The organism is Bradyrhizobium nanningense (genome assembly GCF_004114535.1).
GTDB classification, from domain to species: Bacteria; Pseudomonadota; Alphaproteobacteria; order Rhizobiales; family Xanthobacteraceae; genus Bradyrhizobium; species Bradyrhizobium nanningense.
In genome coordinates this window covers 441,711-557,053 of record NZ_LBJC01000033.1, presented here as the reverse complement: position 1 = coordinate 557,053, position 115,343 = coordinate 441,711, and the positions used below count along the sequence as shown (strand labels likewise).

Below are 115,343 nucleotides of genomic sequence, written 5' to 3'. Positions count from 1 at the left end.
TCCAAAATTTTGAGAAGCCGGTAAAGGAATTCGTCGTGGCAACGCGAGCTAAGAAAACCGCTAAAGGCAAGGGCCGCAAGAAGGCTGCGAAGAAGGCCGCAAAGACGGCTGTGAAGGCGCGTGCGCGCAAAGCTGCCAAGAACGTCAAGAAGGCCGCGAAGTCGAAGAAGACTGCCGCCAAGAAGGGCGTGAAGAAGAGCGCCGCGAAGACGACAAAGAAGGTCGGCAAGAAGGCCGCGAAGAAGCAGGTCGTCGCCAAGAAGGCGGTGAAGAAAGCGACCAAGAAGCCAGCCAAAAAACCAACCAAGAAGCCAACCACGATTCCGGCGAAGAAGGTGGCCGAGAAGGTCAGGGTAACACCGCCAGCTGTGATCGCGGCGCCGGCTCCCGTCGTTGCGCCGCCGAAAGCTGCGAAGCCGAAGGCACCGCGCGCGCCGAAGGCCCCCGCAGCTCCGCAAGCTCCGGCGCCCGTAGCTGCACCAAAGGCTGCAGCGCCCGTTGCCGCCCCCGCGCGCGACAACGTCTTCTACATCACGACCGCGATCGCCTATCCCAACGGCAGCCCGCATATCGGCCACGCCTATGAGGCGATTGCGACCGACGTGCTGGCGCGCTTTGCGCGGCTCGACGGCAAGGACGTGTTCTTCCTGACCGGGACCGACGAGCACGGCCAGAAAATGGTCCAGACCGCGGCCGGTGAGAACATGTCCGTCTCCGCGCTCGCCAGCCGCAATGCCGGCCGCTTCAAGGAGATGGACGAGCGTCTGAACGTGTCGTTCGACCGCTTCATCCGCACCACCGAGGAGCAGCATCATCGCTCCAGCCAGGAGATCTGGCGGCGCATGGAGGCGAACGGCGACATCTATGCCGACACCTATGCCGGCTGGTATTCGGTGCGCGACGAGGCCTATTACGCCGAGGACGAGACGCGCCTGAACGATGACGGCGTGCGGTTAGGACCGCAGGGCACGCCGGTCGAATGGGTCGAGGAGAAGAGCTACTTCTTCCGCCTGTCGGCCTATCAGGACAAGCTGCTCAAGCTGTACGCGGACCACCCCGATTTCATCGGCCCGGACTCGCGCCGCAACGAAGTAATGAGTTTCGTCAAGGGCGGTCTCCGCGATCTCTCGATCTCACGCACGACGTTCGACTGGGGGGTGAAGGTGCCCGGCGACGAAGAGCACGTAATGTATGTCTGGGTCGACGCGCTGACCAACTACATCACCGGCGTCGGCTTCCCCGATGAGAGCGACAAGAACTGGCGTTACTGGCCGGCCGACGTGCACATCATCGGCAAGGACATCATCCGTTTCCACGCGGTCTACTGGCCGGCGTTCCTGCTGTCGGCCGGAATCCCGCTGCCGAAGCGGGTCTATGCCCACGGCTTCCTGTTCAACAGGGGCGAGAAGATGTCGAAGTCGGTCGGCAACGTCGTCGATCCCTTCAACCTCGCCGACCAGTATGGCGTCGACCAGATGCGCTATTTCTTCCTGCGCGAGGTGCCGTTCGGACAGGACGGCAATTACAACCACGAAGCCATCGTCGCGCGCATCAACGCGGACCTCGCCAACGATCTCGGTAACCTGGCGCAACGCTCGCTGTCGATGATCGCCAAGCAGCTTGGCGGCGTGCTGCCCGAGCCCAGCGAGTTCAGCGACAACGACAAGGCGATCCTGTCGATGGCCGACGGCATGGTAGCCGCGTCACGCGAGGCCATGGCGACGCAGCAGATCCATCAATGGCTCAACGCCGTCTGGGCCGTGGTCGCGGAGGCCAACCGCTATTTCGCGGGCGAGGCGCCGTGGGCGCTCGCCAAGACCGATCCGGCCAGGCAGAAGACGGTGCTCTACGTCACCTCCGAGGTCGTGCGCCAGATCGCGATCCTGGCTCAGCCCGCGATGCCGGCGGCTTCTAGCAAGCTGCTCGACAGCCTCGGCATCCCCGAGGACGAGCGCAGCTTCGGCATGCTCGGCGGGGCTAAACGCATCGCGCCCGGCTCGACGCTGCCGGCTCCGACGCCGGCGTTCCCGCGCTACATTGAGCCGGCGGCTTAGAGGCATTCGCCGATGCTGGTCGACAGCCATTGCCATCTGGATTTTCCGGACTTTGCGGAAGATCTCGACGGGATCGTATCGCGGGCACGCGCGGCCGGGATCGGGCGCATGGTCACGATCTCGACTCGGGTTCGAAAGCTGAATCAGCTTCTCGCCATCGCCGAACGCTATGACGACGTCTACTGCTCGGTCGGCACCCATCCGCACCATGCGGATGAGGAGGACGGTATCGCATCGGGCGAACTGATTGCGTTGACGCAGCATCCCAAAGTCGTTGCGCTCGGCGAGGCCGGGCTCGACTATTTCTACGACAACGGCTCGCCAGAGGCGCAGGCGAGGGGCTTTCGCGCCCACATCGCCGCCGCTCGCGCCACCGGCCTGCCGCTCGTGATCCACACCCGCGAAGCCGACGAGGACTGCGCCCGCATCCTGGAAGACGAGGCGGCACGCGGATCGTTTCGCGCCGTGCTGCATTGCTATACAGGCGGGCGCGAACTGGCGCTGAAGGCGGTATCGCTCGGGCTCTATATTGGTTTCACGGGAATCCTGACCTTCAAGAAGTCGGAGACCTTGCGCGCGCTTGCCGCCGAACTGCCGTCGGACCGCATCCTGGTCGAAACCGACTCGCCCTATCTTGCGCCGGGCAAGTTCCGCGGCAAACGCAACGAGCCCGCTTATGTGGTCGAGGTCGCAAAGGTGCTGGCCGAGACGCGCGGTGTGTCGTTTGACGAGATCTCGCGTCAAACCAGCGAAAACTTCTTCCGCCTGTTCTCGAAAGTGAAAGCTTGAAATTGGGAGCCGCATGACGCTGACGATGACGATCCTGGGCTGCGGCTCCTCCGCCGGCGTGCCGCGCCCGGCGCTCGGCTGGGGCGCCTGCGATCCCAACAATCCCAAGAACCGCCGTCGCCGCTGCTCGCTGCTGGTCGAACGGACCTCCGAGCACGGCACCACGCGCATCGTGATCGACACCTCGCCGGACTTGCGCGAGCAATTGCTCTCGACCAATGTCGATCACATCGACGCGGTGTTCCTGACGCATGAGCACGCCGATCAGACCCACGGCATGGACGATTTGCGTCCGGTCGTGATGCACATGCGCCGCCGCATCCCGGCCTATTTCAACCAGTCGACCGCCAAGGACATCCTGTCGCGGTTCTCCTATTGCTTCATCTCGCCGGAGGGCAGCGACTATCCGCCGATCCTGACGCGGCATTCAATCGAGGCGGGCGAAAGCCAGACCATCCTGGGGAAGGGGGGCGCGGTGACGATGACGGCCTTTCTGGTGCAGCATGGCAACATTCCCGCACTCGGCTATCGCATCGGGGATGCAGCCTACACACCCGACCTAAACGACATCCCGCGCGAGAGCTGGGGCGCGCTGGAAAATCTGGACCTCTGGATCGTCGACGGCCTGCGCTACACCAGCCATGTCAGCCATTTCAGCATCAACGACGCGCTGTCCTGGATCGAACGGTTCAAGCCGAAGCGTGCGGTCATCACCAACATGACCGCCGACGTCGATTACGAGGTGATCCGGCAATCGCTGCCCGCGGGCGTCGTGCCCGCCTTTGACGGGCTGCGCCTGGAGACGCATTGAACCTGCGGTGGAAATTCCGCCGCGGGCAGGCATAGTCCTTGCTTGCATCGGCTGCATCATGTTGATCTAACGTCTGAAAGACAGGGCGTTGGCCAAGGGCGATGTTGAGCCAGGATCTGCGACGAGCGATTTGTGAACGTCGGAGTCGGCTGAATCGCCTCGTGCGATGATGGGGATGGTGTGACAGGGGACGACGTAACGGCTGGGGGATTGCTGCGCCGCGCGCTCGATCTCCTTTATCTCGGGGCAGGCTACGCCGCCGGCATCTTCCTGGTTGCGATCTTTGCAATCATGATGGTCATGTCGGTCGGGCGCCAATTTGCGATCAACATTCCCGCCGGCGATGATTTCGCGTCCTGGTGCATGGCCGCGATGGCTTTCCTAGGCCTTGCCCATACCTTCAAACGGGGAGAGATGATCCGCGTCGGCCTGCTGCTGGAACGGCTGCACGGGCGGACCAAGCAGATCGCTGAGATCGTGGCGCTGGGTATCGCCACCGCCTTCATCCTCTATTTTACCCGATATGCCGTGCAGATGACCTATGATTCCTGGCGCTTCAACGATGTGGCGCAGGGCGTGGTCGCGCTTCCGCTCTGGATTCCCCAGCTCGGTTTCGCCGGCGGTCTTGCGATCTTGTCGATCGCGCTCATCGACGAGATGGTCAACGTCGTCGTCGGCAACCGGCCGAGCTACGAGCTGGGCTCGCCGGACGAAACGCCGGACGAATTCATCGAGCGCATCTCGCAGGGCGGCGGAGGTTGACCATGGCCAATCTCGGCATGATCGAGCTCTCCTTCATCCTGCTCGGCGTCATGATCCTGCTGCTTGGCAGCGGGATCTGGATCGCGGTCTCGCTCGGTCTCGTCGGCTTCGTGGCGATGGCGCTGACGACCAGCCTGCCGCTCGGCGCAGTGCTTGCGACCACCACGTGGAGTGCAAGCGCGTCCTGGACGCTGGCCGCATTGCCGCTGTTCATCTGGATGGGCGAAATCCTCTTCCGCACCAAATTGTCGGAAGAAATGTTCCGGGGATTGTCGCCCTGGGTCCAGTGGCTTCCTGGGCGCCTGACCCATGTCAACGTGATCGGCTGCGGTATCTTCGCGGCGGTGTCGGGTTCTTCGGCAGCGACCTGCGCGACGATCGGCAAGATCGCGCTGCCCGAGCTCGACAAGCGTGGCTATGACAAAGGCTTGAGCCTGGGCTCGCTCGCAGGATCGGGCACCCTCGGCCTGCTGATCCCACCCTCGATCCCGATGGTGGTCTACGCGGTCACGGCAAATGTCTCCGTGCTGCAGGTGTTCCTTGGCGGATTCCTACCGGGCGTGCTCGTGATGGTGCTCTATTCCGGCTACATCATCATCTGGTCGCTGCTGAATCCCAGCAAGATTCCTCCGCGCGATCCGCCGATGCCGTTTCGCCAAAAGCTGCGGGAGTCCTCCAAGCTCGTGCCGTGCCTGCTGCTGATCTTCGCGGTCTTCCTCTCGCTCGTGCTCGGCTTTGCGACCGCAACCGAATGCGCGGCCTGGGGTGTCACCGGCGCATTGCTGCTGGCCTGGTGGAGCGGCACGCTCACGCGCAAGAATTTTCTCGAGAGCATCATGAGCGCGACGCGCCTGACCTGCATGATCATGCTGATCCTGGCAGGCGCGGCCTACACCACGGCCGCAATGGCCTATACGGGCATTCCGGCCGCACTCGCCACTTGGGTTCAGGGGCAACAGCTCACACCGGGGATGCTCGCGCTTTATCTCAGCGTCATGTACATCATCCTGGGATGCCTGATCGACGGCATCTCGATGATCGTCCTGACCGCCGTCATCGTGCTGCCGATGGTCAAGCAGGCCGGGCTCGATCTGGTCTGGTTCGGCGTTTATCTCATCATCCATGTCGAGATGGCGCAGATCACCCCGCCGGTCGGCTTCAATCTGTTTGTGCTCCAGAACATGAGCGGACGGGACACGTTCACCGTCGCGCGGGCGGCCTTCCCGTTCTTCGTTCTGCTGCTCGCCTCCGTGTTCATCATCACGGAATATCCTGAGATCGTGATGTTTCTGCCCAAGCTCGCTTTCCCAGACTGACAAGCCACGCTTTCAATTTGACCGGGAGGAGAAGTTAAATGAAGTCTCGTTGCATCGGTGCGGGCCTGATTGCCTGCGCAATTCTCGCGGCAACGCCCGCTTTGGCCCAGACCAAATGGAATCTGCCGGCGGCCTATCCCGCCGACAATCCGCACTCCGAAAACCTGATCGCTTTCGCCAAGGACGTCGAAGCCGCAACGTCGGGCAAGCTGCAGATCACGGTCCATCCCGGCGCTTCGCTGTTCAAGGCACCCGACATCAAGCGCGCGGTGGTGACCGGGCAGGCGCAGATGGGCGAAGTGCTGCTCTCGATCCACGAGAACGAGGATCCGCTGTTCGGCGTCGACGTCGTGCCGTTCCTGGCAACCAGCTTCCCCGACGCGATGAAGCTGTATCAGGCCTCCAAGCCCGCGATCGCCAAGAAGCTCGATGCGCAGGGTCTCAAGCTGCTGTTCGTCGTGCCGTGGGCGCCGCAAGGCGTCTACGTCAACAAGCCACTCGCCACGATCGAGGACATGAAGGGCCTGAAATGGCGCGCCTATAACGTCGGGACCGCGCGCATCGGCGAACTGGTCGGCGCGCAGTCGGTCACGATCCAGGCTGCTGAACTGCCGCAGGCGCTGGCGACCGGCGTCGTGAACTCCTTCATGTCGTCGGGCGGCACGGGCTACGACGCGAAGGCCTGGGAGTCGCTGAAGTATTTCTATGACGTGCAGGCCTGGATTCCCAAGGACTACACCTTCGTCAACAAGGCCGCGTTCGACGCACTCGACAAGCCGACCCAGGAGGCCATCCTCAAGGCGGCGGCAACGGCGGAAACCCGCGGCTGGAAGGCCTGGCAGGACAAGAGCACCTGGTACCTCGACCAGCTCAAGGCAAAAGGCATGAATGTCGAGCCGCCGAGCCCGGCGCTGAAGGCCGGATTCCAGAAGATCGGCGAACAGCTCACGGCCGACTGGCTCAAGAAGGCCGGCGCCGATGGTCAGGCGATCGTCGACGCCTACAAGAAGATGTGAGCACGGGCCGCCTTCCGTCCAGCGTCTTCCGGCGTTGGCGGAGGTCAGGCGCTCGATCGCGGGGCAGGGTCACCATGCATAGCGCAGCGTGGCCCTGCCGGTATAAGAACGTACGAGGTCCGACACTTCGCTGTCGAAGTTCGCTGTGGCGGACCAGCCGTTGAGGTCGCGAAGCTCGACTGCAACGCCCGCCAGCGCCGCGTTCGGCGCCAATGATACGCTGCCAGCGACAAATCCCCGGCCCGGCAAGGACTGGAACGCCGCTGGAATCGATTGTCCTGCGTTGAAATCATGGGCCCAGGCGAGCCGTCCGCGCAGGCTCATCACGCTGCCGAACAGCGTGGCGGACGTGCTCGCACGCAGCCCGAGCTCGGTGCGGCTGTCGGTGAAGCTGTTGCTACCGGCCGCCATCGGGAATCTGTCGGCCACGGAGGCCGGCTGCGGCGTATTGGAGGGTAGGCGGAAGTTGGTGATCTGCGCGGCAGCATAGGGTGTGATGCCAAGCCAGCGCGTGGCCAAACGATAACCGCCTTCGAGGCGGCCGGAATAGGCATTGGCATTGACCGCTGCGCTGAGCTGGTCCGTGCCGACCGGGGTGACCTGATAGTCGCCGGTGATGGCCTGCCAGCCGTAAGCGAGCGCGGTCGTGACATAGGCCGGCCCAGCCGCGTGCCTGAGAAAGCCGCCGGCCTGGAACAGGTCGGAGCGACCGCTCGAGAAGTTACTCGCAAAGCCGGTGCCGCCGCCGGCGAGGGCAAACCCCATGCGGGTCTGCGGCGAGAGAGAATAATCGGCCCCGGCCACCGTGCCAAAACTCCGGGTGGCCGATCCGTTGCCGCCGGTCGACACCTGCGAACCGCCAAAACCGGCAGCCCATGTGCGCCAGTGCGGGGCGGCGGGCGAAGGCTTGCCGTAGATCGCGCCATAGGCTTCGCGTCCGATACCGCCATGGGTCCGATCGTTGCCGATATCGGCGTAGGCCGTGAGCTCCGCGTCGACCTCGGCGGGCCCGACGCCGCGCCCATCAATGGCGGGATCGAGCAGGGTCTGTGTGAACTGCGTCATCGCCAGAAACGTGGCCTGTGCCGTCTCGGCCTGCGGCACGCGATCGGCGCTGCCGCCGAAGGCCTGCCGCATGCCGAAGCGTGCCGCGCCGGCAAGTCCGGGCGGTTCGGCATTCCAGCCATAGGCGGGCTGCACGCCGCCACCGCCGCCGTTGCCGAACGACGCCCCCGGCAAACCTGCCGGTTGCGGGCCGCCAAATCCTGTGCCGGAGACATTGTTGTACCCTGGAGCATTCGGACTGCCGGGCCCAAATCCTTGCGTGCCCGCAAATGCGCCGAACTCGCGCATGGCTTGCGCCGCGGCCGCGTTCGGCAGCAGCAGGCAGGCCGCCGCCGATAGCAGCAGCGCCAGACGCACACGCACGTCCGTGCTCACGACACCAACCGCATGAAGCGCCCCAACCGCGCCGGTCGCCAGCCGCGCAGCCCGCACGGCAAATCATCTGGAATCAGCGAATCCGGTGAAGTGGAATCGTAAATGCGTCTCTAACGCTTTCCAATCTTTTCCTGGCGTGTCTCGATGTCGCCGGATGCGCGCAAACGATGTCGGACGAGGCGCGCTTGCCGCGAAGACGCAGTCAATGTTTCCAAATGTGTCTGAGCCGGATCGCCTCAGGCCGAGATCGCCTTCGCCGATCCGACCTCGTTGCGCAGCAGGAATTTCTGGATCTTGCCGGTCGAGGTCTTCGGGATCGGTCCGAACACCACCGCCTTCGGCGTCTTGAAGCCCGACATGTGGCTGCGGCAGAACGCGATGATGTCGGCTTCGCTGGCGCTTGCGCCGTCCTTCAGCTCGACGAAGGCGCAAGGCACTTCGCCCCATTTCGGATCGGGCTTTGCGACCACGGCGGCGAACAGCACGGCCGGGTGCTTGTAGAGGATGTCCTCGACCTCGACGGAAGAGATGTTTTCGCCGCCGGAGATGATGATGTCCTTGGAACGATCCTTGATGATGACGTAGCCATGCTCGTCGAGCACGCCGAGATCGCCGGTGTGAAACCAGCCGCCTTCGAAGGCTTCCTTGGTCGCCTTCTCGTTCTTGAGATAGCCCTTCATCACGATGTTGCCGCGGAACATGACCTCGCCGATGGTCTCGCCGTCGCGCGGCACCTCCTGCATGGTCTGCGGATTGATGACGGTGACGTTTTCCTCGAGCGGGTAGGGCACGCCCTGCCGGCGCTTCATGCGCGCGCGTTCAGCAGGCGGCAGCTCGTCCCAGCCGGGCTGCTCGGCGCAGACCGAGGCGGGGCCGTAGACCTCGGTCAGGCCGTAGACATGCGTCAGCTTGATGCCGATGCTTTCGGCGCCTTCCAGCACCGCGACCGGCGGCGCAGCGCCGGCGATCAGGCCGACGACGCGGCGGGCGGCTTTGCCTTTGGGCGCATCGGGCGCGTTGATCAGCGTGTTGTAGACGATCGGCGCGCCGCACATGTGGGTGACGCCGTGGCTCTTGATCAGCTCGAAGATTTTGGTCGGCTCGACCTTGCGCAGGCACACATTGATGCCGGCGGCGGCCGCAATGGTCCACGGGAAGCACCAGCCGTTGCAGTGGAACATCGGCAGCGTCCAGAGATAGACCGGATGTTGGCCGAGATTGCCGGCGAGGATGTTGCTGACAGCGTTCAGATACGCGCCGCGATGATGGGTGACGACGCCCTTGGGATTGCCTGTCGTGCCCGAGGTGTAGCTTAGCGCGATCGCGTCCCATTCGTCGCTCGGCGTGATCGCCGCGAAGTTAGGATCGCCTTGCGCGACCGCCGCCTCATACTCGATCTCGCCGATGCGGCTGCCGCCCTTGAACGATGCGTCGTCGACGTCGACCACGAGCGGCCTGGGGCCCGTCATCTGCGCAAGCGCGTCGGTGATCACACCCGAGAACTCGGGATCGACCAGGATGATCTTCGCGCCGCCGTGGTCGAGCTGGAACGCGATCGATGGCGCATCGAGGCGGATGTTCAGCGCGTTGAGCACGGCGCCGGTCATGGGCACGGCGAAATGCGCATCGTTCATCGCCGGGATGTTCGGCAGCATCGCAGCGACGGTGTCGCCGACGCCGATCCCCTTGCGCGCGAGCCAGGACGCAAAACGCCTGCAACGCTCATAGGTCTCAGCCCAGGTGAAGCTGCGGCCCTCATAGACCATGCTGACGTGATCGGGATAGACCGCGGCGCTGCGCGCGAGGAAGCTCAAGGGGCTCAGCGGCACGTAGTTGGCGGGTGTCTTGTCGAGGCCGATATTGTACTGGTTCTGCCGCTCACTCATCGACACTCTCCTCAAAACGCCTCAAAGGAATCCGATCGAAATCCAGGGGAAGATCGCGACGACGATCAATCCCACCAGCAGCGCCAGCAGATAACCCCAGATCGGCCGGATGCCCTCGGCCGGATCGACGCGTCCGATGGCGCAGGCGGCATAATAGCCGACCCCGAACGGCGGTGCGAATAGTCCGATCCCCATGGCGAGGATGATCACCATGGCGTAGTGCACCTCGTGCACGCCGACGGCCCGGGCGATCGGAAACAGCAGCGGTCCGAACAGCACGATCGCCGGGATGCCTTCCAGCACGCTGCCGAGGATGGTGAAGGCCAGGATCGAGACGGCGATGAAGGTCGCAGCTCCCCCCGGCAATCCGGTCATGGCCGCCGCCAGCGAGCGCGAGAAGCCTGATTGGGTAAGGCCCCAGGCCATGCCGGTCGCCGTGCCGATGATCAGCAGGATGGCGCCCGACAGCGCCGCGGTCTCGACCAGCATCGGAAGCAGCCGTCGCCAGTCGAACCGGCGATAGACCAGGAGGCCGACCAGGGCGCCATAGACGATGCCGATGGTGGAGACCTCGGTTGCGGTCGCGATGCCCTCGACCACAGCGTAGCGGATCACGAACGGCAGCGCGAGCGCGGGCAGGGCGACGATGAACGTTTTGCCGATCTCGCTGCCGGTGGCGCGGCGGACATGGCTCATGTCCTCGTGGCGGTAGCGCCACCACACCAGCAAGCAGAGCGTGATCGCGAGCACGACGCCGGGCAAGAGTCCGCCGGTGAACAGCGCAGCGATCGACACGCCCGTCACCGAGCCGATCGTGATCAGCACGAGGCTCGGCGGAATGGTCTCGGTTTGGGCGCCGGTCGCCGCCAGAAGCGCGACGAGGTCGCCGGGCTTGGCGCCGCGCTGCTTCATCTCCGGAAACAGCACAGGGGCAACCGCCGCCATGTCGGCGGCCTTGGCGCCTGATATGCCGGAGACCAGATACATAGCGCCGACCAGAACGTAGTGCAGGCCGCCGCGGACATGGCCGAGCAGGCTGGCCAGGAACGCCACCATGGCCCGCGCCATGCCGGTCATCTCGATCAGCAGCCCCAGGAACACGAACAGCGGCACCGAGAGCAGGATGAGGTGGCTCATGCCCTCGTCCATCCGCCCGACCAGCACCATCACGGGCGTGCGCGTGGTCAGCGCGAGATAGCCGAAGATCGCAAGGCCAAAGCCGAACGCAATGGGAACGCCGGCGAAGACGCAGAAGCCAGCGACGCCGACGAAGAAGATCACCAGGTTGAGATTGCCGAGCGGCCGCAAGTAAGGCTCCGCCAGCCAGAACAGGCCGATTACAACGGCAACGGAGATGACGGCGGCAGCCACCATCCGCCAATCGGCCGCGCGCAGCAGCCGCAGCAAGGCAAACGCCGCCATCAGGCCGATGCCGGCCGGCAGCGCGGCGGCGCGCCACAAATTGGAGATCTGGAGCGCCGGCGTCGTGATGTAACTTTCCTCATAGGCGTAGTCGCAGGCGGGCCAGACGATCAGGACCAGAAAGGCCAGGGCCGCACAGGTCGCGACCAGATCGAGATAGGCCCGCATGGCCGGCCGCGCGCTGGCGACGATTGCGGTCATGCGCATGTGCTCGGAGCGGCGGAATGCGACCGCCGCGCCCAGCATGGCGAGCCACAGGAACAGGATCGAGGCGAGCTCGTCCGACCAGATCAGCGGCCGGTGCAAGCCGTAGCGCGCGACCACGCCGGCAAACAGGATCACGATCTCGGCGACGACCAGGATCGCCGCCGGGATTTCGACGACCAGACCGAGCACGCGCTCGAGCGAAGCCAGCAGCGAAGGTCGGCGAGGGGACTGCAACGCCGCCTCGCCCACCACTCCGGTCACCTCGACCTCGACATGAGCCATGATGGCCCCAACGCGTTACGACAGCTTGCCGACGGCCTTTTCCAGGAGGTCCCAGGCCTGATCGCCATACTTGCCCTTCCACTCGGCATAGAAGCCGGCGGTGCGCAGCTTGTCGCGAAACGGCGCCACGGCCGGCTGATTGAAGGTCAGACCCTTGCCTGCGAGCTCTTGCTGCAAATTGGCATTGAGCTTGGCGGTGTCCTCACGCTCCTTGACCGCAGCGGCGTTAATGTTCTTGGCGACGATTGTGCGCACATCCTGCGGCAGCTTTTCCCAGGCTCTGCGGTTGGCCAGGAACCAGAAGCCGTCCCACATGTGGTTGGTCAGCGAGCAGTATTTCTGCACCTCGTAGAGCTTGGCGGTCGAGATGATCGCCAGCGGATTCTCCTGGCCTTCGACGATCTTGGTTTGCAGCGCCGAATACACCTCGCTGAAATTGATCGAGGCGGGCGCCGCGTCGAACGCCTTGAACATCGAGGTCCATAGCGGCGACACCGGCACGCGGATCTTGAAACCCTTGAGGTCATCAGGGCCGGTGATCGGCTTGGTCGACGACGTGGTCTGGCGGAAGCCGTTATCCCAGATCTTGTCCATGACCTCGAGGCCGGCCTTCTTGATCTCGCCGCGGACGAAGCCGCCGAGGTCGCCATCCATGGCCTTCCAGACCGTGTCGTAGTCCGGGAATGCGAAGCCGATGCCGTTGATGGACGCGGCCGGCACCAGGGTCGACAGGATCAGGCCCGACAGCGTGAAGAACTCGACGCCGCCGGAGCGGATCTGGCTCAGCATGTCGGTGTCGGACCCGAGCTGGTTGTTCGGGAAGATCTGGAGGTCGAACTTGCCGTTGGTCTCGCTCTTGATCGCAGCTGCCATCTCCTTGGCGCGCACATTCAGCGGATGGGTGTCGGGCAGGTTATTGGCGTACTTGTAGATGAACTCGGCGCTCTCTGCGCGGGCCACATGGGGCGCACTGAGGCCGCCCAGGACCGCGGTCGCGGCGGAGGCCTTGAGAAGCGTGCGTCGGGAAAAGCTCATGGGTCTGCTTCCTCGGAAGGTTTGTTGTTGTTCTGAGACGCAAACCTATACGGACGGAAGGCCTGAAGGTCATCTGCGATCTCGCGAGGCCTCGCTTATTGCAGCCGGACAAGGTCCCGGCAATATCGGCTTTCGGAGACATCGAGCCGATTCAAAATCTGAAAAACAACCCCATGCGCAGTAGCCGTAAGGAGCCAGGCCGACGGTCGAGGCGCAAACCGACAACCGGGCCTAAGCGAAGGTGCTGTGACAGAAATTCTCCCTAAATAATTGATCTGATTGTAGATAAATATATTCCATAATATACCTTATGCGAATTACGGATTAGGCGTGAGGTGGATCGGCCGGCCGGCCGCTTGAGCCATTAGGAACCCTCCTTCCAGCCCACATCTGGAGCTAACCGACCATCCGGCGGTTAACTCGGAGTCGCGGACAGGAGTCCAGGTAAGATCAAATCAGCGGTGACCCGGAGGTCCGTCATGCAGGAAACTGTTGCTCGTGCCGCCTCGCGCGCCATTCCGTTCGATACCGCCAAGCTCGACCGTCTCATGGAGACGGCTGGCCTCGACGTCCTGATCGCGACTTCCAAGCACAACGTGCAATACTTGCTGGGGGCCGAACGGGCGATCTTCTTCGACTACATGGATGCCTTGGGTGTCAGCCGCTATCTGCCGGTGCTGGTCTATGCCAAGGGCGCTCCGGAGAAGTCGATCTATGTCGGGCACCGGCTGGAAACCCACCAGCGCACCGTCGCGCCGCCTTGGGTGCCGTTGGTCCGGACCGAATCGAATGGCTCGATGGACGCCGTCCAGCGCGCCGCAGAGCTGATCCGTCAGGCGGGCGTGCCCTCGAAGCGGGTCGGGGTCGAGATGCCGTTCATGCCGATGGATGCAGGAAAGGTGCTGGCCGACGCCCTGCCCGGCGCCGAGCTCAAGGACGCGGTGGTGGTGCTGGAGCGGCTGCGAGCAGTCAAATCGGCGGAGGAATTGGCGAAGTTGAAGACGGCGTCCGAGGTCGTCATTGCATCCATGTTGGCAGTGATCCGTGGTCACGGTCGGGGTACGACCAAACAGCAATTGTCGGATGCGTTGCGCCTTGCGGAAGCCAACCGCGGCCTGACCTTCGAGTATTGCCTGCTTGCCTGCGGCAGCAGCCATAATCGGGCGCCGTCATCGCAGCGCTGGGAGCAAGGTGAGGTGTTGTCGCTGGATTCCGGTGGCAATTATCGCGGCTATATCGGCGACGTCGCGCGCATGGCGGTCCTGGGCGAGCCGGATGCCGAGTTGAAGGACTATTTGGCCGAGATCGAGGCGGTCCAGCGAGCCGCCTTTGCTGCGGTCAGGCCGGGCGCGATGGGCGGCGACATCTATGTTGCGGCCGAGCGCCAGCTTGCGCAGATCACCCAACGCGACTGCACGGATTTCCTCGCCCACGGCATGGGCCTCGTCAGCCACGAGGCCCCTCGCCTGACCGCAACGGGTCCGGTTCCCTATGACGACGGCGACGCCCGCCGCCCTCTCGAAGCCGGCATGGTGATTTCAATCGAGACCACGATGAAGCATCCAAAGCGCGGCTTCATCAAGCTCGAGGATACGGTTGCCGTGACGGATAGCGGCTACCAGATCTTCGGCGAAGGTGGACGCGGGTGGAATTTGGGCCGGAACGCCGCCGCCTAAACGGCGCAGCTGAACCCGCTGTGAGCGGCGGGCTGCCTCTAATCCATCGCGAGTGATCGCAGCCAGGCCAGTCTTGAGATCGCCCGCTCGGCGAGCTGCTGCAGGCGTTCGAGATCGGCGGCGTCGCTCGACTGCTCGGCGACATCGAGGTAGCCGTCGACGAGCGCTTCGGCAATCTCGAGTGGGCCTTTGCGTTCCATGGACGCCGGAAAGCTCCCGACGCCAGCGGCAGCATCGGCTATCTCGATCGCCTGTTGGCGAATGTCCCGGATCCGGACCGCCGCCGGCCCGCTCAGGCGTTGTTCCATGTCACCGAGTTGCGCAATCAGGCGACGCTCCAGGCTCTGCGCATCGATTTGCGGCGGCCGCGGCGAAGTCGATGCCTCGGCGCGGCTCCGGTCGTGCTCATGATGATAAGCGCGCCGCCTCTCCTTCCGCAGCGTGGCGACGTGGCCGAGTTCCTCCTTGGCCATCGCCTCGGACGCCTTCTTGACCTCGGGATCATGCGAGTAGGCTGCCAGATAGGACCAGAAGGCGAAGGCGCGCTCCTCGTTGCGGACCGCCATCGCGAGCGCGCGGTACGGCGTCATCAATCGTGACGTCTTCACCTCGGCCGCAGCTTCCGGAGCGAGTGCTTCCGGCGCCTCCCAGCGCACCATGGCGGGATCCGGGGCCTTGCCGCGGCGCGATTGCGACCATTGCGTCACACTGTCCACGTGCTCGCGCTCGGCGGCGGCGAGCCGCGTGAACACCTCCGCCAGATCATCCTTGCCCTGCCCGCGCATCTCTTCAGCAAGAGAATCGTATTTTTTGGCCGCTTCCTGCTCCATTGCATGAGCTAGCGCAAAGAGCTCGTCGAGTGACTCCAGTACACCGGCGGGCTCAGCAATGAGCAATGAAGTGCGCAAGAGCGGCATGGCGAGGGTTCCCGGTGCAAACGTATGATCTGGTTCCGCGAGGGAACAAATATTTTGGTCCAGCTTGACAGATGTCGACGTGTGCGACGAGTGTGGCACGTCAGCGGCGACAAATCATCGAAGAAGAATCACAAGACACACGCGATCCGGTTGGATCGCGCAGATGGCATTTGAATCGACATGTCGAAGCGACCCGATAACGATATCGCCTTCGCGAGGCGTGCAACGTTAGCGCTCGCCGGCTTGCTGCTAATCTGTCTGACATATATTTCACCCGCGTGCGCCGCCGGTGACTTGCCGACATACCTGCCGAAGATCACCCCCGCGGACTTTTTCCCGGGAGCGGATCGCTTCGGCCCCCCGCAAGGCGATCCGCCGATCGCGCCAGTGTACCGCGGCGACCAGCTGCAGGGGTTCGTCTTCCTCAACTCCGATTTCGCGAATTCTGTCGGCTACTCGGGCAAACCGATCCACCTGTTGGCTGGGATCGACCCGAAGGGTGTCATCACCGGCATCAAGCTGGTCGATCACAAGGAGCCGATCGTGCTGGTCGGCATTCCGGAAGCCCGCATCGTGGCTGCCGTGAACTCGCTGATCGGCAAGGACATGAAGCCGGTCGCAAGCGGTGCCGAGCGGCCGCCGCAGGTCGACATCGTGAGCGGCGCAACCGTCACCGTGCTGGTGATGGGCGACAGTATCGTTCGCGCGGCGTCCAAGATCATCCGAGGCGGTCGCGTTGGTGGCGGCGACGGCGCGGCGGTTTCCGCAGCCCTGCCCCCCGTCATCAAGACGCTCGATCTCGAACACAGCGAAGTCCGAGACTGGGAGGGTCTCGTCGGCGACGGGTCGATACGCCGGCTTCATCTCAGCATCGGCGACATCAACGATGCCTTTGCGAAATCCGGGAGCGCGGCGGCGAGCCAGTATCCCGAGCCAGGTGAGGCCGGCGACACCTTCATCGACCTCTACGTCGCGCTCGTGAGCGCGCCCACGATCGGCCGCAGCCTGCTCGGCGAGGACGGCTATCGACGGCTGAAGGACGGTTTGAAGCCGGGGCAGCAGGCGATCGTCGTCGCCGGCAACGGAGCCTACTCCTTCAAGGGCTCGGCCTATGTCCGCGGCGGCATCTTCGATCGCGTCGAGATCCTGCAGGAAGGCAACAGCACTCGCTTCCGCGACCGCAACCACACTCGCCTTGGCGCACTGGACGCGGTCGGCGCGCCCGAGTTCAAAGAAATCGGCCTGTTCGTCACCCCTCCCGAGTTCACTCTCGATCCGACACAGCCGTGGCAGCTGCAGCTGCTGGTGCAGCGCAGCCTCGGCGGCCGCGACAAGGCATTCCTGACCTTCGACCTCGGCTACGCCCTACCCGACAGCTACATACGCCGCGAGCAGCGCACGGTGACAGTGCCGGAGAACGCGGCGCCACCGGCTTCGCAGGCAACGACTGCGGCCGCACCGCCCGCGGAGGCAGATGAGCCGCTTTGGATGCGGATCTGGCGGTCGAGCACTGTCTCGATCGGCATCACCGCATTCATGCTGGCCGCCCTCACCGGCATCTTCTTCTTCCAGAACCTGCTCGTGCGCCGCCCGGTATTGTACACTTGGGTGCGGCGGGGCTATCTCGTCCTCGTCCTGGTTTGGCTTGGCTGGTACGCCAACGCGCAGCTCTCCGTCGTCAACGTCGTCACCTTCACCAATGCGCTGGTGACGGGCTTCCGCTGGGAGTTCTTCCTCGCCGCACCGCTGATCTTCATTCTATGGGCCGCGACGGCCGGCGGGCTTCTGTTCTGGGGCCGCGGCCCGTTCTGCGGCTGGCTGTGTCCTTTTGGCGCGCTCCAGGAGCTGACCAACACGGCCGCCAAATGGCTGAAGGTCCCGCAGATAACCGTGCCGTGGGGATTGCACGAACGGCTATGGCCGATCAAGTACATCATCTTCCTCGGCCTGTTCGGCCTGTCGCTTTACTCCGTCGATATGGCCGAGCGATTTGCCGAGGTCGAACCGTTCAAGACGGCCATCATCCTGAAGTTTTCGCGGAGTTGGCCCTTCGTGGCCTACGCTGTCGCCCTGCTCGTCATCGGCCTGTTCATCGAACGGTTCTTCTGCCGCTACTTGTGCCCGCTCGGTGCCGCACTCGCGATCCCCGGCCGCATCCGCACCTTCGAATGGTTGCGGCGCTGGCAGGAATGCGGCTCGCCCTGTCAGCGATGCGCCAAGGAATGCCCGGTGCAGTCGATCCATCCCGAGGGGCACATCAACGTCAATGAGTGCATCTACTGCATGCACTGCCAGGAACTCTATTACGACGATCACCGCTGCCCGCACATGATCCAGGTGCGGCTCAAGCGCGAGAAGTTCGCGGCGATGTCCTCGCCCACGATGCGCTCAGGCAAGGGTCCCGCGACCGTCATCACCGCCGGCGGCAAACCTGTTGGCGCTTCACCCACCATCTCTCCACCCCCTAACTGAACCGAAGCCGAGGAGGCAATCATGAGCGAGAACGATAAGGCAAAGGGCGTCAGCCGACGAACGGTGCTGGGAACGACGGCGGCCGCGGCGGGCGTGGGCCTGGCCGGCGGCGCGGCGATGAAGGACGGCGGCTTCGTCTCGACGGCGGACGCGCAGACCAAGAATGCTGCACCGAAGGCGCCGGCCGCACGGCCGGCCGTGCAGAAGACCGAGGTCGCGCCCGGCGAGCTCGACGAATATTACGTGTTCTTCTCGAGCGGCCAGACTGGTGAGATGCGGATCGTCGGCCTGCCGTCAATGCGTGAATTGATGCGTGTTCCGGTATTCAACCGTTGCAGCGCAACCGGCTGGGGCCTGACCAACGAAAGCATCAAGGTCCTGACCGAGGGGCTGCAGCCTGCGACGCGCGAGTTCCTCAAGAACCGCGGCGGTACGTTCGTGAACGGCGATCTCCACCACCCGCATATCTCTTTTACCGATGGCACCTATGACGGGCGCTACGCCTTCATGAACGACAAGGCCAACACCCGCGTGGCGCGGGTGCGGCTCGACGTCATGAAGTGCGACAAGATCATCGAGCTGCCGAACCAGCATACCGTCCACGGTTTGCGGGTGCAGAAATATCCGCGCACCGGTTATGTGTTCGCCAACGGCGAGGATGGGGTTCCCCTGCCCAACGACGGCAAGGTCCTCGACGATCCCAAGCAATACCGTTCGATGCTCAGCGCGATCGACGGCGACACGATGAAGGTGGCCTGGCAGGTGATCGTCAGCGGCAATCTCGATAACGTCGACGCTGACTACCAGGGCAAATACGCTTTCTCGACCTGCTACAACGGTGAGGAAGGCGTCACTCTGGCGGAGATGACCGCCAGCGAACAGGACTGGGTCGTCATCTTCAACATCAAGCGGATCGAAGAGGCCGTGAAGAAGGGCGACTTCAAGGAAATGAACGGTGTGCCCGTGATCGACGGCCGCAAGGGATCGGCCTACACCCGCTACGTTCCGGTCTCGAACAACCCGCACGGCATGAACACGGCTCCCGACGGCATCCACATCGTGGCGGCCGGAAAGCTCTCGCCCACCGTGACCGTGATGGACGTCCGCAAATTCGACGATCTGTTCGACGACAAGATCAAGCCGCGCGACGTCGTCGTCGCGGAGCCCGAGCTCGGGCTTGGCCCGCTGCACACCGCCTATGACGGCAAGGGCAACGCCTACACGACCCTGTTCCTCGACAGCCAGATCTGCAAATGGAACATCGACCTCGCCAAGCGGGCCTTCAAGGGTGAGAAGGTCAACCCCATCATCCAAAAGCTCGACGTGCATTATCAGCCGGGTCACAACCATTCCTCGATGGGACAGACCAAGGAGGCGGATGGAAAATGGCTCATCTCGCTGAACAAGTTCTCGAAGGACCGCTTCCTGAACGTCGGGCCGCTCAAGCCCGAAAACGATCAGCTGATCGACATTTCGGGCGATCAGATGAAGCTGGTGCATGACGGCCCGAGCTTCGCCGAGCCGCATGACGCGACCATCGTCCACCGCTCCAAGATCAACCCGATCTCGATCTGGGACCGCGCGGATCCGATGTTCGCCGATGCGGTCAAGCAGGCCAAGGCCGACGGCATCAATCTGGAGGCGGATTCAAAGGTCATTCGCGACGGCAACAAGGTGCGCGTCTACATGACGTCGACCGCGCCGGCGTTCGGCCTCGAACAGTTCCAGGTCAAGCAAGGCGACGAGGTCACCGTCTTCATCACGAATATCGACGCCGTCGAGGATTTGACGCACGGCTTCTGTATCGTGAACTACGGCATCCAGATGGAAGTCGCGCCGATGGCCACCGCGTCCGTGACCTTCAAGGCCGACAAAGCGGGCGTCTACTGGTACTATTGTTCCTGGTTCTGCCACGCCATGCACATGGAAATGAAGGGCCGGATGTTCGTCGAGCCCAAATCGGTTTGAAGTCGGTTTGAAGTCGGTCTGATCGGAGCGACCTCGTGGGTCCATTGTTACGCATGTTTCCGGCGGCGCTGGTCGCCGCCGGGTTGCCCGGCTTCGCCAGTGCGGAGACGTTGACGGCTGCGCCTGGCCAGTCGCTGCAAGCAGTGCTGGATGGCGCGCGTGCCGGCGACGTTATCGAGCTCGCCCCCGGGGACTATCACGGTTCGATCCGGATCGACCGTCCCCTGCAGCTGGTCGGGAGTCGCGTCGCAGTGCTCGACGGCGACGACTCCGGCAACGTCATCACCGTCAGCGCGCCCGACGTCACCATCCGCGGTTTGACCATCCGGGCATCCGGCCACGATCTGCAGGCGATGAATTCCGGGATCTTCCTGCAGAAGACGGCCGAGCGCGCGACGATCGAGGACAACCGGCTGGTGGGAAACCTGTTCGGCGTCTATGTGCATGGCGCCAGGGGCTCACGGGTCGTCCGCAACGAGATCGAGGGACTGCGCGGGGGACGTCTCAGCGAAGCGGGCAACGGCGTTTCGCTGTGGAATGCGCCCGACGTCACCATCGCCAACAACATGTTCCGCTACGGCCGCGACGGCATCTTCTCGATCTCGAGCAGCAAGGACCGCTTCGTCGACAATCGCTTCGAGCAGGTTCGCTTCGCGGTCCACTACATGTACACCAACGACAGCGAAGTCAGCGGCAACGTCTCGATCGGCAACCATGTCGGTTACGCCATCATGTATTCAAACCGTCTCGTGATCCGCCACAACTCGTCCGATCACGATCGAGATTATGGCTTTCTCTTCAACTACGCGAACTATGCCCAGATCGAGGAAAACCGCGTTATGGGCGGCCCGCTGACCCCGGCGACACAGAACACTGAAGACAGCCCCGACGACGAGAAAGGCATGCTTCCGCAGCCGAAACGGGAGAGTGCTCTCAGGAGCGGCCCGGAGAAATGCGTGTTCATCTACAACACCAACCACAACAAATTCCGCAACAACTGGTTCGAACGCTGCGCCATCGGCGTGCACTTCACGGCCGGCTCCGAAGGCAATGAAATCACGGGCAATGCCTTCGTCAGCAATGCCAACCAGGTGAAATATGTCGGCACCCGGCACCTCGACTGGTCGATCGGCGGGCGCGGCAATTACTGGAGCGATAATCCGGCATTCGACCTGAACGGCGACGGAATTGCCGACACGGCGTACCGGCCGAACGACCTCATCGACCGCGTGCTGTGGACGGCGCCCGCCGCGAAGGTCCTGATCAACAGCCCTGCCGTCCAGGTGATCCGCTGGGCGCAGGCGCAGTTTCCGGCGCTGCTGCCGGGCGGCGTGGTCGACAGCCATCCCCTGGTGTCGCCGCCGCGGAGCCCTGCGCCGAAGGAGACGCGATGACCAGCACGGTATGCGTCAGTGATGTCACCAAGACCTATGGCCGCGTCGAGGCCGTGCGCGATGCCTCGTTCACGCTTGGCCAGGGCGAGCTCGTGGCCTTGATCGGCCACAACGGCGCCGGCAAGACCACGCTGATGAAGCTCATGCTGGGGCTGATCCGGCCCAGCAAGGGCGTCATCGAGGTTCTCGGCGACAATCCCGCCGCCGGCGAATTCGCGGGCCGACGCCAGCTCGGCTACCTGCCGGAAAACGTCTCCTTCGACCCTGCCCTCACCGGCCGCGAGACGCAGGCCTTCTACGCCAGGCTGAAGCGAGAGCCGGTTGCCAAGGCGCTGGAGCTGCTCGATGCCGTCGGGCTGGGCGCCGCGAGCCGCCGCCGGGTCAGCACCTATTCGAAGGGCATGCGTCAGCGGCTGGGGCTCGCGCAGGCGCTGCTTGGCCAGCCCCGCGTGCTGCTGCTGGACGAACCGACCACCGGCCTCGATCCGGAGCTCCGACAGACCTTCTACGACATCATCGCGCGGCTCGCCGCTGGCGGCGCGACCGTGCTGCTGTCGTCGCATGCGCTGACCGAACTCGAGGAGCGCGCCGGCCGGGTCATCATCATGAACCGCGGTATCAAGGTTGCGGACGGATCGATCGACGAGCTGCGTCGTCTCGCCCGGCTGCCCACCAGGATCCGTCTCAAGGTGGCTGGCCTTGCTCCGTGCGAGATGCCCGGCTGGGCTCCGCAAGACACCACCTGCCGCCGCTTGAACGGCCACATCGTCGAGATCGACGCCGCACCGGAGCGGAAGATCGAGCTGCTGCATCGCGCCACGGCCGCCGGCAATGCCGTCGAGGACGTCGACGTGGTTCCGCCGACCCTCGACGAGCTCTACGCTCACTTTCTTCGGCAATCGGAGCAGGCGCCATGAACGTCCTGATCATCGCTGCCAAGGAAATCCACCAGGCCATTCGCAATCGCTGGGTGCTTGCCGCAACGCTCCTGCTAGCCGGGCTCGCTTTGTCCCTGACCTTTCTCGGCAGCGCGCCGACCGGGAACGTGGGCGTTCGCACGCTGGACGTCGTTGTCGTCAGCCTGTCGAGCCTGACGATCTTTCTCGTTCCGCTCATCGCACTTCTGATCTCGCACGATGCCATCGTCGGCGAGATGGAACGGGGAACGATGGTGTTGCTGCTGAGCTATCCGGTCGCGCGATGGCAGGTGCTGCTCGGCAAGTTCCTCGGGCACCTCGCCGTCCTCGCCTTCGCGACCTGCCTCGGCTACGGCGCGGCGGTCGGCGCGCTCGCGGCGACGGGCAGCCAGATCGATAGCGATAGCCTGCTGGCGTTCGCGGCCATGGTGGGCTCCTCGGTGCTGCTCGGCGCCGCTTTCGTGGCGATTGGATATCTGGTCAGCGCGCTCGTGCGCGACCGCGGGACGGCAGCTGGCATTTGCATCGGATTGTGGCTGCTGCTGGTGCTGATCTACGACATGGCGCTGCTGGGCGTGCTCGCGCTCGATCAGGGCCGCAGCATCTCGGCCGCCGTGCTCAACGCCATGCTGCTGTCGAATCCGACCGACGCCTACCGGCTGATCAACCTGACCGGCTTTGCCAATGTCAGCACCTTCGCCGGTATGGCCGGCCTTGCCCAAACCACGTCCCTGACGATACCGGTCCTGCTGGCCGCCCTGCTCGGCTGGACGCTGCTGCCGCTGGGGCTGGCCGCGCTCGCCTTCTCGCGGAGGGAGCTATGAGGCGCCGAACGATCCTGCTCGCCTTGCTCGTGCCGCTGGCGCTAGCCGGCTGCAACGACAAGCAGGTCGCGAAGATCCCGCCGCCGCATCGGATGACCGCCGAAGACATCGGCCATTACTGCGGCATGAACGTGCTCGAGCATCCGGGACCGAAGGGCCACATCTTTGTCGCGAGCCTGATGGAGCCGGTGTGGTTCTCGTCGGTACGCGACACCATCGCCTTCACCATGCTGCCGGACGAACCCAAAGACATTTTGGCGATCTACGTGTCCGACATGGGCAAGGCGCCCGACTGGGACAAGCCCGGCGCCGACAATTGGATCGAGGCCCGCAAGGCGCTGTTCGTGATCGAGAGCCGGGTCAGGAGCGGCATGGGCGGAGACGAGGCCGTTCCGTTCTCGGACCGGGCGGCGGCGGAGAAGTTCGCCGGTGAGAACGGCGGCAGGATCGTCGGCTTCGACGAGGTGCCGCGGGACTATGTCCTGGCGTCGGCGAATGCCGGCGACGCTGTTGCGGCTGACGAGACGGCGGAAGGCCCGCCGGGCGAACGACCGAGGAGGACGCCATGACGCGAACCCTGACGCGCCGACGCTTCATCCGTATCAGCGCCGCGGCCGCTAGCCTCGGCGCGCTGTCCGCGGGACATCCCGTTCGTGCGGAGGTCGCGCCGGTGACCTGGCGTGGCACGATGCTGGGCGCGGTCGCGACGATGGAAATCCACGGCGAGGATCGCAGCCGGGCGGAACGGCTGATCGCGCTGGCCTGCGCCGAGGCGCGGCGGCTCGAGCGGCTGTTCAGTCTTTACCTCGACGAGTCCGCGCTGGTCGCGCTGAACCGGACGGGTGTCCTGATCGATCCCGCCGCCGAAATGGTCGATCTGCTCTCGACCTCGCAACACTATTCCACGCTGACGGGCGGCCTGTTCGACGTCACGGTGCAGCCGCTGTGGGAGCTCTATGCCAACCACTTCGCGCGCGATGACGCCGATCCGGCCGGTCCTGTGGCAACCGAGATCGGGGCTGCGGTTGCGCGCGTCGGCAGCCACCGGCTGTCGGTCAGCCGCGACCGCATCGTGATGCCCAAGGGCATGGCCATCACCCTGAACGGGATCGCGCAAGGCTACGTCACGGACAAGGTGGTCGACCTGCTGCGGGCGCACGGCATCTCTCACAGCCTGGTCGATATGGGCGAAGCCCGGGCGATCGGCGCGCGTCCGGACGGACGCCCCTGGGACGTCGGCATCGCCGATCCCGACATTGTGGGCCAGACGAAAACCGTGCTGCCGATCATCGACCGCGCCGTGTCCACCTCGGGCGGCTACGGCTGCCAGTTCGACGCCAAGGCCCGCTTCAACCACCTGTTCGATCCCAAATCGGGCGGCTGCGCGCTCCGCTATCGCAGCGTGACGACCGTGTCCCGCAGCGCGACCGCCGCGGACGCCTTGTCGACGGCGTTCAGCCTGATGCCGGAAGATGAGATTCGATCATTGTTGCCGCGTGTCGACGTCGATCGCGTGCACCTGATCGATGAGGCCGGCAAGCCGGTCGAATTGTCGGCGTAGTCGAGATAAGGGCGCTCGGGACGCACTATCGCGACAGCAGCAGCTCCAGCTGGCTCTGCGCCTTCTTCACGGCCGCTGCGTACCAGCTCTGGCTCGGCGCTTCCTTGGCGAAGCATTTCGTGTAGGCCTCCATCGCCTGGTCTTCCCTGGCCATGGCGTCCTGCGGCGTTTTCCGGACCATCATCTGCTTCCCGACTTTCTCGCAGGCCGGAATCTCTGCCGTCTTCACGGCGTCGGTGTCGGCGAGGAAGAAGACCTTGTCGCCCTTTATCGCGACGACGTCGATCTCATGCGGCGGCGCTTTCAGATCGCCGTTGCCGCGCACCCCCAGCACCGCGGCCGCGGCCCTCGCAGATGCCGGCTTGATGATCGGCAGCTCCGCATATTTGGCGAAGGGGGAGTCCTGGATCGCTTGATAGTAGAAGCGGTCGGACTTGAAGGCCGCGGCGATCTCTTGCGGCATGCCGTCCTCGCGGTGCTCGCCGAGCCAGTGCTTGAGCAGCCCCGTTGTGGTCACCACGGCCTGCCTCCTGTCGCCTTCGGAGGCGAACCCGAGACCGTCGAGATGGCCGAAGCCTGAATCACCCTTGAACAGCGTGTCGGCGTTCGACTTGCCGTCCACGGGAAGCCCCTTGATCGTGACCGGTCCGACCAGGCCGCTCAGCACGCCTGCCAGCTCGTTCAGTGCCGCGTCATGCTGCTTGTAGATCTCGTCGCTCTCCTTGGCCGTCGAGAATTTTGCGATGTAGCGATCGCGCAGGTCGAGATAGTGCTGCTCCGGCGTCGCCGCATGAATGGGCGTCGCCAGGACGAGCAGGCCGAGCAAGGCAAGCGATTTCATTCGATGTCCGGGGAATGGGGCGCGATCTCCCATCTTTGTGCCGCGGAGAGGCGGGAAGGTTCATCCGCGACGACCGCGTTCCAGCGCCCTACTCCGCCGGCGTGAGCTGCCGGCTCAGGCGCACGGCCGCGGTCTCGCGGACGCGGACCCGGGCACGGCGCTTGCTCCACCAGATCACGATGCCGGTGACCGAGAGCGCGGCGACCACGAGCCCCATGATCGAGATCAGGATGCGGCCGAACAGTCCGACGATGCGGCCCGAATGCAGCGGGAACTGTGCCTGGACGAAGATATCGGCGGCGGTGCCGACCCAGGGCAGCCGTTCGCCGATCGGGCGTCCGTCCTCGCTGTCGTAATAGAGCTGCGCCGGGCCGACGCCGCCGGCGCCGTGATCGTCGCCAGGGTGGAAAAAGGCGGCGGCATAGACGCCATGGGCCGGGCCGTAATTGATCGAGCCAACCGGGATCGTCCAGCCTCGCGCCTTGCCGTCGGCCGAAGCGCGCGCGGCGATCTCGGCGAAGCTGACCTTGGGCTCGATGGGATCGTCGAGATCGCGATACGGCCGCTGCTCATAGGGCGTCGGCGTATAATTCGACACCATCTTCATCAGCGGCGAGAACACCTCGAAATAGAGATTCAGCGAAAACGCCGTGAAGGCGATCACGAAGAGCACGCCCCAGGTCCACAGGCCGAAGGCGCGATGGATGTCGAAATTGATCCGGTAGGCGCTGCCCGAGGTCTTGATGGTCCAGGCTGGTGCCCAGCGCGCCCAGAAGCCGCGCGCGAGCTGGCGCGTGACTTCAGGTGCCCGCGCCGCCTTGGCGCGCCTGCGCGAGGGCAACGTCAGATAGAAGCCGACGAAGCAATCGATGGTCCAGATGATGGCGATCACGCCGAGCACGCGCATGCCCCAGCGGTCGCTGCCCCAGAACTCCGGGATGTGCATCGTGTAGTGCAGCTTGTAGAGAAAGGAGACGAAATTCTCCCGCGTCACCGGCCAGACCGCGCCCCAATAGCGCCGGCCAAGCTCCGCGCCGGTGTTCGGATCGAGAAAGACCTGATTAAAGTCGAGCGCGTAACGCTTGCCGGTCGACGGATCGATCCTCGGCATGACGAAGAACCACAGCGAATGGCCCTCCTCCGGCGTCATGAAGAGGTAGACCACACGCGCGCGGGGATCGCGCTGCTCGATCATCTTGGCGAGCTCGATCGAGGGAATCGCGGGGCCCTTGCTGGTGACGTCGAACAAATGGTTGTTCAGGACCTCGTCGATCTCGTGATCCCAGGAGATGATCGCGCCTGTGATGCCGGAGAAGAACAGGAATCCGGCCGTGAGCAATCCCGCCCACCGATGCAGCCTGCCGAATATCGCCCTCATCGTCTTCCACTCTCATCCAGGAGATCCGGCTCCCCATTGCCGAACCGTATTCGAATTCACCAGCGGTACGTCAGCTTGCCGATGGCTTTCCGTCCCTCGGCATACATGCAGCCCGACAGGCCGTAGCAGGCGGCGACATAGCGCGTGTCGGCGAGGTTGGTGACGTTCAGCGACAGACGCCAATTGTCCCTGGTGTAGGCAAGGAGCGCGTCGAGCACCGTGGCCGATCCCACCTTGAACGTGTTGGCATCATCGCCCCAGGTCGCGCCGACATAGCGAACGCCGCCGCCGAACTGCAAGCCTGCCATTGGCCCGGTCTGAAGCGTGTAGTCGCTCCACAGCGACGCGCGGTTGAGCGGCACGGTGACCGGCGCCTTGCCGACATTGACCGGATCCTGCGTGACCATGGCATCGACATAGGCATAGGCGGCCCGCAGGTTCCAGCCGTCGGCGAGCGACATCGAGCCTTCGAGCTCGATGCCACGCGACTTCACCTGCCCGGTCTGTTCGGAATAGGTCGTTGCGGGCACATAGACGACGACATTGTCGCGCGTGAGATCGAAGGCCGCGAAGGTGAACAGGGCGTTCCAGCCGAGCGGCTGGTACTTGACGCCCACCTCATATTGCACGCCGGTCTCAGGATTGAGCAACTGCCCGGACGGACCGGTCGCGAGCACCGGCAGGAACGACTCCGAATAGCTGAAATACGGGGCGATGCCGTTGTCGAAATTGTACATGACCGCGGCGCGGCCGGTGAAGGCCGAGGCATCCTTCGTGACCGACGTTGGGGTGACGACATCAGTATCGACCTGCGTCGTCACGAAGTCCTGGCGGCCGGCGAGCTGGAACGAGAGCCGGCCGAGCTTGATCTGATCCTGCGCGTAAAGGCCGAGCTGCGACTGCTTCACGCCCTTGTTGTCGTATATGTCACCCATAGTCCAGTCGTAGCTGTAGACCGGATTGAAGACGTTGATCTCCGGCGACGACGTCGTGACGGCAAAGGCGGTGTCGCGGAACGTGGTGTTGCGATAGTCGAGCCCGACCAGCGTGGTATGGCTGAGGATTCCGGTTACGAACTTGCCCTGGAGCTGGTTGTCCACCGCGAAGGAGTTGATGTAGGAGTTGCTGTAGCTGCCGAAACGACCCAGCTGCCCCGCCGCCTCGTCGGTGTATCCGGTGCCGTAGAAGGTCTTTTCCTCGTTGTGCTGATAGGCGTAGCGCAGGTTTTGCCGGAACGTGATGTTGTCGGTGAAAGTGTGCGACAACTGATAACCGGCGGTTGCGATCTCGGTGTTGAACGCATTGAAGCTCGGCACGCCCGCGAAGAACGAGACCGGGATGGTGCGGCCGTTGTTCGGCCACACCGTGCCCGAGGCCGGCAGGAATTGCAGGCCCCACCCTGCCCGATCGCGCTGGTAGTTGGCGAGCAGGGTGATGGTGGTGTCCTCGTTCGGCTTAAAGGTAACTGCAGGCGCAATGAAGACGCGGTTGTCCTTGGTGAAGTCGACCTGGGTTTCGCCGTCGCGCACGACGCCGGTGAGGCGCCACAGCACCGTGCCCTCCTTGTTGGCGGGGCCACCCATGTCGAACTGACCTTGGTAGCGGTTGAAGCTGCCGCCGGAGATCGAGACCTCGCCGAATTGCTGCGCGGTCGGCAGCTTGGTCACGTAGTTGAGGATGCCGCCGGTGCCGCTGCCGCCATACATCGCCGATGACGGTCCCTTGAGAATCTCGAGGCGCTCGGCGCCATAGGGATCGAGGCCGTTGAAATGCACGTAATTGCTCGAGGGGATCCGCAGGCCATCGATGTAGAGGCCCGACATGGTCGTGTCAAAGCCGCGGATCTGGAGCGCGCCGAAGCGGGTATCAGAACCGCCATTGACGTCACCGCTGACACCGGCGGTGTAGCGCAGTGCCTCGCCGATCGAGACCGCGCCCTGGTTCCTGACCTGGTCGGTGGTGACGACGGACACCGACTGCGGGGTTTCGATCAGCGGCGTATCCGTCTTGCTGGCGGTGCCGCTCCGTGTGGCCACGAAACCGCGCACAGCACCGTTGGCGCGTTCGGCCGTCGCGCCATTCGATGATGCCGATTGGGTTGGCGCGGCCTGCTGCGCCGGAGAGCGGCGATTGGCGCGCGAGGTGCGCGTCGCCGCACTTCGCGACGGAGCGGTCGCCGCAGGTCGGGCACGCTGGACTGGCGCATCGACGGTGACAGTGGGAATTTGCGTCTGGGCCTCCACGGGACCCAAGGGAACGAGGGAGACCGTGCCGACCGCCCCGAGGAAAAGCATCTGGATGTGTCGAGAACGCGTGTTGCCACGCAAACAAAGTTGGAAGTCGGTCACGTCTTTCGAAGCCCCACGCACTGCCGGCTTTGCCGGTATCGTTCTTGATGTCCCGCCGTAACTCAGGCGGTTTCGGAGTGCGATAGGAACGACGTTAGAATTTCTCCAGAGATGTGCGCAGCAGGTGCGACCAATGCGCTCATGTCGAATGAGCCCCTACGATGCCGCGCGGCACTTGCATGAGAGGCACCGGTCACGGCCATCTCGATGCTTCCGCATTTGGAATGTTTCCAGATAGAAACACTCCCTCACTCTTGGGCAATGCTCGGAAATAATCGGCTTGTTACCGCGAGGCCTTAAGTCTTCCCGGCGCGACAGCACGATTCGTTGCGAGCATTGCTCTCTCCCGCCAGCACGCTGCGACTGTTGCGATCCCGCGGAATGTCTCCGGCCGCATTGGCCGCAAAGAATCCGGTCGGCTTCAGCATGAAGCCGGCATATTCGACCGGCATAACCGGAAAGTCCTCGGGCTTGCAGACGTGGGTATGGCCGAACGAGTGCCACACCACGATGTCGGCATTCTCGATGTTCCGGTTCTGCGCGGCGTAGCGCGGCAGGCCATCACCGCCGGCATGGACATTGGGATAGTCACCGCTGGCGTATTTTTCGCTCGCGTCGAACGCGGTCACCCAGACATGCTTCGTGGCAAAGCCGCCGCGACTGCGTACGTAGCTGCCCTCCTGCGCCAGCATCAGCGGGCTCGGATTGACCACGAGCTTATAGGCGGGAGCATTGCCGACCGAGTTGGTCTCGTTGGGATTGCTGATCTTCCAGAACCGGCCGGTCTCCCCGTTGGCGATCGCTGCTGCGTCACGCTCGCGCGAGAGCACACGCGTGGTGACGTCGAAGACGTTGCCGTGTGGATTGTCGTGGCCCCAGGGCCGCGGCACGAAGTCGTGCTCCGTCACCGTGTTGCCGCCGCCGTCGAGGTCCATGTGCAGGCGCACGTTGAAGAAATGCTGATGCGTCGGGCCGCCCAGATTGTCCTCGACCATGCCGCCCCATTTGTAAGTCTCGCCCGGCTGCACGGCGGCGGTCTGGATGATGCCGGTGAGCTTGGTCTCCAACTGGATCGTGCCGTCCTGGTAGAGGTACCAGTAGAAGCCGTAGTCGTAGTTACCCACGGTCGCAAAGAACGAGATCACGAGCCGCCGCGACCTTCGGACCTCGAACAGGTCATTGCGGAACTCGTAGTGCTTCCAGGCAATTCCATAGTCTTCTTCATGCATGCAGATGGCGTTCTGCATGACGAAGGGCTCGCCCTTGCTGTCGGCGGCCGGGACGTCGAAATAATGGATGTTGCCGAGGCAGTCGCAGCCGAGCTTGAGCGCATTGGCGAGCATGCCAAGGCCGTATTCGCCGGCATCGAACGCCGACTTCCAGAAATGGTTCGCGTTCGGGTCGGCGTAAGGCACCACCATCTCGGTGACGCTGGCGCGATGGATCAGCGAGCGCTTGCGCACGCCATCCTGATAAGCAAGCTGATGCAGCACCAGCCCTTCGCGCGGGGTGAAGCCAACGCGAAAACTCCATTTCTGCCAGTCGACCTTCCAGCCATCGACCTTGAAGCTTGCCCCCTCCGGCTGCTCGATATGCAACGGCTTGATGTCGGTGCGCGGGTTTTCGACCTCATGCGCGCCGTAATTCCGCTTCTTGCGCGGGATCGGGACGATTGGGCTCTCGTCGGTGAGATCAATGACCTTGCCGCCGATCAGGTCGACCACGGCGACCACACCCTCGATCGGGTGCGCATAGCCGTTGTCTTGAAGATGCTCGCGAAAATAACTGACGGCCCGCACGATGCGGGCCCCGCGCTCGAACTCCTTGTCGAAGAAACCCGACGAGAACGGATCGACCTGGACCAGCGCGATGTCCTGGTCGGAGAGCCCGCGCCGGATCATCGCCGCACGCCAGCCGGGGTCGGCCTTCACCACGGCCTCGCATTTGAAGAACTCTTCCAGCATCACCGGCGGCTGCCCATAGGGCGCTTCGCGGTTCGGAATGATTTTGCGCGCGATGATCTCGTTGCGGCCGAGATCGACGATGTGCTCGATCGCCTCGCCGGTGGCCACATCGAGCGTCAGCACGAAGGCGCGGCGCCCTGCTCCGCCGGCCGCCAGCTCCTGCTTGGTCGGCTCCTCCAGGCGGACCGTCGGGAAGCGGCAGTTCTCCACCGAGCTTGCGGCGGCACGCACGAGTGTGCAGGCTGCGGCGATCTCTTCGGCTGTCAGCGGATCGAGCGGATGCGGCGCGGCAACTTGCGCTGACGATTCGGAGGTGACGATATCGAGCATGAGGCAGTCCAGAATTCAGCGCGGGGTGACATGCGCAGTGATGGCGTTGAAGGCGGCGAACCAGCGCTTGTCGATCGGCACGTCCATCGCCTTCGGCTGCGTGGCGAGCTTGACGATGACGGTGTCGGAGTCCCAATCGACATAAAGATGCTGGCCGTGGATGCCGATCGCGGTCATCGCGTTGCGCGACGGATCGATCGTGAACCATTTGCTGCGGTAGCGCGCGCCCGGGAAGAATTCGGCGAGGTCGCCGTCGGCCCAAGCCTGGGGATCGCCGTTCTCGCGGATGTCGTCGATCCACCAGCCCGGCACCACCTGTCGTCCCTGGACGACGCCGCGGCAACGGATCATCTCGCCGAAGCGGATGAGATCGCGCGCCGTGAAGGAAAGGCCGCCGGCGATGCGGCCCATGCCGTGGCTGTCGAGTGTCAGCGAGCCGTCCTCCTCCGCGCCCATCGGCTGCCAGAGATATTCGGAGAGGATGCGCTGGTAGGGCATGCCGCAGGCGCGCTCATAGACCCAGCCGAGCACTTCGGTATTGGGCGAGACGTAGTGGAACACCTTGCCGTGTGGCTTGCCGGTGCCGCGCAACGTGGTGAGATAGGCGCGCTGGTGGCCGGGGTCGACGCCTGGGGGCGGCACATCCCAGCCGGAGGAAAAGCGATAGCGCACGACGTCGCCGGCGGGGGCCTCGTAATCCTCCTCGAACTTGATGGCGACGGCCATGTCGAGGAGATTGCGGACGGTGCAGCCGCCGTAAGCGGAGTTCTCGAGCTCCGGCACGTAGCGCACCACCCTCGCCTCGGGATCGAGCAATCCGCGCGCGGTAAGCACGCCGCCGAGCGTGCCGGCGATCGCCTTGCTGATCGAGCAGATCAGATGCGGCGTTGTCCTGCTCATGCCGTCGCCGTACCATTCGTGGATCAGCGTGCCCCGATGCATGACCAGCAGTGCATCGCCAAAGGTCTCTCGCAGCGTGGCCTCGATCGTCGTCGACTTGCCGCCAGGCGCGGCAAAGTCGAGCTTCGACAGCTCGCGCGGTGCATTCAGTATGGGCGTCGGCTGTGACGAACGTCGGATCTCCGCGGTCGGCAGCACTTCGCGGGTATGGGTGAAGCCCCAGCGTATCGCGGGAAAGCTGCGCCAATTGGCGCGCGTCACCTGGGCCTCGGGCGCTGGCGGGCTGCCGCGCATCACATCGGTTGGTCGCATTCGGTCCTCCGCAAGCATTCCAACCGGAGGTCGGAACGGCTGGAGCGAAGCCTGCACCGCGGCGCCATCAGGCGTTATCGAGATCCGGCAATATTTTGCTGGACTCGGGCACGGGGCGTGCCAGTCTTGGCGCAATTCTTGCGGGTTTCGGCAGGTCAATTTCGACATATCGTCATGGTCTTAGGCGCAGATTCTCAGATTCAAGACTCGGCTGTCTGCCTGCTTTAGGCGAGCAGCACGGATGTCGATGAGCATTGCGCCGGTCTCGGCCGCTGGCGACTGAGCTATGACCAGATCAGCGCCGGCGCGTTTCGAGGCAGCTTTACGCAACTGTCCCTGCCCCACCTCGAGGTGTTCCGGGAAATCACCAGCCAGCAGGTCCGCCAATATGGGCAGCTGGGCGCTGACAGCTTTGGCATCGGCCTGCCTTGGCACGGCGACGGTGAGGTCAGCTGCAACGGGACCAGAGCCAGCGGCGCGCGAGTGCTCGCCAGCATCGACGCCGAGATCGACATGTGCACGCCGAGGGCGTTCGAGCTGCGTGGCATCGTTGCCAGCACGATGCTAATCGCGGAGCTTGCCGCCCGGCTCGATATCGAATTGCCGCGTGCAGTCTGGCACCAATTGCGGGTGATCGAGATGGCGGAAGCGCCGGTCGCGCGGCTGCGCGCGCATCTTGCCGCGATTCAAGAGATGATCGCGACCGCCCCCGAAGGGTTCAATGATCCGGTGGCCCGGCAGGCGCTGGAAGACGCCCTCCTCGTCGAGATCATGGACATGTTGCCGACCGCACGCCCCAGCGATCCCGGTCGCAGCGCAAGTGCGCGCAAACGCACCGTCGATCGCGCGCGCGAGCTGATGCACGGCAACGGCGATCGTTCGCTGTCGCTGCTGGAGGTCTGCAAGGCGGCGGGCGCGAGCCCGCGCAAGCTCGGCTATTGCTTCCAGGAGGTTCTGGGTACGAGCCCGATGCATTATTGGCGCGCGATGCGGCTGAATCGCGTGCGGCGTGACCTCAAGCGCGCCGGCGGCACGGATTCCTCCGTTTACGACATCGCCGTGCAGCACGGATTCTGGCACTTCAGCCAATTCTCGCTCGACTACAAGCGCCACTTCTCCGAAAAGCCCTCGGAGACGCTGCGGCGGGCAAGGCGTGCCGCGTGATCCGGCTCAGTGCTGCCGCAGCCGGCGGTTGACCCGCCGCGCCAGGTAGTCGCCCGCGCTCTGGACGAGTTGCACCAGCGCAATCAGCACGACGACAACCGCCAGCATCATCTCCGGCATGAAGCGCTGGTAGCCGTAGCGGATGCCGAGATCGCCGAGGCCGCCGCCGCCGACCGCGCCGACCATCGCGGAATAGCCGAGCAGGCTGACCACTGCGAGCGTCAGCGCCAGCAGAAGTCCCGGCAGCGCCTCGGGGATCAGCACCTTGAACACGATCTGAAGCGGCGAGGCCCCGAATGAAGACGCGGTCTCGATCAGGCCGCCATCGACCTCGCGGATCGCAGCTTCGACCAAGCGCGCGATGAACGGCGCGGACGCGATCGTCAGCGGTACGATCGCCGCGGTCGATCCGATCGAGGTGCCGGCAACGAGGCGCGTGAACGGGATGATGGCGACGACCAGGATGATGAAGGGGGTGGAGCGCGTCGCATTGACGATGATCCCGAGCACGCGGTTGACAAGCGGGGCCGCGAACAGCTCCCCCTTCCGGCTGGTGGCGAGGAAGACACCGAGCGGCAGGCCGAAGACGGTGCCGAGCAGCGCCGCGATGCCGACCATGTACAGGGTTTCGAAGGTGGCCTGGACGATCAGGTTGATGAGGTCAGGCGACATAGCCGAGATGCTCCGCCGGGAATTGATGTTGAGACAGAAAGGCCAGCGTCCGCGTCGCCGCGTCGTCGCGGCCAGAACTGCCGAGAGGAATGCCGAGAACGAGCGAGCCGACATGCTGGCCGCCGATCTCGTCGATGCGGGCCGACAGCAGCGACACGTCGAGGCCGAGCTCGCGGGCGAGCCGGACGACCAGCGTGTCGCCGGCCCCCGCTCCGCGCACCTGGAGGCGGATCACGGCCTGCCCGCCGGCAGACGGCTCCGCCACGATCCGGCTCGCCAGCGAGACCGGCAAGCTGTCGCCGATCACCTCGGCCAGGAAGGACTGCGTGATCGGATGCTTCGGGTGGGTGAAGATGTCGGCGACATGGCCGCTCTCGACGACGCGGCCGGCATCGAGCACGACGACTTCCTTGGCAAGCTGGCGCACCACGGACATTTCGTGGGTGATCAGCACGATGGTCACCCCGAGCTCGCGGTTGATGTTCGCGAGCAGATCGAGGATCGCGCGCGTGGTCTGCGGATCGAGCGCGGAGGTCGCCTCGTCCGACAAGAGCACGCTCGGCCGGGTCGCCAGCGCGCGGGCGATGCCGACGCGCTGCTTCTGACCTCCGGAGAGTTCCGACGGATAGCGGTCATGCTTGTCGGCAATGCCGACGAGCGCGAGCAGTTCGGCCACGCGCGTCTTGATGTCGGCCTTGGCCCAGCCGGCGATCTCCAGCGGCAGCGCAATGTTGTCGGCCGCGGTGCGCGAGGACAGCAGGTTGAAATGCTGGAAGATCATGCCGATCGAGCGTTGCGCCAGCCGCAACTCGCGGCCCGCCAGCGCCGAGATATCGCGGCCATCCACGATGACATGTCCGGTGGTCGGCTTCTCTAGCCCATTGATGAGCCGGACCAGACTCGACTTGCCGGCGCCGGAGCGGCCGATCACGCCAGTGATGGAACCGCGTGGTATCGCGAAATCGATATTCTCAAGCGCGTTGACCCCGGGCTTGCCGCGGTAAGCCGGATAGGTCTTCGAGATGCCGGCGAAACGGACCATCGCCTCCGACTCGACGGCAGCACGCGAAATCGCTTCGAACCTCTCGATCGGCTGTCCGATCGCGAGCGATTGGTGGGCATTCATGGAAACGGCCTTCATGCACAATAATTGGGTTGCCGCACGCCCCGGGCGTAAGGGAACCAGATCGCATCCAGCGACGGGGGTGGAACAGCGGTGAGGGCTCGGAATGGAACGCACTGCACCGCAGCACGCACCATCGCCCTTTCGGGCCTGTCTTGCAATGTCAGATATTTGCGAGGAGTTGGACGAAGTTTTCCCAATCCTTCCCCGGAGAAGAATATTCCTTCGCCAGGGCGTATCAGCCTCCCGCCCGGCTCATCCCATCTGCAGCCAGGGCAACACGATCAGCAGAAGCCCGGCGAAGTAGAGCAGCCCGAAGATCAGACCAAAGCCCCAGAACTGGCCCTTCCCGATATAGCCGCTGCCGAAATACATCGGCGCGGGTCCGGTCGCGTAAGGCGAGATCACGCCCATCAGGCCGAGCGAGTACATGCAGAGCATGGCGAGGGTCGTGACCGGCAGATCGGGGATGCCCGATCCGACCGCGAGCACGACGGGCAGCACCGCGGCGGCATGCGAGGTAATGCTCGAGAAGAAATAATGGATCCAGAAGAACAGCGCGACCAGGAGCAGCATCGCGGTCGACGGGGACAGCCCGGCGAGCGGCTTTGCGTATTCGGTCGCGAACCATTTGATGAAGCCGATCTCGTTGAGGCCAGAGGCCAGCGTCAGCAGCGAGGTGAAATAGAAGAACACCTCCCAGGCGCTCTTCTCGCTGACGATATCGGCAAACTCGATCACGCCGGTCACCAGCATCAAGGAGATCACGATGAACACAACGGTGGTCGCGTTGACGAAGTTCGAGCCGAGCACGGGCACATGAATGTCCGGGCTCGACCCCGCGATCCACAGGAACATCGCAAGCGCGATCAGGCCGAGCATGATCCACTCGTTGCGCGACATCGGGCCCATCGTCTGGAGTTCTTTCGCCGCCCAGTCGGAAATCTCCGGGCTGCGCTTCACCTCGGGCCGGCACACCAGATAGCTGAGCAGCGGCACGAGCACCATCAGCAGGATGCCGAGCGGCGCGAAGCCGAGAAACCACTGGCCCCAGCTGACCTCGACCCCGACCGTCTTCTTGGCGATCGCCAGCGCCGCCGCGTTGGGCGCGAGCGCCGTGAAGAACAGCGAGCTTGTGACGGCGGTCGCGGCAAAGGCCGTCCACATCACATAGGTGCCGATCCTGCCGGCGGTCGGTCCCGGCTCGGAGCCGTAGATGCGCGGGATGTTGCTGATGATGGGATAGACGATGCCGCCGCTGCGCGCGGTGTTCGACGGCGTTGCCGGCGCAAGCAGGAAGTCCGACATCGCCACCGCATAGCCGAGGCCGAGCGTGTTGCGGCCAAGGCGCTTCACCAGCACCAGCGCGATGCGCCGGCCGAGCTGGCTCTTGCGATAGCCGATCGAGAACACGAAGGCGCCAACGATCAACCAGACCGTGCTTTCGGCAAAGCCTGCCAGCATCCAGCGCAGCGACTTGGTCGGATTGGGATCGATATAGCCGCTGATACCGGCGACCGTCAGGCCGATGAAGCCGACCGCGCCGACCGGCATCGATTCCAGGATGAGTCCGGTGATGACGGCCGCGAACACCGCGAAATAGTGCCATTGATTGACGTTGAGCCCCGAGGGCGCCGGCCACAGATAGATCACCAGCCACACCGCCAGCGGTGCCACCAGTTTCCAGCGAAACCCTTTCGCCTCAGGCGCCTGCGAATTGGCGGTCATGGGCCCTCCTCTCGAATGTCGTCGCATGATGCGGCTCGTTGGCCGAGCCTGCTTTGTCCCAGTGCGGCGTATACGGACTGTCGGGGCTGCGATCAATGGCCTGGCATCAATCTACCGCCCCTTGAAGCGCGGCTTGCGGCGCCCCAGGAACGCTTCGACGCCCTCCTTGTGGTCTTCGCTGAAACTGGCGAGCGCGAACTGGTCGACGTCCATGTGGCTGGCGAGATCGTCCAGCGCATGCGCAAGCCGGTTGACGGTGAGCTTCGTCATCGCAACCGAGAGCGGCGGCTGCGCGGCGACCTTGCGGGCGAGCTCCATGGCGGCATCGAAGGCATGGCCGGGATCAGTCACCTGTTCCACCAGACCCCACTCATAGGCCTCATCCGCCGAGATGCGCTGATCGGCCAGGATCACCGCCTGCTTGGTGCGGGCTGGTCCGATCAGGTGCAACATGCGCGGAATGCTCTGCCAGCTCATGTTCATGCCGAGCCCGATCTCGGGCACGCGCAAGTGGGCATCGTGCCCCATCACGCGGAAGTCGAGTGCCACGGCGAGCGCGACACCGCCGCCGACGCAAAACCCCTCGATCGCCCCGATCGTGATCTGCTCCATCTCCTGCCAAGCGTGTGTGAGGCGCGGCCCGAGCTTGAGATGCCGGCGCAGCGTGCCGAGATCCATCTCCTTGCGCGAGCGGCCCTCGGCGTCTTTCAAGTCGAAGCCGGCGCTGAATGCGCTGGTGCTGCCGGTCAGAACCACGACGGAAGTCGCTGCATCGTCTTCGAAGCTCCGCGCGGCCGCGGTGAGCTGCCGCAGCGCCTCGGGCGACAGCGCGTTGATGCCATCGCCCCGGTCGAACCGCACGATCGCGATCCGCCCTTCCGGCCCATGACCTTTCTCGATCGCCACGTAATTGGCCAACGGAAGTCTCCCCTGTTCTTGTTGCTCTTGATCACAAATGCCCAGTGCGCCGGTGCTCCGGCTCGCCGCCGCGAACCGGAAACCGGATCGTCGTCCCGATCGTGATCCAGTTGGCGTTCTCGCCGCCGATGTTGCGGCCGTAGATCACGTCGACGGAAAATATCTCGTTCGGCCGGTAGCGTACACCGGTCTGCAAGCGCGGTTGCACAACGCTCGCGACCTCGGACGCGCCAGCCTGGCCATAGGCCTCGATGGTCCATTGCAGCGTGTCGGTGAACTTCCAGTCGAACCCGACGCCATAGGTCAGGTAATGGCGATCCACGGTGCGATCCCAGAGCCAGCCGCCGTTCACGTTGATGCGCAACGTCTCCGACAGGCGAAAGGTCGCGGGGATGACCGCAAAGGCGGACAGCGCCTCGCCGGTCGCCACGTCGAACGATCCCCCGCCATAAGCCGACAATCCCCATCGCCCCACCCCGGTCGGGATGAAGTTCGTTTTGGCTTTGGGAGCTATCGTCGTGGTCCAGTCGCCATCGCTGCGGGCGCGGATGGTCTGGAGGCTCAGCTCGATCGGCCGGAAGGGGTCGACCACGCAGGAGGGATTGGCGACCGCCAGGAAATCCGTATTGGAAGCAGTCGACATCCAGCTCTCGACCTTGCAGGAGCCGACCTCGGAGATGTCGGCGGCATCGACCGCATAGGCGCCATTCGCAGCGCGCGCATCACGCGCCGCGAATGTCACAAGAGCCGCAATTGCGACAATTATTCCGGTTCGTGCAGCCCAGCCCATGGCTGGATGTTAGCAGAGTCTTCCTCGACAAGGCCCGGATTCTGGGACTATCTTCGCGTCATGAGCGAGCATCATCACGACCACGATCACGACCATTCCGAGCTGTCGGAGACCGAGCTGCGCGTGCGCGCGCTCGAGACGATTTTGACGGAAAAGGGCTATGTCGAACCGGCCGCGCTCGACGCCATCATCCAGGCCTACGAGACCAAGATCGGACCGCACAACGGCGCGTGCGTCGTCGCCAAGGCCTGGAGCGATCCGGCCTTCAAGAAGGCACTGCTGGAGGATGGCAGCAAGGCGATCGGCACGCTCGGCCATGTCAGCCGCGTCGGCGACCATCTCGTCGTGGTCGAGAACACACCCGAGCGCCACAACATGGTCGTGTGCACGCTGTGCTCCTGCTACCCCTGGGAAATGCTGGGGCTGCCACCGGTCTGGTACAAGGCCGCACCCTACCGCTCGCGTGCGGTGAAAGATCCGCGCGGCGTGCTCGCAGATTTCGACGTCACCCTGCCCAAGGAGATGGAAATCCGGGTATGGGATTCCACCGCCGAAACGCGCTTCCTGGTGCTGCCAATGCGGCCTGCGGGTACCGAGGGATGGAGCGAGGAACAGCTCGCCGAGCTCGTCACGCGCGATTCCATGATCGGCACCGGCTTTCCCAAGACGCCGGGAGCACCGTCATGAACGGCGTGCACGACATGGGCGGCATGGACGGGTTCGGCAAGGTCGAGCCCGAGCCGAACGAGCCGATGTTCCACGAGGAATGGGAGTCGCGTGTGCTCGCGATGGTACGCGCGATGGGCGCGGCCGGCGCCTTCAATATCGACACCTCGCGCTACTATCGCGAGACGTTGCCGCCAGACGTGTATCTGTCGAGCTCCTATTACAAGAAATGGTTTCTCGGGCTCGAGGAGATGCTGATCGAGAAGGGCTACCTCACGCGAGAGGAGGTCGCCGCCGGCCATGCGATGCAGCCCGCAAAGGCGCTCAAGCACGGCAAGTTCGATCTCGCCAATGTCGAGCGCGTGATGGTGCGCGGCAAGTTCGCCCGCCCTGCCCCGGCGCCTGCCAGGTTCAAGATCGGCGACCGCGTGCGCGCCAAGAACATCCATCCGGCCACGCATACAAGGCTGCCGCGCTACGTGCGCGGCCATGTCGGTGTCGTCGAGCTCAACCATGGCTGCCACGTGTTTCCGGACACGGCGGCGATGGAGCGCGGCGAACATCCGCAGTGGCTTTACACCGTCGTGTTCGAAGGCCGCGACCTCTGGGGCGATGACGGCGATCCGACCCTGAAGGTCTCGATCGACGCCTTCGAGCCGTATCTGGATCCGGCGTGATGAGCAGCACGGCAGCGGCGGTCGCAACGGCGGCCATTCCGAGTATTCCACGCGATGACGACGGCCCGGTGTTCCGCGCGCCCTGGGAAGCGCATGCGTTCGCCATGGCGTTGACGCTGCACGAGCGCGGCGTGTTCACCTGGCCCGAATGGGCAGCAAGCCTGGCCTCCGAGATCAAGCGCGCGCAGGCCGCCGGCGATCCTGATACGGGCGAGACCTACTATCTGCACTGGCTCGCCACGCTGGAAGGCTTGGTCGCACGCAAAGGCGTCGCCTCGATGGACACGCTGCACCGCTATCGCGATGCCTGGGACCACGCGGCGGATCGCACCCCGCACGGCAAGCCGATTGAGCTTCGGCCGGAGGATTTTGGCTAGCTCGCGCTCCACCCGTCATTGCGAGCGCAGCGAAGCAATCCAGAATCTCTCTGCGGCGGCAGTCTGGATTGCTTCGTCGCAAGAGCTCCTCGCAACGACGCGTTGAGAGAGAACGAGCTCTATCCTCCGTCGTCGCCCGGCTTGACCGGGCGACCCAGTACGCCGCGGCTTCTCGGCTCAAGCATGGTCTCTGGGATACTGGATCACCCGCCTTCGCGGGTGATGACACCGAACGTATGGCCTCGCCCCGCCACGAACTCCCGCCATCCCTTCGCCCGCAGGCTGCACGCCGGGCACTCGCCGCAGCCGTAGCCCCAATCGTGCTGCGCGCCGCGTTCGCCGAGGTAGCAGGTGTGGGAGTGCTCACGGATGAGGTCGACCAGCCCCTCGCCGCCGAGATCCTGCGCGAGCTTCCATGTCGCGGCCTTGTCGATCCACATCAAGGGCGTATGGAGCTCAAACTTCCTCGCCATGCCGAGCGAGAGCGCCGTCTGCATGGCGCGGATGGTTTCGTCGCGGCAATCGGGATAGCCGGAGTAATCCGTCTCGCACATGCCGCCGACGATGTGGGTGATGCCGCGCCGATAGGCCAGCGCCGCCGCAAAGGTCAGGAACACGAGGTTGCGGCCGGGCACGAAGGTGTTCGGCAGGCCGTCGGCGCCCATCGCAATCTCGACGTCGCGGGTCAGCGCGGTCTCTGACACCGCCGCCAGCGTCGGGATCGACAGGGTATGGCTGTCGCCGAGCTTTGCGGCCCAATCCGCGCGCAGGCCCTTGACGCCGTCGAACAGCCGCTCGCGGCAGGCCAGCTCGATGGCGTGGCGCTGGCCGTAGTCGAACCCCAGCGTCTCCACGCGCGCAAAGCGGCTGAGCGCCCAGGCAAGGCAGGTGGTGGAATCCTGACCGCCGGAAAACAGCACCAGCGCAGTTTCCGATGAAAATGTATCGCTCATGGCCCGCGCTTTAGCATTGTGGAACGCATCAGCCAATCGGTGGAAATCGGCCCGTTCCGCACGCCCGCGCTGGGAACGGCCGCCCGGTTTTGGCATAACGCTGGCAGCTAGGAGAATGGCCCCGCAATGACCCCTTCCCGCGACATTTCCCGCCTGATCGAGATCATGGCGGCGCTGCGCACGCCGGTGACCGGCTGCCCCTGGGACCTCGAGCAGAATTTTGCGACGATCGCGCCCTACACGATCGAGGAGGCCTATGAGGTGGTGGAGGCCATCACCCGCGGCGATCTCGACGATTTGCGCGAGGAGCTCGGCGACCTGCTGCTCCAGGTCGTGTTCCACGCCCAGATGGCGTCCGAGCAGAACGCTTTCGCATTCGGCGACGTCGTCGAGGCCATCACGCGAAAGATGATCCGGCGTCATCCGCACGTCTTTGCCGACAAGGACGGCAATCTCGCCTCCTCTCACGTCAAGGAAGTGTGGGACCGCATCAAGGCCGAGGAGAAAGCCGAGCGCGCTGCGCGTCGGCCGCCGGAACAGGCGCCGACGCACAAATCGCTGCTGTCAGGCGTGAAGGCCGGCCAGCCCGCCCTGACGCGCGCGATGGAGCTGCAGCGCAAGGCCTCCACCGTCGGATTCGACTGGAACGACCCGCGCGCGGTGCTGGCAAAGATCCGCGAGGAAGCCGACGAGATCGAGGCGGCGCTCGATCGTGGCAACAAGCAGGAGCTGGCCGAGGAAACCGGCGACCTGATGTTCGCCCTCGTCAACCTCGCCCGCCACGTCGATGCCGATCCGGAAGCCGCCCTGCGTGCGACCAACGCAAAATTCGAGCGGCGTTTTGCCTATATCGAACGCGCGCTGGAAGCGCAGGGCCGGACGCTGGAGCAGGCCTCGCTGGCGGAGATGGACGCGCTGTGGAATGCAGCGAAGGGTGAGGAGACCGCGCCAGAGGAGCGCAATCAAGCCCGCCGCTAACTTCGCCGTCGTCCCGACAAGCGCGCCTCAAGCGCGCGCAGATCCAGGACCCATACTCCCAGGGAGCGGTCGTATCGGCAATCTGATAACCACGGGCCTTCCGTCAAACGACGTCCTGTGGCTATGGGTCCCGGATCAGCGTTTACGCTTGTCCGGGACGACAGCACCGTTGAGGCCGCAGTTGGCGCAACTCGCGCGGCGGGGGCCTATGTCGCATGATGTGGCACCGCGTCGAACCTCGACACCACGATATCCCGCTTGGTCTCGTCCACCCGCACCGTCATGTCGAAGCGACCGTCGTGCAGCTCCTTGGCCAGCACCTCGGAATTGCGGTGCAGCCAGCTGATGCCGGCGCCGTCTGCAGCATCGATCGAGAGATCGAGCGTGGTGCGCTTGGCCGCTAACCGCTCCTCGATCGCGGCGAGCAATGCGTCGACGCCCTCGCCTGACACGGCGGAGACCAGCATGGCTGGATGATCTTCGGGCCGGCGCGCTGCGATGTTCAGAAGCTCTTCGCGCTGTTCAGCGTCGTAGCGATCGATCTTGTTCCAGACCTCGATGATGCGGCCGCTATCGTCCGGGTTGATCCCGAGCTGGCGCAGCACGGCATCGACGTCGCTCTGCTGGGCCTCGGCGTCGTCGTGCGAGATGTCGCGCACATGGAGGATGACGTCGGCCTCGAGCACCTCCTCCAGCGTGGCACGGAAGGCGGCGACGAGCTGGGTCGGCAGGTTGGAGATGAAACCGACCGTATCCGACAGCATCGCCTTGCCGCCATGCGGCAGGCTGAGCGCGCGCAAGGTCGGATCGAGCGTCGCAAACAGCATGTCGGCGGCCTGCACGTCGGCGCGGGTCAGGCGGTTGAACAGCGTCGACTTGCCGGCATTGGTGTAGCCCACCAGCGCAACGACGCGATACGGCACGCGCCGACGTCCCGCACGATGCAGCCGCCGCGTCGCCTGCACCTTCTTCAGCTCGCTCTCGAGCTTGGAGATGCGCTCCTGGATCAAGCGGCGGTCGGCTTCGATCTGCGTCTCGCCGGGACCGCCCATGAAGCCGAAGCCGCCGCGCTGGCGCTCCAGATGGGTCCACGAGCGCACCAGGCGCGAGCGCTGGTAGTTGAGATGCGCGAGCTCGACCTGGAGCGAGCCCTCCTTGGTCTTGGCGCGGCGGCCGAAGATTTCCAGGATCAGCCCGGTGCGGTCCAGCACCTTCGCGTGCAGCTCTTTCTCGAGATTGCGCTGCTGGATCGGCGCCAGCGCGCAATCCATCACCACGAGCTCGACATCGAGGGTCTTGATCAGTCCGGCGATCTCCTCGACCTTGCCCTTGCCGATATAGGTGGCGGGGCGGATCTGGCTGATCGGCGCGATGATGGCGTCGGCGACAACGAGATCGATCGCACGCGCGAGGCCCGCGGCTTCGTCGAGCCGGGCCTCGGCGTCGCGCTGAACATGGCTTTCCGATTGCGCGTCGGCACCGCCCGCGCGCACACGCAAGTAGGGGCCGATGACAAGCACCCGCCCCGTTTGCTTAGCCCCCGCCGACCGCGGACGGTCGGCATCCCCGTCGAAATTCCGGGGTTCCAATCAGATCACTCTCAAGCCGGCTGATCCTCGCCGCCTTCGAACAGCTGGATCGGAGCACCGGGCATGATGGTCGAGATCGCATGCTTGTAGACGAGCTGCGAATGACCGTCGCGCCGAAGCAGCAAACAGAAATTGTCGAACCAGGTCACGATGCCCTGGAGCTTCACTCCGTTGACCAGAAAGATCGTCAGTGGCGTCTTGGTTTTGCGAACGTGATTGAGGAAGGTGTCCTGTAGGTTTTGTGCGCGGTCTGCCGCCATTGTTTTTTTCTCGCTTTGAGTTTCTTTTTATTGCGCCGGTTGCGGCCCTCTTTGTGAGGTTCGGGGCCTCTCCCGGTTGCCGTTCCCTCATGAGATCCCCCTCGGAAGGAATAGCTGTGCGATTAGAGGACAGGTAGGCCTATTAGGCAAGCCGCTTCACGCGGCAGCCCCCGCCCTATTGCCCCGAAAAACTACGGAAATCGATGATTTTCCTGGTTTATCCCTAAGGTGCCGCCGCAATGTCGCGGTGCTAGATTCTTGTTTCGACGTCTTTTTCCTTATGCGGGCCGGTGGCCGCTTCGCGCGAAACGCGCTAGCCGACACCGAGCGCCTTCAGCTTTCGATGCAGCGCCGACCGTTCCATGCCAACGAACTCGGCCGTGCGAGAAATATTTCCTGAAAAACGGCTGATCTGTGCAATCAAATAGTCGCGCTCGAACACTTCGCGCGCCTCACGCAGCGGCAGGCCCATGATGTGCTCGCCATTGTTGCTGGTCGGCATCGCCGGCACCATGGAGCCGACGTCCTGTGGCAACATGTCGGCCGTGATGATGACCTCCGGCCCGCCTGCCGCGAGAATCATGACCCTCTCAACATTATTGCGGAGCTGGCGCACATTGCCCGGCCAGACATGCGACTGCAGCACCGCCATCGCGTCCTGCCCGATCTGCCGCTTGGGCAGGCCGCTGCCGGCCGAGATCTGCTCCATGAAGTAGTCGATCAATTCCGGGATGTCCTCGCGCCGTTCGGAGAGCGCGGGCACGCGGATCGGCACCACCGAAAGCCGGTGATAGAGGTCCTCGCGGAAGTGGCCGGCCGCGATCTCTTCTTCGAGATTGCGCGCGGTCGACGAGATGATGCGGACGTCGACCTGCACCTTGGCGGTGCCGCCGACGCGCTGGAACGACTGCTCCACCAGCACGCGCAGGATCTTGTTCTGGGTCTCGCGCGGCATGTCCGCGATCTCGTCGATGAACAGCGTGCCGCCATGGGCTTCCTCGAGCGCGCCGGCCTTGCGCGGCTGCTCGCCGTTGGACTGTTCGACACCGAACAGCTCGTGCTCCATGCGCTCAGGCGTGATCGCGGCGGCGTTGATGACGACGAAGGGACCGTCGGCACGGCCCGAGGCCGTGTGCAGGGTACGTGCGGCCAATTCCTTGCCGGCGCCGGCAGGGCCGACGATCAGGATGCGGCTGTTGGCCTTGGCGGCGCGCTCGATGGTCTGGCGCAGCTGGTTCATGCTGGGCGAGCGGCCGACGAGCTGGCTGGCGCTCGGCGCGAGCTGCTTCAGCTCCTTCACCTCGCGCTTCAGCCGCGAGTTCTCCAGCGCCCGGGTCGCGACCAGGATCAAACGGTCGGCCTTGAACGGCTTCTCGATGAAGTCGTAAGCGCCGCGCTTGATCGCCGCGACCGCGGTCTCGATGTTGCCGTGGCCCGAGATCATCACGACCGGCAGGTCGGCGTTGTCCTTCTTGACCTGCTCCAGCAGCTGCAAGCCGTCGAGCTTGGAGCCTTGCAGCCAGATGTCGAGGAACACCAGATGCGGCCTGCGGTTGGCGATCTCGGCGAGTGCCGTATCGCTGTCGCGTGCGGTCCGGGTCACGAAGCCCTCGTCCTCGAGAATGCCCGCAACGAGATCTCGAATATCGGCCTCGTCATCGACAATCAGAATTTCACTTGCCATGGGTCACGCCTGTCTTGTCAGCTGCCTGTCGAGGCTTCGATCTTCGTTGAATCATTGGTCTTTTCAGCCGGCTCTTTGGTTTCGGCCGCCGGCTCCTTTGTTTCGGGCGCCGCGTCTTTCGCCGGCTCCGTCACAGCTTCCTTGGTGATTTCGGCAGCCACCGGCGCCTGCTCGGCGACCTCGGCCTTCGCGGCTTGCCCGGAGATCGCAAAGCGCATCCGCATCCAGGCACCGCGCTGGCCCTCGCGGAAGTCGGAGGCATCCTTCAGCTCGATGCGTCCGCCATGGTCTTCGAGCACGCGGCCGACGATCGCGAGGCCAAGGCCGGTGCCCTTGGCACGGGTCGTGACGTAGGGTTCGAGCAGTCGCGAGCGCGCGACCTTGGGCAGGCCGATGCCGTTATCGATCACGTCGATCAGCACGTCATCGCCTTCGCGGGAGACCACGACGTCGATGCGGCCTTTGCCGAGCTCTTCCGGCGGGACCTGCTCGATCGCCTCGGTGGCGTTCTTGACGATGTTGGTGACCGCCTGGGAGATCAGCCGCCGGTCGAACTGGGCCCGGAGCGGATCCTGCTTGAACTCGGCCTCGATATCGATTTCGGGATGGGCGACCTTCATCAGGAACACCGCTTGCCGCACGGTGTCGGCGACGTCCTCGCCCTCCATCACCGGTTTCGGCATGCGGGCAAAGCGCGAGAACTCGTCGACCATGCGGCGGATGTCGTCGACTTGGCGCACGATGGTGTCGGTGCATTGTTCGAAGATCTGCTTGTCCTTGGCCTCGGTGATATCCTTGCCAAACTTGCGGCGGATGCGTTCGGCCGAGAGCTGGATCGGCGTCAGGGGGTTCTTGATCTCGTGGGCGATGCGGCGCGCCACGTCGCCCCAAGCCGAGGTGCGCTGCGCCGAGACCAGCTCGGTGATGTCGTCGAGCGTGATGATGTAGCTGTCGTGCGGCTGGTTCTTCTCGGCGCTGACGCGGACTGACAGATTGCGTTCCTGCCCGTCACGGGTGATCGTGATCTGGCCCTGCACCAGGCGCTGGGTGCCTTCCCGGGCCGCCTTCATCATCTCGTCGAGCTCGGGCAGCACCTCGGAGAGCGGATGGCCGAGCGTCTCGGATTCGGCGTGCCCGATCAGCTTCTCGGCCGAGCGGTTCAAAATGCCGACGCTGCCGGAGGCATCGACGCCGATGATGCCGGCGCTCGCCGAGGACAGCACGGCCTCGATGAAGCGGCGGCGACTGTCGATCAGGTCGCTGGCGTTGACGAGCTCGTCGCGCTGGCTGCGCAATTCCTGCGTCATCTTGTTGAAGGTCTGGCCAAGCTGGGCCAGATCGCCTTCCGACTGGTGCACCGGCACTTGGACATGGAGATCGCCGGTCGAGACGGTATGGGCCGCGTTCATCAGCCGCCGAATTGGCGAGACCAGCGAGTTGGCGAAGTTGAGGCCGATCAGCACCGAGGCCATCAGGATGGTCAGCGCGATCACGGCAAACATCAGCGCGAAGGCGACCTGGATACCGAGCCGGCGCGACTCGATCTGGGCATATTCGGCGACGCTGACCTCGGTCTGCTTGAGCTGGTTGACGACATTCGGATCAAGGGGCCGGGCGACATAGAGGAAGGTGTCGTTGAAGGCGCGCAGGCGGATCACCGCGGCGACGAAGCTCGCATCGGGGAGCACCGCGATCTCGGGCTCGTTCTCGTTGACGTTGCTGAGAAAGTCCGGCGCCGGCGGCGAATAGGCGAGCCGCATGCCAGTGTCGGCGGATTCCAGGATGTTGGTGTTCTTGTCGATGATCATCGCGCCCGGCAAATTGCGCGAGCCGGCGCTGGTGGTCAGCATCTCGCGGAACGAGCGGCGATCCTGGTCGTAGAGCGGCCGGGCATGCGCGATGTCGTTCGCCATGCCGAGAATGTCGCCGCGGATCAGCTGGGCATGGTCCTGCATATAGGCCCGCGCGATCGTCAGCGAGTTCTGGATCACCTCCCTGGTCGGCCCGGAGAACAGCCGGTCGAGGCCACGCTCGATGGTGACGTTGGCGACGACGGCGACAAGCACCGCCGGCAGCACCGCCACGATCGAGAACAGGCTGACGATCTGGACGTGGAGGCGTGCCGCCGCCCTGCCCCGCCGCCGCGCCAGGATCAGCTGCCAGAGCTCGCGGACGATGATGCCGACCAGCAGCAGGATCGTGGCCGCATTGATCAGGTAGAACGAGCGGACGAGTTCGGGCGTCGGCTCAATATTGGTGAGGCCGGTCAGGACCACGAAGGTCAGGAAGGCCGACAGCAACGCCAGCGCCACGGCAAACGGCGCCAGCCAGCGCCGTGCCGACCAACGCCGGGGCTCTTCCGCTGGGGCCGTGTCAAAGTGTGCGGCCGAGGTATCTGCGCTGGTCATTCCGGCAATGGTGGTGCTGAAAACGGGTCCGCGGGCGCGCGGATACTGATGTATTCGTACCACATTGTTGCCGAATTGCGACAATTCCGCGGCGCTTCCCCCGCGACCGACGCCCACCATCCACAACCACATCGGTTCGAGGGAACGGATTCCCGCTATCCCGGCTTGACCCGGCATGGATAAATATTTTCTCGCGACGATGGTGTCGGCCGTTTTGCTGCTCATTGTGGCCGCCGACCTCCTGGTCAACGGCCTGGGTCTCCAGCAGCCGCTGGTGAATGTCGCCAGCGTCATGCCGGCATCGGGCCGGCTCGTCAGATAGGTGCGACGCCGCGTCTTGCGGCCGAATGACCAATTTGAAGGTGCGGACGGAACATTTCGCCCCGATCCGGACTTCTGCTCACCGCGTCAGCCACAACGGCCAGCGCGATCCGGACAGGCTCAGCTCTGCCTTGGTAGGGGGAGCTGAGCCACCGTTCGTTCCGCCAGATTATCCCCCGCTCCGATAGACCTGGATGTCGAGATCCCGGATCTTCTTGCGCAGCGTGTTGCGGTTGAGGCCGAGCAGGTCGGCGGCGCGGATCTGGTTGCCGCGGGTGGCCGCTAGCGCGGCCGTGAGCAGCGGCACTTCGATCTCCTTGAGGATGCGGTGATAGAGGCCGGGCGGCGGCACGCCGTTCGGAAAGCCCTGGAAGTGCGACGACAAATACGCTTCCACGGCGCCGCCGAGATTATCGACGCCCTGCTGGACCGCAGCACCCGGGCTGACCGAGGGCGGTGCAAGCTCGCCGTCGATGACGGACGCCGTGATGACGTCCTGCGGATAGAGCGCGGCGAGACGCCGGGCGAGATTCTCCAGCTCGCGCACGTTGCCGGGCCAGCGGTGCTGCTTCAGCCGCTCCAGCGCCAGCGCGTCGAGCTTCTTGGGCGGCAGACCGTCCTTCTCGGCGAGTGCGAAGAAGTGCCGCACCAGATCCGGCAGGTCCTCGATGCGCTCGCGGAGCGGCGGCAGGCGCAGCGGCACGACGTTGAGGCGGAAGAACAGATCTTCCCGGAACAGGCCCTGCTGGATCAGGACGCGCAGATCCTTGTTGGAGGCCGCGACGATGCGCACGTCGGTCTTGATCGGCGTGCGGCCGCCGACGGTGGTGTATTCGCCCTGCTGCAGCACGCGCAGCAATCGCGTTTGTGCCTCCATCGGCATGTCGCCGATCTCGTCCAGGAACAGCGTGCCGCCCTCGGCCTGCTCGAACCGGCCGGAGGCGCGGGTGTTGGCGCCGGTGAAGGCGCCGCGCTCATGGCCGAACAGCTCGGATTCGATGAGGTCGCGCGGAATCGCGGCCATGTTCACCGCGACGAACGGGCCGTTGCGGCGCTTGCCGTAATCATGCAGCGCGCGCGCCACCAGCTCCTTGCCGGTGCCGGACTCGCCCGTGATCATCACGGTGAGGTCGGTCTGCATCAGACGCGCGAGCACGCGGTAGATTTCCTGCATCGCCGGCGAACGGCCGACCAGCGGGATCGCCTCCATCTCGGCGTCCTCGTCCGGCGTCGAGACGCGCTCCTTCGGCTCGGCGAGCGCGCGGCCGACGATGGCGATCAGCTCCTTGAGGTCGAAGGGTTTTGGCAGATATTCGTAGGCCCCGCGCTCGGAAGCGCGGATCGCTGTCATGAAGGTGTTCTGCGCGCTCATGACGATGACCGGCAGATTCGGCCGCATCTTCTTGATCCGCGGCAGCAGGTCGAAGGCGTTTTCGTCGGGCATCACCACGTCGGTGATGACGAGATCGCCCTCGCCCTGGCTGACCCAGCGCCACAGCGTTGCGGCATTGCCGGTGAGTCTGACCTCATACCCGGCCCGGGACAGTGCCTGATTGAGAACGGTGCGGATGGCGGTGTCGTCATCAGCTACGAGAATGCTACCTGCGGGCATCGTTAATCCTCATTTCGCCCCCTGTGACACAGGCGACGACTTCCCGGCAGAGTCGGCGCGACTGCTTTGATCGGCATGTTTCGCCGATGTGGAATACATCGGCATCAGCACGCGGAAGGTGGTTTTGCGCGGCTGAGATTCGCATTCGATGATGCCCCCGTGATCGCCGACGATCTTGGCGACCAGCGCAAGACCCAGGCCCGAGCCGGTCTGCTTGGTGGTCACGAAGGGGTCGAACAGGTTGGGCAAAAGATCGTCCGGCACGCCAGGTCCGTTGTCCTTCACGCAGAATTCGAGCGGCAAGGATACCCGGGATTTTTGACCGGGGACTGACAGGCGCACGCCGGGGCGGAACGCGGTGGTGAGCTGGATCTCGGCGTCGGGCACGTCGATCAGGGCTTCGGCGGCGTTCTTCACGAGGTTGAGGAACACCTGGATCAACTGATCCTGGTTCGCCAGCACCGGCGGCAGCGAGGGATCGTAATCCTCGATGAAGCGGATGTTGCGGGCAAAGCCGGACTGCGCCAGCCGCTTCACGTGGTCGAGCACCGAATGGATGTTGACGGGGCCACGCACCACGGGACGCTCGTCGCCGAACACCTCCATGCGGTCGACCAGCGTCACAATGCGGTCGGCCTCGTCGCAGATCAGGCGCGTCAGCATGCGATCCTCGGACGAGGCCTGCTGCTCCAGGAGCTGCGCCGCGCCGCGGATGCCGGAGAGCGGATTCTTGATCTCGTGCGCCAGCATCGCGGCCAGCGCGATCACCGAGCGCGCGGCGCTGCGATGGGTGAGCTGGCGGTCCATCTTGTCGGCAATGGTGCGCTCCTGCAGCATCACCACGATATGGCCGGGCCGCTCGGTGAGCGGAGCGACATGCAGATCGACCTGGCGGTCGCCGCCCATCCGCGGCGTGCCGAGATCGACCTTGTATTCGTTGACGGGCGAGTTCGACGAGCGCACCTGGTCGATCAGCGCCAGCAAGGGACTGCCGAACGGCACCAGCTCTTTCAACGACTGCCGCTTCAGGAACTGCGTCGAGATCTCGAAGAAGGCTTCGGTGGCGATATTGGCGGCGACGATCTTGCCGTCCGGCCCGATCATCAGCACGGGATTGGGAAGTGCATCCAGCATTGCGTCGCTGTCGGATGGACCGCGATGTTCAGCGGCTGAGCTCATGCAGCAGCGCTCCATGCGAAGTCGTCGAACGCATCCTGCAGCGACTGGTGGACGAGGCGCGGATCCTCCGAGGTGAGGATCTTCCGGCGCCAGGATTTCAGCGTCTCGGCCGGCGCACGGCTCGCCTGTGCCGCGACGTCGAGCGCCCAGCCCAGATGCTTGCGGGCATGCTTCAGTCCGACGCGAAGACCATAGAGCGCGCAGACGCCCTCATAGAGCGTGCGGACATAATGCAGCTGGGTTTCGAGCGAGGGCACAGCTTCCTCGGCCCCGCCCTTGAGCCGGCGGCCGATCTGGCCGGGCAGCCAGGGCTGGCCCTGCGCGCCGCGGCCGATCATCACGGCATCGGCGCCCGAGGCCTCGAGCGCCGCGAGCGCCCTCTCGTAGGAGGTGATGTCGCCGTTGACGACGAGCGGAATGGCGATGGCCTCGCGCACGGCGCGGATCGCCTCCCAATCGGCGTCGCCCTTGTAGAACTGGCTGCGGGTGCGGCCATGGACCGTGACGAGCCTGACGCCAGCGGCTTCCGCGCGCCGCGCCAGTTCCGGCGCATTGCGGCTGCGGTCGTCCCAGCCGAGCCGCATCTTCAGCGTCACCGGCACCTTCACCGCCGCGATGGTGGCATCGATCAGGCTGACGGCATGGTCGAGGTCGCGCATCAAGGCCGAACCGGATTGGCCACCCGTGACGTGGCGGGCCGGACAGCCCATGTTGATGTCGATGATATCGGCGCCTTCGGCTTCGGCGATCCGGGCGCCCTCGGCCATCCAATGCGCCTCGCAGCCGGCGAGCTGGACCACGTGCGGGCCGATTCCCGTGGCCTCGCAACGCAACCGGGACATCCAATGGCCATTGGCGAGCTCATCGCTGGCGGTCATTTCGGACACGACGAGACCGGCCCCGAGCTCCGCGGACAGCCGGCGGACGGGCGAGTCAGTCACCCCCGACATCGGCGCCAGGAAGACCGGGGTAGCGACATCAATATCGCCTATTTTCAACGGCTTAGAGCCGGATACTGCCGAACCGGTCACTGGGGTCTCGTCGACTGGGCAGGGCCTCATCGCGCCTGCCATGACATATCTTGCGCACAATTCTTGTGCAGTCAAGCGTCATGCCTACAGTTTAGACAATTCTGCAAATCTTTCAAGTGCAGTGCAGCAAATTGCTGTTTCCAACAATCCGGGGAAACCCCCTTTTTTTGCGGGCCTGCCGTGCTAGAGGCATGCGGCAATCACCCCACTCCCCGACTCTCCATCACCAACTGAGTATTTGAGTCCTATGGCGAAATCACAGCGCACCGCAGTTGTCCTCGTCGCAGCCGGGCGTGGACTGCGTGCAGGCGCCGGCGGGCCGAAGCAATATCGAGAGATCGGTGGCGTGCCCGTGATCTATCGCGCCATGGAAGCCTTCAGCCGCCATGCCGATGTCTTTGCGGTGCAGCCGGTGGTGAACCCCGATGACAGCGCCATGTTCACGGCCGCCGTCGCCGGGCTCAAGCACGAGGCGACGACCAATGGCGGCGCGACGCGGCAGGCTTCGGTGCTTGCCGGCCTCGAGGCGCTCGTCAAGCACAAGCCCGATATCGTGCTGATTCACGACGCCGCCCGGCCGTTCGTCTCGGCAGGATTGATCTCGCGCGCGATCGAAGCCGCAAGCTGCACCGGCGCCGCAATCCCCGTCGTCCCCGTCACCGACACCATCAAGCTCACCGGCGACGCCGGCCATGTCGAGGGCACGCCGGACCGCGCGCGCCTGCGGATCGCGCAGACGCCGCAATCCTTTCGTTTCGATGTCATCCTCGAGGCGCATCGTCGCGCGGCGAAGGACGGGCGCAGCGATTTCACCGACGATGCCGCGATTGCCGAATGGGCGGGATTGACGGTTGCAACCTTTGAAGGCGATGTTGCCAACATGAAGCTCACCACTCCCGAGGATTTCGTGCGCGAGGAAGCGCGCCTGGCGGCCCAGCTCGGCGACATCAGGACCGGCACCGGCTACGACGTGCACGCCTTCGGCGAAGGCGACCACCTCATGCTCTGCGGCGTGCGCGTGCCGCACACCAGGGGTTTTCTCGCCCATTCCGACGGCGATGTCGGCCTGCATGCGCTGGTCGACGCCATCCTCGGCGCGCTCGCCGACGGCGACATCGGCTCGCACTTCCCGCCGAGCGATGCGAAGTGGAAAGGCGCCTCCTCCGACCAGTTCCTGAAATACGCCATCGAGCGCGTCACGGCGCGCGGCGGCCGCGTAGCCAATCTCGAGGTCACCATGATCTGCGAGCGGCCCAAGATCGGCCCGTTGCGCGATGCCATGCGCGCGCGCATCGCCGAGATATCCGGCGTCGACGTCTCGCGCGTCGCGGTGAAGGCGACCACCAGCGAGCGGCTCGGCTTCACCGGCCGCGAGGAAGGCATCGCGGCCACCGCGAGCGCCACCATCCGTCTGCCATTTAACGAAAAGAGCTGGAGCGTCTAGGCCATGGGCGGCAGCGACGCACGCGCCCTCTCCCGCTCGCTGCTCGATCTGTGCCGGATGCGCAAGCTGACGATCGCGACCGCTGAATCATGCACCGGCGGCCTCGTCGCCGGCGCGCTGACCGACATTCCCGGCTCGTCCGACGTGATCGATCGCGGCTTCGTCACCTATTCCAACGACGCCAAGCGCGCGATGCTCGGCGTCGAAGCCGGCACGCTCGCCCATTTCGGCGCCGTCAGCAAGGAAACCGCAACCGCGATGGCGGTCGGCGCACTGGAGCGGGCCGGCGTCGATCTCGCCGTCGCCATCACCGGCATTGCCGGCCCCGGCGGCGCGACGCCCGGCAAGCCGGTCGGTCTCGTGCACTTCGCCGCCGCGGCACGCGATGGCCGGATCATCCACCGCGAGCATCGTTTCGGCGCGATCGGCCGCTCCGCCGTGCGTCAGCGCTCCGTCGTCGAGGCGCTGCGCATGCTGATGGATCTCGCCCGCGGCCCGCAAGCCCAGGTCAAGCCGCGCGCCGCCGCAACCCGCCTGCGCCCGCGCGTCACCCGCTCGCCGCGCCGGCATGCGGCTAAACGCCGAACGCCGCGGTCGCCGCGGGGCTGATCGCTCCGCTTACGGCTTGCGCGCGATCACGCGGATCGCAGCCAGATTGGCGCGATGCTGCTCGAACACCCGCCGCATCGCCAGCACCCGACGTCGCGCCGCCCGATCGAGCAACAGGTTCTTGGCGAGCCGCAACGCACCGACCAGACCCTCGTCCTGCACGAGGCGCCGTGGCCGGAGCAGATGCATCGGTGCGAATTCAACCGCCACGATTTGAAAGCCGACGCTCTCCAGCAGCCCTCGCCAGCCGTCGCCGGACAATGGACGGGCGCCGACATGGATGGCTCCGGAGAGCGCGCGATCGATCTGCTGCCTTTGGCCGAACGGCATGTCGTCGGGAATCACGGCGAGCTCGTGGATGCCATAGCGGCCGCCGGAGCGAAGCAGCCGGAACGCTTCCGCCGCGATGCGGCGCTTCTGTTCCTGGGTGTGCATGCTCAGCATGGCCTCGCCGATCACGACCGACGCGAAGCCCGCCGGCAGGGTGGTCTGATCGGCCGTCCCGACAACGACCGAAACATGTCCCTTCGCGGGAAGCTGCCGGCTCGTCCACGCCGCCGCCTGCGCATCGCGCTCGACGCCGACATAGCGCCGTGGGCCTCGCTCCAGGATCATGCGGGCGGTGACGCCAAGCCCAGGCGCAAACTCGACGACGTCGTCTTCAATGCCGATCACCAGGCCGTGCAGCAGCGCGCGCGTCAGGCCAAGGCCGCCGGGACGCAGCACGCGCTTGCCGAGCCGGGCCAGCAGCCAATGGCCCGGCATCTTCGCCACGTCGAGATCACTGCCCGGCAGGTCAACCGGCGGCATCGTGTGGTCCGCAATCATTGGAGTCTCCTTTGCACGTTAGAACCGCGCCCGAAGGCCGCCGTAATATCCGCGTCCGTCGCCGGGAATGAACGCGGCTTGGTCCGGCCGCGCCTGATCGACGATCAGGGTCGATGCGGCATAGGTCGCGTTGAACAGGTTGGTGATCTCGCCGAACACCGAGAAGCGCTTGCTGATCCGGTATTCGGTGCGCAGATCGGCGACGACGAACGGATCGGCAAACAGCGTGTTCATGTTGTCGATCGGCATGTGACCGGGACTCCAGCGCACCACGCCCTCGAGCTTCCAGGCATCCGTCGCCCGATATTGCAGGACCGCGTTGACGAGATGCGGCGGCGCGCCGGCCAGACGGTTGTTGCCGCGCAGCGGATCGTTGTCGAAGCGGAAGTCCTGATAGGTATAGGCGACGCGGCCGGTCAGCCGCTCCGTGATCCTGACCCCGACGCCGAACTCGACACCGAAATGGGTGGTGCGGTCAGCATTGAACGCCGCCATCAGCGCGCCGGTCGAGTCGCGCAGGCTGAGCAGCTCGTTGTCGACCCAGGAATAGTAGGTGACGGCGTCCCACGACAGCACGCCGCCCCGGCCGCGCCAGCCGCCTTCGACCGTGGTGGCGGTTTGAGCCTTCAGGTCGGGCGTCGCGAACACCGCGGCGACGAGGCCCGGATTGCCCGGCGTCGGCCGCCCGGGGCTGCTGTTCGGCGTCCCGTTGATCGTTGCAAGCAGATCGTCATGCGACGGCGCCTCGAAGCTCCGACTGACCGCGGCAAAGATGGTCTGGCCAGACACGGGGCGGAAGGTCACACCGAGGCTGGGGCTCCACGCCGAATAGCTGCGCGCATAGCTCGAGCTCTGCGTCGGCACCGCCCCGTTCGGCAGCAGCATGGTCGGGTTTGCCGGATTGTAGGCAATCGTCGGCCGTGTCGCGCTCCGGTAGATGTCGTCATTGTCGCGCGTGGCATAGCCATAGGCGATCGCCGGCGACATGGTGACCCGGTCCCAGATCGGCAAATTGAGGCCGGTATGCAGCGCGAGCGTGCTCGCATCGAGCCGACTCTCGCCGAACTTGGCGCCGGTCTGCCCGGCCTGGTTGATGAAGTTCTCCCGATCCGCCGATCCCACGGAATATTGCGCCGTCGTTTCCAGCAGCGGCAACGCGGCCGCGCTATCGGGCTTGTAGGCGTAGCGAAACACGCCCGTCGCATCGTCGCCCCGCGTGGCGCGGACGCCCGAGGAGATCGGAAAGCGGAACATGTCGTCGATGTGGGTATAGCCAAGCGCCACGTCGAACAGATGCGCATCGAACGTCGCGGTGGTCCGCGAGCCCGCCACGAACTGGTCGGCCTCGCGGCGTGGCCCGTCGCGCACGACATTGGGCCCCGGATTGATCGAGGTCGATGGCGGGATGAAGGTTGGTCCCGCGGAGACCTGGCGTGGATTGGCCTCCATCGCGCTCTTGGTCAGCGGCCCAGCCACGCCGAAGCCGAGATCGGTGTAGCCTATGAAGAAGCGTGTGCTGACATTCTCCGACAGCACGGCCCCGACATTGGCGTTGAAGCTGCTGCGCTCGGAGCTGTTGTAGTCACGAAAGCCGTCACGGCGGCTGAAATCGGCCTGGACCAGCGCATCGACATTGTCCTTCCTGCCGCCGGTCTGCGCACTGGCATTGATCTGCCCGAAGCTGCCGCCGCTGACGGCGGCTTGCGTGCCCGGCGACGACGATCCCGTCGGCGACACAAAATTCAGGGCCCCACCGAGCACGGTGGCGCCGAGGCGGTTGGCCATGTAGCCGCGATAGACCTCGATGGCCTCCGCCTGCTGCGGATTGGCAAAGCCGACAATGTAGGAGCCGTCGGCCCGGTTGATGGGCAGGCCGTTCTGGAGCACCAGCAGTCCGCGCTCGACCGGATTCTGCTGCAGGCCGGAGCCGCGGATCTGAATGCGCGGCTGGTCGTTGCCGCCGAAGAAGTTTTGCACCACGACGCCGGGAACGCCGCTCAAGGCGCGCGCCACGGTCGGATTGCCGGTGGGCGAGAGATCTTCGCGCCGGACCAGCGCGACGCCGCCCGCGAGCGCCTCGAAACGCTCTTGCACCGATGCGGCCGCAGCAGCGGCAGACGGCGCCTCTTCGCCGGGCGCGTCACCACCGCGAGGCTGCGGCTTGGCCGCACGGCGCCGTGCCGCGACCCGCTCGCGAGATACCGCCGCCGGCTTCGCCGCGCTGTTCGGCGGAGCCACGACCACCGGATCGAGCTGGATGGCCGTGCCCGGCGTCGCCGATTGCGCGAGGCAGGCTTCTCCGGCAAGCTCCGGCAGCAACAAGACCGATGCCGTCAGGGACAGCCGCATCGTGCCGGGTATCCTGCTTGCGCCTCGTGACCGCCCTCGCCCGGATGAAAAGTTGATGTTCTTACGTCCCACTGCAGCTCCATTTCCTTGCAGCCCATCGCCTTTGCAGCGCGCGCCGGTGTCCGCGCGACGGTGCACGCCGTCGCGATCGGCCGCGAAGCTCGGCGCTGGGCTTGTGAATCTGATTGCGCTGGAACAAACAGCGCGCAGCTTGGAATTAGTTTCGTTCCAATTCGCGCGTCGGCAGGTGTGTCGCTCCGGCAGATGCCCTCGCCGCGAGGGCCATCGCGGCCTTAGCTTTCCTTTGGCGATTTGAGCTTAAGGCGCGTCACGCTACCGCAAGCAGCGCGCTCGCATGGTCAAGCACGCGCTGTTTGACGGCATCGGCGTCGGACGGCTTGACCTTGGCGCTGACCGTCAATTCCACCAGCGGCGCTGCGGGATCGGCCGCGATGACCTTGGACACATTGACCGTGGGTGCGGCCCCCTCGTCGATGCGAGGGTCCTCGCGCAGCTGCTCGAGGATCCGGTCGGCCAACGCATTGGCCGATCCGGCCCTGACCGGGAACGCCACCTTGACCTCACCGGCGCCGGGATAGGCGCTGTGGTTGACGATGGCCGCGCCCCACACTTGTCCGTTCGGCAACAGGATCTGCGTGTTGTCGAGCGCGACCAGCTCGGTCATGAACAACGACAAGGACTTCACCTTCCCCGCCTTGCCGGCCACCTCGACGTCATCGCCAATGTGAAAGGGCCGGAACAACAGCAGCATCACGCCGGCGGCGAGATTGGAGAGCGTGCCTTGCAAGGCGAGACCGATGGCAAGTGACGTGGCGCCCAGCACGGCAACGAGGCTCGCGGTCTGGATGCCGAAGAGCTGAAGCACGGCGATGCCGACCACGGCCAGCACACCGTAGCGCACAAGACTGCCGACGAACAATGTGACGAGCGGGTCGACGCGGTGCGTGACGCTCAACACGCGTGTGACGAAGCGCTGCATGGCGCCGGACAGATACCAGCCGATCGCGAGCAGCAGAATCGCGTAGATCGCGTTCAGGCCATACAGGATGAGCGAGGCTTTCAGCGTGTCGAAATTGACGGTCATGACGGCTCCAACCCGGACAATCGGTTGAGAACGCACTGCGATGCGAAATGATCCCGGCGTTGGCCGAGGCGGGAACACGGCACGAAACACTGGTAGGGTGGATTAGCGCAGCGTAATCCACCTCTTCTCTTGCCGCCGCGGAAGAAGCGGTGGGTTACGCCTTCGACGAACCCACCCTACGAAATCTTGCGTGGCCCGACGGGCAAAACACACAATGGGGCGGTCAATCGGCGCCCGCAAAAATATTCGTCTTTACAGAATTTCGGCTTTGTCGCATTCTCCCGCCACCTCATCCCAGTCAGAGGGGCGTATCGCGATCGTCACGAAACGCGGGGTGAGCCGTGGTGGACGCTGGCAGTACCGGCGCGACGGGCATCGCAGGGCGGCAAAACCGTGAGCGACAGCCAGCGCGCACACGACCGGTGCAGCCTGCGTACGGCAAAATCGTGTGGTCCTGACGCCCGGGGTCTGTGCGTCAAGTGTTGCGGTGAGGTGGCGGCCCGACCGGGTCCGCAATCTCAGCCATCCGCAAGGCGACGGGGGCAATAGTGCATCGCTCCCCGGGGAGAGCTCGGCATAAGCCGTCAAACCATTGCGCAGGGAAGGCCGGCTGTTTGGCTTCACCTGTATGCCGCTGTGCAGCTTCTTGACACGCAGGTTTCGCACAGTGGACCGCGGGTGCCAGCCGGCACCCGGTCTTCCCTGCACCCTCTGACAAAAGAGGGTGATATGACCGCGCAAGACTCGGGCAGGAACTGTCGCGAGACTGCTGCGTTATGTCCAGTTTTCAATAAGCACGCAAGTTGTGTCGAATTCGATCGGGATCGCACATGCGAAGACCGCAGCCAAGCGTCGTGACGTGTGCGCGGTCTTGCGCAGGGCCATATTGGCGCAATAATGCTTTGCTATCTGGTGATCCGGAATCAACCGGTCCCGTTCTTTGGAGGGTGACGAGAGTGTTCGCTCGCACCATTGCTTTGGCCGTCGCCATTGCCAACTTGGCCGCGTTTGATGGTGCGGTCGCACAAACGGCCAACCAGCCGCCCGACACGATGGCGGCACGGGTCGAGGCCTGCACGCCCTGTCACGGCAATCAAGGCGAAGGCACGAGCGACGTCTATTTCCCGCGGCTTGCCGGCAAGCCGGCCGGCTATCTCTACAACCAGCTTCTTGCCTTCAAGAACGGCCGGCGAAAATACCCGCCGATGAACTATCTGCTGGAATTCCTCCCTGATCCCTACCTGCAGCAGATGGCCGACTATTTTGCGGATCAGCATCCACCTCTGCCTCCCGTGGCGGCAAGCGACGCAAGCAAGGAAGTGCTGCAGCACGGCCAGTCGCTGGTGTCGCGGGGCGATCCACAGCGACAGATTCCGGCGTGCGGAAGCTGCCATGGCCCGGCTCTGACCGGAATGGAGCCGGGAATTCCCGGCCTGCTCGGACTGCGCCCGAACTACATCAGCGCGCAGTTGGGAGCGTGGCGTTATGGCACGCGCACCGCGAAAGCGCCGGACTGCATGCAGCAGGTTGCTGCCCGGCTGACCGAGGAAGACGTGACGGCGGTCGCGGCGTGGCTCGCAAGCCGTCCAGCGCCCGTGACCGTTGCGCCGGCACCGAAGGGCACGTACGTGCTGCCGTTCGCCTGCGGCAGTGAACCGGATTGAGGAGACCGAATTGCGATCGTGTTCACCAATCCTTGCGGTCTGGCTGCTGCTCTTCGCCGGCTCGTCCGCCGAAGCGCAGCGGAAGCCTGATCCTGACGGCGATAGCGTTGTCGCGCGCGGCGAATATCTGGCCCGTGCCGGCGACTGCATCGCCTGTCACACGGCTCCCGAGGGACGCACCTTCTCCGGCGGACGCGCCATGCCGACGCCGTTCGGCACCCTGTATTCCTCCAACATCACGCCGGATCGAGACACCGGGATCGGCAAATGGACTGCCGAAGACTTCTACAAGGCGATGCACTACGGCCGCTTTCCCGACGGCGGATTGATGTATCCGGCAATGCCGTTCGCGTCCTACACCAAGGTCACGCGAGCCGATACGGAGGCGATCTTCGCTTATCTGAAATCAATCCCGCCCGTGAACCAGCGGAATCGCGAGCACGATTTGCGCTTCCCCTATTCGAACCGCCAGCTGATCCTCGGCTGGCGCACGCTGTATTTCTCAGAGGGCGAGTTCAAACCTGACCCGACCAAATCCGCCGAATGGAATCGCGGCGCCTACCTTGTCGAGGGCCTCGGTCATTGCGGCATGTGCCATTCGCCGATCAATGCGCTCGGCGGCACCTCGCAATCGGACGCCTTCAAGGGCGGCCTGATCCCGATGCAGAACTGGTACGCGCCCTCGCTGACGTCAAACCGCGAGGCCGGGCTCGGCGACTGGAGCATCAAGGACATCACCGACCTGCTCCAGACCGGCGTTTCCATGCGCGGCGTCGTCTATGGCCCGATGGCCGAAGTGGTTCACAACAGCCTGCAATACCTCAACGACGACGATACGCGCGCCATGGCGGTGTACCTCAAGGGCATTGCGGAGCCCTCGCCTTCGCCACCGGCAAGCTCGACGCTGCCGACCAGCGAGAGCAGCCTGCTGATCAGCCTCGGCAAGACTGTCTACGACAAACATTGCGCGAGCTGTCACGGCACGCAGGGCGAAGGCAAGCCGCCGCACTGGCCACCGCTCGCCAACAACCAGTCGATCGAGATGCAGTCGGCGGTCAATCCGATCCGCATGGTGCTCAATGGCGGCTATCCGCCCGGCACGAATGGCAATCCCATGCCCTACGGCATGCCGCCGTTCGCGGGGCTCTTGTCCGACAACGAGATCGCCGCCGTCGTCTCCTACATCCGCACCGCCTGGGGCAATCGCGGCGCGCCGGTCTCGGCGCGCGAGGCCAACGAGCTGCGCTCCGCGCCGCTGAACTGAGACATCACATGATCAATTCCGATCCGCCGACCAGCCCAGCCGCCGCCGACCAGGCCGTCGAGGAGGTCGTTTCGCAAGGCCCCTCCGGCGCGATCGTGCTTGCCGGCATCGCCACGGCCTGCGTTGTCGCGATGTGGCTCGCCTTCTATCTGTTCGTGTTCCTGCCACGCGGGTCGCTGCAATGAGCGCACAAGACACCCACGCCAGCGCCGAGGTCGCGGCCCGCGTCGAGCGGCGCTGGGCCACCCTTGCCGTGATCATCATCGTGATGATGGCGCTGCTGGCGGCCTTCGCCGGCATCCATCGCGCGACCATGCCGCAGCCGCGCGTCGAGACCACCGACCCCTCGCGCCTGCATCTGACCGGCGAATTCGTCGAGAGCAATCTTGGCAGCGTGCTCGAGAGCAACGGCAACGTGACCGTGCGCGCGATCGGCCAGCAATATTCCTTCACGCCGGCCTGCATCCTGGTGCCCGCGGACACGCCGATCACGCTGCGCGCCACCAGCGCCGACGTCGTCCACGGCATCCTGATCCAGGGCACCAACGTCAACACCATGCTGGTGCCGGGCTACATCTCCGAGCAGCTGATGCGCTTTGCGCAGACCGGCGACTATCTGATGCCCTGCCAGGAGTTCTGCTCCTTCGGCCACGAGGGCATGTGGGGCAAGGTCAAGGTGATCGACAAGACCGAATTCGCAGGTCGCGCGAAGGGTGGCGGGAGGTTGAGCTGTGTTGGCCAATAGGAAGCTCATCCTCGCCCATTTCTGGCTCGCCTTCGCCGTGTTCGGCATCGCGCTCACGCTCGGCGCCTGGCAGATATTCATCCGCAGCCCGATCGGCACCTGGCTGTCCAATCCCGAGCTCTATTACCGCTCGCTGACCGCGCACGGCACGGTGATGGGCTACGTGTTCCCGACGCTGGTCGCGATGGGATTCGGCTATGCCATCAGCGAATCCGCGCTGGAGCAGCGCCTGGTCGGCGTGCGCTGGGCCTGGGCCGGCTTCTGGCTGATCGTCACCGGCAGCATCATGGCGGTGATCCCGGTCGCACTGGGGCGCGCCTCGGTGCTCTACACCTTCTATCCGCCGCTGATCGGCAACGTCTTCTACTACCTCGGCGTGGTCCTGGTCGTGGTCGGCTCGTGGATCTGGGTCGCGCTGATGTCGATTAACTTGCGCGTTTGGCGCAAGGCCCATCCCGGCGAGCCGGTGCCGCTCGCGATGTTCGCCAATGTCGCGGGCTCCTATCTGTGGGCCTGGACCGCGGTCGGCGCCGCGCTGGAGCTGCTGCTGCAGATCATTCCCGTCGCGGCAGGCCTGAAAGCCACGATCGATGCCGGTCTTGCCCGCGTGTTCTTCTCCTGGACGCTGCATGCCATCGTCTATTTCTGGCTGATGCCGACCTACATCGCCTATTACACCATCGTCCCGCGCGCGATCGGCGGCCGCGTCTATTCCGACAGCATGGCGCGGATCTCTTTCATCCTGTTCCTGGTGGTGGCGATGCCGATCGGCATGCATCACACCTTCGCCGATCCGCAAGTCGGCGCCGGCTTCAAGTTCATCCATTCGGCCTTCACCGCGCTGGTGGCGTTGCCGACGCTGCTGACCGTGTTCACGATCTGCGCCTCGGTCGAGATCGCGGCGCGGCTGCGTGGTGGGCGCGGCCTGTTCGGCTGGATCAGGGCCCTGCCCTGGGACAATCCGATGATGCTGGCGCTGGCGTTCTCCTTCGTCATGCTCGGCTTCGGCGGTGCCGGCGGGCTCATCAACATGAGCTACCAGCTTGATACCTCCATTCACAACACGCAGTGGATCACCGGCCATTTCCACCTGATCTTCGGCGGCGCCATCGTGATCATGTATTTTGCGATCGCCTACGACCTGTGGCCGCATCTGACCGGGCGCGAGTTGACCAATCTCCGCCTGATCCGAACCCAGCTCTGGCTCTGGTTCATCGGCATGATCGTGACGACGTTCCCCTGGCATTGGGTCGGCATTCTAGGCATGCCGCGCCGCATGGCCTATTTCGACTTCGGCGATCCCGCCATCGCGCCGCAGGCACTCTCGGTCACGTTCTCGGTGATCGGCGGCTTCATCCTGCTGGCCTCGGGCATCATCTTCATCGTCATCCTGGCGCGGGGCATGCGTGCGCCTCAGGCCGAGGCCGGTCCCTATCGCTTTGCGATGGCCGTGCACCAGCCGATAACCGTGCCGGTCGCGCTCAATACCCACGCGCTGTGGGTGGCGCTGATGATCGGCCTGACGCTGACCAATTACGGCTATCCGATCCTCAACCTGGCGCTGAGCGAAGGCACGTCGGTGCCGGCCGTCTACGTGGGGGCGCAGTGATGAGCACGCGTGACCTCTTCACCCTCCATAACAGCCATTTCAGGATCGGCGTCGGCCTCACCGCCGCGATCCTGATCGTGACCGCGATTGGCGGATTCATCGTGCTGCCCTTCGCGCAGCCCTGGGTGCAATTCGCCAATGTCTGGGATGCGATCTGCAGCGCCGCCGGCCTGCCGCAGCGCGCGGCAAGCGTGACGGCGCCGGAGCAGACCAGGCGCCTGTCGGAGGTCGTGCTCACCTCGAACACGCTAGCGCGCCCGAGCCAGGAGGCGATCGGCCGGGGCGCGACGCTGGCGCAGCGTTGCGCGATCTGCCACGGCCCGACCGGCGTGAGCCGCGCGGACTCGCCCAATCTCGCCGGCCAGTATGCGGCCGTGATCTACAAGGAGCTGCTCGACTTCCGCTCGGGCGCGCGCAGCAATGCGGTGATGACGCCGTTCGCCACCAATTTGACCGACCAGGAGATCGCCGATCTCTCCAACTATTACGCCTATCTGCCGCGGCTGCCGGCCTATCATCCGACGCCGCAACTGCCGAAACCCAACATCGTCATCTACGGCGCGCCGATGCGCGGCATTGCGCCCTGCGGCTCCTGCCATGGCAGCCTCGACAACAAGGCTGGCAGCCCATGGCTGGAAGGCCAGTCGGAAGCCTATATGAAAGCGCAGCTCCAGGCCTTCGCCTCCGGTGAGCGGCGCAACGACATCAGCCAGCAAATGCGCAACATCGCGCGCGCAATGACGGCGCAGGAAATCGAGCAAGCCGCTGCGTATTATGCCTCGCAGCCGCCGGATGTCGTGAAGGCGGTGGATTGATTAGCTGGCGCACCGGCCTCCCCGCCGTCATTGCGAGGAGCTCTTGCGACAAAATTGCGAAGCAATTTTGCGCTGATGCGACGAAGCAATCCAGAATCTTCCCGTCCGTGTCCCGGACAAGCAGCAACGCATGGCGTTGCGGCGCAGAGCCGGGACCCAGAAGCCGCGAGTTCCTCTGCGACCTGGGCCCCGGCTCTGCAGTGCAGCGCTGAAGGGCGCTGCACTGCGTCCGGGGCACGAGAAGGAGAGAATACGCACTGCTCCCACCCCGTCATTGCGAGCGAAGCGAAGCAATCCAGACTGCTCTGCGGAAACAGTCTGGATTGCTTCGTCGCAAGAGCTCCTCGCAATGATTGTGGAGAGAGCGGTGCCTGCAACAGCTACGTCGGCGCCAGCTTCGGCCGTCCGTAGATCGCGTCGGCCCGTTTTTCGAACGCCATCGAGAACCGCGCGAAGGCGGCGTCGAACATCGAGCCCATCAGCATCGCCAGCATGCGGCTCTTGAACTCGTAGGCGAGGAAGAAACCGACGTCGCAGACGCCCTCACCTTTGGGCTCGAACGTCCAGCGGTTTTCGAGGTTGCTGAACGGACCTTGCAGATATTCGACCAAGATTTTCAGATTGGCGCGGTCGAGCGTCACGCGGCTGGTGAAGGATTCCTTGACCAGCTTGAACGACACCGTCATGTCGGCGACCAGCACCTCGGTGCCGTCGGGCTTCGCCATCCGCTGGCGCACCTTCAGCGCGCTGCACAGCGGCACGAATTCCGGATAGCGCTCGACGTCGGCGACCAGATCAAACATCTCGGACGCGCTGTGGTTGACGCGGTGCTTGCTCGAAACTCGATGCATGATACGTCAGCGGGCGTGAGCTGCCCGCGCAGCCTTCAGTCTCGCGAAATCCTCTCCGGCATGATGCGACGAGCGGGTGAGCGGGCTCGCCGACACCATCAGGAAGCCCTTGGTGTAGGCGACCTTTTCATAAGACGAAAACTCGTCCGGCGGCACGTAGCGCATCACGGCGTGGTGCTTGCGGGTCGGCTGCAGATACTGGCCGATGGTCAGGAAATCGACGTCGGCAGAGCGCAAATCGTCCATCACCTGCTGCACCTCGTGGCGCTCCTCGCCGAGGCCGACCATGATGCCGGACTTGGTGAAAATGGTGGGATCGAGCTCCTTGACCCGCTGCAACAGCCGGATCGAATGGAAGTAGCGCGCGCCGGGCCGCACCGTGAGATAGCGCGACGGCACGGTCTCGAGATTGTGGTTGAAGACGTCGGGCTTGGCGGCAACGACGACCTCGAGCGCCGCCTCCTTGCGCAGGAAGTCCGGTGTCAGGATCTCGATCGTGGTCGAGGGACAGGCGGCGCGGATCGCGCGGATGGTCTGGGCAAAATGCTCGGCGCCGCCGTCAGCGAGGTCATCGCGGTCGACCGAGGTGACGACGACATGGGCAAGACCGAGCTTGGCGGTCGCCTCGGCGACGTTCTGCGGCTCGGCTGCGTCCAGCGCATTCGGCAGGCCGGTCTTGACGTTGCAGAAGGCGCAGGCGCGGGTGCAGGTGTCACCCATGATCATGAACGTGGCGTGCTTTTTGTCCCAGCACTCGCCGATGTTCGGGCAGCCCGCTTCCTCGCACACCGTGTGCAGGCCGTTGGACTTCACGATGTTGCGGGTGTCGGCATAACCGCGGGTGTTGGGTGCGCGCACGCGGATCCAGTCCGGCTTCGGCGGGGAAGCGGAATCGGGCCGGTTCACCTTTTCGGGGTGGCGCGGGCGCAGCGGGTTCGAGATGGTATCGACGATTACGACCATGGGGTGTCCGGTCTGTTCAGGTCCTACCTAGTCGGTCTGGCGGGGCATCGCAACCCGGCTCGCGCCGCTTCAGGGAACATGGCAGATATGGGCAATATCCTGCTCTGTCCTCTGGCGATTCTCACCTCGAATGGCTCCAAACTCGAAGGCCTCACTCCCGCGGCTCGGCAAACCGTTGAAGCGTGCCTTTTTCGGCCGCAGCGTCCACGAGGTCGCGCCCGAGCTGATCGGCGCGACGATGCTAGTCGATGGAATCGGTGGCATCATCGTCGAGGTCGAGGCCTATCATCATACCGACCCCGCGGCGCACTCCTACAACGGGCCGACGCCGCGGAACCAGGTGATGTTCGGCCCACCCGGCTATGCCTATGTCTATCGCTCCTACGGCATCCACTGGTGCATCAACTTCGTCTGCGAGGAGGAAGGCTCGGCCAGCGCCGTGCTGATCCGCGCGCTAGAGCCGACGCATGGCATCGCCACCATGCGCCGCCGCCGTCATCTCCAGGACGTACATGCGCTGTGCTCGGGCCCCGGCAAGTTGACCGAGGCGCTCGGGATCACCATCGCACACAACACCCTGCCGCTGGACCGGCCGCCGATCGCACTGCATGCGCGGACGGAGGATTTGGAGGTCGCAACCGGCATTCGGATCGGCATCACCAAGGCGGTCGAGCTGCCCTGGCGCTATGGCGTCAGGGGCTCGAAGTTTTTGAGCAAGCCGTTTCCGAAGTAGCGTCCTCACGACGCCTGCTTCAGCCGCTCCAAGGCCTCGAGCAGCTTGGCCTTGCGCGCCAGCGCGGCCTCGCGCTTTTCGCGCTCCTCCTCGACGACCTCTTCGGCCGCGTTGGCGACGAATTTCTCGTTCGCCAGCTTGGACTCCGCGCGCTTGATGTCGGCGTCGGCCTTGCCGATCTCCTTGTCGAGACGCGTGCGCTCGGCGGCCACGTCGATCACGCCCTTGAGCGGCAGCGCGGCCACCTCGCCGCGCACGAGCAGCTGGACCGCACCGTCCGGCGCATGGTCGGCGAAGGAGATCTCCGACAGCCGCGCCATGCGCTTGATGACGTCAGTCCAGCGGGGCGCGCGCTCCCTGGTCTCGGCCGAGGCGCCGGCAAGCACCAACGCCGTCAGCGTCGCCGGCGGGATGTTCATCTCGGCGCGCACCGAACGGATCTGCGTGACCAGGTCGATCACCCAGCCGATCTCGGCCTCGGCCGCAGGGTCCGTGAAGTCGGCGTGGTCGAAGATCGGCATCACCCAGGCCGGCGAGACGAGCGGATCGGTCGTCCCTGTCGTGGCGGCCAGCATCGCAAGCTGCTCGGGCGTCGGCTCGGCCCGCTTCAGCGGCCATGGCGCCAATGCGAGCAGGCCGTCGCGCTTGGCCGTCACCTCCCACAGCTCTTCGGTGATGAAGGGCATGAACGGGTGCAGCAGCTTCAGGATCTCGTCGCGCGCCCAGGCGACCATGGCGCGGGTCTCGTCCTTGGCGGGGCTGTCCGGACCGAGCAGCACGGGCTTGGCGAGCTCGACATACCAGTCGCAATAGACGTTCCAGACGAAGCGGTAGATTGCGCCTGCCGCATCGTTGAAGCGATAGGCCTCGATCGCCTCGGTCACCTCGCGCGTGGTGTGCGCGCTCTCATGCGCGATCCAGCGGTTCAGCGTCTCCTTCGCCTTCGCCGGCTCGAAACCGTCGGGCACGGCGCAGTGGTTCATTTCCGCAAAGCGCGACGCATTCCAGAGCTTGGTCGCGAAATTGCGGTAGCCTTCGACGCGGCTGGTGGCGAGCTTGATGTCGCGCCCCTGCGCCGCCATCGCCGCCAGCGTGAAGCGCAGCGCGTCCGCGCCATATTCGTCGATCAGGTTGAGCGGATCGATGACGTTGCCCTTCGACTTCGACATCTTGGCGCCCTTCTCGTCGCGGACGAGGGCGTGGATGTAGACGGTCGAGAACGGCACCTCCTTCATGAAGTGAAGGCCCATCATCATCATGCGGGCGACCCAGAAGAAGATGATGTCGAAGCCGGTCACCAGCGCATTGGTCGGATAATAGCGCTGCACCTCGGGGGCATCTTCGGGCCAGCCGAGCGTCGAGAACGGCCACAGCGCCGAGGAGAACCAGGTGTCGAGCACGTCCTCGTCGCGCGTGATGAAGCCTTCGCGCTTGTTACGGTCGAGCGCCATTTCGCGGCCCTGCTCGGCCGTGATGACCTCCTGCTCGACGTAATAGCCGAGCGCGTGGCTGATCGCCTCCTCCTCGGTCTCGGCGACGAACACCTTGCCGTCGGGCCCGTACCAGGCCGGGATCTGGTGACCCCACCACAGCTGGCGCGAGATGCACCAGGGCTGGATGTTCTCCATCCAGTCGAAATAGGTCTTTTCCCAGTTTTTCGGCACGAACGAGGTTTCGCCCGAGCGCACCGCCGCGATCGCGGGCTTTGCCAGCGTCTTGGCGTCGACATACCATTGATCGGTCAGGTACGGCTCGATCACAGTGCCGGACCGATCGCCGTGCGGCACCATGTGGGTGTGCGGCTCGATCCGCTCGACGAAGCCGAAGCTCTCCAGCCGCTCGACGATCCGCTTGCGCGCGGCGAAGCGGTCGACCTTGTGGAACTCCTCGGCGAATTGCGATGCGCCCTCCGGCAGCTCGTGCAGATAGTCCTCGTTGTCGACGAGATCGAGACACCCTTCCCTGTCGATCACGCTGATGCGGCGCAGGCCGTGGCGATTGCCGACCTCGAAATCGTTGAAGTCGTGAGCCGGCGTCACCTTGACCGCGCCGGAGCCCTTTTCCGGATCGGAATAATCGTCGGCGACGATTTTGATCTTGCGGCCGACCAGCGGCAGGATCACGTTTTTGCCGACCAGCTTCTGGTAGCGCTCGTCCTCCGGATGCACGGCCACGCCGGTATCACCGAGCATGGTTTCGGGGCGCGTGGTGGCGACGACGATGAAGGTCGAGGGATCCTCAGGGCTGAACGTCTTGCCCTCGATCGGGTAACGCAGATACCAGAGGTGGCCCTTGACCTCGGTCTGCTGCACTTCGAGATCCGAGATCGCGGTGAGCAGCTTGGTGTCCCAGTTCACCAGCCGCTTGTCCTTGTAGATCAGCCCCTCGCGGTGCAGCTCGACGAACACCTTGACGACGGCTTTCGACAGGCCCTCGTCCATGGTGAAGCGCTCGCGCGACCAGTCGCACGAGGCGCCCAGCCGCTTGAGCTGGTTGATAATGGTGTCGCCGCTCTCGGCTTTCCACTGCCAGACCCGCTCCAGGAATTTCGCGCGGCCCATCTCGCGGCGGCCGGGCTGCTGGCGCTCCATCAGCTGCCGCTCGACCACCATCTGGGTGGCGATGCCGGCATGGTCGGTGCCGGGCTGCCACAGCACGTCGCGGCCGCGCATGCGCTCGAACCGGCACAGGATGTCCTGGAGCGTGTTGTTGAGGGCGTGGCCCATGTGCAGCGAGCCCGTCACGTTCGGCGGCGGGATCACGATGGTAAACGGCACAGCGTCGCGGCGGTCGGGGCGGCCGGCCTTGAAAGCAAGGCTGTCCTCCCACACCACGGACATGCGGGCTTCGATATCGGCGGGCTGATAATTTTTCTCGATCATGGGGCTGTAGAAAGCCGCGTGTGCGGGTCAAGTCAACGGGAAGCTCAGCGGCAAAGGGCGTCCTGCCCGGTCCGCAGGCCGAATATGCCCTGGGAGCAGGGCTTTATCGGGGCCGCACCGCCGGTGTCAGCGGCCGCCGCGCGAGACCCGCTCGATTTCGGCCTTCACGATGCGTTCGACGAGGCCCGGCAGATTGTCGTCGAGCCAGGATTTCAGCATCGGGCGCAGCATCTCCTTGACCAGATCCTCAAGCGTCCGCGCATTGCTGCTGAGCACCGTGTGCGCCAGGGAATTGAAGGCGGATTCCACCGCCGAGACGGTCGACTGCGCGAGCATGGGCTGCTGCGGCGGCAGCGGCGGGGCATCGAAGTCCACCGGCGCGTAAGACGGTGGCGGCGGCGATTCGGCGAATTCCAGATCGTCGCGCGGCTCGACCTTGCGGAAGCTCGGTGGCGGCGGAGCCGGTGTCGGATCCATCGCCATCTCGTCGGTCAATTCGAGTACGTCGGGTTCAGGCTCGGGCTCCGGCTCAGGCGCGCGCATCTCGGGCGCGGGTGTGGCTGCATCGAGCCCCGCCAGCAGCGCGTCGATGTCGTCCTGGCTGTTTGGCGATGCATCCGCCGCAGGTGCGGGAGCTGAGGCCGGTGCCGGCTTTGCGGCCGGGGGCGCAGCGGGCTTCTCGGCGGCCGGTTTGGCCGCTGCGACCTTGGAGGGTGGAATGTCGTTCATCGCCTGCGGCTTTGGCGGCGCGGCGGGCGCGGTGGCTTTCTCGGGTTTGGCGGTTTCAGCCGGCGGCGGCTTGGCCTCATCGTCGGCAATGATGCGCCGGATCGAGGCCAGAATCTCCTCCATCGAGGGTTCTGTGACCTTTGCAGGCTGCGTCATCTCCGACTCCACATCATCAACGCCCTCGCATGCGTTGTTTTACACCAAGCACGGCAGGATTGGCCGGTTCCGGACCGATGGCCGGTCATTTTCGTCACGGCAGCCCGACTTGTCCCCAGATCACGGCTCAACGTGCGGCGGTGCGCCCCTGCCCCCGGCACTCAAGCTTTACGCACACGGCATCAATGCGAAGCGAATCGATCCGCATTGTCTTGGCAAGGCTATGTCAGGGATTTTGATGATTGCAAGCAAAGCGCCGGTCGGCCTCGGCTATTGGCGAGGCCGACCGGACGACTACGGGTATCAGCGCCCGTCAGGCGTACGCACGCCGGCCCAGCTGTCGCGGACCTGATGGTAGTGAACACTGGGATCGTAAACATTGGTCGCAAGGCCAAGGACCTGCGGCGCCAGACGGCCGACCGCGGCGAGGACGTTGTACGAAGCGACGACACGGTCGTGCTGCGCGGTTACGAGCGCGACGCGCGCATTGACCAGCGCCTGCTGGGCGTTGAGGACGTCGAGGGTCGTGCGCTGGCCGGCCTTGGCTTCCTCGCGCACGCCGTTCAGCGCGATCTCGGACGCCGTCACCTGCGCCTGCGCCGACTGCACCTGCGCCTTGCCGGCCTGCAGAGAGCCCCACCATTGCACGATGGTCGCACGAACCTGATCGCGGGTCTTTTCGAGGTTGAGGCGCTGCTGCGCCAGGTTTTCCTTGGATTGGCGGATCAGCGAATATTCGCCACCGCCATTATAAATCGGCACCTGGAGCTGCGCGATCGCCGATGCGGTGTACGAGCGCATCTGAATCAAGGACTGTTCGTCGGCCCGCTGGGCCGTTACCTGAGCCGTAAGTGTCGGCAGCAACGCTCCCTCTGCGATTTTGACCTGCAGATAATTGACGTCGATGCCATACATGGCAGCCGTCACGTCGGGATGCTCGACCAGACCGAGTTCGATCGCCGAGGCAAGCGTTGGGGGAAGAAATCGATCGACCGGTGAGCCCGGCGCAAGGTTCGTCGGATCGTTGCCGATGACCCGACGGAAGGCGGCACGGGTCGTGTTGAGATTCGATTCCGCGGTAAGGGCCTGGGTCTTGCCGGCAGCCAGCTGTGCTTCCGATTGCGCGACGTCTGTGCGTGTCACCTCGCCAACATTGAAGCGATCACGGGTCTGCTTCAGTGTCTGTTCGAGGACGCGCACGTTGCTGCGCTGGACCTCGAGCGTGGCGGAATCCCGCAGATAGTCCATGTAGGTCGTTGCGGCGCTCAGCAGCACGCTCTGATCCATACCGCGCAGCGCTTCACGGGTGCCGGAAACCTGACTCTCCGCCGCCCGCGTCTTGTTCCCGGTAATGTTGCCGTTGTAGAGCGTCTGCGTCGCGGTAACGCCAACGCTGCGGGGGGTCCTGGTTCCGAAGACTGAGTTGCTCCCTACGCCACTCTGCAAATCCTGATATTGATAGCCACCGGTCGCCGTCAGATTGACCTTGGGCCGGTAGCCGGACAAGGCCTGCGGCACGCCCTCGTCAGTCGAGCGCACCTGGGCACGCTGTGCGTTGAGCTGCGGATTGTCCTGATAGGCGCGCACCAGCGCGGATTCGATCGTATCCGCCAAGGCAGGCGTCGGCCCGGCAAGCGCCAGCAACAGGACCGAAACCGCAGCTCCGGTGAAGAGCTTCACCCCATGCATCCCTGAAATTCCGTTCATTCTAACGCCCGGCTCGTGCCCGCGAGCTGGGTTACGTCTATCGAGTGGAGTCGTTGCCCCGCCGCAACATAGGATGCGGATTGGCGCGACGGAACTACCCGAGGGTAGTTCCCGGTGGAAACTCTTCACGTGCAGCATCCCGGCCACACTTCTGATTCAGAACGGGATTTTAATGGGACTTTGGACCGTCAGAAGACGAAAGCGGCCGCCCGTTCGAGCCCCGGAAGGACCGGAGCGGCAGCGTCGAACAGGGTTCGATGGCCGAATTCACCGTGGGTACGGGTCACGATCATGGCCCGCGGCGGCCGTGATTCCGCGGACACTTCCACCAGGCGCCCGCCCTCCTTCAGTTGCCCGAGCAATGCCTCCGGCATCACCTCGGCAGCGCCATTGAGGATGATCACGTCGTAGGGAGCGGCGGACGGATCGCCTTCGGTGCAGGCTGCGGCCTTGCAGGTGACATTGGCAAGCCCCAGGGACGTGAGGGAATCCTTGGCCTTCGCGGCCAGGGCCGAGTCGCATTCCGTTGCGGTGACCTGGCGGGCCAGCTTCGCAGTCAGCGCGGCGAGGTATCCCGTGGCGCAGCCGACCACCAGGACATTGTCGCCCTCGCCGATGTCGGCGGCCTGAAGCAGCTTGCCGGTCAGCTGAGGCTTGATGAGGAAGCGCTTGACTGTGCCCTCGCTCACGTCGAGGTCGAGATCGAGATAAGCCAGTGCCTGCCGGGCGGCCGGCACGAAGGCCTCGCGCGGAACCGTGAGCATGGCATCGAGAATACGACGGTCGGTGACGTCATTGGTGCGCACCTGGCCATCGACCATTTTGAGGCGCGCGGTCGAGAAACCGGACATTTGCGGACCCTGCAATGCGGACGATGCCGCGGACGAAATTCGCGGCATCTTTGGAGCATGCACGGCCAAAACGCAACACGGCCGTTCACCTGCGGGGCCAGGGCTTCCGTATCTTACCGCATCGGGCGCCGGAACGGATTATTCGATGGCCACCGCGAGGCGGCCGATCAGAGCTGCGATTTCATCCAGCCGCGCCGAATCGGGCGTCTCAACCGCACGCGCCAGACAGGCGAGGCATTCATCGTCGCTGAGTTCGGGAATGTCCGCCGGCAGAATCGAGGGGGCCATATGAGAACGGTCGACCTGGATGTCTGGCATGGGAATCAGCTCCGTAAAGATCCGGCAGCTGTCGAAGCTCAATTTCAATTGAGTCGATTTGGCGCCGTCCCCATGGCGCGACGACGCCCGTCCACACATCTGCTTGAATGCGATTCCAGCCAAAAATCGCGGACGCGCTATTCAGAAATCAATGCAACGAGATCGCGAGGCGCTCGAAGATGAGACCATAAGTCATTGAATTTGCGGAAAATTTTGGCTCCCCGGGCTGGATTCGAACCAGCGACCATCCGATTAACAGTCGGATGCTCTACCGCTGAGCTACCGAGGAAAAGGCGAACCAGTCGTTCGCGCGCGGCTGCGTATAACAAAGCCGCTTGCGCTTGCAAAGGACGAATTCGTCATCCTCCGAAACGTCCTTGAGGAAGGGCCTGAGCGGGCCCCTCCTCCCGGCGATATCGGCCAATCGCTATTCCGCAAGAAACGAGGTTTTCTTGGTGCCGGAATCGTAGCGCAGCCGAAGCGCTGTGATCTTGCAGAGGTTGACGTTCTTCCACAGCACGGCCTCGTCGTAGTTCTGCCAGTCGACGCGAATGTTCCAGACGCAGCCCTCGTCGTCCTCGTCGAACGCGACATAGGTGCTGGCCTGGTTCTGCAACACCTTCTCGAGTTCGTTGTCCCACTCGTCCAGGCCATCGTCCGGTGCGTTGAAGCCCAGGAACTTGATGGCATAGCCGGTTTCGTTGACGACGGTGACGTTGCGGGCGTCAGCCGCAAACGACGGCATGGCGGCGATCGACAGGCCGATCGCGATCAATCCAGACAGAAAATACTTCATGAAAATCCTCCGATCGAAACAGGCCTAGGCGCCCGGCATCGATCGGCGCAGGCGCCGCGGCAACAAAAAGCGTTGCCTCAAGACATGCCCGGAGTGCGATCGAAGGGTTCAACACGCCGTCGATCTGCACTCCGGAACGTTGCGCGACGCGAGACGCGCAGGACCTGTTCTATCGTTTCGAATTCTCCGCAGCAATGAACGGGCATTCATAGATCGGCGGTGTTTGTCTTCTCCGGCACGGGAGCAGCTACCGGCACAGCGGCACCGTTGCTCTTCCCGGTCACCGCGCCGACCAGCGCCTTCACGGGATCATCGCCGGGCGCAAAACCGCTCTGGCGCAGGATCTCGTCGATCATCGGACGCAGCGCGTGCACCTTGAGCAGCTCGCCGGCCAATCCCTCGCCGAAGCCGACATTGCCTCCGCCTGCGCCGTTGCCGCCGAAGGCGCCGCCGGTGTGCAGGATGCGGACGTCCTTGAGGTTGGCGATCGGCTTGACCATCTCGGCCAGCGCCGACGGCATCGTCTCGATCCGCTTCTTGGCGATCTCGAATTCGATGACGTTGCTGCCGAGCTTGTTCTGCGCCTCGTTCTTCATGGTGATGACGGCGGCCTCGGCCTCACCGATGTTGCGGACGCCGACAGCCTTGATCTTGTTGGACTCGGCTTCGGCGGTGGCCAGCGTCTTCACGGCTTCGGCGCGATCGAGCGAGGCCTTCTTCTCGGCCTCGGCCGCGACGATCAGCTCGGTCGATTTGCGTTCGGCCTCGGTCCGCGCGGCCAGCACCTGGGTGAGACGGGTGCGATCGGCGACCTCGACCGCACGCGCAGTCACGACCTTTTCCTCCGCGGACACCGCGAGCGCCTCGGCGGTCTTGGCTTCGGCGACGGCTTCCGAGGTCTGCTTGCTCTTGGCGGCGATCTGGATCTCGTTCTCCTGGGTGGCGATCTGGATCTCGCGCTGGGCATCGGTCTTGCGCTTGTTGATCGCCAGATCCGATTCGATCACCGCGGTTTCCTTGACCTGCTTGGCACCGGCCTCCTTCTCGGCAACGGCCCTATCGGTATCGATGCGGGCGTTCTCCTCGGTCAGGCGCGCGGTCTGGGTTGCGGTTGCGACCTCGGCGCGGGTGCTCGCGGTCTTGTTGGCGATGTCGCGCTCCTGCGAGAGCTCGGCTTCCTTCTTGGTCCGCTCGATGCCGAGGGTCTGTTGCCGCGCCTCGAGGTCCTTTTGCGCAATCGCCACCTCGTTGTCCCGCACGATGGCGTTGCGGTCGCGCCGGCGGGTTTCGGTGACAGTCTTCAATTGGGTGAGACCTTCGGCGTCGAAGAAGTTTTCGGGGTTGAAGAACTTGACGTCGGTCTGGTCAAGCTTGGTCAGCGACACGGATTCAAGCTCGAGGCCGTTCGATTTCACGTCGGACTCGACCGTGGACTGCACGTGCTTGACGAAGTCCGAGCGCTTCTCCTGAAGCTCCAGGATGCTCATGGTCGCGGCGACCGAGCGCAGGCCGTCGACGAATTTCGCCTCGACCTGGTTGCGCAGCGCCTCGGCGTCGTTGGTCAGCGCGCCAAGCGTCTGGCTTGCCAGCGCGATGCTCTCTTCATCCGGGCGGACGCGGACGTAGAACTCGGCGACGATGTCGACGCGCAGGCGGTCCTTGGTGATCAGGGATTCCCGCTCCTTGCGTTCCACGGAGAGCCGCAGCGTCTTCAGATTGACGCTGGCGTAGGAGTGGAAGATCGGCAGGATCATGGCGCCGCCGTCGAGCACGACCTTCTTGCCGCCGAGGCCGGTGCGCACGAAAGCTTCGTCGCGTGTGGCACGCTTATAGAGGATGGTGAAGACGATCCCGAGGACGATGATCAGAGCAACGCCGATCATGGCCGGGACTGCGATGTCGAACATGACTTTCTCCAATGAATGACCTTAGCTACTGCTTAGAGGTGACTTGGACGGCTTGAGTTCATCGTCGGCCTTCACTGCGACGAAGCGCGTGCCATCGCGATCGACCAGCAGCACCATGGCTCCCTGCGGCAGCGGCGAGGACGACGGCGCGGCGACTGCCCAGACGAAATGGCGATTGCCGTGGATATCGGCGACGCTGACCTTGCCGGGCGGGCCCTGGTCGAGCGGGCCGATCACGACCTCACCGATGCGGCCGACGAGATCGCCGAGGCCGACGACATAGCTTTCATCTTTCGGAATGACCCGCGCGATGGCCCTGCTGGCGGCGCGGACCAGCGGAACCGAGACCACGACCGCTCCGACCGAAGCGAGCGTCGCCGGCAAGGGGCCGGCCACCATCCGCGCGACGTCCTGGATCAGGAAGCCGGTGATGGAGAAGGCGCCGAGCAGCAGCAGCAGGAAGACCAACAGCGGCACGCCGCCGATATTGATCCAGGAGATGGCGTTGATCACGCCATTGTCGCTGGGATGACCGAAATCGATGTGGGTGCCGAGCATCTCGCTCAAGGAGGCTCCGACCAGCATCGAGACCACCTCGATCGAGCCGACGATGACGATCATGGCCGCCGCGATCGCGAACGGCCTGACCTCCGGCGCCATGACGTGTTCGAGCAGAGCGCTCATGCCACGGCACTCAGGAGCGCGACTTCAGCCGCGCCAGCCTCGCCGCAATTTCCTTGTCGCGATGGAGCGTGCTGAGCTCGTCGATGTCGCTCGAATAGGGGATACCCTGGGGCACGCCGGTGGCCCGCGCCACCGCCTTGCCTGCACGCAAGGCCTTGGCTGCAGCGGAAGTGCCGCCCTGCTTACGGAACGACGTCGAGCCCTGCTCACCTGCGGCCGCCTCGCTCTTTTCGAGATCGGCGCGGCGCTGCTCGGCGTCCTGGAGTGCCGACAGCACCGCGCGCAGGGAGGTGACACATTGTTCGATCTTCTCGTTGTTCTCGTCGATGGCGCGGGAGAGCACGTCGAACTGCGCCTCCAGATCCATCTGCCGCGCGATGCCGGCACGAGCGAGGTCGTCGCGGCTATCAGCGATCGCCCCTTCGATCTTGGGAGCGAGATCGGCCATCTCACGCTCGATCTCGGTGCGGCGCGCGTTGAGGCGGTATTCCTCGGCACGCGCAGCGGCGAGCGCGTCACGCGCTTCGCTCTCGGCGTGCTCGATCTCGCGGATGGCCTGTCCGACCACCTTGAGCTTGTTCTTGCCTTCCGCCTGCTCGATCGCGTCATAGGCGATTCCGGCGATCAGGCGCCCGACCCGGGACAGGAAATTGTCGGGGGCGGCAGCGATGGTGTCCATAGCGTTCTCCTCCTCTGGCAGAGTGTTCGGCGTGACGCCGTAGTGGACTTCGAAACCGTCCTCGGTGCGAACCAGGCGCGCGGGCACGCTTTGCCCCCAGCCTTCGGTATAGCCGGCATAGTCGAAGGGCACGCTGAAGCGCCCTTGCACGGTCGCAATCGAGATGGTGGCCGGGCCTTTGATCTTGGCGAGCTTGTCGTCGAGCGGCAGACGGCGGCCCTGCGCCGCGCGATATTCGGTGCGGTCGCGCAGCCCCAGCGTCACGAGACGCGACGGCAGCGCGGTTGCTTTCCGGATCGGCTCATAGGCGTGGGCATGCAGCAGCACGACGTTGGAACCGACGTTGTGGCTCCGCGCGACCTCCTCCAGGATTTCCATCATGCGGTCATAGGCCTGGAACGTCGCCTCCAGTGCGGCCTTGGCGGCCGGGTCAGGGGCAAGCCTGTAACGCAGCGCGGACGGCGCGTTTCGGGGCGACTGGCTCATACAAAGCGCTAAAGCACCATTTTGGTGCTTTAGGAAGAGGACGCCTGATCACGTTTCCCTGATCCTCATGCACGCTATCGATTAGTCGTTGTGCCCCAGCGCGGCGTTCAAGTCGCGCATTCACCTCTAAGTCGCCCGCCAATCAAGACTTCTTGCACGCGCGGGTTGTAATTTGAGTCGAAATGCCGAGAGGGACCGGCAACGACGTGTGCCGCGCACTTGGCTCTGATGTCCCCCCGACGATCAGCCGGACGACGCGAGCAGCTGTCGATCCACAGCCTGTCCGCAGCATATCCACAGGGCCGATATTGGGGATTCGTCAGCAGGTTGCGCGTCTTGCTGCGCACCAACCCACAGGTGGCTCACCCACCAGCCACGCTTCGGCAAGCGGAAGCGAACAGGGTGAGGAACAGCCCGACCGTGGGGCGCGCCGCGCGCCCGGCTCCTCACCTCCGCAAATCGCAAGAACCTCGCCTTCATGGCCAGTCTCCTGTCCGCCCTGCCCGCCTCCAGCCTTTGCCAGCGGGGGTCGCGCCAAGGGGTAGGAGAAATAAATCGTGGAGGATGTGATCTTTTTCACACGAGCGATCGTCGGGCGGAACGTAGGTTCCCGACGGGACTTTCTAGAAATCGCTAACCAATCGAGCCGCGATCGCCGGATCGTTAAAATGCGAGCAATCGGCTCAATCGGATGACAAACCGACTTTGCGACATTGCGCCATCCGCGTTCTGCGAGGGGTGTGATGAGAAGCGAAGCCGAATTCAACTTGATGCTGGATGCCGTCCGGGACGCCATGGTCGTTGAAGATTTCGCGCCCGCGCCAGAAAAGGAATTCGTGCCCCGCTCGTGGAGCTTCGACGCGACACCCAAAGCCGCCAATGACAATGAGGGCGCCTGGCCCCTCCTGCCGTTTCCCGACGGCTGGTACGCGGCCTGCTGAGCGCTGCTTTCAGCGTAAGCCGAACCGCCCGCCTCGCGGGCGTTTTGCTATGGGGCCTGCGCCGGAAATCCGGCTCAGCAACGATCAGGTCTTGGCGCGATCCTCGCCATCCTGCGGCGCCTGGTCGGGTACGGCCGATGGAAAGATGCTGTCATAGATCGCGCGGGCCTCACGGATGAGGCGAGCCCGCTCCAGCTCGGATTTCGAGACAAATCGGACGATGTCGCCCATTTGTGGCTCCAGTGCTCGGATGGCGAGATGCATCCCTTCGCAGATGCGAAGTCTATGCCAGCGGCCTGAATCAGGGGTTTCCAGCAGGCTCCGGGCAAACCCGGTGATCGAGCCGCCGCGCTCCTCGGCGGAGCGCCGCGCGCAGCATCGGCGCAACCGACAAGGAATCAAATTGTGACGGGAGATCAGAGGGTTGCGATGGAGGCCACGTCCGGAATTGAACCGGAGTACACGGTTTTGCAGACCGTTGCGTAACCACTCCGCCACGTGGCCCCGTAAGGGCGGACCAATATAGGGGATCAATGGCTTAGGCAACTGCCTTCATCCGGCTTTGACCGGAGGCAACCCCGGCTGGCGCCCTGCGCAGCCGCTCCGCCCTCTTCCTGCCGGCACCACTGATGATGTGGGCCGAAGTCAGGCTCGTTTGCGCCGCCGGAAGTCGCGCCGCCCCTTCGGGGCGGGCTTGGGCGCCAATTCCGGCATCTCGGCCTGGACCTCGCGGTAGCGTGCCAGCAGTCGTTCAAAACTCGCATGCAGCGCTTCGGCGATGTCGGGACGTCGCTCGAGGCCGGCGAGAATCGTCGCCGCGGCTTCGATGGTCGAGAGCCCGTCGCGGCGCGGCTCCTTGCGCAGACGTCCATAGCGCGAGGGGTGCGCAGGGTTGAGGATCACGCGCTGGCACTTGAGCATCCAGGGATTGCGCCACCACAGCGCCTTGGCCTGGCTCCAGGTACCGTCGAGCAGCACCACGCCTTCGAGCTTGCCGAGGATCGCGCGCTGGTTCTCCGCAACCTCGCCCTTGCGGTTGAGCGCGACGATCTCGCCTTCCGCGTCGAGATCGGCGGCGCGTGCCGAGCCGAGATAGAGCACGGCCCAGTGCGCGGCATTCTCGACCGGCCGGCCCAGCGCCTTGGACAGGCTCGGCCAGGACAGCCCGACCCGCACCGTGGCGTCGGCGAAATGCCGCGCGAGCAGGCGCGCGGTGCCGAGCGCCCTGTCCTGCTCCTGCGGGTGCTGCAGGATCAGAAGCGACAGCCGATTTTCAATCGGCGTGACGCTGTCGCAGATGCACAGCGGCATCGGCTTCTGGCAATGCGGGCACTCGGGGATCGGATCGGCGGCGGCGATATCAGGCGGGTTCGACATGAGCGCCGCTATACGCTTGAAGCGGGGCCTCAACAACTCATTCCGCGGGCGCAGGCAGCGGGCGCGGCGCGGACCGCCGCCGCAGGCGGTCGATCAGCAGATAGATCACGGGCGTGGTGTAGAGCGTCAGGATCTGCGACACGAACAGGCCGCCGATGATGGTGATGCCGAGCGGCCGGCGCAGCTCGGTACCGGGGCCGGTCGCCACCACGAGCGGAATGCCGGCAAACAGCGCCGCCATGGTCGTCATCAGGATCGGGCGGAAGCGCGCCTGGCAGGCCTCGAAGATCGCCTCCGCTGACGACAGGCCGCGCTGGCGTTCGGCGTCGAGCGCGAAATCCACCATCATGATGCCGTTCTTCTTGACGATGCCGATCAAGAGGATGATGCCGACGAAGGCGATCACCGTCAGCGGCGTGTTGGTGAGCTGCAAGGCGAGCAGTGCGCCGAGCCCTGCCGAGGGCAGCGTCGAGATGATCGTGAGCGGATGGGCGAGGCTCTCGTAGAGCACCCCTAACACGATATACATCGCCACCAGCGCACCAAGGATCAGAAGCGGCTGGCGGCCGCTGGTCTTGGCGAAGTCGCCGGCATTGCCGTCGAAGCTGCCGCGGATGCCTTCGGGCATGTGCAGTTCCTCGACCGCGCGCTGGATGTTCTGCGTCGCCGCCTGAAGCTGCACGTTCGGCACGAGGTTGAACGACACCGTGGTCGAGGGGAACGACTGCGAGTGATAGACCGCGAGCGCGGCGAGGCTGCGCGTGGCATGCACCACGGCCGACAGCGGCACCTGCGCATCGCCCGCGCCCGCGACATAGATGCGTTCGAGGTTGGAGGGATCGACCTGGAATTTCGGATCGATCTCCAGCACGGTCATGTATTGGTTGCGCTGGGTGTAGATGATCGAGATTTGACGCTGCGAGAAGGCGTTGTTCAGCGCGTTGTTGATGTCCTGAACCTTGACGCCGAGCGCCGAGGCCTTTTGACGATCGATCGCGAGCGTGAGCTGAAGGCCGCCGGGGTCGCGGTCGCTGGAGATGTCGGTGATGCCTTCGACGGTCTCCATGCGCTTGGCTACGATCGGCGCCCACTTCTGCAGCAGACTGAGGTCGGTGCTGGTCAGCGTGTACTGGTAGTCGGAATCGCTCTGCCGCCCGCCGGCACGGACGTCCTGGGCGGCGAACATGAAGAGGCGGATGCCGGCCACGGGGTACAGCGCGCGCCTCAGACGGTCGATCACGACCTCCGTCGAGACGTGGTCGCGCTCCTCCGGCGGCTTCAGGCTGATGTACATGATGCCGCGGTTCGAGGTCGCTCCCCCCGGTCCGCCTCCGGCGCCGACGGTCGAGCCAATACCGGCCACGGCCGGATCCTTCATCACGATGTCGGCGAGCCGCTGCTGCAGACCGAGCATCGACTGGAACGAGATATCGGCCGAGGCGCGCGTCGCTCCGATCACGAAGCCGGAATCGTCGGTCGGAAAATAGCCCTTCGGGACCTTGATGTAGAGCGTCACGGTGAGGCCGATGGTGGCGAAGAACACCAGCAGCGTCGCCAGCGGGTAGTCCAGCACGGTGCGCAAGGTTCGAGCGTAGAAGGCGACGATGCGCGACAGCGAGCCCTCGACGATGCGATCGAACAGTGTCGCGGTGCCGGACGTGGCGTGGCGGATGTAATGGGCGCAGATCATCGGCGTGACCGTGAGCGAGACCAGCGTCGAGACCAGGATGGCGAAGGTCAGCGTCAGCGAGAATTCGCGCAGCAGGCGGCCGACGATGCCGTCCATGAAGATCAGCGGCGTGAACGCCGCGACCAGCGACAGGCTGATCGAGACCACCGTGAAGCCGATCTGCTTGGCGCCCTCTTGCGCCGCCCGGAACGGCCGCATGCCGTGCTCGAGATTGCGATACATGTTCTCGATCATGACGATGGCGTCGTCGACCACGAAGCCGACTGAGATCGCGAGCGCCATCAGCGACAGATTGTCGATCGAGAAGCCCGCGACCCACATGCCGGCGCAGGTGCCGGCCAGTGCCAGCGGCACCGAGATGCCGGCCGCGATCGTCGGCGTCAGCCGCCGCAGGAATACGAACACCACGACCATGACCAGGATCGCGGTCGCCAGCAAGGTCCATTGCATGTCGAGCACGCTGGCGCGGATCGTGCCGGTGCGGTCCACCAGGGTGGAAATCTCCACGCCGGCCGGAATCCATTGCCTGAGCTCGGGGATCAGCGCCTTCACCCTGTCGACGGTGTCGATGACGTTGGCATCGCCCTGCTTGGTGATCTGGATCAGCACGGCCGGCTGCTTGTTGAACCATGCGATCGAGCGCGCGTTGCGGACGGAATCCTCGATGTCGGCGACGTCGGACAGCCGCACGAAATTGCCATTGACGCTCTTGATGACGATGTCGCGGAATTCCTTGGCGGTGCGCATCTGCCGGTTGAGCGCCAGCGTCTCGCTCTGGCGTTCGCCGTTGAAGATGCCGACGGGACCGAGCGGATTGGCGCTGATGATCGCGGTGCGGACGTCGTCGGTGGCAATGCCTGCGTTCGAAAGTGCCACCGGATTGAGCTGGACGCGGACCGCCGGTTGATCAGCGCCGCTAATCGCCACGTTGCCGACACCCGGAACCTGCGAGATGCGCTGCGCCAGGACCGTATCGGCGACGTCGTAAATTGCGCTGGCTGACAGCGTCTTCGAGGTCAGAGCCAGCACGAAGACGGGCGCGCCAGCCGTGTTGGCCTTGCGGAAGCGCGGCAGCGTCGGCAGGTCGCTCGGCAGGTCGACCATCGCGGCGTTGATCGCCGCCTGCACGTCGCGGGCGGCCTTATCGATGCTGCGGCCGATGTCGAACTGGAGCTGAATGCTGGTGTTGCCGAGCGTCGAGGTCGAGGTGATCTGGTTGATGCCGGCGATCTCACCCAGCCGCCGCTCCAATGGTGAGGCCACCGTTGCGGCCATCACGGCCGGGTCGGCGCCCGGCCGATTGGCCGAGACGAAGATGGCGGGGAAGTCGACGTTCGGGACCGAGGCGACGGGAAGGAACTCGTAGGCGACCGCACCCAGCAGGAACAACCCGATCGACAGCAGCGTGGTCGCGACCGGGCGGCGGATGAAGGGCTCCGAGATCGATGCCATCACTGCATCCCCTCGGTCGCGCCCGCGACCGGCGGGCCGCCGGATTCAGCCGGCGGCAGCGCCTGCTCGAGGCGGCGGTTGATGCGGTCGAGCGCGAGGTAGATCACGGGCGTCGTGTAGAGCGTCAGCAACTGGCTGAGCAGCAGTCCGCCGATGATGGAGATGCCGAGCGGAAAGCGCAACTCGGCGCCGGTGCCACTCTCGATCGCCAGCGGCAGCGCGCCGAACAGGGCCGCCAGCGTCGTCATCATGATCGGGCGGAAGCGCAACAGGCAGGCTTGCACGATCGCCTCGTTCGGCGACATGCCCTGCCCGCGCTCCGCCTCGAGCGCGAAGTCGATCATCATGATCGCGTTCTTCTTGACGATGCCCATCAGGAGAATGATGCCGATCAGGCCGATGACCGACAGGTCCTGCCCGCACAGCAGCAGCGCCAGGATCGCGCCGACGCCCGCCGAGGGCAGCGTCGACAGGATCGTGATCGGGTGGATATAGCTCTCGTAGAGCACCCCCAACACGATGTAGATCGTGATCACGGCGGCGAGCAGCAACCAGGGCTGGCCGGCGAGCGCCTTGGCGAATTCGGCCGCATCGCCAGCATAGACGCCGACGATGCTGCCCGGCATGCCGATCCGGGTCTCGATGGTTTTCACGGCTTCGACGGCATCGCCGAGCGCGGCGCCCGGCGCGAGGTTGAAGCTGAGCGATACCGACGGGAATTGCGCCTGATGCGAGATCGCGAGCGGCGCGGTGGTGCGTTTCAGCGTCGCCACCGCCGACAGCGGCACCTGGGCGTTGGGCGCGCCGGCGGTGGCGCTCGCACCGCCCGGCAGATAGAGTTTTGACAGGATCGAGGGATCGCGCTGATACATCGGCAGCGCTTCCAGCACCACGCGGTACTGGTTGGCCTGGCCGTAGATGGTCGAGATCTGCCGCTGCGCGAACGCGTCGTTGAGCGTGTCGGTGACGGCCTGGAGGCTGACGCCGAGCTGGCCCGCGCGGGTGCGGTCGACGTCGAGCTGCGCCCGCAATCCGCCCTCCTGCGCTTCGGAGGAGACGTCGCGGAACAAGGGATCGCGCCGCATCTCCGTCACCAGCTTGCGCGCCCATTCCGACACCAACGTCGCATCGGTGCCGGTCAGGGCGTACTGGTATTGCGAGCGGCTCGACTGGGTCGAGATCTGCACGTCCTGCACCGGCTGGAAATAGACGGTCATGCCCGGGATGCCCGCGACCCTCTGCTTCAGCCGGGTTATGACGGCCGCGACATCGTCGCGCCGCTCGCCGCGCGGCCTCAAGCTCATGACGAGCCGGCCGACATTGGTGGTCGGATTGACCGAACCCGCCCCGATCACCGAGACCACGCCGACCACGTCGGGATCCGCCTTGATGGCGTCGGAAGCTTCGGACTGCCGCTTCTGCATCTCCGCGAACGACACGTCGGGTCCGGCCTCCGTCACGGCCGTGATCGAGGCGGTGTCCTGCAGCGGCAGGAAGCCCTTTGGCGCGACGACATAGAGGACCAGGGTCGCGATCAGCGTGGCGAAGGTCACGACCAGCGTGGCGCGTTGGTGTTCCAGCACCCAGAGCAGCGTCCGATGATAGGCCTCGACGGTGCGGTCGATGAAGCGGCTGATCGCGGCCAATCCCGGCACCGCCAGTTCCTCATGGGCGTGCTTGAGCAGGCGTGAGCACATCATCGGCGTCAGCGTCAGCGAGACCACGGCCGAGGTCACGACCGCGATCGTCAAGGTCAGTGCGAATTCGCGGAACATGCGTCCGACGAGGCCCGACATGAACAGCAGCGGGATGAAGACCGCGATCAGCGACACCGTCAGCGAGATCACGGTGAAGCCGATTTCGCTGGCGCCCTTCAGCGAAGCCTCCATCGCGCCGTCGCCGTTCTCCATGTGGCGCACGATGTTCTCGATCATGACGATGGCGTCGTCGACGACGAAGCCGGTGCCGATCGTCAGCGCCATCAGCGACAGATTGTCGAGGCTGAACCCGGCGAAATACATGATGCCGAAGCTCGTGATCAGCGACAGCGGCAGCGCGACGCCCGCGATCAAGGTTGCGCGCAGCGAACGCAGGAACAGCAGCACCACCAGGGTCACCAGCACGACGGCAAGGACCAGCGTGAACTGCACATCGCGCACCGAGGCGCGGATGGTGACGGTGCGATCGGACACGATGGTGAGGTTCACCCCGGCCGGGATCGCGCGCTGCACTTTGGGGATTTCCGCCCGGATCTGCTTGACGACCTCGATCACGTTGGCGCCGGGCTGGCGCTGGATGTCGATGATGACGGCCGGCGTGCCCTGGTACCAGCCGCCGGTGCGGTCGTTCTCGAGGCCATCGACGATCTGCGCGACGTCGGCAATGGTGACCGGCGAGCCGTTGCGATAGGCGATGATGACGGGCTTGTAGGCTTCGGCCGCGGCGATCTGGTCGTTGGCCGCGATGATGTAGGATTGCTGCGCGCCGTCGAGCGAGCCCTTCGGCCCGGAGACGTTGGCGTTGGCGATTGCGGTGCGCAAATCTTCCATGGCGATGCCGTAGGCGGCGAGCCGCGCCAGATCGGCCTGGATGCGCACGGCCGGTTTCAGCCCGCCGAGCACCGAGACCCGTCCGACGCCGGAAATCTGGCTCAGCCGCTGCGCCAGAATGGTGTCCGCAATGTCGCTCATGACCCGCAGCGAGGTCGTGTCCGAGCGCAGCGCCAGCGTCATGACGGGCGCGTCGGCCGGGTTCACCTTGGCGTAGGTCGGCGGATAAGGCAGGGTCTTCGGCAAGACGCCCGCCGCGGCGTTGATCGCGGCCTGCACGTCCTGGGTCGCGCCATCGATGTCGCGATTGAGATCGAACTGGAGCGAGATCTGGCTGACGCCGAACGAACTCGTCGAGTTCATTGCCGACAGCGACGGGATCTGCCCGAGCTGCCGCTCCAGCGGCGCCGTGATCAGCGAGGCGATCACGTCGGGGCTCGCGCCGGGAAGCTGCGTCGTCACCTGCACGGTCGGGAAATCGACCTGCGGCAGCGCCGAGACCGGCAGCGCGAAATAGCCTAGCAGCCCGCCGATCAGAAGCGCGATGCCGAGCAGCGAGGTCGCGATCGGCCGGCGGATGAAGGGTTCGGAGACACCCATGGGATCTGCCTGCCGCTTCAAGCGGCTGTTGTCGGGATCATGGCTGCTTGGCTCCAGGTCCCGATGCTCCCGGCCCAGGTGCAGGTCCAGGAGCCGGCCCGGTCTGCCCCTTCTGGTCGCCTTCGCTGCTGTTGCGCTTGGCGCGGAATTCGCCGCCCTTGCCCTGTCCGTCCTTCGGACCGTCCTTCTGACTTTCCTTGGCGCCATCCTTCTTCTGGGCGTCCGGCCCGCGCGAGCGCTTGCGCGGAGCGAGATCGGCCGACGGGGTCTGGTCGTCGCGGCCGACGATCACCTTGGAGCCGTCGGCCAGATTGGCGAAGCCCGTGGTGACGACCCTGTCGCTCGCCGATAGGCCGCTGGCGATCACGGCGTCATGCTCGTTCTGCTGTGTCACCACTACGGGCTTGGCCGAGACGACGTTGTCCTCGCCGATGACATAGCTGAAGGTCCCGATCGGGCCGCGCTGCACGGCCGACGTCGGTATCACCAGCGCCTGCACCAGCGTCTCGACCTTGAGACGGACATTGACGAACTGGCCCGGCCAGAGCTGGTAATTGGCGTTGGGAAATGCCGCCTTGAGCTTGAGCGTGCCGGTGGTCTGGTCGACCTGATTGTCGATGCCGGTCAGCTTGCCGGTGTCGATCACCGTGATGCCGTCATTGCCGAACACGTCGACCGCGAGCGTGCCCTTCGCCGCGGCCGCATTGACGCGCATGATCTGTTGCTGCGGCAGGCTGAACCACACCGCGATCGGCTGCAATTGCGTGATCACCACGAGACCCGTGGTGTCGGAGGCATGGATGATGTTGCCCTGGTCGACCTGGCGCAGGCCGGCACGGCCCGAGATCGGGGCCACGATCTTGGTGTAGCTCAGCGTCGCCGCCGCATTGTCGATCGCGGCCTGATCGGCCTTGACCAGCGCCTCGGTCTGCGCCACCAGCGCGCGCTGGGTGTCGGCCTGCTGCTTGGAGCCTGCATTGGAGGCGGCGAGCTGCTCGTAGCGCGTCAAGTCGATGCGCTGGTTGGCAAGTTGGGCCTGGTCCTGCGCCTTCTTGGCGACTGCTTGGTCGTACTGCGCCTGGTAGATCGCCGGATCGATCTCGCCGAGCACGTCGCCCTTCTTGACGTCCTGTCCCTCGGTGAAGTTGACTGCGATCAGCTTGCCGTCGACCTGGGAGCGCACGGTTACGGTGTTGAGCGCGCGGATCGCGCCGACGCCGTCGAGATAGACCGGAACGTCCAGCACTCGCGGGCTCGCCGCCAGCACGGGCACCGGCAGATCGAGCCGCTGGTTGTTGCGGTTGTTGGCCTGCTGTTGATGCGTGGCGTTCCAGCCGAGATAGAACAGGCCGCCGAGGATCGCGAGCGTGATCAGGGTCATGACGAAGCCGCGGCCACGCGACCTTTTCGCCGTTCCCTCCTCTACGCCTTGCTTGCTATCCGGCTTAAAGAGCATTGACCGGTTTCTCCATTCGCGGCTCCCAGCCGCCGCCGAGCGCCTGATACAGGCTGACGATGGCGAGCAAGCGGGCCAGTTGCGCCTGCGACAGCGCGTCTTCCGCCTGGAACAGGGTGAGTTGAGTGTTGAGCACGGTCACGATGTCGGCGGTGCCGGCGCGCAATTGCTGCTCGGAGAGATCGAAGGCACGGCGCGAGGCGACGACCACGTCGCGCTGCAATTGCAGCTTGATCGTGGTCTGCTTGATCGAGAACAGCGCGTTATCGACGTCGGCAAAGGCCTGCACGATGGTCTTGCGGTAGGTCTGGAGCAGCTCGTCCTGCCTTGCCTTGGCGAATTCGAAATTGCCGAGGATCTTGCCGCCGTCGAAGATCGGCTGAGTGGCGCTGCCGACGAGCTGGAAGAAAGCCGCGTGCGGCTGGAACAGCGAGACCAGCGCCGAGCTCTGATAGCCGCCATTGCCGGTGAGCTGGATGGTCGGAAAGAACTGGGCACGGGCGTTGCCGATGTTGGCGGTCGCAGACGCAAGCTGCGCCTCCTGGCGGCGGATGTCGGGCCGCTGCGTCAGGAGCTCCGACGGCAGGCCGGGCGTCACGCGCGGGATCGCGGCCCGGTCCAGGGAGCTGCCGAGCACGCGCACGCTCTCGGGCGGGCGCGAGACCAGCACGGCGAGCGCGTTGACGTTCTGGTCCAGCGTCTGGCGCAGCGGCGGCACCAGGGCCTTCTGGTTGGCGAGCACGCTCTCCTGCTGGGCGACATCGAGATCCGTGCCGGTGCCGGCCTTGCGCCGCTCCCTGACCGCATCAAGGATGCGCTGCGCGCTCGCGATGTTGCGCTGTGAGGTCCTGATCCGGTCCTGCGAGGCCAGCACCTGGAAATAGGCATTGGCGACGGCTGCGAGCGTCGTCAGCGCGACGGTATCGCGATCGAAGCGATTGGCGTTGGCGGTCTCCTCGGCCGTTTGCAGCGCATCGCGATTCTGGCCCCAGAAGTCGAGCTGATAGCTCGCGCTGAGCGAGGCCGAATAGTTGACGACTTCGCGGCCGCCAATGGACAGGCCCGAGGAGCTTGCGCCCGACGTGCGCGAATAGGTTTCCGATCCGCCCGTCGACACGCTCGGCAGCAGCGCCGCGCCCGCCTGCCGCGCCTGGGCGTCGGCCTGGACGATGCGTGAAACGGCTGCGGCGATATCCAGGTTGACGGTCTGCGCCTCTTCCATCAGCTGCGTCAGCTCCGCCGAGCGGAAGCCACGCCACCAATCCAATGACGGCGGCGCATCGCCCTTGCCGGCGTATTTGTACTGCGTGGGAACGTCGAGGGCGGGATCGGGGAGATCCTGAGTCAGCACGCAAGCACCGGACCCAGCGGCGAGGCACACCACCGCAACCCAGCGCGCCGCGCGCCGCGTCCGGGATGCAGACCCTTCGTACCGCCGCATGGCGATCGCCGGAACATCCTGTGTCACATCCACCCCCCGCCGGGCAGATCGAGCCGCCGCGGGACCGGATTAACCGATTCGCGGCGGGACAATCGGGGGGCTTTGGACAACTCGCTCACAGGGGTGATGCTTTCTGCGGAACCTGAGATCCATACTAGCCGGACGCGGAACGGCGGGACAGTCCGGCAGTTGCGAGATGACCACGCCGACGAGCCCGGCACGAACTGCCAAAACTGTGAAATGTGCCTGTCTTGCAGCCACTTCTCTCATGGCGAAACAACTGGAAATGGGATCAAGCTTACCAAGATTTCATGTGATATTGCTGCCACACCGTCCGTTGAGCCCTTCAATCCGAGCACCCCTCACCGCTTCAGCTCAGTCGCGCCCACTGGTCACTTCACAACACCGTCAATTGCCGCAAGCGAAGCTCTTTCCTCATGCCGATTTTTCCTCACCCTTCCCCCACTCTGTCCACGCTCCTCGACCGCGATCCGCTCGCCCGTGGCAAAAATTGGTCGCAAGACCACTCACCATGGGCGTTATCGTTTCGTGCTTTGGCGGACCTCAGTCATTTCCTCCTACCGATCTCCGGCCGCGTGGCCGCGCGCATCATCGGCGGTCGCACGGTTGGAGAATATCGCTGTTCGGACAGGAGTTTCAGACGGTTTCGCCGCAGCGCAAAAGCCTTCCCCTTTGTCCCCCCAAGCACTAGGTTCTGGCCAACCAGATCAACCCTCTTGGTGGCGATTTTCCTGACATGAGCATTCGAAACGACGTTGTCGAAGCGATCGGCAACACCCCGCTGATCAAGCTGAAGCGCGCCTCGGAACTGACCGGCTGCACCATTCTCGGTAAGGCCGAGTTCATGAACCCCGGCCAGTCGGTCAAGGACCGCGCCGGCAAATGGATGATCCTGGAGGCCGAGAAGCGCGGCGAGCTCAAGCTCGGCGGTCTCGTGGTGGAAGCGACCGCCGGCAACACCGGCATCGGCCTCGCCGTCGTCGCCAGCGCACGCGGCTACCGAACCCTGATCGTGATCCCGGAAACGCAGAGCCAGGAGAAGAAGGACTTTCTGAAGCTGTGCGGCGCCGAGCTGATCGAGGTGCCGGCCCTGCCCTATGCCAACCCAAACAACTATCAACACGTCGGCCGGCGGCTTGCGGATGAGCTGCGCAAGACCGAGCCGAACGGCGTGCTGTTCGCAGACCAGTGGAACAACCTCGACAATGCCAAGGCGCACTACGAATCCACCGGACCCGAGATCTGGGAGCAGACCGGCGGCAGGGTCGACGGCTTCGTCTGCTCGGTCGGCAGCGGCGGCACGCTCGCCGGCATCAGCCGTTATCTGAACGAGAAGAACAAGAACGTGCGAATCGCCTGCGCCGATCCGCACGGCGCCGGCATGTACGAATATTTCAGGACCGGCGATGCCAAGGCGACGCCCGGCGGCTCGATCACCGAAGGCATCGGCCTCAACCGCGCGACCGCGATCGTCGAGACCGCGAAGGTCGACGACGCCTACCTCATTCCCGATGCCGAAGCCGTCACTGCGATCTACGAATTGCTCCAGCACGAAGGCCTGTGCCTCGGCGGCTCGACCGGCATCAACATCGTCGGCGCGATGCGCCTTGCCAAACAGCTCGGGCCCGGCAAGACGATCGTCACCGTGCTGTGCGATTCCGGCAGCCGCTATCAGTCGAAGCTGTTCAACGCGGACTTCATGCGCGCGAAGAACCTGCCGGTGCCGGAGTGGCTGGAGAAGCGCAGCAACATCAAGCCGCCGTTCGTGTGATCGTCACGGAGCCCCGGGGAAGAACGCACTTCCACAGGCTCGGCGCCTGGGCCGGGTTACGCGACCTCGCCGCGTTCCGAGGCGGCAGCACAATAGTCGCGCCAGAACCGGCGGTAGCCCTCCTCGACCCTGCGCGTGTAGATCTCGACATTGCCGGCGGCTGAGGCTGCGATCTGAGCCGGCAAACCCGCGCGCAACTTCGCCAGGTGCTCAGGCTGCGCCGCAAACCTGCGGGCGATTTCGACATAGCCATCGTCATCCGCGGCGACCCAGTCGCCGAGACCGACGGCGGTCACGATGGAAGCGCCGGCGCGCGAAGAAGCCCCGTTGCCGAGCTTGGCGACGACCGGAACGCCCGCATAGAGGGACTCCCAGGTGCTGACGCCGCCGTTTTGCGGGAAAGTATCGAGCGAGATGTCGACTTGCGCGAACGCCAGCAGGTGCTGGTGGCGCGGCGTCGAGCCCACGCAGATGACGTTCTCTTCGGCGATGCCCTGCGCGACGAAGCGCGCGATCAGACCGTCGCGGACCAACGGATCGTCGAGCAGAGTGTGCTTGATGATGATCTTCGAACCGGCCACCTCCCGCATCACTTTCGACCATACACGAATGGCCTGATCCGAGATCTTGGAGATGCGATTGAAGACGCCAAAGGTCACGTGGCCGTTGCGGAGCATGGGCAGATCCGAAGCAGGCACATCCAGGATCGGATCTGTCGTGATCAGGCACGGCAGGTCATAGACCTTTTCGGCCACCAGGTGGCGGGCCGATTCCGCAATGAAGATCGGATCGGCGAGCACGTAGTCCATGGTCTGCAGGCCGGTTCCCGTGGCGTGGCCGAAGCCCGTGACCTGGATCGGAGCCGGCTTGCGGGCGAATACCGGGAGCCTGTTGCCGGTGGTATGCCCGGACACGTCGATCAGGATATCGACCTTGTCGGCCTCGATACGGTCGGCCAGTTCGTCATCGGACAGCTGCCAGGCGTCGACCCAGACGTCCGCCAACGACTTGAACTTGGCGGTCATCTCGTCTCGCGTCGGCGAGCACGAATAGCAGACGATCTCGAACCTGGCGTGATCGTGATGGCGAAGCACCGGCAACAGACCGAACGCCGCCGAGTGGTACCAGAATTCGGCAGCGACATAACCGACCACGATCCGCCTGTCAGGATCGAGCTGCCGTGGCGCGAGCTTCCTCTGTGGCAATCTGGCGCCGATCGCATCCCCCCAGGATTTGCGCGCCGCCTGCTGGACCGCGAAATCGGCCTCGGAGAGGAAGTCCAGAAAGTAAATCTTCCGCGCGATCAGGTCCGGCTGGTCCGGCGCGAGGGCGAGCGCGGCGTCGAGATGTTCGATCGCGGCTGCGATGTCTCCCTGGTTCGCAAAACAGGAACTCAGCAGCGCGAGCGCAATCGCCGAGCGCGGATTTTCTTCGAGCAACGCCGTGCAGGCCAGCATCGCCTGCGCATTATTCCCCATGCTCAGCGAGACTTCCGCCTTCCCCCGCAAGGCCACTTCGAGCTTCGGCGAAAGCGCAAGTGCGGCATCAAAATCCGCAGCCGCCTGCTGTGGTCGCGACAGCGCAAAATTGAGTCGCCCGCGATGCGCGAGCGTCTTCGCCGAACCGGGCCTGATCGCGAGCGCCGCTGCGAGGGCGGCTTCCGCCTCATCGTAGTGCTTGAGCTCGATGCTGACCACCCCTTTGCCGACGAGCGCTTCGGCGTGGCGCGGCTGAAACAACAAAGCGCGCTCGAAACTCTGCCTGGCCCGGTCGAACCGGCCGAGCGCCAGCTCGGCGAGGCCACGATTGCAGAGCGCATCGGCATGATCCGGCTTCAGCTTGATCGCGCGATCGTACATCTCGATGGCCTGCTCGGGCAGGTTCATCTGGAGCAAGGTGTTGCCGAGGCCGGCCAGGGCCGGCGCAAAATTGGGCTTCAGCGCGATCGCCTTCTCCAGGCAGGCGCGAGCGGCCTCAAATTTCTGAAGAGCCAGGTGCACAGCAGCGAGATTGTTATGGGCCTCGTGCGAACGCGGATCGATCGCAATTGCGCGTTCGAGCAGCTGTTGCGCCTCCTCCAGACGCCCACCCTGTTGCACGCTCAGGCCGAGCAGGTGCGTGGCGTCGAAGTGATCCGGAACAGCTTGCACGATCTGGCGGCAGAGTGCCTCGGTCTCCGCATATCTGCCCTGGCCATAAGCGCTCGCCGCGGCGGAGATGATGGCGTCGGCCTGCTTCTTCAACTTCTTCTGCAATCGCGCATTCTGGAATGCGCGCGCGCCAGCGCTGCTCTGCAAGGTGTCTCTCCGGAAGATGGCCGGCGGCGAGTCTAGCTGATTCGTGCGGCGGGCCGGCGGGGCGGGAAATCCTTCCGGGCTATCCCGGGGGCGCTACCGGATCCTGCTCAGCAACCGCGAGATGCGTCCGCCCCGCTCACAGCAGCGTCGCCGCCTTCCGAGGCGGCGGCACAATAGTCGCGCCAGAACTTGCGGTACCCCGCCTCGAGCTCGCGCGTGTAGATCTCGACATTGCCGGCGGGCGAGGCTGCGATCTGGGCCGGCAGCCCGGCGCGTAACTTCGCCAGATGCTCGGGCTGCGAGGCAAACTTGCGGGCGATCTCGACATAGCCGTCGTCATCCTCCGCGACCCAGTCGCCGAGGCCGACGGCCGCCACGATGGAGGCGCCGGCACGCGAGGAGGCGCCGATGCCGAGCTTGGCGACGACGGGAACGCCCTTGTAGAGGGATTCCCAGGTGCTGATGCCGCCGTTTTGCGGGAACGTGTCGAGGGAAATATCGATCTGGTCGAAGGCCTTCAGATGGTCGTCGCGCGAGGTGGTGCCGAGGCAGGTAATGTTCTCCTCCGCAATGCCCTGCGCGATGAAGCGAGCGATCAGGCTATCGCGCAGCAGGGCATCGTCGAGCAAACCATGCTTGAGGATGATCTTCGATCCCGGCACCTGCCGCATGATGCGCGCCCACACGCGGATCGCATCATCCGAGATCTTGTAGATGCGGTTGAACACGCCGAACGTGACGTGGCCGTTGCGGAGCATCGGCAGCTCGGACGGCTGCAGATTGGTGACGGGCTCCATCGTGATCAAGCACGGCAGATCGTGGATCTTCTCGGGAAACAAGTGCCGGACCGATGGCGGAATGAAGATGGGATCCGCGAGGACGTAGTCCATGGTCGGCATGCCCGTGCCCGTCGCATGACCGAAGCCGGTGGCCTGGATCGGCGCCGGCTTCCGCGCGAAGCATTGCAGCCTGTTGCCGGTCGTGTGGCCCGAAACGTCGATCAGGATGTCGACATTGTCGGCCTGAATACGATCGGCGAGTTCATCGTCCGAGAGCCCCCAGGCATCCACCCAGACGTCCGCCAGTGATTTGAACTTGGCGGTGTACTCGTCCGCGCCCGGCCAGGAGTAGTAGCAGATGATTTCAAATTTGGCGTGATCATGGTGGCGCAGCACCGGCAGCAGCGTGAGCCCCGCCGAATGCTGGCGGAATTCGGCAGCGACATAGCCGACCACGATCCGCTTTTCCGGATCAAGTGGCCGCTTCGGCAGCTCCCTTCGCGGCACCTTGGAGCCGATCTGATCCCACCAGGATTTTCGCACCGCCTGCTGGACCACGAAATCGGCCTCGGCGCGGTAGTCCTCCAGGAAGATCTTTCCCCTGATCGCGTCCCCATAGTCCGGTCGGAGCGCCAGCGCGCGATCGAGGTATTCGATCGCGGTATCCATGTCGCCCTGGTTCGAATAAGCGAAGCCCATCAGCGCCATTCCCATCTCGGAGCGCGGATTTCGCTCGATCAACGTCGTCGCGGCCGCCATCGCCTGCGCGGTCTTTCCCATGACGAGGCAGGTCTGAGCCTTGCCCCGGAGCGCCAGCTCCAGCTTGGGCGAGATCGCAAGCGCCGCCTCGAAATCCGCAAGCGCGGGCTCCAGGCGCTGCAGTTCGTAACTGAGCCGCCCGCGCTGGGCCAGAATCCTCGGCGCACCGGGCTTGATCGCGAGCGCCGTGGCGAATTTGGCGGCCGCCTCTTCGTGGTGCCGAAGCTCCATGCTGACCATGCCGCTGCCGACGATGGCCTCGGCGTGACGCGGCTGGAACAGCAGGGCGCGCTCGAAACTCTCCTTGGCGCGCATAATCTGTCCAAGCACGATCTCGACCATGCCGCGGTTGCAGAGCGCATCGGCATAATCCGGTTTCAACTTGATGGCGCGCTCGTGCATCTCGAGCGCCTGCTCGTACTGCCCCGTATGCATCAGCGTATTGCCGAGATTGGTCAGCGCGACCGCGAAATTCGGCTTCAGCGCGATCGCCCTCTCCTGGCCCCGCCGCGCCTCTTCGTAATTGCCCAGGTCGAAATGCACGGTCGCGAGGTTGTTGTGGGCATCGTGGAGGCGCGGATCGAGCGCGATCACGCGCTCGAGCAGCTCTTGCGCCTCCTCGAGGCGCCGGCCGTCATGTGCGCACATGCCGAGCAGATGCGTGGCGTCGACATGATCCGGAAGGGCTTTCAGGATCTCACGGCACAGTGCCTCGGTCTCGGCATATCGGCCCTGACCATAGGCGTTCGCCGCAGCGGCGATGACCGCATCGGCCTGCTTCATCAATTTCTTCTGCAGTCGCGCGTTCTGGAATGCGCGCGCGCCGCCGCCGCTGTTCTGCAAGGTGTCTCTCCGGAGGATCCCCTGGGCAGAGTCTAACTGATTCGCAAGCCCCGCCGCCCGGTCGGCGGACCGGCATCGCCCCCGGGATTTTCCGGGGGCGCAACGCAAGATCTGGCTATGCCATCTCGCCGCGCTCCGAGGCGCCGGCACAATGATCTCGCCAGAACCGGCGATAGGCCGCCTCGACCTCCAAGGTGTAACGTTCGACGTTGCCGGCGGCCGAGGCTGCGATCCGAGCCGGCAGATCGGCGCGCAACTTCGCCAGATGAGCGGGCTGCGCCGCATATCTGCACGCGATCGCGGCATAGCCATCGTCATCCTCGGCCATCCAGTCCTCGAGGCCCACGGCCGCGACGATCGAGCCGCCAGCGCGCGACGAGGCGCCCTTGCCGAGCCTGGCGACGACCGGAACACCCGCATAGAGGGATTCCCAGGTGCTGATGCCGCCATTTTGCGGGAACGGATCGAGGGAGATGTCGACATTCGCAAAGGCCAGCAGATGCTCGTGGCGCGAGGTCGAGCCCAGACAGGTGATATTCTCTTCGGCAATGCCGTGGGCCACGAACCGCGCGATCAGGCCGTCGCGCAGCAAGGGATCGTCGAGCAGCCCGTGCTTGATGATGATCTTCGAACCCGCCACCTCACGCATCACTTTCGACCACACCCGGATCGCCTCATCGGAGATCTTGTAGATGCGGTTGAACACGCCGAAGGTCACATGGCCGTTGCGGAGCATGGGAAGCTCCGACGGCGGCAGATCCAGGATGGGATCGATCGTGATCAGGCACGGCAGATCATGGACCTTCTCGGCCAGCAGATGGCGGGCCGATTGCGGAATGAAGATTGGATCCGCGAGCACGTAGTCCATGGTCTGAAGACCCGTGCCTGTCGCGTGGCCGAAGCCCGTGACCTGGATCGGGGCCGGCTTGCGGGCGAACACGGCGAGTCTGTTGCCGGCCGTATGTCCCGACACGTCGATCAGAATGTCGATCTTGTCCGCCTGTATGCGATCGGCCAGTTCGTCGTCCGAGAGCTGCGCCGCGTCGACCCAGACGTCTGCGAGAGGCTTGAACCTCTCGGTGATCTCATCCTGTAACGGCCAACAGGAATAGCAGACGATCTCGAACCTCGTGTGATCATGATGGCGCAGCACCGGCAACAGCGCGAACGCCGCCGAGTGGTTCCTGAATTCCGAGGCGACATATCCGACGACGATCCGCCTGTCCGGATCGGGCTGCCGCGGCGGCAATGTCCTTTGCGGCAGTCTGGCGCCGATCGCATCCCACCAGGATTTCCGCACCGCCTGCTGGACCGCGAAATCCGCCTCCGGCAGATAATCCAGGATGAAGATCTTGCGTGCAATGGCGTCGGCATAATCCGGCGAGATCTCGAGCGCCGCATCGAGATTCTCGAGCGCGGTGGCGACGTCTCCCTGGTTCGCATAGCAGGCGCCGAGAAGCACGATTGCGTAATCGGACCGCGGATTGTCCTCGAGCAGGGTCTTGACGGCCGCAATCGCCTGCGTCGTGTTGCCCAACAGAAGGTTGACCTGCGCCTTCCCGCGCAGCGCGAGCTCGAGCCGCGGCGATTGCGCCAGCGCCGCATCGAAGTCCGCCGCCGCCTGCTCCAGCCGGTACAGATCGAAGTTCAGCCGTCCGCGCTGCGCCAATATCCGCGGTGAACCCGGCTTGATCGCGAGGCCAGCTGCGAGGGCGGCTTCGGCCTCCGCATAGTGCCGCAGCTCGATGCACACCATGCCCCTGCCGGCGATCGCCTCCGCATGACGCGGCTGAAACAACAGAGCGCGATCGAAACTCTCATTGGCACGCTCGAACCGGCCGATCATCAGCTCCGCCATGCCACGGTTGCAAAATGCATCGGCATAGTCCGGTCGCAGCCTGATCGCGCGTTCGTGCAATCCGATCGCCTGTTCGCCGAGGCCGAGGTTCAGCAGCGTATTGCCGAGATTGGTCAGGGTGATCGGACAATTCGGCTTCAGCGCAATGGCCTTCTCCTGGCAGGCGCGGGCGTTCTCGAATTTCTCGAGCGCGAAATACACGGTCCCGAGATTGCCATGGGCATCGGGCGAGCGCGGATCGAGCGCGATCGCGCGCTCGAACAGCTCTTGCGCCTCCTCGAGCCGCCCGCCCTCATAGGCGCGCAGGCCGAGCAGGTGCGTGGCATGGAAATGATCCGGCAACTCCTTCACGATCTCGCGGCAGAGTGTCTCGGCCTCGGCAAATCTGCCCTGCCCGAGTGCCTCGATCGCCAAGGACATGACGGCATCCGCCTGCTTCCTCAACTTCTTCTGCAATCGCGCATTCTGGTAGGCGCGCGCGCCGACACTGCTCTGCAAGGTCTCTCTCCGGGATGCCCGAAAGGAGGCAAAGCTGATTCGGATGGTGCCAGGCTGGTGGGGCGGCTAGACCGGCGAGGCCACGGAATACAGGGCGTTCAGCGCAAGATCTGGCTCAGGAACAGCTTTGTGCGGGCGTGCTGAGGCGCCGCAAAGAACTCGTTCGGGGTGTTGGCCTCGATGATCTGGCCCGCATCCATGAACACCACGCGGTTGGCGACCTCGCGGGCAAAACCCATCTCGTGGGTGACGACCAGCATGGTCATGCCCTCCCCGGCGAGATCAACCATGGTGTCCAGCACCTCCTTGACCATTTCAGGGTCGAGCGCCGAGGTCGGCTCGTCGAACAGCATGACCTTCGGATTCATCGTCAGGGCGCGGGCGATGGCGACGCGCTGCTGCTGGCCGCCGGACATCTGTCCCGGAAACTTGTTGGCCTGATGCGGGATCTTGACCCGCTCCAGGAACTTCATCGCGGTCGCCTCGGCGTCCCTCTTCGGGATGTTGCGCACCCAGATCGGTGCCAGCGTGCAATTATCGAGCACCGTGAGGTGTGGGAATAGATTGAAGCTCTGAAACACCATGCCGACTTCGCGGCGCACGGCGTCGATGTGCTTGAGGTTGGGCCCGAGCTCGATGCCGTCGACGACGATCTCACCCTCCTGGAATTCCTCGAGAGCGTTGATGCAGCGGATCAACGTCGACTTGCCGGAGCCCGAGGGTCCGCAGATCACGATGCGCTCGCCCTTGCGGACATCGAGGTCGATGTCGCGCAGGACGTGAAAGTCGCCGTACCATTTGTTGAGGCCGGAAATCTTGACGATGGGGTCTGACATGGGGGACCTCGATCAGTTGCGACGGTGGGCGTTGAGACGATGCTCGACGAACAGCGAGTAGCGCGACATTCCAAAGCAAAAGATGAAGTAGATGACCCCGGCGAAGGCGAAGCCGGTGAACGCGGTCGAAGGCGTCGACCATTTCGGATCCGAAAACGATGCCCTGAGCGAGCCCAACAGGTCGAACAGCGCGACGATCGAAACCAGCGAGGTATCCTTGAACAGCGAGATGAAGCTGTTGACGAGGTTCGGAATGACGTGACGCAGCGCCTGCGGCAGCACGATCAGCGAGGTCGTCTTCCACCAGGACAGGCCGAGGGCTGCCGCGGCCTCGCCCTGCCCGCGCGGGATCGCAGCGAGCCCGCCGCGGACGTTCTCGGCCTGGTAGGCGCCCGTGAACAGCGCAATACCGATCAGCGCGCGGACGAGACCGTCGACGCTGAAATTGCCCGGCAGGAACAGCGGGAGCATGTAGGTGGCGAAGAACAGCACGGTGATCAGCGGCACGCCGCGCCAGAACTCGATGAAGGCGATCGAGAAGATCCGGATCAGCGGAATGGTGGAACGCCGGCCCAGCGCCAGCGCGACGCCGATCGGCAGCGAGGTGACGATGCCGGTGACGGAGACCACCAGCGTCACCAGCAGGCCGCCCCACAAATTCGTCGCCACGACCGGCAGGCCACCGCGATCGAGCCCCATCAGCTTGATCACGGCGGCGATGGCGACGAAAGCGAAGATGCTCGAGGCCAGAGCGCGCCCGCCGGCGCGCAAGCCGCCGCCGAGGCCGAAGGCGATCAGGCAGACGACCGCGGCCGTGACGGCGAAATCAGTCCAGACCGACTGCCCCGCTCCCTGGATCTGGTCGCGCAGCCAGGTCAGCGGCAGGATCAGCCAATGGATCGCGGTGCCGACCAGCACAATGAAATTCCCGACCAGCCACAACAGCGGCCCGACTGCCGACGTCTTGCTGGAACTGAGCAGGGCCTGCCCGGCGCCGATGATGCTGTCGTCGAACAATTCCAGCAAGCCCGCCGTCCAGCTGAGGCCAAAGCCCTTGATGCCGCCACCGTGCAGCAGGAAGAACGCGACAACCGGAAAGGCGACGAAGAACAGGCTGGCGTTGAGCCCTTTCGCCGGCAGGCGCGGCACGAGCAGCGGCACCAGCAGGACCACCGCAAGAACGAATGTGAGGTTCACCCGCCAGCGTTCCGCCTCGGGATAGAAACCATAGATCAATTGCGGCAGCTTGGCCTGGATGTAGGGCCAGCACGCCCCGACCGCAAAGCCGGCGTTCTCCGTGAGGCATGCCGCGCGGTCCTTACCGCTCCAGACCGCATCGACCATCAGGAACCTGACCGAGGGAACGATGGTGAACCATAGCAGCAGCGCGCCCACGATGGTGAGTAGGATGTTGGTCGGCGAGTTGAACAGGCGCGTGCGCATCAGCCCGACGAAGCCCGTGGTCTTCACCGGCGCGGGACGCTCGGTGAGCAGGTCCTGGCGGACGAAGCTGCTCGAGGCGATATCGCTCATGCGCCCAAACTCCGGCTGACGCGCCAACCGTAGACGCTCATGATCGCGCTGGTGAGCAGCGAGATCAGGAGATAGATGCCCATCGTCATCGCGATGATCTCGATCGCCTGCCCGGTCTGGCTCAGCGATGTGCCGGCGAACACCGAGACGAGGTCAGGATAGCCGATCGCGACTGCCAGCGACGAGTTCTTGGTGAGATTGAGGTATTGGTTGGTCAGCGGCGGCACGATGACGCGCATGGCCTGCGGCACGACGATCAGCCGGAGCGTGGTGCCGCGGCTGAGGCCCAGAGACGATCCCGCCTCCATTTGCCCCTTGTGCACCGACAGAATGCCGGCGCGCACGATCTCGGCGATGAAGGCGGCGGTATAGGTCGACAGCGCCAGCGCCAGCGCCACGAACTCGGGAATGATCCGCGAGCCGCCGGCGAAATTGAAGCCCTTAAGGTGCGGCAGCTCGAAGGTGAAGGGCAATCCCGTGACCAGAATGGTCGCGAGCGGCAGCCCGAACAGCAGACCCAGCACATAGGGCCAGATCCGGATCATCCGCCCTTCCTGAAACAACGCGCGCCGGGCATAGAAGCGCAAGGCCAGTGACGCGACGATGCCGAGCGCCAGCATCGCCAGAAACGGCTCCAAGCCGCTTCCGCCGATCGGGCTCGGAATGACAAGGCCGCGATTGCTGATGAAGGCGATGCCGAGCAGCGAAATGCTCTGCCGCGGATTGGGCAGGGCTGCCAGCACCGCGAGATACCAGAACAGGATCTGGAACAGCAGCGGCAGATTGCGGATGGTTTCGACATAGATCTCGCCGACGCGCGACAACAGCCAGTTGGGCGAGAGCCGGCACAGCGCAACGATGAAACCGATCAATGTGGCGAAGACGATGCCCACCACCGAGACGATGAGCGTGTTCAGGAGCCCGACCACGAACACCCGCAGGAACGTGTCCGAGCCGGTGTAGGAGATCAGCGTCTGGTTGACGTCGAAACCGGCATTGTTCCGCAAGAAGCCGAAGCCGGCGGCAATGTGCTGGTTTTCGAGGTTGGCGCGGGCATTGGAGACGATCTCATAGCCGATCCAGCCCAGGACCGCCGCGAAGGCAAACTGGACGGCGACGCCGTTCCAGCCTGCCTTGCCGCCCAGAAGGCGCCTGATCTTCAGCGCGATCTGGGGCGGTGGTTTTCGGGCCTCGGTGCTCATGCTGCCGCTGCCAGCGGGGGGCGATCAGCGGATCGGCGGCGCGTACTGAAGACCGCCCTTGTTCCAGAGATTGTTGAGACCGCGATTGATGCCGAGCGGCGAGCCTGCGCCGACATTGCGATCGAACACTTCGCCGTAATTGCCGACCGCCTTCACGATCCGCACCACCCAGTCCTTGGTCAGGCCGAGCTGTTCGCCGAAATTGCCGTCGGTGCCGAGCACGCGCTTCAACTCGGGATTTTCCAGCTTGGCTTTCTCGTCGACGTTCTTCGAGGTCACGCCGAGCTCTTCGGCGGTGAGCATCGCGAACAGGGTCCACTTCACGATGTCGAACCATTGGTCGTCGCCGTGGCGCACCATCGGGCCGAGCGGCTCCTTCGAGATGATCTCGGGGAGCACCATGTGGTCATTGGGATTGGCGAGCTTCAGGCGGTTGGCGTAGAGGCCCGACTGGTCGGTGGTGAAGACGTCGCAGCGACCGGCCTCGTAGGCCTTGACGGTTTCGTCGTTGGTGCCGAACGCGATCACCTCATACTTCATGTTGTTGGCCTTGAAGTAGTCGGCGAGATTCTGCTCGGTGGTGGTGCCGGTCTGCACGCAGACCGAGGCGCTGTTGAGCTCGAGCGCCGAGTTCACCTTGAGCGACTTCTTCACCATGAAGCCCTGCCCGTCATAATAGGTCACGCCGGTAAAGTTGGCGCCGAGCGAGGTGTCGCGCGAGATGGTCCAGGTGGTGTTGCGCGAGAGCACGTCGATCTCGCCGGATTGCAGCGCGGTGAAGCGGTCCTTGGCGGACAGCGGCACGTACTTGACCTTGCTCGCATCGTTGAAGATCGCCCCGGCGATCGCCTTGCAGACGTCGACGTCGAGGCCGGTCCAGTTGCCCTTGTCGTCGGGCGAGGAGAAACCCGGCAGGCCCTGGCTGACGCCGCAGGACAGCATGCCCCGGTCCTTGATGGTCTTGAGCGTTTGTGCATCGGCGGCTTGCGCGGAGAGGCCGGCGGCGAGAGCAAGGGTGAGAGCCAGGGTTACGCGTTTCATGGGCTTTGGGCCTTTCAAAGTCGTCTCAAGGAACGTTGTCTCAGGATCATCCCTGCCGCGCCGGGCGTATCAAAACCGGCCCTGCAAGAGTCATGCTGGAAAACCTTGCCGAACACTCGCCGATCCCGGGAGGCCATACCTTAATCCCCGCCGCTGGCGCCCGCCCTTTTGTTTAGCTGTGGCGCAAGGTTCGGTCAGACGATGGATCGAAGGTCGCGGCAGGCCCCTCAACATGCGGCGACTGAATAGCACCTCCGCATCACAGAACGACTGGCGTGCCGGGTCAAGGGGTTGACGGGACTCTTCTGTGTTCTGTTATTAACGATAGCGGCCTTTCGGCCAGCCCGTCAGGCGCCACGCCCGAGCGGAAACGCGGTTTTGAAAGCAGACGCATGGATTCCTCGCACCCCCAAGAGCAGCAGGCCGAGACCCGGCTGGTCACCTCCGGCCGCGACACCAAGGCGCAGAAGGGGTTCGTCAATCCGCCGGTTTTCCACGGCTCGACCGTGCTCTATCCGACCGCCGAGGACCTGCACGCCCATCGCGGCGAGTTCACCTATGGCCGGCACGGTTCCCCCACGACCAAGGCGTTCCAGGAGACGCTGATGGCGCTGGAGGGGCCGCAATGCGCCGGCGTCGGCATCGTGCCATCGGGGCTGTCGGCGATCTCCACCACCCTGCTCTCGGTGCTGAAGACCGGCGACCACATTCTGGTCGTCGACAACGTCTACCGGCCCTCGCGCAATTTCTGCAACGGCATGCTGGCCCGCTACGGCGTCGAGACCACCTACTTTGACCCGCTGATCGGTGCCGGCATCGACAAGCTGTTCAAGCCGAACACCCGTGCGGTGCTGGTGGAGGCGCCGGGCTCGCAATCGTTCGAGATGCCGGACATTCGCGCCATCGCCGAGGTGGCCCATGCGCGCGGCGCGCTCGTCATCGACGACAACACCTGGGCGACGCCGCTCTATCACCGCTCGCTCGACCAGGGCGTCGACGTCAGCATGCAGGCCGCCACCAAATATATCGGCGGCCATTCCGACATCATGTTCGGCACGATATCGGCCAACGCCAAGGCTTGGCCGATGGTCGCCGAAGGCATCCGCCTGCTCGGCGTCTGCGCCGGTCCCGACGATGTCTTCCTCGCGCTGCGCGGCCTGCGCACGCTGTCGGTGCGCCTGGCGCAGCATCATCGCTCCGGTCTCGACATGGCGCGCTGGCTGGCCGGCCGTCCCGAGGTCGCTCGCGTGCTGCATCCGGGCCTGGAGACCGATCCCGGTCACGCCATCTGGAAGCGCGACTTCACCGGCGCCTCAGGGCTGTTCAGCATCGTGCTGAAGCCCGTGCCGCAGAAGGCGGTCGACACCATGCTCAACACGCTCAAGCTGTTCGGCATGGGCTTTTCCTGGGGCGGCTTCGAGAGCCTTGCGATTCCCTTCGATTGCGACGCCTATCGCACCGCGACCAAGTGGTCGCCGGGCGGCCCCACACTGCGCCTCCACATCGGGCTCGAGAGCGTCGACGATCTCAAGGCCGATCTCGATCGCGGCTTCGCTGCCCTCAAGGCGGCAATGTGAGCCTGCTCACAGGGCATCGTGCGCGAAGACACGGCATAGCGCCGCGGCGGACGCACGAGGTGCGCCGCGGCGGACGCACGAGGTGCGCCGCGGGAGCGTGCACGTGTCGTAAACGTTAACGCTGACGCGCCAACAAATGGTTTGAACCTCAAGCATTTGGCGCTAGCCTCACCAATCGACTCCAATCCGGACACGGAGCATGGGAACGTTGGTTCTGCTCGATCTTATGGGCGGCGTGGCGCTGTTGCTGTGGGGCCTGCATATGGTCCACAGCGGGATTTTGCGCGCCTTCGGCCCTGACCTGCGGCGCCTGCTCGGCAAGGCACTGAGCAACCGCGCCAGCGCCTTCGCCGCCGGCCTCGGGCTCACCGCCCTGCTCCAGAGCAGCACGGCGACCGCCTTGATCACCAGTTCGTTCGCGGCCGAGGGGCTCGTCAGCCTCGCGGCGGCGCTCGCCATCATGCTCGGGGCCAATGTCGGCACCACGCTGATCGTGCAGGTGCTGTCGTTCAATATCGCAGCCGTTGCGCCGGTCCTGTTCGTGCTCGGCCTCGTCGCCTTCCGCTCCGGCCCGCGCTCACGGATCAAGGACGTCGGCCGCGTCTGCATCGGCCTCGGCCTGATGCTGCTCTCGCTGCATATCCTGCTCGACACGCTGGCGCCGGCCGAGAACGCGCCCGGCGTTCGCGTCGTGATGTCGGCCATCACGGGTGATCCCATTCTGTGCGTCGTCATCGCCGCCCTCGTCACCTGGGTGGTGCATTCGAGCGTCGCCAGCGTGCTCTTGATCATGTCGCTGGCCTATTCGCAGTTCATCACGCCCTACGCCGCGCTGGCGCTGGTGCTCGGGGCCAATCTCGGCAGTGCCATCAATCCGGTGTTCGAGGGCGCCAAGCGCGACGATGCCGCGAGCTATCGCCTGCCGGTCGGCAATCTCGTCAACCGCGTGATCGGCATTGCCCTCGTCCTGCCCTTCCTGGGCACGATCGCCGAGCATATGCACGCCTGGCAGCCCGATCTCGCCAAGATGACGGCGGCCTTCCACATCGCCTTCAACCTCGGCACGGCCCTCGTCTTCATCGGCCTGCTCGACGCCATGTCGCGCCTGCTCATCCGTCTCTTGCCGGATCGCGTGCAGGAGGCCGACCCGGCCCGGCCGCGCTATCTCGACGAGACCGCGCTGGAGACGCCGTCGCTGGCACTCGCCGACGCCGCTCGCGAGACGTTGCGCATGGGCGATCTCGTCGAGGTCATGCTGCGCAAGGTGATGGCCGCGATGATGACGGGCGACCGTGCGCTGGTCGACCAGGTCTCCAAGATGGACAATTTCGTCGACGGTCTCGACGAAGCCATCAAGCTCTACGTGACCAAGCTGATGCGGGGTAGCCTCGACGAAAGCGAGGGGCGGCGCGCGATGGAGATCATCTCCTTCGCCATCAACCTCGAGCATATCGGCGACATCATCGACAAGAGCCTGAGCGAGCTCGCGACCAAGAAGATCAAGCGGCGTTTCCAGTTCTCGGCGGAAGGGGCCGACGAGCTCGCCGCCTTCCACAAGCGCACGATGGACTCGCTGCGGATCGCCTTCGGTGTCTTCATGTCGGGTGACGCCAACGAGGCGCGCAAGCTGCTGGTGGAGAAGACGGCGCTGCGCAACACCGAGCTTGCCGCGGTCGAGCGGCATCTCGACCGCCTGCGCGAGGGTCGCCCCGAAACCATCGAGACGACGTCGCTGCATCTCGACGTGCTGCGCGACCTCAGGCGCATCCACTCGCATATCTGCTCGGTCGCCTACCCCGTGCTGGACGCGGCCGGCGTGCCCTATCGCAGGACCGAGGCGGAGACAGCCGCCCTGCCCGCGTCGGGCACGGCCTCGGCGGTGCCGCGCTGAAGCGCGATGCGATGAGGATAGATACTCATCGCGCTTCACATTGTCGTTGCAGGAGCCTCACCGATCCAGCGTCTTCGAGGCGCTGCCGCGGTTCTTGATGATCAGCATGATGTTGCGGATATAGATGATGGTCGCCAGCGCCTGTCCGAGGATGATGACCGGCTCGCGCTTCACGACGCCGTAGACCAGCGTCATCAGGCCGCCGCCCATCGAGCAGAACCAGAACGCCATCGGCACCACGCTGTTGCCGGCGCGTTCGCTCGCGATCCACTGCACCAGGAAGCGCGCGGTGAAGAACAGCTGCGCGACGAGGCCGAATGCCAGCCAGAAATCGAACTTGGCGACGAAGACGTCGTAGAGATAATTGCTCAGCGCCTGACCGTATTGGATGATCATGCGTTCACCTCAGTCACTTCTGGTGTCGGCTTCTTGCGGCGGATCAGCCACCATACACCGGCGAGATCCATGATGCCGATCCACAGCCGATCGAAGAAGCCGTAGTTCGACACGCCGGAATGGCGCGGCCGGTCGATCACGTCGACATAGGCGATATCGTAGCCTTCGCGGCGAACCAGCGCCGGCAGGAAGCGGTGCAGCCCGTCGAAATAGGGCAGCATCAGGAAGACGTCGCGCCGGAACGCCTTCAGCCCGCAGCCGGTATCCCGCGTGCCGTCCTTCAGGATGGCGTTGCGGATCCCGTTCGCCACGCGCGACTGGAATTTCTTGAAGCCGGTATCCTTGCGTCCGACCCGTTGCCCGGCGGCGAGTCCGACGCGCCCTGCGCCCTTCTCGACCGCCGAGATCAGGTCGGGCAGGAAGGCCGGATTGTTCTGGCCGTCACCGTCGAGTGTCGCCACGATCATGCCGCGCGCGGCGCGTACGCCGCTGCGCACGGCCGCGGATTGGCCGCCTGATCTGGCATGGCGGAGCTGACGCAGATTGCTCCGCTGCGCCATGATCGCCGCGAGCCGTTCGCCGGTCGCATCGGTCGAGCCGTCGTTGACATAGATGATCTCATAGGCCCAGCGGTCATCGAGCGCCGCACCGATCTCCGCGATCAGCGGCGCGATGTTGTCGGCTTCGTTGCGCACGGGGACGACGATGGAAACCGAAGGCTGAGAAACCGAAGGCTGGGACGTCGACAAATCATAGCTCGTGGTTGGCATTGGCTTGCGACCCGAGGAACCGACGGCCCCGGCAGGCAGCCGCTTTTATGGGGCGGATGCCCCGTGGGCAACCCTTTTGAGGCGGCCCGAGATTGCCCCCGCGAGAGGCACGATGGTGCCATCGGCACGGATGGCAAAGCCCAGCCTGCGGGCCGCGAACCAGTAACGGACTGCCATGGCGCCGACCGTGCCGACCAGGGCGCCGGCCACCACGTCGCTCGGGTGATGCGCGACCAGCACCAGCCGCGTCAACAAGATCACGATTGCGTAAGTGAACATGAACACGCGCAGGCGCGGCCACAATGCCGATACCGCGAACGCCAGGGCGAATGCTGCCACGGCATGACCTGACGGCAGGCTGGCATAAGCCCCCGTCCCGTCGAACGGCATGAAGTTGAACGGATTGGCCCTGCCGCCGACAAATGGACGTCCGCGGCCGACGACATATTTCAGGATCTCGGCAACGAATGCCGACACAGCAATCGACAGAAACACAAATTGCAGCCGCGTGCCGAGGCCGAGCAGCAGCGCGCGGCGAGTTCCGTGATGCCCTGCCGCAACGAGCGCCAATACCACCAGCGCGGCCCCGAGCGCCGCGAGCAGATACTCGTCCTTGCCGAAATCGGTGAGGATGCGGATCGGCCACAGGCCGGGCGTGCCGCGCGCGGGCATCAGCTGGATCTCGGCCTGGTCGAACGCGACCATCAGCACGATGACGAGGGCGGCGCCCGCCGCACTGAGCCACAGCGAATGCCGCGCCAGTTTTCGCGCGGCCTCCGCGCGGCGTGAATGCGAGGGCGTGCGAACGAGCTGCGCCAGCGCCCGCCGCGACACGGCGAACAATTGCGCGGGATAGCCCGGACGTGGCGCAGTGCTGGTCGAGGCCGGCATCCTATTCGGTGCCTTCCGAGCGGAAGATCGCGATCGAGATCGCGCGGCCTTGCGAGAAATTGTAGCCGTCGATGCGGGTGCCGACCTTATAGCGCAGCCCGATCGCCTCGGCGCGCTGCGCGAAGCTGCGCTCCGAGCGCTGCTCGATCAGCGCAAATCGGCAGCTTCCTTGCCGCAGGAAATCCGCCGCGCCCGACCCGTCGGTGAGCACCGTCTGGGTGCCCGTCAGAAAGACGAGGCTCGGCTCGTGATAGCCGGCAGCCGCCGCCTTCGGCCCGACGCAGGTGACGTTGCGGAGCGCGCGGGCGACCTCGATGCTCGGAAACAGCGGCGCCAGCGACGGCAGCACGATGCCGTATACCGTCACCGCCAGCATCAGGGCCGCAACCAGCGCGTTGAGCAGCGAGCGCTCGGCGCGATTGTTGTCGTAGAGCCACCAGGCGAACAGGCCGAAGATCAGCGACGCCGCGATGAACGGCCAGGCCACGAAGGCCGGCTGCCGCGTCAGCATCACCGCGCCGACCACCGCGATGATCGAGGCGGCTGCGGGAATCGCGAACCACCAGGCCGAACCGCGCATCAGCCAGGAGCGCGACAGCACGCGCCGCTCCACCGCACCGGCGGTGAGGATGGCGATCGCCGGATAGAGCGGCAGCACGTAGTGCGGCAGCTTGGTCAGCACCGCCTCGAACACGATCCAGGACGGGATCAGCCAGGCCAGCAGAAACTGCGCGCCGGGCTCGCGCCGCGCCCGCCACACCGCGGGCGCCGCCATCGCCGCCAGCGGCGCGCCGGGCCAGAACGTGATCCAGAACAGCGCCAGGTAAAGTCCGGGCGGGGCGCCATGGGATTCCTGAGCCCCTATCTTGCTCAGCATGTCGCCGCCGACGGAATCGGCGAAAAAGGCATCGCCCGCGCGCCAGAAGATCGCGACGAACCAGGGCAGCACCAGCACCAGCATCCACATCAGGCCCCAGACCGGACGCAGCTTCCACAGCCAGGAGGCATCGCGGTCCTGGATCGCGAGCGCAACGATGGTCAGGCCTGCGAACATCAAGATCAGCGGGCCCTTGATCAGGATGCCCACCGCAAGCGCGGTCCAGAAGATCGCGGGCCAACTCCAGGGCGGATGGGTCTCGTCCTCGGCGCGCTGCCAGGACAGATAGGCCCGCGCCATCGCCCCCATCGCGGCGACCACGCAGAACAGCAGCATCGCGTCGGTCTTGGCGAGCCGCGCCTCGACGCCGAGCAGCACCGAAGCGCACATCATCAGCGCCGCCAGCACCGCGGCGCGCCGTGTGACGAAGCCGAGCGCGGCCCAATAGGTCATGAGCACGGCGCCGATCGCCCCGAACAGCGACGGCAGCCGGTAGACCCAGATCCGCAACTCGGCTTTCGGCAGCTTGAGCATCGAGGCCGCTTCCACCGTCGCCGATTGCAACCAGTAGATGCCGACCGGCTTCTTGTAGCGGACGTCCTCCTGGAAGCGGATATCGACGTAGTCGCCGCTCTCGACCATCTGCTTGGTGGCCTGGGCAAACCGCGCCTCGTCGCGATCGATCGGGGGGATCGTGAAGAAGCCCGGCAGGAACAACAGCAGCGCGCACAGCAGCAGGAAGGCGACGGCGCGGGTGTGGCTGGCCGTGACCACATCGAGCATGCGCACGAGCCCGCTGCCCGGATTTGCCGGCGATTTCGGCTCGCGGGGTGCTCCAAAACGGGGGGATGGGTAGGTCTCGGCCATTGGTTCCGCTTACGCTGAAACCGCCATCGCCACAACCGCTTGAGCCAGCTTCATTGAATTCGAATGACGACTGTGTCCGCGGCGCCAGTGGCATCGATCACGGTGAGCCGCGCAAAGCCGGGACCAGGTGGATCGATCAGGCGCTGGCGGCGGCCGTCGATCTCGCCAAGCGCCGTGCCGTTAACCATGACGGTCATCGGCAGAACGCCGCCGGCGACCTTGACCGGCATTGCTGCGCTCTCCTGCCCCCCGGAACGATCGACATCGATCCGCGAGCCGTTCAGCGGAAACTGGATGTGAAGCGACTGCTCGCGGCCGGTCCGCACCAGCTCCCCCACGGGACGGAACCGCTTCAGCGGCAACGGCAGCTTGGTGTTGCTGGCAAGCAGAGTTCCCCTTGGCGGCTTCGGCAATGGGGCCAGCGTCTTGCCGGTGCGGGCAAAGGCATCGAACAGAATCGGTGCAGCGGCGACCCGCCCGATCAGGCCCGGAACCGGCGCGCCGTCGGGCCGGCCAACCCAGACGCCGATGGTCATCCGGCCGTCGAACCCGACCGACCAGGCGTCGCGATAGCCGTAGGAGGTCCCGGTCTTGAAGGCGATACGGTTGTGAGCGGCATTCTCCGGCGGCGGCGTTCCCAAGAGCACGTTGCCGACCTGCCAGGCCGCGACCTGATCCAGTAACCGGAGCGGCTCGCGGTCGTCCTTGTCAGCCATGACCTCGCGCAGCGGCTTGGTGGTGCCGAGACGGGCGAAGCCCGCATAGAGCTGGGCGAGATCCTGCAGCGTCACGCCGACGCCACCGAGCCCCATCGCGAGCCCCGGCGCTTCATCTTTGGGCAGCACCAGATTGCCGCCGGCCTGGCGCAGCCGCGACGCGAGCCGGCTGGAGCCGACGCGGTCGAGCAGCACGATCGCCGGGACGTTGAGCGACAATTGCAGCGCCTTCTTCACCGGCACCGTGCCCTGGAAGGTCATGTCGAAATTTTCCGGCGCATAGGAGCCGAAGCGGGCGGGACGATCGTCGATCAGGCTTTCCGGATGAACGAAGCCGTCTTCGAAGGCGAGCCCGTAGATGAAGGGTTTTAGCGTCGAGCCCGGCGAACGGATCGCGCGGGTCATGTCGACCTGCCCTGCCCGGCTCTCGTCGAAATAATCGGCCGAACCGACGCGGGCGAGCACGTCTCCGCTCTCATTGTCGACCACGATGATGCCGACCGAGATGTTCGGCCCGAGCGCAATGGCGCGGTCGCGCGCCAGCGGCTCCAGCACCTTCTGCAGGTTCGCGTCCAACGTCAGCTTGATGACCGGCTTGTCCTTGACGGTGGCCAACGCGGTATCCGACGCATGCGGCGCCAGGATCGGCATCGGCTTGCGCAGTTTTGGCACGGGCACGGCCTTGGCCTGCCGTGCGTCGTCTGCGCTGACGACTTGCTCCTCGACCATGCGATCGAGCACGCGGTCGCGCGCCTTGCGCGCGGCCTCGGGATGGCGATCGAGCCGGCGCGTCTCCGGCGATTGCGGCAGCGCGACCAGCAGCGCGGCCTCGGCCAGCGACAGGCGCTTCGGCTCCTTGCCGAGATACCCGATCGAGGCGGCGCGGATGCCTTCGAGATTGCCGCCATAAGGCGCCAGCGCGAGATAGAGGTCGAGAATCCGCTCCTTGCTCATGCTGCGCTCGATCTCGATCGCGCGCACCATCTGCCGCAGCTTGGCATGGAGCGAGCGCTGACGTCTGGGCTCCATCAGCCGCGCGAGCTGCATGGTGATCGTCGAGCCGCCCGAGACGATGTGGCCGCGCGTCGTGAGCTGTAGCGCAGCCCGCCCCAACGCCAGCGGGTCGATGCCGTCATGGGCGTAGAAGCGCTGGTCTTCATAGGCGAAGAGCAGTTTGAGATAGGTCGGGTCGACGTTGGACCTGGCATCGACCGGCAGCCGCCAGCGGCCATCTGCCATCGCATAGGCCCGTAGCAGCTTGCCGTTGCGGTCGACAATGGTGGTGGAGACCTGACGCGCCTCGTCGAGCGGCAGCGGGCCGAGCGAGTAGACCCATGCGACGAAGCCGATGATGGCGAGGATGAAGGTGAGAGCGGCGGCTGAGAGGATGCGAAGCCCTCTGCCCCGTGCTCCGTCATGGCCGGGCTTGTCCCGGCCATCCACGTTCTTGCCGGCCGTGCCACAGGTCGTGGATGCCCGGGACATCTGCGCGAAGACGCGCTTCGCGCTCTTGCCCGGGCATGACGACTGAGTATGTGGCTCCGTTGCGCTCATTCAATCGCCACTCACTTCGCCGCCCGCACCTCAACCGTCCCCGTGCCGGTGCGGCCATAGCGCGAGGGATTGTACATGTCCTCGACATAGGCCTGCGGCAGCACGTATTTGCCCGGCGACACCGCGCGCACGACATAGGCGACGGTGAAGACCGATTTGGAATCCGAGGCCCGATCGACCGCCGCGGTGAAGCGGTCGTCGCGGAATTCGGTGTTTTCGGGCTCCTCGCCGTCTTCGATCCAGTCCAGCGTGCCGCTGTCGCCGGACGAGACCAACTGCGGATTGTCGATCTCGAGGCCGGCCGGCAGATAGTCGGACACCATGATATGGCCGTACTCGGGCTTGGCCTCGGTGATTTTCAGCACCACCGCGAAGCGCTGGTTCTGCTTGACCTTGCTGATGTCGGCCGGCTTGCCGTCGAGCGTGAAGTAATTGCGCTCGATCTTGAAGCCGTTCGACGCCGCCGGCTCCGGCGTCACCGGCGAACCCGACACCGAGACCACCGCCTGCACCGGCGCATCGCCGGTGTTGGAGATCTTCAGCGGCTTGCCGCTCAGCGTATCCGCCTTGTAGCTGCGGTACAGCGCAGTCTTCACGGGCTGACCGTCCACTTCCATGGACAGGTTCTCCTTGGCGAGCGCCCGCGCCGCCAGCACCAGCCACGCATTCTCCTGCGTCGAGGTGTAGGGCGTCAGCCCGCGCGCGGTCTCGACCCGCGACACCGCTTGCGTCAGCGTCGCCTTCGGCGCGTTGCCTTCGCTGGCAAGCGACACCAAAGCTGCGGCATCGCGCAGCTGCGAGCCGTAGTCGGTGCGTCCGAACTCCAGCACCGGCTTCGGCGCGAGGCTGTCGAGCGCGGCGCCATAAACCCGCTCCGCACGGTTGCGGTCGCCGACCAGAGCGAGTGCCGCCGCGAGCTGCGACTTCGCGATCGGCGTCGCGAGGTTGCTCAGCTTGGTGTCGGCGAGATAGCGAAGGTCGCCGATTGGCGCAGCGCCGTTGCGCGCGAGCACGTAGAGGCCGTAAGCGAGATCGCGGCCGCCGTCCTTCTCCGGCTCGTTCGCGTTAACGACCGAGTTGCGGATGCGGTCGAGCGCGTTCTTGAACAGCACGTCCGGCACCGCAAAGCCCTTTTCACGGGCACGGGTCAGGAAGTCCGTCACGTAGGCGTCGAGCCAGGCATCGTCGCCGCCCGCCGACCACAGACCGAACGAGCCGTTCGAGCCCTGGCGCGCCAAGAGCCGCTCGATCGCATCGCGGATGCGCTGGTCGACTTCGGTGTCCATGGCGAGATGCGCGCCGGCCGCAAGGTCGTTGACATAGAGCAGCGGCATGGCGCGGCTCGTGATCTGCTCCGAGCAGCCATAGGGGTAGCGGTCGAGCGCTTTGAGGATCGTCGCGGCGTCGAGCGCGGTCGACAGGCTCGCCGATACCGAGACGCTGCCGGTGCCCGGCACGAGGTCGGAGAACATGTCCGAGGTCAGCGTCAGGCTCTCGCCCTTCGCAAGGGTCCGGATCGAGCGCCGTGCCAGCACCTGCGTCGCCGCCTTGACGTCGAGCGCGTAATGGCGCGCCAGCGTCAGGCCGTTCGGCCCCTTGATATCGACGTCGAGCGTCGCCTGCCCCGCCGCGGTTGCGTCGACCGCGAGCGAGAAGGAATTGCGCTGCTTGGCGGCGAGCTTGACCGTGGTCGCGGGATTGCCGGTCATCTTCAGCGGCCCGCCGGTCTTGACG

General features: G+C 64.9%; 89 protein-coding genes and 2 tRNA genes (1 of these 91 only partly in view). 33 read left to right on the top strand and 58 right to left on the bottom strand.

The genetic code is table 11. The features are described 5' to 3' along the window. Positions 1-35 precede the first annotated feature (35 nt). From metG to XH84_RS31465, 6 genes are all read left to right on the top strand, one after another. Entirely contained in the window at positions 36-2,054 is a 2,019-nt protein-coding gene (gene metG, locus XH84_RS31490) for a methionine--tRNA ligase (RefSeq protein WP_128921775.1), read from the top strand. Between the two features lie 12 nt (positions 2,055-2,066). Then, on the top strand, positions 2,067-2,843 hold the full coding sequence (locus XH84_RS31485) for a TatD family hydrolase (protein WP_128921776.1): 777 nt from the start codon (positions 2,067-2,069) through the stop codon (positions 2,841-2,843). Between the two features lie 13 nt (positions 2,844-2,856). Continuing rightward, complete coding sequence (locus XH84_RS31480) at positions 2,857-3,654, top strand: MBL fold metallo-hydrolase (protein WP_128921777.1); 798 nt, start codon at positions 2,857-2,859, stop codon at positions 3,652-3,654. A 180-nt stretch (positions 3,655-3,834) separates the two neighbouring features. Further along, positions 3,835-4,416 (top strand): TRAP transporter small permease, encoded by a 582-nt coding sequence (locus XH84_RS31475; RefSeq protein WP_128921778.1) that lies wholly within the window; start codon positions 3,835-3,837, stop codon positions 4,414-4,416. Positions 4,417-4,418: 2 nt separating this feature from the next. Then, positions 4,419-5,732, top strand: a complete 1,314-nt coding sequence (locus tag XH84_RS31470; protein WP_128921779.1) for a TRAP transporter large permease — start codon at positions 4,419-4,421, stop codon at positions 5,730-5,732. A 38-nt stretch (positions 5,733-5,770) separates the two neighbouring features. After that, positions 5,771-6,748: a TRAP transporter substrate-binding protein gene (locus XH84_RS31465; protein WP_128921780.1), complete on the top strand. Its 978-nt coding sequence runs from the start codon at positions 5,771-5,773 to the stop codon at positions 6,746-6,748. 69 nt (positions 6,749-6,817) lie between these two features. Here XH84_RS31465 and XH84_RS31460 read toward each other — a convergent pair whose 3' ends face one another. From XH84_RS31460 to XH84_RS31445, 4 genes are all read right to left on the bottom strand, one after another. Then, the gene (locus XH84_RS31460) at positions 6,818-8,176 is read right to left on the bottom strand and encodes an autotransporter outer membrane beta-barrel domain-containing protein (RefSeq protein ID WP_128921781.1); all 1,359 of its coding nucleotides are present in this window, start codon (positions 8,174-8,176) and stop codon (positions 6,818-6,820) included. Between the two features lie 248 nt (positions 8,177-8,424). Then, on the bottom strand, positions 8,425-10,074 hold the full coding sequence (locus XH84_RS31455) for an acyl-CoA synthetase (protein WP_164936552.1): 1,650 nt from the start codon (positions 10,072-10,074) through the stop codon (positions 8,425-8,427). Positions 10,075-10,095: 21 nt separating this feature from the next. After that, positions 10,096-11,985 (bottom strand): TRAP transporter large permease, encoded by a 1,890-nt coding sequence (locus XH84_RS31450; RefSeq protein WP_128921783.1) that lies wholly within the window; start codon positions 11,983-11,985, stop codon positions 10,096-10,098. A 15-nt stretch (positions 11,986-12,000) separates the two neighbouring features. Then, positions 12,001-13,020, bottom strand: coding sequence for a TRAP transporter substrate-binding protein (locus XH84_RS31445; RefSeq protein ID WP_128921784.1), 1,020 nt, complete (start codon positions 13,018-13,020; stop codon positions 12,001-12,003). A gap of 479 nt (positions 13,021-13,499) precedes the next feature. On the opposite strand from XH84_RS31445, the gene XH84_RS31440 reads away from it, so the two are divergent. Beyond that, complete coding sequence (locus XH84_RS31440) at positions 13,500-14,696, top strand: M24 family metallopeptidase (RefSeq protein ID WP_128921785.1); 1,197 nt, start codon at positions 13,500-13,502, stop codon at positions 14,694-14,696. 38 nt (positions 14,697-14,734) lie between these two features. On the opposite strand, the gene XH84_RS31435 is transcribed toward XH84_RS31440, so the two are convergent. Then, a complete protein-coding gene (locus XH84_RS31435) occupies positions 14,735-15,613 on the bottom strand; it encodes a ferritin-like domain-containing protein (protein ID WP_128921786.1) in 879 nt (292 codons plus the stop codon). Between the two features lie 180 nt (positions 15,614-15,793). On the opposite strand from XH84_RS31435, the gene XH84_RS31430 reads away from it, so the two are divergent. From XH84_RS31430 to XH84_RS31400, 7 genes are read left to right on the top strand one after another with little or no spacing between them, the layout of a single operon-like run. Continuing rightward, positions 15,794-18,085, top strand: coding sequence for a NosR/NirI family protein (locus XH84_RS31430; RefSeq protein WP_128921787.1), 2,292 nt, complete (start codon positions 15,794-15,796; stop codon positions 18,083-18,085). A gap of 21 nt (positions 18,086-18,106) precedes the next feature. After that, on the top strand, positions 18,107-20,053 hold the full coding sequence (nosZ, locus tag XH84_RS31425; protein ID WP_128921788.1) for a TAT-dependent nitrous-oxide reductase: 1,947 nt from the start codon (positions 18,107-18,109) through the stop codon (positions 20,051-20,053). 53 nt (positions 20,054-20,106) lie between these two features. Continuing rightward, positions 20,107-21,447 carry a nitrous oxide reductase family maturation protein NosD gene (locus XH84_RS31420; protein WP_128922013.1) on the top strand — a complete coding sequence of 447 codons (1,341 nt, stop codon included), beginning with the start codon at positions 20,107-20,109 and terminating at the stop codon, positions 21,445-21,447. After that, positions 21,444-22,364 (top strand): ABC transporter ATP-binding protein, encoded by a 921-nt coding sequence (locus XH84_RS31415; protein WP_128921789.1) that lies wholly within the window; start codon positions 21,444-21,446, stop codon positions 22,362-22,364. The genes XH84_RS31420 and XH84_RS31415 overlap by 4 nt, the downstream gene beginning before the upstream one ends. Beyond that, positions 22,361-23,188 carry an ABC transporter permease subunit gene (locus tag XH84_RS31410; RefSeq protein WP_128921790.1) on the top strand — a complete coding sequence of 276 codons (828 nt, stop codon included), beginning with the start codon at positions 22,361-22,363 and terminating at the stop codon, positions 23,186-23,188. Before XH84_RS31415 ends, XH84_RS31410 begins: the two co-directional genes overlap by 4 nt. Next, entirely contained in the window at positions 23,185-23,757 is a 573-nt protein-coding gene (locus tag XH84_RS31405; protein WP_128921791.1) for a nitrous oxide reductase accessory protein NosL, read from the top strand. Before XH84_RS31410 ends, XH84_RS31405 begins: the two co-directional genes overlap by 4 nt. Beyond that, positions 23,754-24,749 (top strand): FAD:protein FMN transferase, encoded by a 996-nt coding sequence (locus tag XH84_RS31400; RefSeq protein WP_128921792.1) that lies wholly within the window; start codon positions 23,754-23,756, stop codon positions 24,747-24,749. Before XH84_RS31405 ends, XH84_RS31400 begins: the two co-directional genes overlap by 4 nt. Before the next feature lie 25 nt (positions 24,750-24,774). Here XH84_RS31400 and XH84_RS31395 read toward each other — a convergent pair whose 3' ends face one another. From XH84_RS31395 to XH84_RS31375, 5 genes are all read right to left on the bottom strand, one after another. Then, positions 24,775-25,590, bottom strand: coding sequence for a hypothetical protein (locus tag XH84_RS31395; protein ID WP_128921793.1), 816 nt, complete (start codon positions 25,588-25,590; stop codon positions 24,775-24,777). Between the two features lie 88 nt (positions 25,591-25,678). After that, on the bottom strand, positions 25,679-26,968 hold the full coding sequence (gene fsrB / locus XH84_RS31390; RefSeq protein WP_128921794.1) for a siderophore utilization protein FsrB: 1,290 nt from the start codon (positions 26,966-26,968) through the stop codon (positions 25,679-25,681). Between the two features lie 56 nt (positions 26,969-27,024). Beyond that, positions 27,025-29,262 carry a TonB-dependent siderophore receptor gene (locus XH84_RS31385; RefSeq protein ID WP_488226029.1) on the bottom strand — a complete coding sequence of 746 codons (2,238 nt, stop codon included), beginning with the start codon at positions 29,260-29,262 and terminating at the stop codon, positions 27,025-27,027. 350 nt (positions 29,263-29,612) lie between these two features. Then, the gene (locus XH84_RS31380) at positions 29,613-31,610 is read right to left on the bottom strand and encodes a primary-amine oxidase (protein ID WP_128921796.1); all 1,998 of its coding nucleotides are present in this window, start codon (positions 31,608-31,610) and stop codon (positions 29,613-29,615) included. A 15-nt stretch (positions 31,611-31,625) separates the two neighbouring features. Then, complete coding sequence (locus XH84_RS31375) at positions 31,626-32,822, bottom strand: serine hydrolase domain-containing protein (RefSeq protein ID WP_128921797.1); 1,197 nt, start codon at positions 32,820-32,822, stop codon at positions 31,626-31,628. A 351-nt stretch (positions 32,823-33,173) separates the two neighbouring features. Between XH84_RS31375 and XH84_RS31370 the strand changes: the two genes are divergently transcribed. Beyond that, complete coding sequence (locus tag XH84_RS31370) at positions 33,174-33,986, top strand: helix-turn-helix domain-containing protein (RefSeq protein WP_347338885.1); 813 nt, start codon at positions 33,174-33,176, stop codon at positions 33,984-33,986. Between the two features lie 6 nt (positions 33,987-33,992). Here XH84_RS31370 and XH84_RS31365 read toward each other — a convergent pair whose 3' ends face one another. The 5 genes from XH84_RS31365 to XH84_RS31345 form a co-directional block, all read right to left on the bottom strand. Then, positions 33,993-34,658, bottom strand: coding sequence for a methionine ABC transporter permease (locus XH84_RS31365; protein ID WP_128921799.1), 666 nt, complete (start codon positions 34,656-34,658; stop codon positions 33,993-33,995). Further along, positions 34,648-35,784 carry a methionine ABC transporter ATP-binding protein gene (locus XH84_RS31360; RefSeq protein ID WP_164936553.1) on the bottom strand — a complete coding sequence of 379 codons (1,137 nt, stop codon included), beginning with the start codon at positions 35,782-35,784 and terminating at the stop codon, positions 34,648-34,650. The genes XH84_RS31365 and XH84_RS31360 overlap by 11 nt, the downstream gene beginning before the upstream one ends. 252 nt (positions 35,785-36,036) lie before the next feature. Next, on the bottom strand, positions 36,037-37,509 hold the full coding sequence (locus XH84_RS31355; RefSeq protein WP_128921800.1) for a DASS family sodium-coupled anion symporter: 1,473 nt from the start codon (positions 37,507-37,509) through the stop codon (positions 36,037-36,039). A gap of 111 nt (positions 37,510-37,620) precedes the next feature. Continuing rightward, positions 37,621-38,427, bottom strand: a complete 807-nt coding sequence (locus XH84_RS31350) for an enoyl-CoA hydratase/isomerase family protein (RefSeq protein WP_128921801.1) — start codon at positions 38,425-38,427, stop codon at positions 37,621-37,623. 31 nt (positions 38,428-38,458) lie between these two features. Next, entirely contained in the window at positions 38,459-39,217 is a 759-nt protein-coding gene (locus XH84_RS31345) for a hypothetical protein (protein WP_128921802.1), read from the bottom strand. Between the two features lie 60 nt (positions 39,218-39,277). Between XH84_RS31345 and nthA the strand changes: the two genes are divergently transcribed. The 3 genes from nthA to XH84_RS31330 are packed head-to-tail and all read left to right on the top strand — an operon-like array spanning position 39,278 to position 40,937. Continuing rightward, positions 39,278-39,904 carry a nitrile hydratase subunit alpha gene (gene nthA / locus XH84_RS31340; RefSeq protein WP_128921803.1) on the top strand — a complete coding sequence of 209 codons (627 nt, stop codon included), beginning with the start codon at positions 39,278-39,280 and terminating at the stop codon, positions 39,902-39,904. Then, a complete protein-coding gene (nthB, locus tag XH84_RS31335; protein ID WP_128921804.1) occupies positions 39,901-40,560 on the top strand; it encodes a nitrile hydratase subunit beta in 660 nt (219 codons plus the stop codon). Before nthA ends, nthB begins: the two co-directional genes overlap by 4 nt. Continuing rightward, positions 40,560-40,937, top strand: coding sequence for a nitrile hydratase accessory protein (locus XH84_RS31330; protein WP_164936554.1), 378 nt, complete (start codon positions 40,560-40,562; stop codon positions 40,935-40,937). Before nthB ends, XH84_RS31330 begins: the two co-directional genes overlap by 1 nt. Before the next feature lie 203 nt (positions 40,938-41,140). Here the strand turns inward: XH84_RS31330 and queC are convergent, their stop codons facing one another. Further along, positions 41,141-41,890, bottom strand: coding sequence for a 7-cyano-7-deazaguanine synthase QueC (gene queC, locus XH84_RS31325; protein ID WP_128921806.1), 750 nt, complete (start codon positions 41,888-41,890; stop codon positions 41,141-41,143). A 126-nt stretch (positions 41,891-42,016) separates the two neighbouring features. Here queC and mazG point away from each other — a divergent pair, with 126 nt between their 5' ends. After that, positions 42,017-42,868 (top strand): nucleoside triphosphate pyrophosphohydrolase, encoded by an 852-nt coding sequence (gene mazG / locus XH84_RS31320; RefSeq protein WP_128921807.1) that lies wholly within the window; start codon positions 42,017-42,019, stop codon positions 42,866-42,868. 206 nt (positions 42,869-43,074) lie between these two features. Here the strand turns inward: mazG and hflX are convergent, their stop codons facing one another. From hflX to XH84_RS31300, 4 genes are all read right to left on the bottom strand, one after another. Next, positions 43,075-44,457: a GTPase HflX gene (gene hflX / locus XH84_RS31315; RefSeq protein WP_164936555.1), complete on the bottom strand. Its 1,383-nt coding sequence runs from the start codon at positions 44,455-44,457 to the stop codon at positions 43,075-43,077. Between the two features lie 11 nt (positions 44,458-44,468). Then, positions 44,469-44,717: an RNA chaperone Hfq gene (gene hfq / locus XH84_RS31310; protein ID WP_007591126.1), complete on the bottom strand. Its 249-nt coding sequence runs from the start codon at positions 44,715-44,717 to the stop codon at positions 44,469-44,471. Between the two features lie 313 nt (positions 44,718-45,030). Beyond that, on the bottom strand, positions 45,031-46,401 hold the full coding sequence (gene ntrX / locus XH84_RS31305; RefSeq protein ID WP_128921809.1) for a nitrogen assimilation response regulator NtrX: 1,371 nt from the start codon (positions 46,399-46,401) through the stop codon (positions 45,031-45,033). A gap of 17 nt (positions 46,402-46,418) precedes the next feature. Then, positions 46,419-48,809: a sensor histidine kinase gene (locus tag XH84_RS31300; RefSeq protein ID WP_128921810.1), complete on the bottom strand. Its 2,391-nt coding sequence runs from the start codon at positions 48,807-48,809 to the stop codon at positions 46,419-46,421. A 175-nt stretch (positions 48,810-48,984) separates the two neighbouring features. On the opposite strand from XH84_RS31300, the gene XH84_RS40150 reads away from it, so the two are divergent. Further along, a complete protein-coding gene (locus XH84_RS40150) occupies positions 48,985-49,131 on the top strand; it encodes a hypothetical protein (RefSeq protein ID WP_164936556.1) in 147 nt (48 codons plus the stop codon). Positions 49,132-49,299: 168 nt separating this feature from the next. Here the strand turns inward: XH84_RS40150 and ntrC are convergent, their stop codons facing one another. Genes ntrC through dusB form a run of 3 tightly spaced genes read right to left on the bottom strand, consistent with a single transcriptional unit; the run spans position 49,300 to position 52,919 of the window. Beyond that, positions 49,300-50,742, bottom strand: coding sequence for a nitrogen regulation protein NR(I) (gene ntrC / locus XH84_RS31295; RefSeq protein WP_128921811.1), 1,443 nt, complete (start codon positions 50,740-50,742; stop codon positions 49,300-49,302). Positions 50,743-50,751: 9 nt separating this feature from the next. After that, entirely contained in the window at positions 50,752-51,921 is a 1,170-nt protein-coding gene (locus XH84_RS31290) for a two-component system sensor histidine kinase NtrB (RefSeq protein WP_128921812.1), read from the bottom strand. Beyond that, positions 51,918-52,919: a tRNA dihydrouridine synthase DusB gene (gene dusB / locus XH84_RS31285; protein WP_181769641.1), complete on the bottom strand. Its 1,002-nt coding sequence runs from the start codon at positions 52,917-52,919 to the stop codon at positions 51,918-51,920. Before dusB ends, XH84_RS31290 begins: the two co-directional genes overlap by 4 nt. Before the next feature lie 280 nt (positions 52,920-53,199). Between dusB and XH84_RS31280 the strand changes: the two genes are divergently transcribed. Continuing rightward, on the top strand, positions 53,200-54,396 hold the full coding sequence (locus XH84_RS31280) for a bifunctional 2-C-methyl-D-erythritol 4-phosphate cytidylyltransferase/2-C-methyl-D-erythritol 2,4-cyclodiphosphate synthase (protein WP_128948525.1): 1,197 nt from the start codon (positions 53,200-53,202) through the stop codon (positions 54,394-54,396). A gap of 3 nt (positions 54,397-54,399) precedes the next feature. Next, positions 54,400-55,005 (top strand): CinA family protein, encoded by a 606-nt coding sequence (locus tag XH84_RS31275; RefSeq protein WP_128921814.1) that lies wholly within the window; start codon positions 54,400-54,402, stop codon positions 55,003-55,005. Between the two features lie 9 nt (positions 55,006-55,014). On the opposite strand, the gene XH84_RS31270 is transcribed toward XH84_RS31275, so the two are convergent. The 3 genes from XH84_RS31270 to XH84_RS31260 form a co-directional block, all read right to left on the bottom strand. Beyond that, positions 55,015-55,833: a class I SAM-dependent methyltransferase gene (locus tag XH84_RS31270; protein WP_245471904.1), complete on the bottom strand. Its 819-nt coding sequence runs from the start codon at positions 55,831-55,833 to the stop codon at positions 55,015-55,017. Between the two features lie 18 nt (positions 55,834-55,851). Next, the gene (locus XH84_RS31265) at positions 55,852-58,182 is read right to left on the bottom strand and encodes a TonB-dependent receptor family protein (RefSeq protein ID WP_128921815.1); all 2,331 of its coding nucleotides are present in this window, start codon (positions 58,180-58,182) and stop codon (positions 55,852-55,854) included. A 328-nt stretch (positions 58,183-58,510) separates the two neighbouring features. Continuing rightward, complete coding sequence (locus tag XH84_RS31260; protein WP_128921816.1) at positions 58,511-59,287, bottom strand: mechanosensitive ion channel family protein; 777 nt, start codon at positions 59,285-59,287, stop codon at positions 58,511-58,513. A 956-nt stretch (positions 59,288-60,243) separates the two neighbouring features. Here XH84_RS31260 and XH84_RS31245 point away from each other — a divergent pair. Genes XH84_RS31245 through XH84_RS31225 form a run of 6 tightly spaced genes read left to right on the top strand, consistent with a single transcriptional unit; the run spans position 60,244 to position 65,384 of the window. Continuing rightward, positions 60,244-60,951 (top strand): c-type cytochrome, encoded by a 708-nt coding sequence (locus XH84_RS31245; RefSeq protein WP_128921817.1) that lies wholly within the window; start codon positions 60,244-60,246, stop codon positions 60,949-60,951. Positions 60,952-60,997: 46 nt separating this feature from the next. Continuing rightward, positions 60,998-62,215 carry a cytochrome c gene (locus XH84_RS31240; protein ID WP_430641991.1) on the top strand — a complete coding sequence of 406 codons (1,218 nt, stop codon included), beginning with the start codon at positions 60,998-61,000 and terminating at the stop codon, positions 62,213-62,215. Between the two features lie 8 nt (positions 62,216-62,223). Continuing rightward, a complete protein-coding gene (locus XH84_RS40145) occupies positions 62,224-62,400 on the top strand; it encodes a hypothetical protein (protein WP_164936559.1) in 177 nt (58 codons plus the stop codon). After that, entirely contained in the window at positions 62,397-62,960 is a 564-nt protein-coding gene (locus tag XH84_RS31235) for a cupredoxin domain-containing protein (RefSeq protein ID WP_128921818.1), read from the top strand. The genes XH84_RS40145 and XH84_RS31235 overlap by 4 nt, the downstream gene beginning before the upstream one ends. After that, positions 62,947-64,569 (top strand): b(o/a)3-type cytochrome-c oxidase subunit 1, encoded by a 1,623-nt coding sequence (locus XH84_RS31230; protein WP_128921819.1) that lies wholly within the window; start codon positions 62,947-62,949, stop codon positions 64,567-64,569. Before XH84_RS31235 ends, XH84_RS31230 begins: the two co-directional genes overlap by 14 nt. Further along, entirely contained in the window at positions 64,569-65,384 is an 816-nt protein-coding gene (locus XH84_RS31225; protein WP_164936560.1) for a c-type cytochrome, read from the top strand. The genes XH84_RS31230 and XH84_RS31225 overlap by 1 nt, the downstream gene beginning before the upstream one ends. Before the next feature lie 380 nt (positions 65,385-65,764). Here the strand turns inward: XH84_RS31225 and XH84_RS31220 are convergent, their stop codons facing one another. Further along, positions 65,765-66,235 (bottom strand): type II toxin-antitoxin system RatA family toxin, encoded by a 471-nt coding sequence (locus tag XH84_RS31220; RefSeq protein WP_128921821.1) that lies wholly within the window; start codon positions 66,233-66,235, stop codon positions 65,765-65,767. Positions 66,236-66,241: 6 nt separating this feature from the next. Continuing rightward, a complete protein-coding gene (gene lipA / locus XH84_RS31215) occupies positions 66,242-67,198 on the bottom strand; it encodes a lipoyl synthase (protein ID WP_128921822.1) in 957 nt (318 codons plus the stop codon). Between the two features lie 130 nt (positions 67,199-67,328). Here lipA and XH84_RS31210 point away from each other — a divergent pair, with 130 nt between their 5' ends. Continuing rightward, on the top strand, positions 67,329-67,931 hold the full coding sequence (locus XH84_RS31210) for a DNA-3-methyladenine glycosylase (protein ID WP_128921823.1): 603 nt from the start codon (positions 67,329-67,331) through the stop codon (positions 67,929-67,931). Between the two features lie 5 nt (positions 67,932-67,936). On the opposite strand, the gene XH84_RS31205 is transcribed toward XH84_RS31210, so the two are convergent. The 10 genes from XH84_RS31205 to XH84_RS31160 all read right to left on the bottom strand — a co-directional run bounded on the left by XH84_RS31205 (position 67,937) and on the right by XH84_RS31160 (position 79,126). Continuing rightward, on the bottom strand, positions 67,937-70,813 hold the full coding sequence (locus tag XH84_RS31205; protein ID WP_128921824.1) for a valine--tRNA ligase: 2,877 nt from the start codon (positions 70,811-70,813) through the stop codon (positions 67,937-67,939). A 126-nt stretch (positions 70,814-70,939) separates the two neighbouring features. After that, entirely contained in the window at positions 70,940-71,698 is a 759-nt protein-coding gene (locus XH84_RS31200) for a PopZ family protein (RefSeq protein ID WP_164936561.1), read from the bottom strand. Positions 71,699-72,001: 303 nt separating this feature from the next. Then, positions 72,002-73,387: a TolC family outer membrane protein gene (locus tag XH84_RS31195; RefSeq protein ID WP_128922018.1), complete on the bottom strand. Its 1,386-nt coding sequence runs from the start codon at positions 73,385-73,387 to the stop codon at positions 72,002-72,004. Positions 73,388-73,593: 206 nt separating this feature from the next. Continuing rightward, the gene (locus tag XH84_RS31190) at positions 73,594-74,256 is read right to left on the bottom strand and encodes a protein-L-isoaspartate O-methyltransferase family protein (protein WP_128921826.1); all 663 of its coding nucleotides are present in this window, start codon (positions 74,254-74,256) and stop codon (positions 73,594-73,596) included. Positions 74,257-74,394: 138 nt separating this feature from the next. Continuing rightward, positions 74,395-74,574, bottom strand: coding sequence for a hypothetical protein (locus XH84_RS31185; protein ID WP_128921827.1), 180 nt, complete (start codon positions 74,572-74,574; stop codon positions 74,395-74,397). A gap of 214 nt (positions 74,575-74,788) precedes the next feature. Then, positions 74,789-74,863, bottom strand: a tRNA-Asn gene (locus XH84_RS31180). A gap of 138 nt (positions 74,864-75,001) precedes the next feature. Further along, positions 75,002-75,370: a hypothetical protein gene (locus XH84_RS31175; protein WP_128921828.1), complete on the bottom strand. Its 369-nt coding sequence runs from the start codon at positions 75,368-75,370 to the stop codon at positions 75,002-75,004. A gap of 206 nt (positions 75,371-75,576) precedes the next feature. Beyond that, positions 75,577-77,277 carry a flotillin family protein gene (locus tag XH84_RS31170; RefSeq protein ID WP_128921829.1) on the bottom strand — a complete coding sequence of 567 codons (1,701 nt, stop codon included), beginning with the start codon at positions 77,275-77,277 and terminating at the stop codon, positions 75,577-75,579. Positions 77,278-77,298: 21 nt separating this feature from the next. Next, positions 77,299-77,961: an OB-fold-containig protein gene (locus tag XH84_RS31165; protein WP_128921830.1), complete on the bottom strand. Its 663-nt coding sequence runs from the start codon at positions 77,959-77,961 to the stop codon at positions 77,299-77,301. 10 nt (positions 77,962-77,971) lie between these two features. Further along, positions 77,972-79,126 carry a PspA/IM30 family protein gene (locus tag XH84_RS31160; RefSeq protein WP_128921831.1) on the bottom strand — a complete coding sequence of 385 codons (1,155 nt, stop codon included), beginning with the start codon at positions 79,124-79,126 and terminating at the stop codon, positions 77,972-77,974. Positions 79,127-79,869: 743 nt separating this feature from the next. Here XH84_RS31160 and XH84_RS31155 point away from each other — a divergent pair. After that, a complete protein-coding gene (locus XH84_RS31155; protein WP_128921832.1) occupies positions 79,870-80,067 on the top strand; it encodes a hypothetical protein in 198 nt (65 codons plus the stop codon). Positions 80,068-80,151: 84 nt separating this feature from the next. On the opposite strand, the gene XH84_RS40140 is transcribed toward XH84_RS31155, so the two are convergent. The 7 genes from XH84_RS40140 to XH84_RS31125 form a co-directional block, all read right to left on the bottom strand. Continuing rightward, the gene (locus XH84_RS40140) at positions 80,152-80,298 is read right to left on the bottom strand and encodes a hypothetical protein (RefSeq protein ID WP_164936562.1); all 147 of its coding nucleotides are present in this window, start codon (positions 80,296-80,298) and stop codon (positions 80,152-80,154) included. Positions 80,299-80,497: 199 nt separating this feature from the next. Beyond that, positions 80,498-80,571, bottom strand: a tRNA-Cys gene (locus XH84_RS31150). Positions 80,572-80,712: 141 nt separating this feature from the next. Continuing rightward, on the bottom strand, positions 80,713-81,444 hold the full coding sequence (locus tag XH84_RS31145) for a tRNA-uridine aminocarboxypropyltransferase (RefSeq protein ID WP_128921833.1): 732 nt from the start codon (positions 81,442-81,444) through the stop codon (positions 80,713-80,715). Positions 81,445-81,481: 37 nt separating this feature from the next. Continuing rightward, entirely contained in the window at positions 81,482-84,586 is a 3,105-nt protein-coding gene (locus XH84_RS31140) for an efflux RND transporter permease subunit (protein ID WP_128921834.1), read from the bottom strand. Beyond that, complete coding sequence (locus tag XH84_RS31135; protein WP_128921835.1) at positions 84,586-87,735, bottom strand: efflux RND transporter permease subunit; 3,150 nt, start codon at positions 87,733-87,735, stop codon at positions 84,586-84,588. The genes XH84_RS31140 and XH84_RS31135 overlap by 1 nt, the downstream gene beginning before the upstream one ends. 37 nt (positions 87,736-87,772) lie before the next feature. Then, positions 87,773-89,191, bottom strand: coding sequence for an efflux RND transporter periplasmic adaptor subunit (locus tag XH84_RS31130; protein ID WP_128921836.1), 1,419 nt, complete (start codon positions 89,189-89,191; stop codon positions 87,773-87,775). Continuing rightward, positions 89,181-90,665, bottom strand: a complete 1,485-nt coding sequence (locus XH84_RS31125) for an efflux transporter outer membrane subunit (protein ID WP_128921837.1) — start codon at positions 90,663-90,665, stop codon at positions 89,181-89,183. Before XH84_RS31125 ends, XH84_RS31130 begins: the two co-directional genes overlap by 11 nt. A gap of 724 nt (positions 90,666-91,389) precedes the next feature. Between XH84_RS31125 and XH84_RS31120 the strand changes: the two genes are divergently transcribed. Then, the gene (locus XH84_RS31120; protein WP_128921838.1) at positions 91,390-92,424 is read left to right on the top strand and encodes a cysteine synthase A; all 1,035 of its coding nucleotides are present in this window, start codon (positions 91,390-91,392) and stop codon (positions 92,422-92,424) included. Between the two features lie 56 nt (positions 92,425-92,480). On the opposite strand, the gene XH84_RS31115 is transcribed toward XH84_RS31120, so the two are convergent. The 7 genes from XH84_RS31115 to XH84_RS31085 all read right to left on the bottom strand — a co-directional run bounded on the left by XH84_RS31115 (position 92,481) and on the right by XH84_RS31085 (position 104,070). Further along, entirely contained in the window at positions 92,481-94,721 is a 2,241-nt protein-coding gene (locus XH84_RS31115) for a tetratricopeptide repeat protein (protein ID WP_164936563.1), read from the bottom strand. Positions 94,722-94,828: 107 nt separating this feature from the next. Further along, entirely contained in the window at positions 94,829-97,102 is a 2,274-nt protein-coding gene (locus XH84_RS31110) for an O-linked N-acetylglucosamine transferase, SPINDLY family protein (RefSeq protein WP_164936564.1), read from the bottom strand. A gap of 115 nt (positions 97,103-97,217) precedes the next feature. Next, entirely contained in the window at positions 97,218-99,458 is a 2,241-nt protein-coding gene (locus XH84_RS31105) for a tetratricopeptide repeat protein (protein ID WP_164936565.1), read from the bottom strand. 98 nt (positions 99,459-99,556) lie between these two features. Next, positions 99,557-100,294: an amino acid ABC transporter ATP-binding protein gene (locus XH84_RS31100; RefSeq protein ID WP_128921839.1), complete on the bottom strand. Its 738-nt coding sequence runs from the start codon at positions 100,292-100,294 to the stop codon at positions 99,557-99,559. 12 nt (positions 100,295-100,306) lie between these two features. Further along, positions 100,307-101,827: an amino acid ABC transporter permease gene (locus XH84_RS31095; RefSeq protein ID WP_128921840.1), complete on the bottom strand. Its 1,521-nt coding sequence runs from the start codon at positions 101,825-101,827 to the stop codon at positions 100,307-100,309. After that, complete coding sequence (locus tag XH84_RS31090) at positions 101,824-103,029, bottom strand: amino acid ABC transporter permease (RefSeq protein ID WP_128921841.1); 1,206 nt, start codon at positions 103,027-103,029, stop codon at positions 101,824-101,826. Before XH84_RS31090 ends, XH84_RS31095 begins: the two co-directional genes overlap by 4 nt. Positions 103,030-103,053: 24 nt before the next feature. Beyond that, the gene (locus XH84_RS31085; RefSeq protein ID WP_128921842.1) at positions 103,054-104,070 is read right to left on the bottom strand and encodes an amino acid ABC transporter substrate-binding protein; all 1,017 of its coding nucleotides are present in this window, start codon (positions 104,068-104,070) and stop codon (positions 103,054-103,056) included. Between the two features lie 392 nt (positions 104,071-104,462). Between XH84_RS31085 and metC the strand changes: the two genes are divergently transcribed. Then, entirely contained in the window at positions 104,463-105,647 is a 1,185-nt protein-coding gene (gene metC / locus XH84_RS31080) for a cystathionine beta-lyase (protein ID WP_128921843.1), read from the top strand. Positions 105,648-105,846: 199 nt separating this feature from the next. Beyond that, positions 105,847-107,538: a Na/Pi cotransporter family protein gene (locus tag XH84_RS31075; protein WP_128921844.1), complete on the top strand. Its 1,692-nt coding sequence runs from the start codon at positions 105,847-105,849 to the stop codon at positions 107,536-107,538. Between the two features lie 57 nt (positions 107,539-107,595). Here XH84_RS31075 and XH84_RS31070 read toward each other — a convergent pair whose 3' ends face one another. The 6 genes from XH84_RS31070 to XH84_RS31045 form a co-directional block, all read right to left on the bottom strand. Further along, entirely contained in the window at positions 107,596-107,934 is a 339-nt protein-coding gene (locus XH84_RS31070) for a lipid-A-disaccharide synthase N-terminal domain-containing protein (protein ID WP_128921845.1), read from the bottom strand. Next, positions 107,931-108,704 (bottom strand): glycosyltransferase family 2 protein, encoded by a 774-nt coding sequence (locus tag XH84_RS31065; protein WP_164936566.1) that lies wholly within the window; start codon positions 108,702-108,704, stop codon positions 107,931-107,933. The genes XH84_RS31070 and XH84_RS31065 overlap by 4 nt, the downstream gene beginning before the upstream one ends. 45 nt (positions 108,705-108,749) lie before the next feature. Further along, positions 108,750-109,595, bottom strand: coding sequence for a phosphatase PAP2 family protein (locus tag XH84_RS31060; protein ID WP_128921846.1), 846 nt, complete (start codon positions 109,593-109,595; stop codon positions 108,750-108,752). A 1-nt stretch (position 109,596) separates the two neighbouring features. Beyond that, entirely contained in the window at positions 109,597-111,339 is a 1,743-nt protein-coding gene (locus XH84_RS31055; RefSeq protein WP_128921847.1) for an ArnT family glycosyltransferase, read from the bottom strand. 50 nt (positions 111,340-111,389) lie between these two features. After that, on the bottom strand, positions 111,390-113,540 hold the full coding sequence (gene pbpC / locus XH84_RS31050) for a penicillin-binding protein 1C (protein WP_245471902.1): 2,151 nt from the start codon (positions 113,538-113,540) through the stop codon (positions 111,390-111,392). An 80-nt stretch (positions 113,541-113,620) separates the two neighbouring features. Next, a protein-coding gene (locus tag XH84_RS31045) for an alpha-2-macroglobulin family protein (RefSeq protein WP_128921848.1) crosses the window boundary here: on the bottom strand, positions 113,621-115,343 show its 3' portion. 3,482 nt of this gene lie beyond the right edge of the window; 1,723 of the gene's 5,205 nt are visible here — the last part of the coding sequence; its start codon lies off the right edge, out of view; its stop codon occupies positions 113,621-113,623.

Coding starts and splice junctions, on each gene's coding strand:
- XH84_RS31430 (WP_128921787.1), top strand. CDS start 15,794: ATGTCGAAGCGACCCGATAACGATATCGCCTTCGCGAGGCGTGCAACG.
- XH84_RS31060 (WP_128921846.1), bottom strand. CDS start 109,595: ATGCCGGCCTCGACCAGCACTGCGCCACGTCCGGGCTATCCCGCGCAA.
- XH84_RS31145 (WP_128921833.1), bottom strand. CDS start 81,444: ATGTCGAACCCGCCTGATATCGCCGCCGCCGATCCGATCCCCGAGTGC.
- XH84_RS31070 (WP_128921845.1), bottom strand. CDS start 107,934: ATGATCATCCAATACGGTCAGGCGCTGAGCAATTATCTCTACGACGTC.
- XH84_RS31280 (WP_128948525.1), top strand. CDS start 53,200: ATGGCGAAATCACAGCGCACCGCAGTTGTCCTCGTCGCAGCCGGGCGT.
- XH84_RS31445 (WP_128921784.1), bottom strand. CDS start 13,020: ATGAGCTTTTCCCGACGCACGCTTCTCAAGGCCTCCGCCGCGACCGCG.
- nthB (WP_128921804.1), top strand. CDS start 39,901: ATGAACGGCGTGCACGACATGGGCGGCATGGACGGGTTCGGCAAGGTC.
- XH84_RS31075 (WP_128921844.1), top strand. CDS start 105,847: ATGGGAACGTTGGTTCTGCTCGATCTTATGGGCGGCGTGGCGCTGTTG.
- XH84_RS31470 (WP_128921779.1), top strand. CDS start 4,419: ATGGCCAATCTCGGCATGATCGAGCTCTCCTTCATCCTGCTCGGCGTC.
- XH84_RS31135 (WP_128921835.1), bottom strand. CDS start 87,735: ATGGGTGTCTCCGAACCCTTCATCCGCCGGCCGATCGCGACCTCGCTG.
- ntrX (WP_128921809.1), bottom strand. CDS start 46,401: ATGGCAAGTGAAATTCTGATTGTCGATGACGAGGCCGATATTCGAGAT.
- XH84_RS31055 (WP_128921847.1), bottom strand. CDS start 111,339: ATGGCCGAGACCTACCCATCCCCCCGTTTTGGAGCACCCCGCGAGCCG.
- XH84_RS31260 (WP_128921816.1), bottom strand. CDS start 59,287: ATGACCGTCAATTTCGACACGCTGAAAGCCTCGCTCATCCTGTATGGC.
- XH84_RS31095 (WP_128921840.1), bottom strand. CDS start 101,827: ATGAGCGATATCGCCTCGAGCAGCTTCGTCCGCCAGGACCTGCTCACC.
- queC (WP_128921806.1), bottom strand. CDS start 41,890: ATGAGCGATACATTTTCATCGGAAACTGCGCTGGTGCTGTTTTCCGGC.
- XH84_RS31435 (WP_128921786.1), bottom strand. CDS start 15,613: ATGCCGCTCTTGCGCACTTCATTGCTCATTGCTGAGCCCGCCGGTGTA.
- XH84_RS31205 (WP_128921824.1), bottom strand. CDS start 70,813: ATGATCGAGAAAAATTATCAGCCCGCCGATATCGAAGCCCGCATGTCC.
- XH84_RS40140 (WP_164936562.1), bottom strand. CDS start 80,298: ATGGGCGACATCGTCCGATTTGTCTCGAAATCCGAGCTGGAGCGGGCT.
- XH84_RS31300 (WP_128921810.1), bottom strand. CDS start 48,809: ATGACCAGCGCAGATACCTCGGCCGCACACTTTGACACGGCCCCAGCG.
- XH84_RS31090 (WP_128921841.1), bottom strand. CDS start 103,029: ATGAGCACCGAGGCCCGAAAACCACCGCCCCAGATCGCGCTGAAGATC.
- XH84_RS31440 (WP_128921785.1), top strand. CDS start 13,500: ATGCAGGAAACTGTTGCTCGTGCCGCCTCGCGCGCCATTCCGTTCGAT.
- XH84_RS31375 (WP_128921797.1), bottom strand. CDS start 32,822: ATGCGACCAACCGATGTGATGCGCGGCAGCCCGCCAGCGCCCGAGGCC.
- XH84_RS31360 (WP_164936553.1), bottom strand. CDS start 35,784: ATGAATGCCCACCAATCGCTCGCGATCGGACAGCCGATCGAGAGGTTC.
- XH84_RS31450 (WP_128921783.1), bottom strand. CDS start 11,985: ATGGCTCATGTCGAGGTCGAGGTGACCGGAGTGGTGGGCGAGGCGGCG.
- XH84_RS31380 (WP_128921796.1), bottom strand. CDS start 31,610: ATGCTCGATATCGTCACCTCCGAATCGTCAGCGCAAGTTGCCGCGCCG.
- XH84_RS31100 (WP_128921839.1), bottom strand. CDS start 100,294: ATGTCAGACCCCATCGTCAAGATTTCCGGCCTCAACAAATGGTACGGC.
- XH84_RS31465 (WP_128921780.1), top strand. CDS start 5,771: ATGAAGTCTCGTTGCATCGGTGCGGGCCTGATTGCCTGCGCAATTCTC.
- XH84_RS31355 (WP_128921800.1), bottom strand. CDS start 37,509: ATGACCGCCAATTCGCAGGCGCCTGAGGCGAAAGGGTTTCGCTGGAAA.
- metC (WP_128921843.1), top strand. CDS start 104,463: ATGGATTCCTCGCACCCCCAAGAGCAGCAGGCCGAGACCCGGCTGGTC.
- XH84_RS31225 (WP_164936560.1), top strand. CDS start 64,569: ATGAGCACGCGTGACCTCTTCACCCTCCATAACAGCCATTTCAGGATC.
- XH84_RS31290 (WP_128921812.1), bottom strand. CDS start 51,921: ATGAGCTCAGCCGCTGAACATCGCGGTCCATCCGACAGCGACGCAATG.
- XH84_RS31405 (WP_128921791.1), top strand. CDS start 23,185: ATGAGGCGCCGAACGATCCTGCTCGCCTTGCTCGTGCCGCTGGCGCTA.
- XH84_RS31120 (WP_128921838.1), top strand. CDS start 91,390: ATGAGCATTCGAAACGACGTTGTCGAAGCGATCGGCAACACCCCGCTG.
- XH84_RS31365 (WP_128921799.1), bottom strand. CDS start 34,658: ATGTCGCCTGACCTCATCAACCTGATCGTCCAGGCCACCTTCGAAACC.
- XH84_RS31130 (WP_128921836.1), bottom strand. CDS start 89,191: ATGCTCTTTAAGCCGGATAGCAAGCAAGGCGTAGAGGAGGGAACGGCG.
- XH84_RS31265 (WP_128921815.1), bottom strand. CDS start 58,182: ATGCGGCTGTCCCTGACGGCATCGGTCTTGTTGCTGCCGGAGCTTGCC.
- XH84_RS31455 (WP_164936552.1), bottom strand. CDS start 10,074: ATGAGTGAGCGGCAGAACCAGTACAATATCGGCCTCGACAAGACACCC.
- XH84_RS31065 (WP_164936566.1), bottom strand. CDS start 108,704: ATGCCAACCACGAGCTATGATTTGTCGACGTCCCAGCCTTCGGTTTCT.
- XH84_RS31270 (WP_245471904.1), bottom strand. CDS start 55,833: ATGATTGCGGACCACACGATGCCGCCGGTTGACCTGCCGGGCAGTGAT.
- XH84_RS40145 (WP_164936559.1), top strand. CDS start 62,224: ATGATCAATTCCGATCCGCCGACCAGCCCAGCCGCCGCCGACCAGGCC.
- lipA (WP_128921822.1), bottom strand. CDS start 67,198: ATGGTCGTAATCGTCGATACCATCTCGAACCCGCTGCGCCCGCGCCAC.
- XH84_RS31410 (WP_128921790.1), top strand. CDS start 22,361: ATGAACGTCCTGATCATCGCTGCCAAGGAAATCCACCAGGCCATTCGC.
- XH84_RS31200 (WP_164936561.1), bottom strand. CDS start 71,698: ATGACGCAGCCTGCAAAGGTCACAGAACCCTCGATGGAGGAGATTCTG.
- XH84_RS40150 (WP_164936556.1), top strand. CDS start 48,985: ATGGATAAATATTTTCTCGCGACGATGGTGTCGGCCGTTTTGCTGCTC.
- XH84_RS31275 (WP_128921814.1), top strand. CDS start 54,400: ATGGGCGGCAGCGACGCACGCGCCCTCTCCCGCTCGCTGCTCGATCTG.
- XH84_RS31160 (WP_128921831.1), bottom strand. CDS start 79,126: ATGAGCCAGTCGCCCCGAAACGCGCCGTCCGCGCTGCGTTACAGGCTT.
- XH84_RS31420 (WP_128922013.1), top strand. CDS start 20,107: ATGTTTCCGGCGGCGCTGGTCGCCGCCGGGTTGCCCGGCTTCGCCAGT.
- ntrC (WP_128921811.1), bottom strand. CDS start 50,742: ATGCCCGCAGGTAGCATTCTCGTAGCTGATGACGACACCGCCATCCGC.
- fsrB (WP_128921794.1), bottom strand. CDS start 26,968: ATGAGGGCGATATTCGGCAGGCTGCATCGGTGGGCGGGATTGCTCACG.
- XH84_RS31165 (WP_128921830.1), bottom strand. CDS start 77,961: ATGAGCGCTCTGCTCGAACACGTCATGGCGCCGGAGGTCAGGCCGTTC.
- nosZ (WP_128921788.1), top strand. CDS start 18,107: ATGAGCGAGAACGATAAGGCAAAGGGCGTCAGCCGACGAACGGTGCTG.
- XH84_RS31480 (WP_128921777.1), top strand. CDS start 2,857: ATGACGCTGACGATGACGATCCTGGGCTGCGGCTCCTCCGCCGGCGTG.
- XH84_RS31175 (WP_128921828.1), bottom strand. CDS start 75,370: ATGAAGTATTTTCTGTCTGGATTGATCGCGATCGGCCTGTCGATCGCC.
- XH84_RS31185 (WP_128921827.1), bottom strand. CDS start 74,574: ATGCCAGACATCCAGGTCGACCGTTCTCATATGGCCCCCTCGATTCTG.
- pbpC (WP_245471902.1), bottom strand. CDS start 113,540: ATGTCCCGGGCATCCACGACCTGTGGCACGGCCGGCAAGAACGTGGAT.
- XH84_RS31155 (WP_128921832.1), top strand. CDS start 79,870: ATGAGAAGCGAAGCCGAATTCAACTTGATGCTGGATGCCGTCCGGGAC.
- XH84_RS31395 (WP_128921793.1), bottom strand. CDS start 25,590: ATGAAATCGCTTGCCTTGCTCGGCCTGCTCGTCCTGGCGACGCCCATT.
- nthA (WP_128921803.1), top strand. CDS start 39,278: ATGAGCGAGCATCATCACGACCACGATCACGACCATTCCGAGCTGTCG.
- XH84_RS31385 (WP_488226029.1), bottom strand. CDS start 29,262: ATGCTTTTCCTCGGGGCGGTCGGCACGGTCTCCCTCGTTCCCTTGGGT.
- XH84_RS31210 (WP_128921823.1), top strand. CDS start 67,329: ATGGCTCCAAACTCGAAGGCCTCACTCCCGCGGCTCGGCAAACCGTTG.
- XH84_RS31235 (WP_128921818.1), top strand. CDS start 62,397: ATGAGCGCACAAGACACCCACGCCAGCGCCGAGGTCGCGGCCCGCGTC.
- XH84_RS31220 (WP_128921821.1), bottom strand. CDS start 66,235: ATGCATCGAGTTTCGAGCAAGCACCGCGTCAACCACAGCGCGTCCGAG.
- XH84_RS31330 (WP_164936554.1), top strand. CDS start 40,560: ATGAGCAGCACGGCAGCGGCGGTCGCAACGGCGGCCATTCCGAGTATT.
- XH84_RS31190 (WP_128921826.1), bottom strand. CDS start 74,256: ATGTCCGGTTTCTCGACCGCGCGCCTCAAAATGGTCGATGGCCAGGTG.
- XH84_RS31085 (WP_128921842.1), bottom strand. CDS start 104,070: ATGAAACGCGTAACCCTGGCTCTCACCCTTGCTCTCGCCGCCGGCCTC.
- XH84_RS31485 (WP_128921776.1), top strand. CDS start 2,067: ATGCTGGTCGACAGCCATTGCCATCTGGATTTTCCGGACTTTGCGGAA.
- XH84_RS31400 (WP_128921792.1), top strand. CDS start 23,754: ATGACGCGAACCCTGACGCGCCGACGCTTCATCCGTATCAGCGCCGCG.
- XH84_RS31345 (WP_128921802.1), bottom strand. CDS start 39,217: ATGGGCTGGGCTGCACGAACCGGAATAATTGTCGCAATTGCGGCTCTT.
- mazG (WP_128921807.1), top strand. CDS start 42,017: ATGACCCCTTCCCGCGACATTTCCCGCCTGATCGAGATCATGGCGGCG.
- XH84_RS31170 (WP_128921829.1), bottom strand. CDS start 77,277: ATGTTCGACATCGCAGTCCCGGCCATGATCGGCGTTGCTCTGATCATC.
- XH84_RS31195 (WP_128922018.1), bottom strand. CDS start 73,387: ATGCATGGGGTGAAGCTCTTCACCGGAGCTGCGGTTTCGGTCCTGTTG.
- hfq (WP_007591126.1), bottom strand. CDS start 44,717: ATGGCGGCAGACCGCGCACAAAACCTACAGGACACCTTCCTCAATCAC.
- XH84_RS31415 (WP_128921789.1), top strand. CDS start 21,444: ATGACCAGCACGGTATGCGTCAGTGATGTCACCAAGACCTATGGCCGC.
- XH84_RS31140 (WP_128921834.1), bottom strand. CDS start 84,586: ATGGCATCGATCTCGGAGCCCTTCATCCGCCGCCCGGTCGCGACCACG.